Below are 111,912 nucleotides of genomic sequence, written 5' to 3'. Positions count from 1 at the left end.
CCGTCCTTTTGGCAGCCCCCGACCCCGCACCCGATCCGGTGCCCGGCTTCTGGCCCGCAGGCTTCCTGCCGCCCGTCTGGCCTGCCATACGATCACCGGCCTGACCACCAGTTTGGCCCCTTTCGGGATAGCGGCGATCGGCCACCAGACGGCCCTTGCCACGCCCTGAATCACTCATTTCGCTCTGCCCGGCCTTCGCTCTGTTTTGGGGGAGGATAACGGGTTTGCCACCTGATGTTGACCTGGAAACGGTCACATATTTGTCTTTTTAGATGGCCTAAATTTTAATCAAATACTGATTTTTCGCCCATTTTGTGATCTCCTTAGGCGTGCATCCGGCTGTGCGCAAGGGGCTTTCCCTTCCCATGCTGGGCCGGCAGCGGCTTTCTGCCCATGCACAAACGAGGAGATGCGGTGCGCAGCTGCGAGCCGCAAGAACCGAAAGGGACCAAGGTGAAACTGATCATTGCAACGATCAAGCCGTTCAAGCTCGAGGAGGTGCGCGAGGCGCTCACCGCAATCGGCGTGCGCGGCATGATGGTCACGGAAATCAAGGGCTTCGGCTCGCAGTCCGGTCACACGGAAATCTATCGCGGCGCCGAATACGCGGTGAACTTCGTTCCCAAGATCAAGCTCGAGATCGTGGTCGCCGGCTCGATGGCCGATCAGGTCGTCGAGACGATCACCAGCACCGCCCAGACCGGCAAGATCGGTGACGGCAAGATTTTCGTGCTCGACGTGCAGCAGGCCGTGCGGGTGCGGACCGGCGAGACCAACGCGGACGCGCTCTGAGAGCTGCGGTACGACAGATAGGGACAAGAAAGACATGAAACTTCTCAAGACGCTGGCCCCGGTCGCTGCGCTGATCGCGCTGCCGAGCCTCGGCCTTGCCCAGGACGACGCCCCTGCGGCCGGGGTGAACGCCTCGACGGACACGGTGTTCATCTTCAACTCGCTGCTGTTCCTCATCGGCGGTTTCCTCGTGTTCTGGATGGCAGCGGGCTTCGCCATGCTCGAGGCCGGCCTCGTGCGCTCCAAGAACGTCACCATGCAGCTGATGAAGAACGTCGCGCTCTTCTCCTTCGCCGCGATCTTCTACTACCTGATCGGCTACAACCTGATGTACCCGCTCGGCACCTGGTCGATCGACGGCGTGCTCTCGGGCGTCTGGGGCACCGCGGTGCTCGAAGCCGTTGGCGTCACCGCCGATGCGGCGGACGATTATTCCTACGCCTCGACCGGCTCGGACTTCTTCTTCCAGCTGATGTTCTGCGCCACCACCGCCTCGATCGTCTCCGGCACCCTCGCCGAGCGCATCAAGCTGTGGCCCTTCATGATCTTCATCGTGATCCTGACTGCGATCATCTACCCGCTGCAAGCCTCCTGGAAATGGGGCGGCGGCTTCCTCGATGCGGCGGGCTTCCTCGACTTCGCCGGCTCGACCGTCGTGCACTCGGTGGGTGGCTGGGCCGCCCTGGCCGGCGCGCTCCTCCTCGGGCCGCGGATCGGCAAGTTCAAGGACGGCCGCGTGACGCCGTTCCCCGGCTCGAACCTTGCCCTCGCCACGCTCGGCACGTTCATCCTGTGGCTCGGCTGGTTCGGCTTCAACGGCGCATCGCAGCTGGCCATGGGCACCGTGGGTGACGTCGCCGACATCTCCCGCATCTTCGCCAACACCAACGCTGCCGCAGCCGGCGGTTCGGTCGCCGCGATGATCCTGACCCAGCTTCTCTACAAGAAGCCGGACCTCACCATGGTGCTCAATGGCGCGCTGGCCGGCCTCGTGTCGATCACCGCGGAACCGCTGACCCCGACCCTGGGCGCGGCCACCATCATCGGTGCCATCGGCGGCATCCTCGTGGTCTTCGCCGTGCCGTTCCTCGACAAGATCAAGATCGACGACGTCGTCGGCGCGATCCCTGTCCACCTTGTCTGCGGCATCTGGGGCACCCTCGCAGTGGCCTTCACCAACGGTGACGCCTCCTTCGGCACGCAAATCTACGGCATCGTCGTGGTCGGCGTCTTCACCTTCGTCGTGTCGCTGGTCCTGTGGTTCATCCTCAAGATGATCTTCGGCATCCGCGTCTCGGAAGAGGACGAGATCAACGGCCTCGACATGGCCGAACTGGGGATGGAAGCCTATCCCGAATTCTCCAAGGGCTGATTTCCTCCTTCCTATCAGCTTTTGACCACCTTGCCCGGGCGCTTGCGCCCGGGTTTTTTTGTTGCCCGCGGCAAGAGCAGGGGCTCTGCCCCCGCCCGCGCGACCGCGCGGCCTCCCCCGGGATATTTTCGCCAAGAAGAATGCGGAAAGGCCGGGCGCATCGCTGCACCCGGCCCTTCTTCTAGGATCAAGTATCCCGGGGGTGAATTGGCCGTCAGGCCAAGAGGGGGCAGCGCCCCCTCCGCGACCGCGTCACCGCGTGCCGGCCTTCATCAGCCCCTGCGCCTTGAGCTCGGCATGGGCCTCGTCCAGCGCGGTCCAGGCACGGGAGATCAGCATGTCGATCTCTTCCTTGGTGATCACCAGCGGCGGCGAGATGATCATCCGGTCGTAGACATGGCGCATGATCAGGTTGTTGGCGAAGCAGCGCTCGCGGGTGATGTAGCCGGCCGTGCCGGCCTCGGCGGCGAAGGGCGCGCGGGCCGACTTGTCCGGGGTCAGCGCGATGGAGCCCATCATGCCGGCGATCTTCGCCTCGCCGACCAGCGGGTGGTCGGTCAGGCTCTCGAACTTCGCCCTGAGGTAGGGGCCGGTGTCCTCACGCACGCGCTCGACGATCTTCTCCTCCTCGAGGATGCGCAGGTTCTCGAGCGCCACGGCGCAGGCCACCGGATGGCCCGAGTAGGTGTAGCCGTGGTTGAACTCGGTCTTGGCAATCACGCTGGCCACCTCGTCCGAGAGAATCGAGCCGCCGATCGGCTGGTAGCCCGACGACAGGCCCTTGGCGATGGTCATGATGTCCGGTTCGATACCCATGGTCTGCGAGCCGAACCAGTTGCCGGTGCGCCCGAAGCCGCAGATCACCTCGTCGGCGATCAGCAGGATGCCGTATTTCTTCACGATGCGGTTGATTTCCGGCCAGTAGGTTTCGGGCGGGATGATCACCCCGCCGGCGCCCTGGATCGGCTCGGCGATGAAGGCCGCGACGCGATGCGGGCCGATTTCCTCGATCTTCGCTTCCAGCTGGCGGGCGCGCTCGAGGCCGAACTCCTCGGGGGACATCTCGCCGCCCTCGGCGTACCAATGCGGCTGGTCGATGTGGTGGATGCCGGGGATCGGCAGGCCGCCCTGCGCGTGCATGCCCTTCATCCCGCCAAGCGAGCCCGAGCCCACCGAGGAGCCGTGGTAGCCGTTCCAGCGGCCGATGATCACGTCGCGCTCGGGCTGGCCCTTCTCGGCCCAGTAGGTGCGCACGAGGCGGATGTTGGTGTCATTCGCCTCGGAGCCGGAGGAAGCGTAGAACACCGTGTTCAGATCGCCCGGCGCCAGTTCGGCGATCTTCGCCGAGAGCTGGATCACCGGCACGTGGGTGGTCTGGAAGAAGGTGTTGTAATAGGGCAGCTCTTCCATCTGGCGGGCGGCGGCCCGCGCCAGCTCCTTGCGCCCGTATCCGGCGTTCACGCACCAGAGGCCCGCCATGCCGTCGAGGATGCGTTCGCCCTCGCTGTCGGTGAGCCAGCAGCCCTCGGCGCGGGTGATGACCCGCGCGCCCTTGCGGGCCAGATCCGAAGCGGTGGTGAACGGATGCATGTGGTGCGCCGCGTCCAGAGCCTGCAGCTCTGAGGTGGGCGAATTCACGGAGATGAGCGTCATGGCGGACACCTTTCGTTGCGTCGGATCGACGGGTCGGGATGGTCTCGCCGATAATATGATCAAATTATTCCGCGTCAATCGTGGTTGCGGTTCCAGCGCCGCGAATCAGGCCAGCCCCTCGCGGATCTGGGTCATCCCCTGCACCACGTCGCCTTCCATTGCGTCAGCCGCTGCCGCCGCGTCGCCCTTTTCCAGCGCCTCCAGAAGGTCTTTGTGGCGGTCCGGCAGGTTGCGCGTGCCGAACATGCCGCAGACCACTCGCAGCGAGGGGCCGAAACGCAGCCACAGCCCTTCGACCAGTTCGGTGAGGATCGGCGCCTCGGCAATCTGGTTCAGTTCGGCGTGGAAGCGGTGATTCTCCTCGAGGTAGCCGCGCACATCGCCGCGTGCGATGGCATGATCGAGCCGTGAATCGGTGGCGCGCAGCCGCGCGATGTCCGAGGGGGTGCACCGCTGAGCGGCGCGACGGGCAAGCTGAGGCTCCAGCGCAACCCGCGCCAGCAGAAGCTGCTCCACGGCCTCGGCATCGAGCACCGGAACCATGATCCGCCGGTTGCCGCGAAACGCCAGTGCGCCTTCTGAGATCATCCGCCGCAAGGCCTCGCGCACCGGGGTCATTCCGGCACCGAGCTGCTCGACCAGGCCCTGGATGGTCACCGCCTGGCCCGGCTCCAGTTCGCCGAAGAGCACCATCTCGCGCAGACGCCTGTAAACCAGCTCGTGCGCCGGAGGTCCCGCACCATCTGCCCTCATATTCATCAGCTGCCTTCCATTTGATCACATTGGCCGCGACGTTATCTTGCACGCTGCCGCGCCTCGTGAAAACATCCGGGATGTTGCCAAGAGATGCAACATTTGATCAAATTCGGGGACGGGGCGAGGAAGACCCCGCGACCAACGGGAGCACATGATGAAGACATCTCTTCTCACTTTCACCGCGGGCATCGCGCTCGCGGCTGCCACGGCCCAGGCCGAAGAAGTCCGCGTCTACAACTGGTCCGACTACATCGACGAGTCGCTGCTCGAGAAGTTCGAGCAGGAAACCGGCATCGACCTGATCTACGACGTCTTCGACAGCAACGAGGTGCTCGAGACCAAGATGCTGGCCGGCGGCTCGGGCTATGACGTCGTCGTCCCCACCGGCACCTTCCTGCAGCGCCAGATCGAAGCGGGCTCGTTCCAGAAGCTCGACAAGTCGAAGCTGCCGAACCTCGAGAACATGTGGGACGTGATCTCGTCGCGCACCGACAAGTATGACCCCGGCAACGAGTATGCGATCAACTACATGTGGGGCACCACCGGTATCGGCGTGAACGTCCCCAAGATCCAGGAAATCCTCGGCGAGGACGCCCCGATCGACAGCTGGGACCTGGTGTTCAAGCCCGAGAACATGGAAAAGCTCGCGGCCTGCGGCGTCTACTTCCTCGACGCCCCCTCCGAGATGATCCCCGCCGCGCTGAAATACATCGGCGAGGACCCGGACAGCCACGATCCCGATGTGATCGCCAAGGCCGAGCCGGTCTACATGGCGATCCGCCCCTACATCAGCAAGTTCCATTCGTCGGAATACATCAACGCGCTGGCCAATGGCGACATCTGCGTCGCGGTCGGCTGGTCGGGCGACATCCTGCAGGCGCGTGACCGTGCCGCCGAAGCCGAGAACGGCGTCGAGGTGGCCTACAACGCACCCAAGGAAGGCGCGCAGATGTGGTTCGACGAGATGGCGATCCCGGTCGACGCACCGAACCCCGACGGGGCGCATGTCTTCCTGAACTTCATCATGGACCCCGAGAACATGGCGGCGGCGTCGAACTACGTCTACTACGCCAACGGCAACAAGGCCTCGCAGGCGTTCCTCGCCGATGACGTGATCGGCGACCCGGCGATCTACCCGTCGGAGGAGGCGCTGGAGAACCTCTTCACCACCACCCCCTACGAACCCAAGGTGCAGCGCGTGGTGACCCGCCTCTGGACCAAGATCAAGTCCGGCTCCTGAGCCTGACCCTTCAGGCCCGCCTCTCCCGGAGGGGCGGGCCATTTTCATGACAGGATCAATCCCGCATGGCTCAGACCGTCTTTGCCCCCTGGACCGACCCGGACCAGAAACCGATCATCGAATTTCGCAACGTCACCAAGAGTTTCGGTGACTTCACCGCGATCCATGATCTGTCGCTGAACATCTACGAACGCGAGTTCTTCGCCCTTCTCGGACCCTCGGGTTGCGGCAAGACCACGATGATGCGGATGCTCGCGGGCTTCGAGACGGCGACCTCGGGCGATATCTACCTCTCGGGCAAGGACATCGGCCACGTGCCGCCGAACCAGCGCCCGGTGAACATGATGTTCCAGAGCTACGCGCTGTTTCCGCACCTGTCGGTCTGGGACAACATCGCCTTCGGCCTGCGCCGCGAGAGCAAGGACAAGGCCTTCATCGGCGACCGCGTCGAGGAGATGCTGCGCCTCACCCGGCTGACCAAATTCGCCAAGCGCAAGCCGCACCAGATTTCCGGCGGCCAGCGCCAGCGCGTCGCGCTGGCCCGCTCGCTCGCCAAGGCGCCGAAGCTGCTGCTCCTCGACGAGCCGCTCGGCGCGCTCGACCGCAAGCTGCGCGAACAGACGCAGTTCGAGCTGATGGACATCCAGGAAAAGACCGGCACCACCTTCGTCATCGTCACCCACGACCAGGAAGAGGCGATGACCGTCGCCTCGCGCATCGCGGTGATGGACGAGGGCAACCTCGTGCAGGTCGCCACCCCCGCCGAGATCTACGAGGCGCCGAACTCGGTCTACGTCGCCGACTTCATCGGCGACGTGAACATCATCGAGGGCCGCGCCACCCAGCCCGGCACCAAGACCGGCATCGCCTGGGCCGAGGGCCAGCCGCCGATCCTCGCGACGCCCGCCAAGAGCGTCGAGGCCGGGCAGAGCGTGCATTTCGCCATCCGCCCCGAGAAGGTCACCATCGACGTCGAGCGGCCGGACCGGCCCAACACCTTCCGCGGCAAGGTCATCGACATCGCCTACCTCGGCAATATCTCGACCTACCACGTCGAACTCGCCGGCGGTCAGATGATCAAGGCGCAGATGGTCAACGCACGCCGCCTCGCCAACCGCCACATCACCTGGGAAGACGAGGTCTGGGTCGGCTTCACCGACACCGCCGGTGTCGTGCTCGAGGAGTAAGCCATGCGCCGCTTCGTGCTCATCGCGATCCCCTACCTGTGGCTGCTGGCACTGTTCCTCGTGCCCTTCCTGATCGTCCTGAAGATCTCGCTCTCGGACATCGCCCTGTCGCGCCCGCCCTACGCGCCGCAGCTCGACCTCGCCGCTGGCTGGGAGGGGCTGAAGAGCTTCTTCTCGGAGCTCGACTTCGAGAATTTCACCTTCCTGACCACCGATGATCTCTACTGGAAAGCCTACCTGTCGTCGCTGAAGATCGCGGCGATCTCGACGGCGCTCACGCTCTGCGTCGGCTACCCGGTGGCCTATGCCATGGCCCGCGCGCCCGAAGAATGGCGCCCGACCCTGCTGATGCTGGTGATCCTGCCGTTCTGGACCTCTTTCCTGATCCGCGTCTACTCGTGGATGGGGATCCTGTCGAACGAGGGCGTGCTGAACCAGGTGCTGCTCTGGCTCGGCATCATCGACACGCCGCTGCAGATCATGAACACCACGACGGCGGTCTATATCGGCGTGGTCTACACCTACCTGCCGTTCATGATCCTGCCGATCTACTCGGCGCTGGAGAAGCTCGACGGCTCGCTGCTCGAGGCCGCCGAGGACCTCGGCTGCTCGCGGCTCGAGGCCTTCTGGCTGGTCACCTGGCCGCTGTCGCGCAACGGCATCATCGCCGGCTGCTTCCTCGTCTTCATCCCCACCCTGGGCGAATTCGTCATCCCCTCGCTGCTCGGCGGCTCGGACACGCTGATGATCGGCAAGGTGCTCTGGGAAGAGTTCTTCTCGAACCGCGACTGGCCGGTGGCCAGCGCCGTGGCCGTGGTGCTGCTGCTGATCCTGATCATCCCGATCATCCTCTTCCAGCGTAACGAGCAGAAGCAGCGGGAGGCCGAAGGATGAGCCCCCGCCGCTTCTTCTCTTTCCAAATACGCACCGGCACCGCCGCCGGACACAAAGCCGGAGGCCGGGCATGAGACGCTTCAGCTGGTTCAACACGGTCTCGCTGACCCTCGGCTTCGCCTTCCTCTACCTGCCGATGGTGCTGCTGGTCTTCTACAGCTTCAACGAAAGCCGCCTGGTCACCGTCTGGGCCGGCTTCTCGACCAAGTGGTACGGCGAGCTGCTGCGCGACCAGGCCTTCCTCGACGCCGCCTGGGTGACGGTGAAGGTGGCGGTCTTCTCCTCCACCCTGGCCACCGTGCTCGGCACCATGGCCGCCTACGTGCTGGTGCGCGCCGGGCGCTTCCACGGGCGCACGCTGTTCTCGGGGATGATCTACGCCCCGCTGGTGATGCCCGAGGTGATCACCGGCCTCGCGCTGCTGCTTCTTTTCATCGGCATCAACCTCGACCGAGGCGTCTTCACCATCGTTCTGGCGCATACCACCTTCGCCATGTGCTACGTCTCGGTGGTGGTCTCCTCGCGGCTGACCACCTTCGACAAGTCGCTGGAAGAGGCGGCGCTCGACCTCGGGTGCTCGCCCTTCGAGGCCTTCCGGCTGGTCACCCTGCCGATCATCGCCCCGGCGGTGATCTCGGGCTGGCTACTCGCCTTCACCCTGTCGCTCGACGACCTGGTGATCGCCAGCTTCACCACCGGCCCTTCGGCCACCACCCTGCCGATCAAGATATTCTCGGCGGTGCGCCTCGGCGTCAGCCCGCAGATCAACGCGCTCTCGACCATCATGATCGCCATCGTCACGGTCGGCGTGATCACCGCCTCGATCCTGTCGAAGCGGGCGGCGGTGGCCCAGCGACGCGACGAGCAGGCGGCGATCCGCGCCGAGTAGCAAGGGACCGCAGATGAAACGCATCTACGAAGCTGCGGCCTACGGGCCGCAGGGCGCGTGCTTCTGGGCGGAGACCGTGCCGCCGATGGACTGGCCCGCGCTCGAGGCCCCGCGTCATACCGAGATCGCGGTGATCGGCGGCGGCTTCACGGGGCTCTCCGCCGCGCTGCATCTGGCGCAGGACGGGGTGGAGGTGGTGCTGCTCGAGGCCGAGCACCCCGGCTACGGCGCCTCGGGGCGCAACGGTGGCTTCTGCTGCCTCGGCGGCGCCAAGGCGCCGCACAGCCTGCTGCGCAAGCGGCACGGCGAGCAGGGCCTGCGCGAGTGGTGCCAGACCGAGCGCGCCGCGATCGAGACCGCCGCCGCGCTGATCGCCGCGCATGGCATCGATGCCGACACCCACTCCGAGGGCGAGACCTTGCTCGCCCATACCAAGCGCGCCTGGGCCTCGCTCCGGGAAAGCGCCGGGACCCTGCCCGCGCTCTACGGCGTCACGCCCCGTCTCACGCCGCGCGAGGAGCTTGCGGACGAAGGCCTCGGCGGCCCCTTCCACGGCGCGATGACCACACCGCTCGGATTTGCGCTCAACCCGCGCAAGTATCACGCCGGTCTCGCCCGCGCCGCGCAGACTGCCGGCGCCACGCTGCACGGCCACAGCCCGGTGACCGCGCTGCGGCATCTGGACGGAAAGTGGCACCTCACCACGCCTCGGGCCACGCTCACCGCCGACCGGGTGATCCTCGCCACCAACGGCTATTCCTCCGAGGACCTGCCGGACTGGCTGCGCGGGCGCTACATGCCGGTGCAATCCAGCGTCATCGTCACCGAACCGCTCTCGGAGGCGCAGCGCGCCGCCGCCGGCTGGACCTCGCGGCAGATGGCCTATGATACCCGCCAGCTGCTGCACTACTTCCGCCTGCTGCCCGACAACCGCTTCCTCTTTGGCATGCGCGGGGGGCTGACGGCGACGCCGCGCGCGCAGAAGGCCATCAGCGCCAAGATCCGCAGGGAGTTCCACGCCATGTTCCCCGCCTGGAAACAGGTGGCGATCAGCCATGAATGGGCCGGGCTCGTCTGCCTCATGGCCCGGCTTTCGCCCTATGTCAGCGCGGTGCCCGACCATCCCGGCCTGTTCGCCGGCATGGGGTTCCACGGCAATGGCGTCGCCATGGGCAGCCACGCAGGCCTGCTTCTGGCCGACATCGCACAGGGCAGGCGCCCGCGTGCGCGCCACCCGCTGGTGATGCAGGCACCCCCCGCCCGCTTTCCGCTCGGCGGCTTCCGTCGCGCCCTGCTCGCCCCCGCCTATTTCGGCGCCGCGCTCTTCGATCTCTGAACCCCGCCGCCTTCTTCTCTTGCCAAATACGCCGGGGGAGTCTGCCGCAGGCAGACGGGGGCAGAGCCCCCTCCGCCCCCTCCCCCAATGGCCGCCGCCCAAGATTTAAGCACCTGCCCGATATGTGACCCCTCCGGCGCGCGACGCCGCTTTACAGCCTCGCGGCGGCGTGGCGAATAGAAGCCATGTCCTCCTCCGCCCAGCTCTCCATCGCCATCGTGGAAACCGACCGGGAACGCGCCCTGCTGATCGAGCAGAGCCTGCGCGACGCCGGGGAGTTCACCATCCACCTCGTCTCCGACATCACAGGGCTTGCGCGCCGCATCCAGGCACTGAATCCCGACGTGGTGCTCATCGACCTCGAAAGCCCCTCGCGCGACACGCTCGAGGAACTGGCGCTGGCCAGCGGGCCGATGGAGCGCCCCGTGGCCATGTTCGTCGACCGTTCCGGCGACGGTCTCACCGATGCGGCGATCGAGGCGGGCGTCTCCGCCTATGTCGTCGACGGGCTGAAGCCGCAGCGGGTGAAGCCGGTTCTCGATGCCGCCATCGCCCGCTTCCGCATGTTTCAGCGGATGCGCACCGAGCTTGCGGAGACCAAGCGCGCGCTGGAAGAGCGCAAGGTGATCGACCGTGCAAAGGGCATGCTGATGAAGGCCCGCGGCGTCGGCGAGGACGAGGCTTACGCGCTGCTGCGCAAGGCCGCCATGGACCAGGGCAAGCGCGTCGCCGACGTGGCGCAGGCGCTGGTGACCGCGGCGGGGCTGCTGGGATGAAGACCACCACGCTTTCCGTCGGGTTCATCCCGCTCACCGATTCCGCGCCGCTGATCCTCGCGCAGGAGATGGGCTATGCCGCCGAGGAGGGCATCGCGCTCGACCTCAAGCGCGCACCCTCCTGGTCGAGTCTGCGTGACATGCTCAGCTTCGGCCGGGTGGATGCCGCGCACATGCTCTCGCCGCTGCCCGTGGCCGCGGCGCTGGGGCTTGGCGGGGCCGGGGTTGCGCTGTCGGCGGTCTCGGTGCTCTCGGTCAATGGCAATGTCATCGGCGTCAGCAATGCGCTCGCCGAGAAGCTCCGGGCGCAGGGCCACGACTTCGGCTTCGAAGATGCGCGCGCCGCCGGCGCGGCGCTGATCGCCGCTTCCGACGAAACCCTGCGCATCGGCGTGCCCTTCCCCTTCTCCATGCATGCCGAGTTGCTCTACTACTGGCTCTCGGCGCTCGGCCTGTCGGTGCCGGACGCGCTGCAGGTGCGCACCGTGCCGCCGCCACTGATGGCCGACGCCATCGAGGCAGGCGAAATCGACGCCTTCTGCGTCGGCGAGCCCTGGGGCAGCATGGCGGTGGAGAACGGCGTCGGCGCGCTCCTGCTGCCCGGCACGGCGATCTGGTCCTTCGCGCCGGAAAAGGTGCTGGCGGTGCGCAGCGACTGGGCCGAGACCGAGCAGTCGCTGCTGGGCCGGCTGATCCGTGCCACCTGGCGCGCCGGGCGCTGGCTGGCCGAGCCGGATTCGCGCTCGCTCGCCTCCGAGATCCTCAGCCGCCCCGACTATCTCGGGGTGCCTGCCGAGGTGCTGGACCGGGCGCTGACCGGGCGCATGGTGATCTCGGCGCAGGGCGAGGAGCGGCAGGTGCCGCGCATGCTCGAGTTCCATTCGGGGGCGGCCACCTTCCCGTGGCGCAGCCAGGCCGAATGGATCGGACGCCAGCTTGCCGCCCGCGCCGGGCTCGATCCGGACGCGGCGGCGAGGGCCGCGCGCGCCACCTTCCGATCTGACCTGCACCGCGCCGCGCTGGCCGGAACCAGCGCCGATCTGCCCGGTGCCTCGTCGAAGCTGGAAGGCAGCCTGTCCACGCGGATGCCCGTCGCGTCGGAATCAGGCAAGCTCTTCCTCGGTCCGGATCGATTCTTCGATGGCCGCATTTTTGAGCCTCGTGAAACCTGATGCCGTCATTTTGCGCATGCAGCATGACCGCGGCGCGAAATCCTTCGCGCCTCGTGCCGGATTAAGGATTTTCCTTTGATCGCAGGGGCAGCCTGAGTCACAAGCTTTCCCATGGTCAGGCAATGGCGCCCGACCCGAAGATTTCTCCCAACGCCTGGGATCCATGAGCAAAGCCGCTCGACCCCCGTGACGCCTGTCACGGTGTGTCAGCGGCTGTTTTCATTTGGTCCGGGCGCCTCGCAAACCGGACCTCCTCAAAGGGACGGAACGACCATGAAGAAACTTCTCATCGCTCTCGCCACCTCCACCGCGCTTGTTTCCCCGGCGCTGGCCCAAGACCTGGAAAAGGACGAGCTGACCTTCGGCTTCATCAAGCTGACCGACATGGCGCCGCTCGCCGTCGCCTACGAGCAGGGCTACTTCCTCGACGAGGGGCTCTTCGTCACCCTCGAGGCGCAGGCCAACTGGAAGGTGCTGCTCGACGGCGTGATCGGCGGCACCCTGGACGGCGCGCACATGCTGGCCGGCCAGCCGATTGCCGCGACCATCGGCTACGGCACCAAGGCGCATATCATCACCCCCTTCTCGATGGACCTGAACGGCAACGGCATCACCGTGTCGAACGAGGTCTGGGAAATGATGAAGCCGAACATCGCCGAGACCGACGCCGGGCTGCCGCAGCACCCGATCAGCGCCGAGGCGCTGGTGCCGGTGGTCGAGAAATTCCGCTCCGAGGGCAAACCCTTCAACATGGGCATGGTCTTCCCCGTCTCGACCCACAACTACGAGCTGCGCTACTGGCTCGCCGCCGGTGGGCTGAATCCGGGCTTCTACTCGCCGGAAAACATCTCGGGCCAGATCAGCGCCGACGTGATGCTCTCGGTCACCCCGCCGCCGCAGATGCCCGCCACGCTCGAGGCCGGCACCATCTCGGGCTACTGCGTGGGTGAGCCCTGGAACCAGCAGGCCGTGTTCAAGGGCATCGGCGTGCCGGTGATCACCGACTACGAGATCTGGAAGAACAACCCCGAGAAGGTCTTCGGCATCACCGCCGAATTCGCCGAGGAAAACCCCAACACCACCAAGGCCGTGGTCAAGGCGCTGATCCGCGCCGCCATGTGGCTCGACGAGAACGACAACGCCAACCGCATGGAGGCGGTCGAGCTGCTGTCGAAGCCGGAATACGTGGGCGCCGATCCCGAGGTGATCGCCAACTCGATGACCGGCACCTTCGAATATGAAAAGGGCGACAAGCGCGAGGTTCCCGACTTCAACGTCTTCTTCCGCCACAACGCCACCTACCCCTACTACTCCGACGCGGTCTGGTACCTGACCCAGATGCGCCGCTGGGGGCAGATCGCCGAGTCCAAGCCCGACAGCTGGTACGACGAGGTGGCGAAGTCGGTCTACAAGCCGGAAATCTACCTCGAGGCCGCCCGCGCGCTCGTCGACGAGGGTCTCGCCAACGAGGCCGACTTCGATTGGGACAGCGACGGCTACAAGGCGCCGACCCCTTCCGAGGACATCATCGACGGCATCGCCTACGACGGCAAGGCGCCCAACGCCTATCTCGACAGCCTGCCGATCGGCCTGAAGGGCGACCAGAAGGTCGTCGGCAACGAAGTTCAGGGCTGATCGCTCAGGGGACCGGAGCACCCTCACCCCCGGTCCCCTTCCTCCCCTCTTCCTCATCCCGATGCGCGCCGCTCCCGCCCAGCGCCATCCAGACCCAGGACCCGGACCCATGACCACCGTCGACCCCGATTTCGCCCGAGACGCCGAGCGCGAGGCTCGCCGGGCGCGTCTCTTCACCCGCATCAACAAGGCGGACGCCTGGTTCAAGGTGCTCGGCCTTGCCTGGATCACCCCGCTGCTCAAGGCCGCCGCCGGCGACAATCCCAAGGCCCAGATGAAGGACGTCTGGCGCCTGCTCGGCGTGCCGCTTGTCGCCATCGCCGCCTTCCTTCTGCTCTGGGGCACGCTGGCGCCGCAGGTGCAGACTTCGCTCGGCGCGGTGCCCGGCCCGGCGCAGGTCTGGGCCGAGGCGGTCAACCTGCACCATGACGCAGAGGCCAAGGCCGCCAAGCAGGCGAAGTTCGAAACCATGGTGGCCCAGCGCAATGAAAAGCTGATCGCCGCGGGCAAGGCCGACCAGGTCAAGGAGGTCGCCTATACCGGCGCGCCGAGCTACTACCAGCAGATCTGGACCTCGATCAAAACCGTGTTCTTCGGCTTCCTGATCGCCTCCGCCGTCGCCATTCCGCTCGGCATCTGCGCCGGCCTCTCGCCCACCGCCAACGCCGCGATCAACCCCTTGGTGCAGATCTTCAAGCCGGTCTCGCCGCTCGCGTGGCTGCCGATCGTGACCATGGTGGTCTCGGCCGCCTATGCCACCAACGACGGCATGTTCTCGAAATCCTTCCTGATCTCGGCGATCACCGTGACGCTCTGCTCGCTCTGGCCGACGCTGATCAACACCGCACTCGGCGTCGCCTCGATCGACAAGGATCTGGTGAACGTCTCGAAGGTGCTCAAGATGAACACCTACACGAAGATCACCAAGCTGGTGCTGCCCTCGGCCCTGCCGCTGATCTTCACCGGTCTGCGCCTGTCGCTCGGTGTGGGCTGGATGGTGCTGATCGCCGCCGAGATGCTCGCCCAGAACCCCGGCCTCGGCAAGTTCGTCTGGGACGAGTTCCAGAACGGCTCGTCGTCCTCGCTGGCCAAGATCATGGTCGCGGTCTTCACCATCGGCATCATCGGCTTCCTGCTCGACCGCGTGATGTTCGCCCTGCAGTCCCTCTTCACCTTCTCGAACAACCGGTGAGCGCCATGGCCATCCTTGAGTTCCAGAACGTCTCGAAAAGCTTCGGCGAGGGTACCCATGCGACCCACGTGCTGAAGGACATCAATCTTTCGGTGGAAGAAGGCGAGTTCCTCGTGATCCTCGGCTTCTCCGGCACCGGCAAGACCACGCTGATCAACCTGATGGCCGGGCTCGAGAAGCCCTCCAAGGGCCGCGTCGCCTTCAAGGGGTTCGACATCGAGGGCCCGGGCCCCGAGCGCGGCGTGATCTTCCAGAACTACTCGCTGATGCCGTGGCTGACCGTCGAGGGAAACGTGCGCCTCGCGCTCGACGCGGTCTTCCCCGAGATGAGCAAGACCGAGAAGTCGAAGAAGACCGCCCATTACATCAAGATGGTCGGCCTCTCGCACGCCACCCACCGCCGTCCCGCCGAGCTGTCGGGCGGCATGCGCCAGCGGGTCAACGTCGCCCGGGCGCTTGCCATGTCGCCGCAGATGCTGCTGCTCGACGAGCCGCTCTCGGCGCTCGACGCGCTGACCCGCGCCAACCTCGCCGACGAGATCGAGGCGATCTGGGAGCAGGACAAGAAAACCTGCGTGCTGATCACCAACGACGTCGACGAGGCGATCACCCTTGCCGACCGGATCATCGCGCTGAACCCCGACGGCACGCTCGGGCAGGAATTCCGCGTGAGCATCCCCCGGCCGCGCGAGCGCAGCGAGATGAACCACCACGAGGGTTTCAAGAAGCTGCGCGCCGAGGTTACCGGCTACCTCATGGACGTCGGCATCAAGGGCAAGGTCGAGGGCTCGCGCATCCTGCCCAACGTCACCCCGATCCACGCGCTGCCCGCCGCCGTGCAGCAGGCGCAGGAAGGGCTGATCGACGAGCGCTTCCTCGACTTCTCGCAACTGCACAAGATCTACCCCACCCCCAAGGGGCCGTTGACGGTGGTCGAGGACTTCAACCTCAAGATCAACCGCGGCGAGTTCATCTCGCTGATCGGCCACTCGGGCTGCGGCAAGTCGACCGTGCTGACCATGGCAGCAGGTCTGAACTCGATCTCCAAGGGCGCCATCAAGCTCGATGGCCGCCACGTCGAGGGCGCCGATCCCGAGCGTGCCGTTGTGTTCCAGTCGCCGAACCTCTTCCCCTGGCTCACCGCCCGCGAGAACTGCGCCATCGGCGTCGACAAGGTCTATCCCAAGGCGTCGCAGGCCGAGCGTCAGGACGTGGTGGAATACTACCTCGAGCGGGTCGGCCTTGCCGATGCCATGGACCGCGGCGCCGCCGACATGTCCAACGGCATGAAGCAGCGCGTCGGCATCGCCCGCGCCTTCGCCCTCTCGCCCAAGCTGCTGCTGCTCGACGAGCCCTTCGGCATGCTCGACAGCCTCACCCGCTGGGAGCTGCAGGAGGTTCTCATGGAAGTCTGGAGCCGCACCAAGGTCACCGCGATCTGCGTCACCCATGACGTCGACGAGGCGATCCTGCTGGCCGACCGCGTGGTGATGATGACCAACGGCCCGCAGGCGACCATCGGCAAGATCACCGATGTGAACCTGCCCCGCCCGCGCACCCGCAAGGCGCTGCTCGAACACCCCGACTACTACGCCTACCGCCAGGAGGTGCTCGATTTCCTCGAGGAATACGAGCACGGCAACCAGTCCAAGCCCAAAGCCGCCCCCGCGGCCATCGCAGCGGAGTGACCGACATGACGAAGAAACTCATCGTGATCGGTGCCGGCATGGCCTCTGGCCGCATGCTGGAACACCTGATCGACGCAAACCCCGATGCCTATGACATCACCCTGTTCAACGCCGAGCCGCGCGGCAACTACAACCGCCTGATGCTCTCGCCGGTGCTGTCGGGCGAGAAGACCTACGAAGAGATCGTCACCCATGACGCCGCCTGGTACGAAGAGCGCGGCGTGACCTGCCGCTTCGGCGAGAAGGTCGTGGCGATCGACACCGAGAACAAGGTCGTCACCGGCGAGAACGGCGCCCTGCCCTACGACAAGCTGGTCATCGCCACCGGGTCTAACCCGTTCATCATCCCGCTTCCGGGCCACGATCTGCCGGGGGTGATCCCCTACCGCGATCTCGAGGACACGGAAGCGATGATGGCCCTCGGCGCAGGCAAGCGCGCGGTGGTCATCGGCGGCGGTCTTCTGGGGCTGGAAGCCGCCGCCGGCATGGCCGCACGCGGCACCGAGGTCGACGTGGTGCACATCATGGGCCACCTCATGGAGCGCCAGCTGGACGAGGCGGCGGGCTACCTGCTGCGCCGCTCGCTCACGCAGAAGGGCATCCGCGTCCACTGCAAGGCCAACTCGAAGCAGATCCTCTCGGATGACAACGGCCATGTCCGCGCCCTGCAGCTCGACGACGGCACGGAACTGCCCTGCGACCTGCTGGTCATGGCGGTGGGCATCCGCCCCAGCACCGCGCTTGGCAAGGAGGCGGGTCTCGAGGTGAACCGCGGCATCGTTGTCGACGATCACATGGTGACCTCGAACCCCGATGTTCTGGCCCTTGGCGAATGCGTCGAGCACGCCGGGGCGATCTTCGGCCTTGTCGCGCCGCTCTACGATCAGGCCAAGGTTCTGGCCAAGACCCTGCTCGGCGAGGAGGCCCGCTTCGTTCAGAAGGAGGTCGCCACCAAGCTCAAGGTCACCGGCTGCGATCTCTTCTCGGCGGGCGATTTCGCCGAGGGCGAGGGCCGCGAGGACATCGTCTTCCGCGATCCCGCGCGCGGCGTCTACAAGCGGCTGATCCTTGAAGGCAATCGCCTGATCGGCGCGGTCATGTATGGCGATACCGCCGACGGTGCGTGGTTCCACGGCCTCATCAAGGACGCCACCGATGTCGAGGAGATGCGCGAGACGCTGATCTTCGGACCGGCCTACCAGGGGGGGGCCGCTGCGGACCCTATGGCGGCCGTTGCAGCCTTACCGCGTGACGCGGAGATCTGTGGCTGCAACGGCGTCTGCAAGGGACAGATCGAAGACGCAATCAACGCCGGCGCCGGGGACCTCGGCGCGGTGCGGGCGAAGACCAAGGCGAGCGCCTCCTGCGGCACCTGCACCGGGCTGGTCGAGCAGATCCTGAGCGCGACGCTGGGTGATGCCTTCGTCATCCCCGCGGCGCAATCGGTCTGCGGCTGCACCGACCTCAGCCATGAGGACGTGCGCCGCCTGATCAAGTCGCAGGAGCTGAAATCGCAGGAGGCGGTCTGGCAGGAACTGGGCTGGACCACCCGCAACGGCTGCCATGTCTGCCGCCCGGCGGTGAACTTCTACCTGCTCGCCGACTGGCCGCTCGACTATGTGGACGACCCTCAAAGCCGCTTCGTCAACGAGCGCAACCACGCCAACATCCAGAAGGACGGCACCTATTCGGTGATGCCCCGCATGTGGGGTGGCATGACCACGCCGCAGGAACTGATGGCGATCGCGCTGGCGGCCGAGAAATACGGCGCCACGGTGAAGGTCACCGGCGGCCAGCGCATCGACCTGCTGGGCGTGAAGAAGGAAGACCTGCCCGGCATCTGGCACGATCTGAACGAAGCCGGCATGGTCTCGGGCCACGCCTACACCAAGGGTCTGCGCACGGTGAAAACCTGCGTCGGTTCCGAATGGTGCCGCTTCGGCACGCAGGACAGCACCGGGCTCGGCATCGCGCTCGAGCGGCGGCTCTGGGGCTCGTGGACGCCGCATAAGGTCAAGCTGGGTGTCTCGGGCTGCCCGCGCAACTGCGCCGAGGCCACCTGCAAGGACGTCGGCATCGTCTGCGTCGACTCTGGCTTCCAGATCGGCGTCGCCGGGGCCGCGGGCATGGACGTGAAGGAAACCGAGCGTCTGGTCGACGTGCCCACCGAGGAAGAGGCGATGGAATGGACCGTCGCCTTCATCCAGCTCTACCGCGAGAACGCCAAGTATCTCGACCGGCCCTACAAATGGGTCGCCAAGGTCGGGCTCGACTGGGTGAAGGAGACCCTCGCCGACGCCGCCGAGCGGCAGGCGCTGGTCGAACGCTTCGACCTCTCCCAGTCCGTCTACCAAAAGGACCCCTGGGCCGAGCAGGCCAAGCCGGAGGTGGCACGCCGCTTCCACCCGCTCGCCGATCTCACGCTGGAGGCTGCGGAATGAACTGGATCGACATCGGACATATCGACGACATCCCCCTGCGCGGGGCGCGGCTGGTGAAGACGCCGGTGGGCTGCGTGGCGATCTTCCGCACCGCCGAGGCCGAGGTCTTTGCCGCCTCCAACACCTGCCCGCACAAGGCCGGGCCGCTGTCCGAGGGCATCCTGCACGGCCAGAAGGTCACGTGCCCGCTGCACAACTGGGTGTTCGACCTGAACACAGGCGAGGCGCAGGGCGCCGACGAGGGTCGCATCGCCACCTACCCGGTGCGGCTCGACGGGGATCGCATCCTGCTCGACGGCATCGCCGTCGGAAAGCGGAGTGCCGCGTGATGGACGGCTCGGGCCTGCCCGAAATCCGCTCGACCTGCGCCTATTGCGGCGTCGGCTGCGGCGTGCTGCTGCGCCCCGACGGGGCGGGCGGGCTCGATGTGCGCGGCGACCCCGCGCACCCTGCAAACAAGGGGCGCCTCTGCTCCAAGGGCTCGCAGCTGGGCGAGACGCTGGGCCTCGAGGGGCGGTTGCTCGCGCCTCGTGTCAACGGGATCGAGACGGGTTGGGACGCCGCGCTCGATCTCGTTGCCCTGCGCTTCCGCGAGACCATCGCCGAGCACGGGCCCGACAGCGTGGCCTTCTACGTCTCGGGCCAGATGCTGACCGAGGATTACTACGTCGCCAACAAGCTGATGAAGGGCTTCATCGGCTCGGCCAACATCGACACCAACTCGCGGCTCTGCATGGCCTCGACCGTGGCGGGCCACAAGCGCGCCTTCGGCACCGACACCGTGCCCGGCACCTACGAGGACCTCGAAGAGGCCGATCTCGTGGTGCTGGTGGGCAGCAACCTTGCCTGGTGCCACCCGGTGCTGTTCCAGCGCGTCGTCGCCGCCAAGAAGGCGCGCCCGCAGATGAAGGTGGTCGTGGTCGACCCGCGCCGCACCGCCACCTGCGACGCCGCCGACCTGCACCTGCCGCTGAAGGCGGGGACCGACGTGGCGCTGTTCAATGGGCTGCTGACCGAGATCGCCGTACAGGGTGCGGTGGACGAGGCGTTCATGGCGCATGTCGAGGGGTTCACCGCGGCGCTGGAGTCCGCTTCGGACGACGATCCCGCGCGCACCGGGCTCGACGCCGCCACGCTGCAGAAGTTCTACGACCTCTTCGTGCGCACCGAGAAGGTGGTCACGGTGTTCTCGCAGGGGGTGAACCAGTCCTCCTCGGGCACCGACAAGGTCAATTCGATCCTCAACTGCCACCTTGCCACCGGCCGTATCGGCAAGCCGGGCATGGGGCCGCTCTCGGTGACCGGCCAGCCCAACGCCATGGGCGGGCGCGAGGTCGGCGGGCTGGCGAACATGCTGGCCTGCCATCTCGATATCGAGAATGTTTCCCACCGCTCCGCCGTGCGCGAATTCTGGTCCGCGCCGACCATCCCCGACAAGCCCGGTCTCAAGGCCGTGGACCTCTTCCAGGCGGTGGGCGAAGGCCGGATCAAGGCGCTCTGGGTGATCCACACCAACCCCGCCGTGACCATGCCCGATGCCGACCGCGTGCGCGACGCGATCAAGGACTGCCCTTTCGTCGTGGTCAGCGACATCACCGCCGCCACCGACACCGCCCGGCTCGCCCACGTGTTGCTGCCCGCCACGGCTTGGGGCGAGAAGGAGGGCACCGTCACCAATTCCGACCGCACCATTTCGCGCCAGCGCGCCGCCCTGCCTGCACCGGGCACGGCGAAACCTGACTGGGAAATCCTCTCGGAAGTGGGAAGGCGCATGGGCTGGCCCTCGGCTTTCGACTACGCCTCCCCCGCCGAGATCTTCCGCGAATACGCCGCGCTCTCGGGCATCGCGGGCGGCTTCGGCAAGGATTTCGACATCTCCGGCCACGCGGGTCTCACCGATGGCGAATATGCTGCACTTGCGCCCTTCCGCTGGCCCTATGCCGGGGCCCGCAAGGGCGGGCGGTTCTTCGGCGACGGCGCCTTCTACACCGAAAGCGGCAGGGCGCGCATGGTGCCGGTGAAGTGGAAGGACTTCGCCCAGAAGACCGCGCCGCGCTTCCCCTTCCGCTTCAACACCGGGCGCATCCGCGACCAGTGGCACACGATGACCCGCACGGCGCGCTCGCCGCGGCTGTCGGCCCACCTCGCCGAACCCTTCATCGAGATCCACCCCGAGGACGCGGCGCAGCTGGCGATTTCCCCGGCGAGCCTCGTGCGGGTCTCCTCGAACCGCGGCAGCGCCCTGCTCCGGGCTCTGATCACGGACAAGGTGCAGCGCGGCGAGGTCTTCGCCCCCATGCACTGGACCGGCGAGACCGCGCCCGCGGCCCGGATTGACGCGCTTGTGCCCCCTGTCACCGACCCGATTTCTGGCCAGCCCGAGAGCAAGGGCGCGGTGGTTGCGCTCGCGCCCTATGAGGCCAAGTGGTACGGCTTTGCCGTCTCCTGCACCGAGATGGCCCCCGAGAGCGACTACTGGGCCGTCGCCCGCACCGGGAACGGCTGGCGGCTGGAGATGGCCGGCAGCGCGGCACCCGAGGACTGGGAAGCCGAGGCGCGCCGGCTCTTCGACCTGCCACGCGCCGAGGCGCAGGTGGTCAGCGATCCGCGCCGCGGCACCGTCCGCATCGCCTTCCATGCCGAGGGCCGGCTGCTCGCCGCGCTCTTCGTCTCGCCCGAGCCGGTGGTGGTCATGCGCAGCCATGTCGCGACGCTGCCCGGCGAAGAGGCGCCGCATGTGCTCACCGGCCGCGCCCCTGCCGACCAGCCCGATCCGGGCCCGGTGGTCTGCGCCTGCTTCAATGTCGGCGTGAACACCATTCTGGACGGGATCGAGACGCAGGGGCTGATGAGCGTCGACGCCATTGGCGCGGCGCTTCAGGCCGGCACCAACTGCGGCTCCTGCCGCCCCGAGCTAGCCGCCCTGCTGGCCCGCGCGAAGACCCCCGCCCCCGAAGTCTCTCCCGAAGCCGCAGAATGAGGATCCCGAGATGAGCGTTCTTCCCAGTTTTCCGATCGCGTCCCCGGACGAGATGCCCGCCAAGGGAACCATTGCCCTCGTCGGTGCCGGTCCGGGCGCGGCGGACCTGCTGACCCTGCGCGCGGCTTCGCGGCTGCAATCGGCGGATGTGATCTTCTACGACCGGCTCGTCGATCCCGAGGTGCTTGCGCTGGCCGGGCCGCGCGCCGAGCTGGTCTTCGTCGGCAAGGAGGTCGGGGCGCATTCCTGGCCGCAGGAGCAGATCAACGCGGTGATCGTCGCCGCCGCGCTGCAGGGCCGCAATGTCGTGCGGCTGAAGTCCGGCGATCCCGGCATCTTCGGCCGCGCCGCCGAAGAGCTCGAGGCGGCGCGGATGCATGGCATCGAGACCGAGATCGTCCCCGGGGTGACCGCCGCCATGGCCGCCGCCGCCCGCGCCGGGATCCCGCTGACCACCCGCGGCGAGACCGATGCGCTGGTGCTGGCCACCGGCCACGCCCGCGCCGGAGATCCCATGCCCGACTGCGCCCGCCACGCGCGGCCCGGCGTCGCGCTGGCGCTCTACATGGCGGTGGGCCAGTCGGAGCGGATCACCCGCGCGCTGCTCGAGACGGGCATGCCCGAGGACGCGCCGCTGACCATCGCGGTCGAGGTCTCGAAGCCCGGAGAGCGGATCATCACCGGACATCTGGCGGAACTGCCGGAGCTGCTGGCGCAGCACGAGGTGACCGGCTGCGCGGCGATCATCGCGAGCTGGCCGAAGATGACGAAAGCAGGGGTCTGCGTGCGAGCGGCGGCCAAGGCCCTGGCCTGAGCCGCGCCTCGCTCGGCGGCCGTTGCCTTCAATCCGGGCGGGTCACAGCGCGACAATCAGCCGTGCCGCGCTTTCCACGCCATCGATGATCGGCTTGTCGAAACGCTCCCGCAGATGCGCGGTCAGCTTCGCCATGCCGGCGCAGCCGAGGATCACGCAGTCCACGCCGTCCCCGGCAATCGCCCGCGCGGTTTCCGCCGCCACCGCGTCACGCGCCGCGTCGGGGTCCTGCTCCAGCGCCAGCACCGGCACGTCGGAGGCACGGACCTTGCCGAGCAGGTGCTCGAACCCGTAGGTGATGATGTTCTCCTCGAGGATCGGCACCGATACTGCGAGTGTGGTGACCACCGAGAAGCTCCAGCCGCGCAGGGCAGCGCGATGGTAAGCCGCCTGTCCGATCCCGATCACCGGCACCCCAGAGCGCGCCTGCGCGCGCGCCAGCGCGGTGTCGTCGAAGCAGGCGATGATGATGCCCTCGAAGCCTTCGGCATTGGCCCTGTCGATCAACGCGAGCAGGGGCGGCGCGGCCTCCAGCCCGTCGGCATGGCCCTGGATGGCGGGCGGCCCTTCGGCGCTGGTCCAGCCCTCGAGCGCCACACCCGGCACCGCGGCGCGTGCCACCTCCAGCATCGCGTCGGTCATCGCCTTGGTGCTGTTGGGATTGATGATGACGAAGGCCATGCTCAGACCATGCCCTTGCCCGCATCGGAGCCCTGTTTCGCCCGCTTCTTGTTCATCGACCAGACCGTCAGCAGGAACACCCCGATGATCCCCAGCGAGAAGGCGGTGGTCAGCGAGCCGAGCGCGAAGATCACCGGCGTGGTGACATTGGTGGTCATGCCGTAGATCTCCAGCGGCAGCGTGTTGTAGCTGCCGGCGGTCAGCAGGGTGCGGGCAAATTCGTCGTAGCTGAGGGTGAAGCCGAAAAGCGCGACGCCGATCAGCGAGGGGGCGATGATCGGCAGCACCACGTGGCGCAGCGCCTGCCAGTTGCTCGCGCCCTGGTCGCGGGCGGCCTCCTCGAAGGATTTGTCGAAGCGGTTGAACACGGCGAACATGATCAGCAGGCCGAAGGGCAGCGTCCATGTGAGCTGCGAGCCGAAGCCAGAGCTGGCCCAGTGGATCGGCAACCCGGCCTGGCTGAAGATCAGGCCGACGCCCAGCGAGACGAGGATCGAGGGGATCACCAGCGCGGTGATCACCAGGTAGAAGAGCACCGCGTTTCCGGCGAAGCGCTTGCGGAACGCCAGGCCGCCCATCACCGAGACGACGACGGTGGTCACCATCACCATGAGCCCCAGCGCGAAGCTGCGGCGGAAGCTGCCCCAGATGTCCCCGACGGCCTGCTGCTGGAAAAGGTCGTGGAACCAGTGCAGCGAGGTGCCGCGCATCGGGAAGGTGAGCCCCCCTTGCGGACCCTGGAAGCTGAGGATCGCGATGGTGAAGGTGGGGCCGTAGAGGAACAGCAGGAACAGCACGAAGAAGGCGCCGAGCACGTAGAAGGAGCGGGGGCGGGTGTCCATGGATCAGAGCTCCTTGCGGATGTCGACGAAGCGCAGAAGGATGCCGATGACCATCAGCACGGTGATCAGCAGCACCACCGCCGTGGCCGAGGCCGAGGGATATTGCAGCAGCGCGATGTCGTTCTGGATGAGGCGGCCGACGTTGGCCGATTGCGAGCCTGACATGAAGCGCACCGTAACGAAGTCACCCATCACCAATGTGACAACGAAGATCGTGCCGATCATGATGCCCGGCTTGCACAGCGGGATGATCACGTTGGTCAGCGTCTGGAAGCCCGAGGCACCGCCGTCATAGGCCGCCTCGATCAGAGATTTGTCGATGCGCATCATCGTGTTGAAGATCGGCACCACCATGAACAGCGTATAGAGATGCACGAAGGCGAGGATCACCGAGAAATCCGAGTAAAGCAGCCAATCCAGCGGCTCGTCGGTGATGCCCGCCGAGATCAGCGCCGAGTTGGCCAGCCCGTTGCGCCCGAGAAAGGGAATCCACGAGATCATCCGGATGATGTTCGAGGTCCAGAACGGGATGGTGCAGAGCAGGAAGAGCGCGATCTGCCAGGTCTGGGTGCGCACGTGGAAGGCGAGGAAATAGGCCACGGTGAAGCCGATCCCCAGCGTGAAGGCCCAGACGATCAGCGCGTATTTGATGGTGTTGCCGAACACCCGGTAGGTCACCGGCGAGCCGAAGAGGAAATCGTAGTTCTCCCAACTGAAGGCCGGGATGATCGAAAACTCCGTCGCCTGCCAGAAGCTGACGACGACGATCATCGCGATGGGCAGCACCAGGAAGAGGATCAGGACCAGCGTCAGGGGCGAGGCCAGCAGCCAGCCGGAGAGATGTCGGTTCGTTTCGCCAGCGCGCATGGGGCCTCCGGAAGATGGGTCGTTCGATGCAGGGGGGGCCCTGCATGAGGTGCCGCGCCCCGGCACATCCGGGGCGCGGCGATCCTTGGATCACATCGGGCGCATCAGGCCGCGATGAACTCGTTCCACTTGCGGACCATGTACTGGTTCTCGTCCATCACGGCGTTCCAGCAGGCGACGGAGCCCATGCGCTCCTCGAAGGAGCCGCCGTCGCGCACTTCGCCGGCCTGCGCCATGGCGTCGCCGAACGGGTTGGTGATGACGTCGGTGGCTTCCTTGCCCTCGAACCAGTAGCCCCACTCGTTCTCGGACATGTGGTTCTTCGAGGTTTCCGGAACCGCCGAATAGTAGCCCTGGCGCATCAGGAAGCCGCCGACCCAGCCGTCGAGGTACCAGTTGATGTACTCGTAGGCCGCGTCCAGCTCGAGACCCGAGAGGTTCTTCGACAGGCCGATGCCGCCGCCCCACGAACGGTAGCCCTCTTTCAGCGGCTGGTAGACGCAGTCGATGCCGCGCGACTTCACCGCCGTGATGGCGGGCGACCACATCGACTGGATCACCACCTCGCCCGAGGCCATCAGGTTGACGCTCTCGTCGAAGGTCTTCCAGAAGGCGCGGAACTGGCCGGCTTTCTTGGCCTCGGTGAAGATCGCCATGGTCTTGTCGATCTCTTCGCGGGTCATGTTGCCCTTGTCGCCATAGGCGATCTCGCCCATCGCTTCGCAGACCATGGCGGCATCCATGATGCCGATCGACGAGATGTCGAGGATCGAGGCCTTGCCCTTGAACTCGGGGTTCAGCAGCTCGGCCCACGTCTCGATCGGACGACCGATGAGGTCGGGGCGGATGCCCAGCGTGTCGGCGTTGTAGATCGTCGGGATGAGCGTCATCCAGTTGGTCTGTTCCGAGGCGAAGGTGGTGCCGTCGGGACCGTCGGTGAAGCCGACGGTGTGCGGCGCGGTGCCCTGCGCGATGGTCGACTCGGGCGTCAGCTTGCCGTCCTTGAAGATGCCGACGATCTTGTCGTAGTTCTTGATCTTGCTGACATCCATGGCCTGCAGGTTGCCGGTCGGCCAGACCTTCTTGCAGATCCAGTACTCGATGTCGGCGATGTCGAAGCTGCCGGGCTGGGTGGCGGCGCGCTGGGTGACGGCGTCCGAGTCGAGCGCGGTCATCTCGAGCGTGAAGCCGAGGTCTTCCTTCACCTTCTGCCCCACTTCGTTGAGGTTCGACACGCCGGTGCCGAACTGGCGCAGGGTCACGTCCTTGATGTTCTGCGCCCAGATCATCGGTGCGGGGAAGGCGCTGGCGGCGCCGGCGGCAGCGGCGCCCTTGAGCAGGCTGCGGCGGCTGAGGGTCGGTTTGGTCATTCTGGTCTCCCTGTGAGAAGTCTTTTCTGTTTTGGGTCTTGGGCAAATGCGTATTTGAAAAGAGAAGAAGCGGCCGGGCGGCGGCCTCTCTGGGCTCAGGCGCGGAGCGGATGCAGCGCCTGTTCGTCCCAGCTGAGGCCCACGCCGTCGCCGGGAGATTTCGGATCGGAGAAGAACTGCGCCTCGGGCACCCAGGCGGTGACGTCCTGGTCGCCAGCGGTGAGGATGGTGACCGCCACATGCGCGCCCTGGAACTCGACCGAGGTGACCCGGCCATCGAGCTTGGCGCCCTGCTGCGGCGCGAGCCGGGTCAGGTCGTTGCGGATGGCGAAGCGCCCCTGCGGCAGCGCCAGCACGTTGTGGCCGCCCATGAAGCGGGCGACGAACTCGGTCTTCGGGGCGTTGAACACGTCGCGCGCGCTGCCCGCCTGCTCGATCACCGCGTTGTTCATCACCACGATCTCGTCCGCCAGGGCCAGCGCCTCGTCCTGACCGTGGGTGACATGCACGAAGGTGATGCCAAGCTCGCGCTGGAGCCGCTTGAGCTCGGCGCGCATGCGGATTCGCAGGAACGGGTCGAGCGCCGAGAGCGGCTCGTCGAGCAGCAGGATCTGCGGCTCGGTGATCAGCGCGCGGGCCAGCGCGACGCGCTGCTGCTGGCCGCCCGAAAGCTGCGACGGCAGGCGCCCCTCGTATTGCGTCATGTCGACGAGGGCGAGCATCTCCATCGCCTTCTTCCGGCGGGTGGCGGCATCGACGCCCTTCATCTTGAGGGAAAAGGCGACGTTGTCGGCCACCGTGAGGTGCGGGAAAAGCGCGTAGCTCTGGAACATCATCGCCGTGCCACGCTTGGCCGGCGGCAGGTAGGAGATGTCCGAGCCGCCCAGGACGATCGAGCCGTCGCTCACCGTCTCGTGCCCGGCGATCATCCGCAGCGTCGAGGACTTTCCGCAGCCCGAGGGTCCGAGCAGGCAGGCATAGACGCCCGGGCCGAAGTGGTGGTGGATCGCATCGACAGCGACCGTGTCACCGTAGCGCTTTGTTAGGCCGACGAGTTCGAGATCGAGTCCTTGGCGCATGTGTCCCCCGTTGATCAGGCCCCAGGTCCGCGGCTGCGGTTGCTTCCCGATCCTGTGCCCGCGGCCTGCGAAAAACGAAGCCCGGGGGCAGTACGGGCGGGGAAAATTCTGAAACCCGCCCAAATTTTCACCAATGTTCCCGGTCCATGTGCACTTTTTAGATACAGATTGTACACGATCCATCAAACGATCCCATGCGTTACCCCGCTCTCTTGTGCGAGGCATCGCGGTAAAGGACAGTGGTTCCGAAGGGAGACGCATGTGACCACAGAGAAGGCAAAGGCCTCCAAAGAGACGGATCGCGGCAAGGGGTCAAAGGCGCGCGCCGTCGCCGATGCACTGACGCTGGCGGTGCACGAACATCGGCTGGCGCCGGGCCTCAAGCTGAACGAGGACGAGGTCGGCGAGATTTTCGGCGTGGGCCGGACCATCGTGCGCTCGGCGCTGCAAATGCTGGCGCACGACCAGCTGGTGACCATCGAGCCGAACCGCGGGGCCTTCGTCGCCGAACCCTCGATGCGCGAGGCGCGCGAGGTCTTCGAGGCCCGTGCCCTGCTCGAGCCGCGCACCGCCCGCTCGGCGGCCGAGCGCATTACCCCCGAGGGAATCGCCCGGCTGCGCGCCCACAACAAGGCCGAGCACGCGGCGCTCGACCGCGGCGATTTCGGCACCGCGCTGCGGCTCTCGGGTGAGTTCCACATCGAGATCGCGCGCATCGCCGACCAGTCCACCATCGCCGAGTTCATCACCCAGCTGATCGCAAGATCTTCACTGGTCATCGCTCTTTACTGGCGCAGACCCAAGGCAATGTGCGAAACTCATGCGCACGAGGCGCTGCTCAACGCCCTGGAACGGGGCGACGGCGCCACGGCGGAGGAAATGATGAAAGGCCACTTGCTCGACCTGTTGTCGTCGCTCGATCTGCGCGAGGCGCCGCCGCCGCCGCAGACCCTGCGCGACGCCCTGCGGCCATGATGCTGCGGACCATGACCCGGGCCGACCTGGACCGGGCGCTCGACTGGGCAGCCGAGGAAGGCTGGAACCCGGGATTGGAAGACCTAGGCGTCTTCTACGACACCGACCCCGGGGGCTTCTTCTGCGCCGAGCTGGGCGGCAACATGGCGGCGGCCATCTCGGTGGTGAACCACACGGACAGCCTCGCCTTTCTCGGACTTTACCTCTGCGCCCCGGCCTATCGCGGGCAGGGCATCGCCCATGCGCTCTGGCTGCACGCGCTGAAACATGCGGGTGCGCGCACCGTCGGGCTCGATGGCGTGCCGGCGCAGCAGGAGAATTACCGGAAATCCGGCTTCGTTTTGGCGGGGCAGACCAAGCGCTACGCCGGGGCGCTGCGCGCCGGGAACGGCAAGAGCGTGACCTCGGCCTCGGCGGCGGACCATCCGCTGCTTATTGAGATGGAGCGCCGGGCCTGCGGCTACGCCAAGCCCGCCTTCTGCGCCGCCTGGCTGGAGCCGGACCAGACGCGTTTCACCTTGGTTCATCGCAGCAATGGAACCCCGGACGGCTTCCTGACGCTGCGCCGTTGCCGCGTCGGCTGGAAGATCGGTCCGCTCTGTGCACCCGATCTCGACGTGGCCAAGACGCTGCTCGAGGCGGCGGCGCAGCACAGCGGCGATGCGCAGGTGATGATCGACCTGCCGACCGAGTCGGCGGAGCTCGCAAGCCACTGCCTCGAGATGGGGCTGGCGCCGATGTTCCACACGGCGCGCATGTACCGAGGCCCCGCGCCACTGCCCGGCCCCGGCCTGCATGCGGTCGCAACCTTGGAACTGGGCTGAAGTCCACGGGATTCGACTGCGCGGCTGACGCAAGCTGGGCGCGCTCCGTTCAGAGCGGTGCCCCGCAGCTCCCATCCTCGACCGCATAGGCCTGGAAGAGATACTTCCCGACCATACCATTTCCCAGCAACAGCTTGACACCGATAAAGTCAGGGGCGGTCAATTGCGCCTGCTGGGCGATGAGCGGCAGCACCCGCGGCGCATAGTAATTGCAGATCGCGGCAGAGAGTTCCGGGAATTTCCCCTCGACGGTTCCATCCGGCAATACGGCATCTGACCTGATCTGCAATTCCACGCCCTTGCCATATTCCGAATGTGTCGAGACGCCGACATCGGCGAGCTTGAGCTCGACCTTCTGGTTTTCCTCTGCCGAAAGCACTGCGGGACACCCCGTCATCGCCAGCGCCAGAACCGCACAGATCCCAGATTTTGCAATAGGCCCAAATACCATACCAAATCCCCGCCACTCGAAACCTCACTGGACGCGCTCCACCCGGAACGCGATCCCTTGCAATGAACCAAGACCATGCAATTGCACGAGTAAAGAATAAAATCTGCAAGTCCCCCGATACAAATAGACGACGTCACGGAACCGCGGGGATCATTCCGCGCCGCGGGGTTTGACAAGGGCCAATTGCGTTCCGTGAGTTGGCGCGCGCGGTTCAGGCGCGCGCCCTACTCAATCTGCGGCCGGAGCGTCCGCTGCCGCGCCCGGCTCTTGCGGCAGCCCCTCCTCGGCGGGTGCCTCGGCGTCGGTGCCGGGGTCATCCGCGGGGGCCTCGCTTTCCTGCACCGGGGTGTCGGAGGTGAGAACGCCGTTCACCCAGGAGCCGGTGCTCTGCTCGCCAGTGGCATAGCGCATGGTCCCTTCGCCCTGGCGCTTGCCATCCTTGAAGTGGCCCTCGTAGACATCGCCATTGGCATAGGTGGCGACGCCTTCGCCCTCGATTTCGCCTGCCACCCAGGCCCCTTCGTAGCGGAAGCCGTCGGGCATGGTGATCGCGCCCTGCCCGTGACGCTGGCCGTCGCGGAAGGCGCCGGTGTAGGTCGTGCCGTCGGGATAGGTGGCGACGCCCTCGCCGTGGCGCTGGCCGTCCTGCCACTCGCCCTCGTAGCGGTAGCCATCGGGGTAGGTCATCACGCCCTGACCGTCGTTGCGGGCATTCTTGAAGTCGCCTTCGTAGATCAGGCCGTTGGCATAGCGCGCCACGCCCTCGCCCTCGATCACCCCTTCGACCCAGGCACCCTCGTAGGTCGAGCCATCGGGATAGGTGATCTTGCCCTCGCCATTGGCGAGATCGCCGAGGAAGGCCCCCTCGTAGACCGAGCCGTCGGGATAGGTGACCTTGCCCTGACCCTCGATCTGGCCCGAGACCCAGTCACCGTCGTAGCGGTAGCCATCCTCGCCGATGAAGGCACCGGTGCCCTGCCGCTGGTCGTTGTCGAACTGGCCCTCGTAGATGTCGCCGTTGGCATAGGTGACCTTGCCCTGACCCTCGCGGCGGCCGTCGACCAGCTCGCCCTCGTAGACGTCGCCGTTGGGCTGGGTCAGCGTGCCGACGCCATCGATCTGGCCCTCGCGCCAGGTGCCCTCGTAGACCAGCCCGTCGGGCATGGTCAGCTTGCCCTGGCCGTCGCGCAGCCCGTTGGCGACGCGACCCTCGAAGACCGAGCCGTCGGGATAGGCGATCTCGGCGTTGCCCTGCTTGACGCCGTTCACCCAATCGCCCTCGTAGCGGTAGCCATTGGGGCCGGTCATCACGCCGCGCCCGTGGTGCAGCGCGTTGCGGAAGGCGCCCTCGTAGCGCATGCCGTTGGCGTATTGCATGACCCCCTTGCCAGTGATCTTGCCGTCGAGCCACGACCCCTCGTAGGTGCCGCCGTCGGCAAAGACGATGCGGCCCACGCCTTCGGGCTTGCCCTTGGCGAACTGGCCCTCGTAGACCGAGCCGTTGGGGAAGCGCGCGACACCCTCGCCGCGGATCTCGCCCTCGGCCCACTGACCGGTGTATTCATAGCCGTTGGGCAGCCGGTAAGTTCCGGTGCCATGCTGCAACCCGTTCTGGAAGGTGCCCTCGTAGACCCCGCCGTCATCGTATTGCTTGGTCTGGACCTCGCCGCCCTCGACCTGCGCGAGTGCCGGATAGGTCAGCGCCGCAACCGCCGCTGCCGTAAGGATGGTTCTGCCTGAGAGCTTCATGCGCCTTCCCTGCCGGCCCCTTGCCGGATGCCTGTTGTTTTGCCCCGAAAAATGGCCGAAAAATCGACCCCTCTGCCGCCGCGAAACTAAACAACACCCCCTTGGCTGACAATCTCTTTTGCCCTCAGCTTCTTCCCCTCCGGCGTGGTTCTGCTATGTGGGCACGCGGATGTGACCAAAAGGACGTGGCTCATGGGTGACCGTTTCCGCCTGACCATCGCGCAGCTCAACCCGACCGTGGGCGATCTTGCCGGCAATGCCGCCAAGGCCAGGGATGCCTGGGAGAAGGGTCGCGATGCCGGTGCACAGCTTGTCGCCCTGCCCGAGATGTTCATCGCCGGCTACAACGCCCAGGATCTGCCGATGAAGCACGCCTTCACACTGGATTGCATGGAGGTGGCTCGGAAGCTGGCGGAAGACTGCGCCGACGGCCCGGCGCTCGGGATCGGCTGCCCGTGGGTCGAGGGAACCGAGCTCTTTAACGCCTATCTCATCTGCCGCGACGGGCGCATCGTCACCGAGGTCTTCAAGCACCACCTGCCCAACTACGGCGTCTTCGACGAGGTGCGGGTCTTCGACAGCGGCGACATCGGGGGCCCCTATGCTGTGGGCAACGTCCGCATCGGTTCGCCGATCTGCGAGGACGCCTGGTACGAGGACGTGGCCGAGACCCACGCAGAGACCGGGGCCGAGTTCCTGCTGGTACCGAACGGCTCTCCCTACCGCAGGGGCAAGCATGACACCCGGCTCAACAAGATGGTCGCCCGGGTCATCGAGACCGGCCTGCCGCTGATCTACCTCAACATGGTGGGTGGGCAGGACGACCAGATCTTCGACGGCGGCTCCTTCGTGCTGAACCCCGGCGGGCGAGCGGCGCTGCAGCTGCCGGTCTTCGAGGAGGAGATCGCGCAGGTCGACATCGTGCGTACCCCCGAGGGCTGGCGCGCCGAGGACGGGCGCTTCGTGCAGCACCCGAGCGAGATGGAGCAGGACTACCACGCCATGGTGCTGGCCCTGCGTGACTATTGCCGCAAGACCGGCTTCGGCAAGGTGCTGCTCGGCATGTCGGGCGGCATCGACTCGGCGCTGGTGGCGACCATCGCCACCGACGCGCTCGGGGCCGAGAACGTGCGCTGCGTGATGTTGCCGTCGGAATACACCTCAGAGCATTCGCTCGAGGATGCCAAGGCCTGCGCCACGAACCTCGGCTGTCACTACGACTTCGTGCCGATCGCCGAGGGCCGCGCGGCCATCACCAACACGCTGGCACCGCTCTTCGAGGGGCGGTCCGCCGACCTCACCGAGGAAAACATCCAGTCGCGCCTGCGCGGTCTGCTGTTGATGGCGCTGTCGAACAAGTTCGGCGAGATGCTGCTGACCACCGGCAACAAGTCCGAGGTCGCGGTGGGCTATGCCACGATCTACGGCGACATGGCCGGGGGCTACAACCCGATCAAGGATCTCTACAAGACCCGCGTCTTCGCCATCTGCCGCTGGCGCAACGAGAACCAGCGGCCCTGGATGCAGGGACCCGAGGGCGAGGTGATCCCCGAGCGGATCATCACAAAGCCACCCTCGGCCGAGCTGCGCGAGGACCAGAAGGACAGCGACAGCCTGCCCGACTACCCGGTGCTGGACGGCATTCTCGAGATCCTCGTGGACCGCGACGGCTCGATCGCCGATTGCGTCGCGGCGGGCTTTGACCGCGCCGACGCCAAGAAGGTCGAGCACCTGCTCTACATCTCGGAATACAAGCGCTTCCAATCCGCCCCCGGCGCACGCCTGTCGCAAAAGGCCTTCTGGCTCGACCGGCGCTACCCCATCGCCAACCGCTGGCGGGACAACGGGTGAGCAAGGTGCGGCCGCGGATCCTCTTCGTCGTCGAGCGCTTTCACACCAACCTCTGGGAAGCCACGCGGGCGCTCGATGCGGCGCAGATCGACGTGGCGGTCTGGGGCAGTGGCAGCGGCAGGACCGAGGATCACAGCGTCGTCGCGCCGCGGCTGTTTCCCTATGACGCAGACCCCGAGGCGTTTCGCGCCGCCTGGCAGGCTCTGCAGCCCGATGTGGTGATCCTGCGCAATGTCGCCGCGCATCGTCGCAGCGTCGCCAAGCTGGCACGGCAAAGCGGCACACCGATGTGGTTCTACGACCTCAACCCTTACCATTGGCGCGAGCCGCTGAAGCGCAGGCTGACGCGCCGCTTCCAGGGCCTGCCTCTGCGCCGGGTGACCCCGGTTCTGGGGCTCGACAACGGCCTGCGCCCGAACCGCGACGCGCGCTACATCCCATGGCCGGTGATGGCCGCGCCCGAGGCCAGTGCCGACGATCTGGTGCAGCGGGCCGACGGGCCCGTCACTGTGCTTTGCGTGGCCAAGCTTCACAATCCGCGCAAGAATCAGGGGATGGTGATCGACGCTCTGCGCGCGCAGGGACGCGCCGGAAAGGTTCGGCTACTGCTTGCCGGCACCACCGGCGATCCCGAGCAGAACGCCCCGCAGATCGCAGCACTGCAAAAGTTGGCCGCTGAGGAACCCTGGCTTGAACTGCATGCCAACGTGCCGTTCCGGGACATGCCGCGGCTCTATCGGCAGACCGACGTCTGCATCCTGCCCTCGGTACGAGAGCCCCTCGGCTTTGCCCCGGTGGAATCCATGGCCTACGGCTGCGTGCCGGTGATCTCGACCGACGCGGGGTCGGCGGGGTATCTGCAACATGGCGTGAATGGCCTGCACGTGGATGTCGCGCAGCCCGGCGCGGTCGAGGCGGCGCTGACCTCGCTCATCGAGGATCCTTCTCTGCGCCAGCGTCTTGGAACTGCCGCCAAACGGACCGCCGAGGATGAATTGGGGGCCCGGCGCTTCGTCGAGCGGATGCGTGCGCTGCTGCGCGAAAGCGGTGTTGAAGCCTGATTTCCCGGCGTCACTCCCACCAGCGGTCGATGCTGGCGATGTCGTCATCGGACCAGCCGAAGTGATGCGCGAACTCGTGCACCGTGACGTGGGTGACCAGATCTTCCAGCGTGACATCCCTGCGCTCGCGCCACTCCTGTAGAATCGGTTCGCGGAACAGCCACACCGTGTCGGGATAGGGCGAGGGCCAGCTCGACGATTTCTCGGTCATCGGGATGCCCTCGTAGAGGCCGGTCAAGTCGATCGGATCGTCGATCTCCATCTCGTCGAGGATCTCGTCCGGCGGCCAGTCCTCGATGCGCAGCACCACCTCGGCGGCGGCGGCGCGGAAGGGCATCGGCAGGGAGTCGACCGCGGCGCGGGCCATGGTCTCGAAGGCGGCGAGATCGGGATCTTTCATCCGCCAGATATGGCCCCTGTCGAGGGCCGGGAAAAGGGGGGACGGCACGCCGCGACATCCCGCCCGCCCGGCTTCCCGCCGGCCGCTCAAAATGACGCGAAGACAGGTCGCTTTCAGGCGTTCCTGTCGCAAACGATACAGATTCTCCCGGCGTCCGCCCTTAGCTGCGCGCTTCGCCCAAGGAGAATTCCCATGATCACCGTCCACAGCATCCCCGCAGCCTTTTCCGACGCGGACTGCACCCGTCTCGTCGAGATCGCGCGCACCGCCGAGGCTTCGGATGCGCGCCTTGTGGGACAGCAGCGCGCGCACAACCTGCGCCGCGCCGATCTGGTGTGGCTCGATGACGTCGAGGGCACGGACTGGGTCATGGAGCGGATCATCGAACTGGTGCGCGACGCCAACCGCAGCGCCTATGACTTCGCGCTCGACGCCTTCGACGAAAGCGCTCAGGTCGCCCGCTACGGCGCCGAGCGCGAGGGGCATTTCGATTGGCATTCGGACATCGGCGAGGGCAGGCTCGCCGCGCGCCGCAAGCTGACCATGGTGGTGCAGCTCTCCGAGCCGGAGGCCTACGAGGGCGGGGCGCTGGAAGTCATGCCCTCGAACCACATCGTCACGGCCGGAAAAGCGCGCGGCACGGCGACGCTGTTTCCCTCCTACATGCTGCATCGGGTCACCCCGGTCACCGGCGGTGAACGCCATTCGCTGACCATCTGGGCTCACGGGCCGGCCTTCCGCTGACCGCAGCCTGCACGCAGACGGCGCGGCCCATCGGACCGCGCCGCGCCGTGGTCCTGCCGCCCGAGCTCAGGTCATCAGCAGCTGGTAGCTGTGCGGGATGTAGCGGAAACCATCTCCTTCGGCGGCGACATAGCCGATCGCCGGAAACGGCATGTGGTATCCGATGAAGGGGGTCTTTTCCTCGGCGAGCATGCCGAAGACCTTGCGCCGGGACGAGGCGGCGAGCTGCTTGTCCATGTCGAAGCGCACCTCCCAGTCCGGCTTGCCGACCGACCACACGTAGTGGTTGGCCAAGTCAGCGGTGAGCATCATCTTCTGCCCATCGCTCTCCAGCGCGAAGCACATGTGGCCCGGCGTGTGGCCGGGCGCCAGAACGGCGGTGATCCCCGGCGCGACCTCTGCGTCGTCGGTGAGGAAGCTGAACCCCGACTCGAGCGGGCGTACCTTGCCCTCAAACCCTTCGTTGCCGGCGGCGGACCAATGGTCCCACTCGTCCTGCCCGGTGATCAGCGCGGCATTGGCAAAGGTCGCGACACCGCCCTCCGAGAGCCCCCCGATATGGTCGCCATGCATGTGGGTGATCACTACGTGGCTTACATCCTCGGGCGTGTACCCCGCCGCTTCGACCGCCGCGACGATCCCTGCCGGATCAAGCCCGGTGTCGAAGAGGATCAGAGCGCTGCCTGTGTTGACCAGCGTCGGCGTGAAAAAGAACTGCGCCTTGTCGGTGGGGATATGCGCCGCCTCCGACACTTCGGCGAATTCCTCGGGGCTGGCGTTCATCCCGAAGGTGCCCTGCGGCTCGGGCACGGTGCGCGTGCCGGCCATCATCGCCGTTACCTCGAAGCTGCCGAGCGGCACCCGGTAGACGCGCGGCACCTGCGGGCCCTGCGCGTCCTGGGCCCGCGCGGGAGCGGCGCCCCCGAGACCGGCGGCAATCGGCAGCGCCGCGGCGCAGGTCAGAGCCGCGCGCCGGGTGATCTTGTCCTTGTCCATTGTCGTCTTCCTCTCCTGCTGTCCTGTGCCAAAGCATAGCTCATCGACACCATCAGGCCAGAACCGCGGCCCGGCCGCATCATCACATGCGCGTATTTGCGCCCCGTTAATCGGAATCACCGTAGCCCTGTCCGCGATCGCTTGACCGGTGAAGGAGCCCCGGATGATCCCGGACCCATCGAACCCCTGCTGGCGCCGCGTGCTGACCTCCGAGGCCGAGCTTTCGGGCGCGGTGCTGGCCACCAAGATACTCGTGACCCGGCTGCGCCGCGAGGTGAGTGCGAAGCCCGCCGAGATGACCTCAAAGATCACCGAGCTGCGCGGCTATTTCGAGAAGAATGCCTTCGCTACCAAAGACATCGCCCTGTTCTGAAACCGCCCGCACGGAAAGGACTCCCATGAAGAACACCCTGATGACCCCGGCGCAGGCGGCCGATCGCATCACGGCGGGCGCGACGCTCGTGATCGCCGGCTCGGAAGCGGCGCTGCAGGGACTGCCCCGCGGCCGCTGGATCGGCGGCACATCGGTCTATTTCATGACCGAGAACGGTGGCCACGTGGACCAGGAAAACCTCTTCGTCACCGAAATCGAGGCGGTCGAGGACGCCCGCCCCTTCTCTACGAGGGCGAGGACCTTCCGAGCCTGACAATGGGCCGCTACGACAGCGGCCTGTCGGTGATCCTGATCCCCGCCTTCAGCCGTGCGCATGAGACCTATGCCCTGGGCGCGGCGGAGTTCCCCGGCCTGTTCGACCAGCCGGTCATGGGCTGGATCACCGGTGTCCATCTCGACGAACTCGCGCAGACGAAGCCCAAGGTCTTCGACGGCAGCCGCGGCATCGCCCACGCGGAGGGCGCGATGGTCCTGCACGTGAAGCTGCCCGCCGAGCGGATCGCCAACGTCGAGATCCTCAACCTCTTCGAGCAGGACGACTCCGGGCCGGAAATCATCTTCCCCGCAACCGGGTTTTCCGCACGCCATGCGGTGGTGGCCGGGCAGAAGGTGGATTTCGCCGAATGGGTCGAGTCGCAGAACATCGACACACGCCTGCCGCTGGTGGCAAATTACGCCGGCGCGATGATCAACGTCTCCTTCCAGTCGGTCGGCGCGCAAGAGGTCGCCTTCTACGCCCCGGTGATCGAGGGCGTGCCCTACCGCATCGCCCGCAACCCCGGGGATTATGCCACCGTCTTCGCGCAACGCGCGCAGGGCGACGGCGCGCAGGAGCTGTCGTGCAACTGCATCCTCAACTTCCTTTTTGGCGAGCTCGAGCAAAAGCGGACCGGCAGCTTCACCGGCCCTGTCACTTTCGGAGAGATCGCCTATATCCTCTTGAACCAGACCATGGTGCGGCTTCAGCTGCATCGGCTGGAACATGCCGCGGTCGCCTGACCGCCTCTCTCCGTCCCCGGCCATGTCTCTCCCTGGTCGGGGGCTAGGGCCCCAACCTTGAAAACCTTCACCGACAAGATCCGGGAAACCGCTCGGAAAACCGCAGGCGATCGTAGGCGGTCAGCGCATCGCGATCCGGGTTGCGCCGCATTGGTCGAGCAGCCCCTGTACCATGGCCCGCGTGCAGAGCCGCGTCCCTGGCGTGGTCACCGTCGCGCTCGCCGCGGCGGCGCCTAGCGCCAGCGCCTCGGGCGCGCCCAAACCGCCGGAAATCCCGTAGGCATAGGCCCCGACGAAACTGTCGCCGGCGCCCACCGCCGAGAGCACCGAAACTTTCGCCGCGCTCACCTGCCAGAGCCCGTCCGGCCCCGCCATGACAGAGCCGTCCGCGCCCCGCGCCAGGATCACCCGCTCCGCCGCGCCGCGCGCCACGAGCTCCGCCGCGAACCGCGCCGAATCCGCGCGGGTCATCAGCGGTCGCCCGGCCAGTTCCTCGGCCTCGATACTGTCCATGCGCAGCACGGCCGGCGCGGGATCGGTGCCTCTCGCCAAGTGCTCCAGCACCGGCCCCGATGTGTCGACGATCAAGCAGGCGCCGCGATCCTTCAGAGCGCGCGCCAACTGCACCGGGAAATCGTCCGGCACCCCCGGCGGCTGGCTGCCGCTGAGAACGACGATACCACCTTCATGCACGGCGCTGGCAATCGAGGAGAGCGCGTCCAGCACGTCGCTTTCTCGCCAGACCGGGCCGGGCATGACGAACCGGTACTGCGCGCCACTGTGACGGTCGTGCACCGCCATGCTCTCGCGGGTCTCGCCCGGCGCGCGCATGCGCACCATGGGCAGCCCCAGCTCGGCCAGCGCCGCTTCGAGCCGCATGCCCGTCGGCCCCCCCAGCGCCAGAAACGCCCGCGCCGGACCACCCAGCTCTGCGGCGACCCGGGCGACATTGATGCCGCCGCCGCCGGGATCGACGCTCGGCGTGTCGCAGCGCAGCTTCGGGCCGGCCACCACGCGGTCGGTGGTGGTCGCCAGATCGAGTGCGGGGTTGAGCGTGACGGTCAGAATGTCTCTCATGACGCGGAGAATACACCGGATCGGCACCTCGCCAAGGGCCGCGAACTGGACAAACCGCCGCGCTTGTGAAATTGCCAGCGGCGTATGCAGGAGGCTAGCATGACCACCACCCGTTTCGCACCGTCGCCCACCGGTCACATCCATGTGGGCAACCTCCGCACCGCGCTGTTCAACTACCTGATCGCGCGCAAATCCGGCGGCACCTTCATCCTGCGCATCGACGACACCGACGCCGAGCGCAGCAAGGAAGAGTATGTCGACGGCATCAAGCGCGACCTTGAATGGCTCGGCCTGCACTGGGACAAGACGGAGCGACAGAGCGCGCGGCTCGACCGCTACCATGCCGCCGCCGACGACCTGCGCGCCATGGGCCGGTTCTACGAGGCCTTCGAGACCCCGACCGAGCTCGACCTCAAGCGTAAGAAGCTGCTCAACATGGGCAAGCCGCCGGTCTATGACCGCGCCGCGCTGGAGCTTTCGGACGCAGAGAAGGACAAGCTGCGCGCCGAGCGCGGCAATGGCGTGTGGCGCTTCAAGCTCGACCAGCAGCGTATCGACTGGACCGACGGCATCCTTGGCCCGATCTCGATCGACGCCGCCTCGGTGTCGGACCCGGTGCTGATCCGCGGCGACGGGCAGATCCTCTACACGCTGGCCTCGGTGGTCGATGACATGGACATGGGCGTGACGAACATCGTGCGCGGCTCGGACCACGTCACCAACACCGCGACGCAGATCCAGATCATCGAGGCGCTCGGCGGCACCGCGCCGGGCTTTGCGCACCACTCGCTGCTCACCGGTCCGCAGGGCGAGTCGCTGTCGAAGCGCCTCGGCGTGCTGTCGATCCGCGACCTGCGCGAGGCGGGTATCGAGCCCGAAGCGCTGCTGTCGCTGATGGCGCGCCTGGGATCCAGCCAGCCGGTGGAACTGCGCCTGTCGCTGGACGAGATCGCCGAGGGCTTCGAACTGAGCCAGTTCGGCGCGGCCCCGACCAAGTTCGACGAGCAGGACCTCTACCCGCTGACCGCGCGCAAGCTGCACCAGCTGCCGCTGACGGATGTCGCCGAGGAGCTGACCGCGCTCGGCGTGCCCTCCGAAAAGCAGGAGGCCTTCTGGAACGTCGCGCGCGAGAACATCGTGACCCGCAAGGACATCGCCGGCTGGTGGCAGCTGTTCCGCGATGGCGCCGAGCCGCTGATCGCCGACGAGGACCGCGCCTTTATCGCCGACGCGATGGCGCTGCTGCCCGAGGGCCCCTACACCACCGAGACCTGGGGCGCGTGGACCCAGGCGGTGAAAGAGGCCACTGGCCGCAAGGGCAAGGGGCTCTTCATGCCGCTGCGCAAGGCGCTGACCGGACTCGAGCGTGGCCCCGAGATGGCCGACGTGCTGCCGCTGCTGGAAAAGATCCCGGCGAAGGCGCTGGCGAAGTAAGCACGTCACCTACCGAGATGCGAAAGGCGGACCCTCGGGTCCGCCTTTTTCGTTTCTCCGGCAAGAGCGACGCGCGCCGCCTCAGCCCTCTTGCCGCTTGCTCTCAAGCCAGCGCCGGTCCGCCTCGACCGTCAGCGCGGCCTCGGCATGGGCAAAGGTATAGGCTCGCGTGGCCTCCGCCGCCTCGGCCAGCGCGGGCCACTCGGCGCTGCGCAGCACCTTCATCGCCGACAGCACGCAAGAGATGACCTCGGGACGCGCCGCGCCATCCCGGATCAGCGGGAAGAATCCGTCTTCCAGAAGATGCGCCGGGTTCAGGGGGGCCATCTGGACGTGCGGATAGTCCGGTGGCGCCGCGTCGGGGCTCCCAAGCCCCATCAGCATCCGCTCCAGCCGTTGCACCACGTCGATCGCCGTGCCCGGATCGTTGACCGCCGGCGAAAGGGCACGGATCGCCACCTCGTTCATCACCATCACCCCGTAGCGGGCATCCTGTTCCATGGTCCGCTCGGCCCCGAGCGTGAAGCATCGGGCAATATCCTCTGTCGCGACATGGCCTCCTGCCACCACGCCCAGCGGCATCCCCGGAACCAGATGCGCGCCGGGATGGGCGATCACCCGGAATTGTGCCTCGGCCGCCGCCAGCGTCTCTTCCAGCAGCTCGAAATTGATGTACTGCACATAGCCCGCGCGACCGGCAGGCACCTCCAGCGCGCCCGACGGCAGGTCGCGTTCGGGCGGAACCGCACCGAGCGAAGGGCGCGCCATGGCGCGCTCGAGCGGCGGCAGCGCGCTTTCCACGACGCGGTCAAGCGTGTGGTCCATGCTTCCCATGACACTCAGATGCCCAATCCAGCGCAGCATGGCGACGATCACCGCAACGATGCTGGCGATGGTCAGGAAGAAGATCACCACCGCCGACTCCTCGGAGTAGAGCCCGGCGTTGAACAGGACGAGCGCAGTGAGCGAGAACAGGAAGGTGCCGGTGAAGGCCGCGAGCGCGGTCTGCGCGGTGCTGTCCTCGAGGTGCAGCCGGTAGGCACGCGGTGTAGCCTGACTGGCGGCGGACTGGAAGGCCTGCACCATGACCGAAAGCGAGAAAGTGGTGACGGTCAGCATCGTGGTGGCAAGGATCGACAGGATCGGCGTGACCGCATCGGCACCGAAGCGCTCTTTCATCCAGTCGGGAATCAAGCCCTGGAACAGAGGGGCCAAAGCCACGGCGACGAGCGCCAGGATTGCGCCCATCAGCACCCGCACCCCGAGCCGCTTGGACAGCCGGTAGAGCAGCAGAAGCCAGCGCGGTGTCATTCGGCAAAGACCTTTGCACCGAGCCGTGACAGGGCCGCATCGACAAATCGTTGCTCGGCGTCGGTCAGGCTCTGCGCGCGGGGATATTGCGGCGCGGCGCGGTCATTCAGGATCGGCGCGTCCCAATTGGCCGTGCTGGCAAGAAAACGTTCGGCCCCCTCCTTGCCGAATTCGACCAGATACCCCTGGAGCACCACGTCGAGGTAGCTCAACAGCACCGGGTGATCGACGTCGGGCGACATCCGGTCAGCCTCGGGCACCACGTAGATCGCCATCTCCTCCACAGGCTGTTCAGGGTGGCGCACGTCGTGCAGCGCATCGGTCCGGTCGTAGCAGGCCTCGCGCAGGTCGAGCGCCGCCCAGCCGTCTGCATCCACCGGGGCGATCAGCCCCTCGATCTCGCAGTTGGGGTCACGCAGGACGGTCAGCAGCGACACCGGCCGCCCCGGCACCTGTGCCCAGACCCGACGCCAGCCCGAAGCCGTGGCGCGGTGGGCGGGCGCGAATCCATGCGTCCGGCGGTTGACCAGAGACCCATATCCGAAAAAATAAGATGTGCTCATTTAGCGCTTTTTCTTCCGTCCGATTGATATGTGTCAATCCAACCTTTGACCTAACCCTGTACCTAATCCGGCATTCATTCAAAGCGAGGACATTTCCCGTGCGCGTGACCAAGAGAACGAATATCGCGATCCGCGTCCTGATGCATTGTGCCGCGAACACCGGGCGCCTGGTCACGAAGTCAGAGATTGCCAAGTGCTGCAATGCCTCGGAAAACCACCTTGCACAGGTTATCAACCAATTGGCGCAGCTTGGTTTTCTCAGCACGCATCGCGGCCGCAACGGCGGCCTGGAGCTGGCGCGACCGGCCGATCAAATCCGGATCGGCGAGGTCTTCCGCACACTCGAATCCCCCGTGCCGCTGGCCGAATGCTTTGCCGATGCCGACAACACCTGCCCGCTGACCGAGGCCTGCCGGCTGCGACTGGCGCTCTCGGAAGCGGCGAATGCCTTCTATGCCACGCTCGACCCGATCACGCTCGACGCGCTGGTCTGCGGCAATGCCGCTCTGATCAACATCCTCGTGCCCGTCCAGGCCTGCTCGATTCCCCGCCCCACGGGCGCGCTTGCGGCTGTCGCGCAAGTATAATAGTTTCACCGCCATCGCGATGGGAGAACCGGCTTGCCGGTGCCGAAGGAGCAACCGCCCCGGAAACTCTCAGGCCAAAGGACCTTCGCGGCACTTAGAAACTCTGGAGAGAGGCGCGACAAGCGCTCGCCGAAGGGATAACGATCTCAGGCGAAAGGACAGAGGGGGCATTTCGGGCGCGGGCGAGATCCGCGCGGGGAATGTCCGGGGGCTCTGCGCCGTTCCGGGCCGAGAGGATCGGGGAGCGCATGGACGAGCTGAAACGCACGCCATTACACGATTTGCACATTGAGCTGGGCGCCAAGATGGTGCCCTTTGCCGGCTACGAGATGCCGGTGCAATACAAGCTCGGAGTGCTCAAGGAACATCTGCACACGCGCGAGAGGGCCGGGCTGTTCGACGTCAGCCACATGGGGCAGGTGATCCTGTCCGGCGACAGCGTGGAACGCATCGCGCTGGCGCTTGAATCGCTGGTGCCGGTGAATATTGCCGGGCTGGCCGAGAACCGCCAGCGCTACGGCTTCTTCACCAATGACGCGGGCGGGATCGAGGATGACCTGATGATCGCCAACCGTGGCGATCACCTGTTTGTCGTGGTCAACGCCGCCTGCAAGACCGAGGACATGGCGCTGATGCGCGCCGGACTGGAGCCGAAGGGCGTGACGCCCCGGCTGCTCGGCGACCGCGCGCTGCTGGCGCTGCAGGGTCCGGCGGCCGAAGACGTGCTGGCCGGCCTCAACCCCGCGGTGCGCGAGATGCGCTTCATGGATGTCGCCACGGTCGAGCTTGTCGGCGCCGACTGCTGGGTCTCGCGCTCGGGCTACACCGGCGAGGACGGCTTCGAGATCTCGGTGCCCGAGGACAAGGCGGTCGACCTCGCCCGCGCGTTGCTGGCGCATGACGATGTCGAACCCATCGGCCTTGGCGCCCGCGACTCGCTGCGCCTCGAAGCCGGGCTCTGCCTCTACGGACACGACATCGACACCACGACCACGCCGGTCGAGGCGGCGCTGACCTGGGCGATCCAGAAGATCCGCCGCAGCGGTGGCGCCCGCGAGGGCGGCTTCCCCGGTGCCGAGAAGATCCTCGCCGAGTTCGACACTGGCGCTTCGCGCGCCCGCGTCGGCCTGCGCCCCGAGGGCCGCGCCCCGATGCGCGAAGGTGTGGAAATTTTTGCACAGGAAGAGGGCGGCACCCCGATCGGCCGCGTCACCTCGGGCGGTTTCGGGCCGACCACGGGCACCCCGGTCGCCATGGGCTACGTCGCCATTGACCACGCCGCCCCCGGCACCAAGCTATTCGGCGAGCTGCGCGGCAAGCGGCTCGCCCTCGAAGTGGCCGAAATGCCCTTCGTCACCCAGACCTACAAACGCTGACACAGACAGGGACAGCACGATGAAATTTACCGAAGAGCACGAATGGCTCCGCGTCGAGGGCGATGTCGTCGTCGTCGGCATCACCGCACATGCAGCCGAACAGCTGGGCGATGTGGTGTTCGTGGAACTGCCGGAAGAAGGCACCACGGTCAGCAAGGATGACGAGGTCGTGGTGATCGAGTCGGTCAAGGCCGCCTCCGACATCCTCGCCCCGCTCGACGGCGAGATCGTCGAGGTGAACAGCCCGCTCGCCGACGAGCCCTCCAAGGTCAACGACGACCCCGAGGGCGAGGCCTGGTTCTTCAAGATGAAGATCGAGGACCTCTCGGCGCTCGACGACTTCATGGACGAAGCCGCCTACAAGGACTTCATCGGCTGATGTCCCCGCGCCCTGCCCCGCCGCTGCGCATGGCGGCGAAGCAGGGCCGGTGCGTATTTGAAGAACAATGAAAGGGGCAGGGCCGCGCCTTGCCCCCTCTCTCCTGCTGAACCTGCTGTTTCGGGACGGAACCACATGGCCTTCACCCCCACCGACTACCTGCCGTATGACTTTGCCAACCGCCGCCACATCGGGCCCTCGCCCAAGGAAATGGCGCAGATGTTCGAGGTGCTGGGGGTCAAGGACCTCGACGCGCTGATCAAGCAGACCGTCCCCGCCGGCATCCGCCAGGCCGAGGCGCTCGAGCTTGGCAAGCCCATGTCCGAGCGCGAGATGCTCTGGCACATGCGCGAGGTCGCCAAGAAGAACAAGGTGCTGACGTCGCTGATCGGCCAGGGCTACCACGGCACGGTCACCCCGCCCGCGATCCAGCGCAACATCTTCGAGAACCCCGCCTGGTACACGGCCTACACGCCCTACCAGCCCGAGATCTCGCAGGGCCGGCTCGAGGCGCTGCTGAACTACCAGACCATGGTGTCCGACCTCACCGGGCTCGAGATCGCCAACGCCTCCCTGCTCGACGAGGCCACCGCCTGTGCCGAGGCGATGACCATGGCGCAGCGCGTCGCGAAGTCGAAGGCGACCGCCTTTTTCATCGACGAGAATTGCCACCCGCAGAACATCGCGGTGATGAAGACCCGCGCCGCGCCGCTGAACATCGAGATCATCGTCGCCAGCCCCGACGCCCTCGAGGCCGACAAGGTCTTCGGCGCGATCTTCCAGTACCCCGGCACCCATGGCCACGTGCGTGACCTCACCGCCGAGGTGGAGGCGCTGCACGCCGCCAAGGCGATCGGCATCGTCGCCGCCGACCCGATGGCGCTGTGCCTGCTGAAGGAGCCGGGCGCGATGGGCGCCGATATCGCCGTGGGCTCGACCCAGCGCTTCGGCGTGCCGCTCGGCTACGGCGGCCCGCACGCCGCCTACATGGCCACCAAGGACGCCTACAAGCGCAGCATGCCGGGTCGCATCGTCGGGGTGTCGATCGACAGCCACGGCAACCGCGCCTACCGGCTTGCCCTGCAGACCCGCGAGCAGCACATCCGCCGCGAGAAGGCCACGTCGAACGTCTGCACCGCGCAGGCGCTGCTGGCGGTGATGGCGGGCTTCTACGCGGTGTTCCACGGCCCCGAGGGGCTGAAGGCGATCGCGCAGCGCATCCACCGCAAGACCGAGCGGCTGGCGCGCGGTCTGGAGGAGGCCGGCTTCAAGATCGAGCCCGAGACCTTCTTCGACACGATCACCGTGGATGTCGGCCTGCTGCAGCAGGGCGTGCTGCGCGCCGCCGTCAAGGAAGGCGTCAACCTGCGCAAGGTGGGCGAGACCCGCGTCGGCATCACGCTCGACGAGACCACCCGCCCGGCCACCATCGAGGCGGTCTGGCGCGCCTTCGGCCTCCTGCGCAAGGACGAGGACTTCGCCCCGCGCTACCGCCTGCCCGAGGCCTCGATCCGCACCAGCAGCTACCTCACCCACGAGGTCTTCCACATGAACCGGGCCGAGACCGAGATGATGCGCTACATGCGCCGTCTCGCGGACCGCGACCTCGCGCTCGACCGGGCGATGATCCCGCTCGGCTCCTGCACGATGAAGCTCAACGCCGCCGCCGAGATGATGCCGGTCAGCTGGCCCGAGTTCGCCGGGCTGCACCCCTACGTGCCCGAGGACCAGGCGCTCGGCTACAAGGAGATGATCGACGATCTTTCCGAGAAGCTCTGCAAGGTCACCGGCTACGACGCCTTCACCATGCAGCCGAACTCCGGCGCGCAGGGCGAATACGCGGGCCTTCTGACCATCGCCTCGTGGCAGCGCGCGCGCGGCGAGGGCCAGCGCAACGTCTGCCTGATCCCGGTCAACGCGCATGGCACCAACCCCGCCTCGGCGCAGATGGTCGGCTGGAAGGTCGTGCCGGTGAAATGCGACGAGAAGGGCTCGATCGACCTCGTGGACTTCCGCGCCAAGGCCGAGCAGTACAGCGAGACGCTGGCCGCCTGCATGATCACCTACCCGTCGACCCACGGCGTCTTCGAGGAGACGGTGCGCGACGTCTGCGCGATCACCCATGAGCACGGCGGGCAGGTCTATATCGACGGCGCCAACATGAACGCCATGGTGGGGCTTTCGCGTCCCGGCGATCTGGGCGGCGACGTCAGCCACCTCAACCTGCACAAGACCTTCTGCATCCCGCACGGCGGCGGCGGCCCCGGCATGGGCCCGATCGGCGTGAAGGAGCACCTGGTGCCGCACCTGCCGGCGCATCCGCTGGAAGAGGGCATCGCCGGGCCGGTCTCGGCCGCGCCCTACGGCTCGCCCTCGCTGCTGCCGATCTCCTGGGGCTACATCCAGATGATGGGCGGCGCCGGGCTGACGCAGGCGACCCGCGTGGCGATCCTCAACGCCAACTACATCGCCACCCGCCTCGCCGGGGCCTACGAGGTGCTCTACACCGGCCACGAGGGCCGCGTGGCGCATGAGTGCATCCTCGACGTGCGCCCCTTCGCAGACAGCTGCGGGATCACCGTGGATGACGTGGCCAAGCGCCTCATCGACTGCGGCTTCCACGCGCCGACCATGAGCTTCCCGGTGCCGGGCACGCTGATGATCGAGCCGACGGAATCCGAAACCAAGGCCGAGCTCGACCGCTTCTGCGACGCCATGCTGGCGATCCGCGAGGAAATCCGCGCGGTCGAGGAAGGCAAGGCCGACCCCGAGAACAACCCGCTGAAACACGCGCCGCACACGATGGAAGACCTCGTGCGCGACTGGGACCGGCCGTACAGCCGCGAGCAGGGCTGCTTCCCGCCGGGCGCCTTCCGGGTCGACAAGTACTGGCCGCCGGTCAACCGCGTCGACAACGCCTGGGGCGACCGCAACCTGACCTGCACCTGCCCGCCGATGAGCGATTACGCCGAGGCGGCGGAGTAAGGCGGGCGACCTGAAGCGAGGGGCCAGCCCCTCGCGCTCCCCGGGATATTTGACCCCAGAAGAAAGGCCCGCACCTTCTTCTAGGCAAAAATATCCCCGCCGGAGGCAAGCCGAAGGCTTTCAAGGCAAAAGGGCGGAACCTCGGTTCCGCCCTTTTCATTTCCGCGCGGTCGTTTCTCCGGCCGCGTCACCCTTCGGTCGGCGGGTCGAGCAAGAAGGAGAAGGCATCGCGGATACGCTCCCAGGTTTCCTTGTTCGAGGCGCAGAGCAGGACCCCGTCGCGCAGCTTGGCGTTGTAGTCCGAGCCGTCGAGCATTGCCACGTGGCCGCCCGCGCATTTCGAGATCAGCGCCCCGGCCGCGTGGTCCCAGGGTGTCAGCCGGGCCGAGAAGAGGAAGTCCACGGAACCCTGCGCGAAGAGACGGAACTCGTGGGCCGAACAGCGCAGCGTGTGGCTGCGCTCGAAGCGCGGCAGCACGGCGGCGACCTGCGCCTGCTTGTCCTCGGGGAAAAGATAGAGCGGCACGAAGCCCTGCAGCTCCGAGAGCGGCCCTCCGGGCGAGACGGTCAGGTGCCGGCTAAGGCGGCGGCGCGGGAAGACCAGTTCGGTCGGGCCGCCGGTCTCGGCCATGACCACGTCATCAAGGATCGGATCGTAGATCATCCCGAAGACCGGCACGCCGAAGCGCGTGGCCGAAAGGATGATGCCGAAGGTCGCCAGCCCATGAGCGTAGTTCCAGGTGCCATCCACCGGGTCGATGGTGAAGGCCAGTTCCGCGTCGCCGATCCTGTCGCGGATCTCGGGGTGCTCGGCCACCGCCTCCTCGCCGACGATCAGCGCGTGCGGATACATGCGCTGCAGTCCGCGGGCGATCATCGCCTCGGCGCCCTTGTCGGCGGCGGTCACCAGGTCCTGCCGTCCGGTCTTTTCCGAGATCTCGGAGGGATCGAGCGCGCGGAAGCGGGGCAGGATCTCGGCCCGTGCGGCGCGGCGCAGCAGGTTGAGGATGCTGGTCCGCTGCGCCGGGGTGATCGGAGCCGAGATCGGCATCGGCAGGGAATCGGTCATTGGGCAGGTCCGTCCTTTGCAGCCTTGGGTCAGGTCAGACCTGCCAGCCCCTGACGCAAGGTTCAAGCTGCTTACTCGCGCGCCCGCAGAACCCGCGCGGGTCTTGCCGACAGCGGTCGCCAGGCAAAGGCCAGCCCCGCCAGCAGCGTCGCCAGCGCGCCACCAAGGATGATGCCGAGGGCCGAGCCCCACATGACGTCGAACTCCGTCTCCATCAGGAAATGGCTCACCGCCCAGCCACCGAGGATGCCCGCGCCCAGTGCCACCGCGCCCGCCGCCGCGCCGAGCAGCGCCGAGCGCAGGGCAAAGCTCTGGAGGATGCGCGCCCGCGACGCGCCGAGGGTCTTCAGCACCGCCGCCTCGTAGCTGCGCGCCGCCTCGCCGGCCGAAGCCGCGCCGATCAGCACCAGGAAGCCGGTCAGCAGAGTTGCCGCCGCGCCCCAGCGGATCGCCCCCGCCACGCCTTCGAGCAATTCCGAGACGCGGTCGATGGCGTCGCGGACACGGATTGCGGTGATATTGGGGTAGGCATTGGCCAGATCGCGCAGGATCGCCGCCTCGGCCTGTGGCTCGGCGTAGACGGTGGAGATCCAGGTGTGCGGCGCCCCGGCCAGCGCCGAGGGGTTCAGCGACATGACGAAGCCGATCCCGGCGGTCGAGAAATCCACTTCGCGGAAGCTGGTGATCGTCGCGGTGATGTCGCGACCGAGGATGTTGAGGGTGATCTCGTCGCCGAGCTTCAGGCCGATCTCCTCGGCCTCCTCGGCGGCAAAGCTGACCTGCGGCGGGCCGGAATAATCCTCGGGCCACCACTCGCCCGCCGTGACTTTGGTCCGCTCGTCGGGCTGTGCGGCGTAGGTGATGCCGCGATCTCCACGCACCACCCAGTGCCCGCCCGCCACCTCGCGCGCGTCGCGCCCGTTGATCTGGGTGACCACGCCGCGCAGCATCGGCGCGGTGTCGACACGGCTGACCGCCGGGTCATGCGCGAGCCGCGCCTTGAAGCCCTCGATCTGGTCCGGCTGGATGTCGACGAAGAAATACGACGGCGCGATCTTGGGCAGATCGCGCGAGATCGAGGCGCGCAGGTTGCCGTCGATCTGGCCGATTGCGGCCAGCACCGTCAGCCCCAGTCCCAGCGAGAGCACCACCGAGGCCGCGGTCTCGCGCGGGCCGCCGATGGCCGAGAGCGCCCACCGCAGCGCCGGGCGCCCGCGCGAGAGCGGCGCGGCGCGCTGCGCCAGCCAGCGGATGCCGGTCGCGGCGAAGGTCAGGATGATCAGCGCACCGATCAGACCCGCCGCGGTCCAGAGCGTGATCTTGCGGTCCCCCGAGAACAGCGTCGCCGCGCCGACCAGAAGCAGCAGCAGCGCCAGCGTGGCGAAGACGTAGCGTTTGGCTGGCAGGCCGCGCGCGCTGTCGAGCGCGTCGCGGAACAGCGTGGCGGCGCGCACTTCCTCGGTCCGGGCCAGCGGCCAGAGGGTGAAGAGCAGTGCGGTCAGCACCCCGTAGAGCGCCGCCTCGGCCAGCGGGACCGGGTAGAGCGTGAGGCTGATCGGCACCGGCAGGGCACTGGCGATGAGCGGGCCGAAGAGCAGCGGGATGGCTGCGCCAAGGACCAGCCCGAGCGCGATTCCGACCAGAGACAGCGCGCCTATCTGCAGGAAATAGGTGAGGAAGATGGTGTTGCGCGAGGCCCCGAGCGTGCGCAGCGTGGCGATGACCGAGGTCTTGCGCGCGAGGTAGGCGCGCACGGCGGCCGAAACCCCGATACCGCCCACGGCGAGCCCCGACAGGCCGACGAGCACGAGGAACCGCCCCAGCCGCTCGACGAAGCGCGCAACGCCCGGCGCGCCGTTGCGCGAGTCGCGCCAGCGGATGCCGCCCTCGCGGTAGCGCTCCGCCGCCTCGGTCTTCAACGCGTCGAGATCGCTGCCGGGCGGCAGCAGCAGGCGGTATTCGCTCTCGTAGAGCGAGCCGGGGGCGAGCAGGCCGCTGCCGTCCAGATCGGCGGTGCGCACCAGCGTCCGCGGGCCGAGGCCGAAGCCGTCACCGGCGTCGTCCGGTTCGCGCAGGATCACCGCCGACAGGGTGAACTCCTGCGTGCCCAGCTTGAAGCTGTCGCCGGGCGCGAGACCCAGACGGTCAGCGAGCACGGGGGCCATGACGGCACCGGGCCGCCCGTCGCCGTCCAGCGCCTGCGAGAGCGGCATCGGCGGGTCCAGCACCACTTCGCCCAGCAGCGGGTAGGCATCGTCCACCGACTTCACCTGCGTCAGGCCCCGCTCGGTCTCACCGTCGCGGCTGACCGTCGCCATGGAGCGGAAATCGGTGACCGCCGAGACCTCGGTCGCGATCCCCTCGAGCCAGGCAAGCTCCTCGTCGGTGGCGAAGCGATAGGTGAACTCGGCCTGCGCGTCGCCGCCGAGCAGCACCGCGCCCTGGTCCGAGAGCCCCGCCTCGATGGCGGTGCGCACCGATCCTACCCCGGCGATGGCGGCGACCCCGAGCGCGAGGCAGGCGATGAAGATGCGGAAGCCATGCACGCCGCCGCGCAGCTCGCGGCGGGCGAAACGGGCGGCGGTCGCAAGGCTCATTCGGCGGCCCTCGCCCGCAGCCCGGCAGGATCGATCCGCCCGTCGGTCAGCCGCACCACGCGGTCGCAGCGCTCGGCCAGACGGTTGGAGTGGGTGACCAGCACCAGCGTCGCGCCATGCTCGTCGCGCAGTCCGAAGAGCAGGTCCATGATCGCCTGCCCGGTGCTGCCGTCGAGGTTGCCGGTCGGCTCGTCGGCAAGCAGGATCTTCGGCCGCGGCGCAGAAGCGCGGGCCAGTGCCACGCGCTGCTGCTCGCCGCCCGACATCTGCGACGGGTAGTGCCCGGCGCGATGACCGAGGTTCACGCGCTCGAGCTCGGCCTCGGCGCGGGCAAAGGCGTCCTTGTGCCCGGCCAGTTCCAGCGGCGTGGCGACGTTTTCAAGCGCGGTCATCGTCGGGATCAGGTTGAAGGACTGGAAAACCACACCCATGTGGTCACGGCGGAAGCGCGCCATGCGGTCCTCGTCCATGCCGGTGAACTCCTGTCCAAGCACCGAGACGCGGCCCGACGTGGCACTCTCCAGACCGCCCATGACCATCAGCAGGGAACTTTTCCCCGAACCCGAGGGCCCGATCAGGCCCAACGTCTCGCCCCGCCCGACGGTCATCGAGATTCCGTGAAGGATTTCGACCGGTCCGGCATTGCCCCTGAGGCTGAGGGTGACATCATCGAGGACAATCACGGGATCGGGCATCGAAAGGGCCTTTCGGGAAAATGGCACGTTCACTGACATATGGGGGCTTTGCCCCTCTCAGCAAGGCTGCGGCCTGCCTCACTTTTCTGGCAGCCCCCCTGCCCGCTTCGGCGCTGGAGATCCTGGCGCTGGGAGACAGCCTGACGCAGGGATACGGGCTGCCCGCGCCGGACGGGCTGGTGCCGCAGCTTCAAGGCTGGCTGACAGCGCATGGCCACGAGGTGAGCATCGTGAACGGCGGCGTGTCCGGTGACACCACGGCGGGAGGGCTTTCGCGCGTCGCCTGGTCGCTGACCCCCGAAATCGACGCGATGATCGTGACCTTGGGCGGCAATGACATGATGCGCGGGATCGATCCAACGACGGCGCGCAGCAACCTCGACGGCATTCTCGCGGAAGCGCAGTCGCGGGATCTGCCGGTGCTGCTCGTGGGGATGACCGCGCCCGGAAACTTCGGTCCCGACTACAAGGCGCAATTCGATTCGATCTACCCCGAGCTGGCCGAGAAATACGGAACGTTGCTGTTCGAGGACTTCTTCTCCGGCCTGCGCGACGGCGCAGAGGTCCCGGCGAATCTCGGATCGGTCATGCAGGCGGACGGGATTCACCCGAGCGCCGAGGGCGTGAAGATGGTGGTGGCTGCCCTGGGGCCGAGCGTCGAGGCTCTGATTGGCCGAATCGACGGCGACTAGAGGACAGCAGTTCTATCCTGGACAAAGCTGGCACCCCCGAGTTGGGGCAAGAACATGTGCGGCCAGCTTCCGTTTGCCGCGTCGAAGCCGTCGGCCGAAAGCACAAGCGGCCAGATTTCCGCCATACACTTCAGACCAGAGGTGCGGCCCCAAGGGTGCCGCACAGGCTCGGCGGCGATGGGCTTCAGGAGCGTGCGACCACGGCCGAAGCGGTGCGGACGTCACTGCCGCGCAGCGTTGCGAAGAGGATCGGAAGCAGGCCCGACACAAGGCTGACCGAAAAATAAAGGCCGAACGCGTTCAGCGCCGAGGTGTCGAAGAAGATCCAGGAGAAGAGACCGGAGAAAGCACCGAAGATGCTGCCGGCCATGAGAGCCACAATCGCCATACACATACCCTTCGCATTTTTTTGGGCCCCCAAGGTTTTGGGGTACCGTTTTATGGCCCCATTTGTGAGTGCGGAATCGGGCTCGAATGTGGCGATGGATGTCACGAAATGGGGCAATTTGCCGGTCATTTCCTGTTGCCGCAACGGCAAACGGCGGCCCCTCTCGGGACCGCCGCCTGTTTCTCGCCACGCTCGGCGGGGTTCTCCGGATCAGACCACGGTGACTTTCGTGCCCACGGGAACCCTTTGATATAGATCGATGACGTGCTCGTTGATCATCCGGATGCAGCCGTTCGACACAGAGCGTCCGATTGTGCCGGGTTGCGTGGTGCCATGGATCCGGAAGAAGGTGTCGCGCCCATTCTGGAACAGGTAAAGAGCGCGCGCTCCCAGCGGGTTGCCGGGGCCGCCGGGCTCGACATAGTCATTGTTCCTGAACTTGGCGTAGGTCTGCGGCTCTCGCTCGATCATCTCGTTCGTCGGACGCCAGGTGGGCCATTCCTTCTTGACCTGGATGATCGCCTCTCCGGTGAATTCCAGCCCGGCCTTGCCGACGCCCACGCCGTAGCGCAGCGCCTCGCCGGGAGCGGTGATGAAATAGAGGAAATGCGCGCGCGGCATGATGAGGATCTGTCCCGGCTGCATGTCACTCCGCATCCGCACCGGCTGAGGCGCGAATTTCGGGTCGAGTGTATAGGCGGAAGCCGGGGCGGCGGCGGCCAGAAGCGCCCCTGCGCTGGCCGTGGCGACAAATTTGCGACGGGTGATCATGGGCAACTCTCAGCTTTGTTCTCTGGGCACCGGGATTCTGTGGCCACGGCGGGTAAAATCAATGGGGGACGGACAAAGGCATTGTCACAATTGCGCGGGGAACACATATCAGTTGAAATGAATGTATGGAGATCACGAAATGGTCAAGCTTGTCTGCTTCGATTGTGGCCAGACCAACCGCGTGCCGCAAGAAAGACTTGCCGCAGGACCGAAATGCGGCACTTGCGGCACCCCTTTGATGGATGGCAAGGCGCATGAGATCGACGCCGAGACGCTCGCAAAGGCGATCCGGACCGACGAAGCCCCACTGGTGGTGGATTTCTGGGCCCCCTGGTGCGGGCCCTGCCGGATGATGGGCCCGGAGTATTCCAAGGCGGCCACGGCGCTGAAGGGGAAGGCCCGGCTGGTGAAGCTGAACACCGAGCAACACCAGAAGGCGGCCGCCCAGTTCGGCATTCGCGGTATTCCGACGCTGATTTCCTTCGACAAGGGCCGCGAATCGGCACGTCAGTCGGGCGCTCTCCCCGCCGCACAGATCGAGGCCTTTGCCCTGCGCCCGTCCGGCGCCAAGGGCTGACTCCGGCGCGCCGAGGCCCTAGTTCTTCGGCGCGTTGGCATTCCGACCGGCGAGCATGACGCTGATCGTATAGGCGAGCTTGGGGTCCATACCCGACAGGATGGCGGCCGCCGCGTCGGGCCGCATCCGCCCCAGGAAGCCAGCGGCGAAATCGGGCTCCATCTGCGAGAACACCGCAGCCGCCTCGCGCGGCTTCATGTTGGCATAGACCTGCGTGAGCTGGGCCACGTCATTCTCGGCTGCGGTTTCCGCCATGGCCAGCGTGGCCCGAAGCCGCTGCTCGCTGTCCTGCATGGCGGCAAGCTTCTGATCGATTGTCGTCTCTGCCACCTGCAGCGATTGCAGCCGGCTGCGCAGCTCTTCCTCACGCTGCGCGACCTGCGCCTCACGGGCGCGCAGCGCCTCCAGCGCAGGGGCAAGATCCTCCTCTCCGACGCAGGCTCCGGGCTGGAATGCCGCATCGGCGGCAGGAGAGGTGTCGCCGGGCAGCCCGTTCGCGACCTCGCCTTTCGGAAGGTTGTCCAGCGCTTGGGCCGCGCCCGCCCCGAGCCTGACCATGGCCGAGGCAATCATCAAGCCGCTGATGATCGCCAGGACACCCCGGCCGGGAATCAACTTGCGAAGGTGCCGGCGCATCAGGCTGCGCCGCTGCGCGAATGGCGCAGGAACACCGGCTCGCCCGTCCCGGCCGGCCGTGCTTCGTCCGTCGACGCGGGGTCCGTGCCGCGGGTTTCCGCGGTCCCGGCTTCCGCGGTCGGAGCGACCTCGGGCAGATCATGCATCGAGGCAATCAGGAGTTCGAGCCGCTGCGCCACCTGCTCGCCGCGCTGGGTGAGATCGGTGAGCGCATCGGCGGAGCTGCCCGCCGCCTGTCGCGCCGCCCCAAGGGTCCGCGTGAGATCATCGACCTGCGCCGACAGCACCGCCACCGCGCCACCGACCCCTTTCTCTAGGTCGGTGAACCGGGTCAGCCGCCGCGACAGGACAAGGCAGTAGAATCCGGCGCCAAGGGCCCCGGCCGCCAGCAGGATATCGGCGATCATCTCCATGAATACCCCCTCAGTTGAGCACGAATTCGGTCACCAGAAGGTCGCGGACGCCATCTTCGCCAGCGACCATCTGGATGCGGCGCAGCATCTGGGCACGCAGCCGGATCAACGCCCCTTGCGCCTCCACGTCCCGCGGCTCGAGCGCGCGCAGGTAGGTGTTCAGCACATCGAGGATCCGCGGCATCAGCTGCTCCACCGCCGCGCGGCGCTCCGGCGCGACTTCGAGTTGCGCGCTGAAGCGCAAGTGGTGCAGCGCCGTCACCGGCCCAAGCGAGGCGACTAGCTGCGGCAATTCAATGAAACTCGCCACGCCGGCGGCGGCATCCGGATCCCCCGTGTTTTCATGTCCGCCTTCGCCATGCCCCGCATCGGCGGCAGCCTGCCCGGCGGCCGCTTCGGACTGAGCACTCCCGAGGAAGGGCAGCAGGCCCGAATAAGCCGCGAAGAAACCACCACCTCCGCCCAGAAGCGCGAAGAGCAGCCCGACAAGCAGCGGCAGTTTCGATCCTTTCTTGCGCGGCGCTTCATCTTCGCCGGCCGCGTCGGCGGTGGCGTCGGTCATGCGGCACCTCTCGTCTGACGGCCCGCTTATAGGCCGGCAGAGGCTAACCGAATGTTAAGTCCGATCCGCCAAACATACCCCTGCCGGTGGCGGTTTGTTCCCGGCGGAGAAACAGCCCAGTCCCCCGCGCCGAACCACGCGCCGGGCCGAAACGGAGGTGTTCTTGCAGCAACTCGCGACAGTCTGGAGCGCGCTCACCCCGCGCCGCCGCGCGGTGGCCATCGCGGCCACATTGGCCATGGTCCTGGCGATGCTCGCCCTCGCGCGGGTCGCCGGATCTCCGCCGATGGCGCTGCTCTACGCCGGCCTGGAGAACGGCACCGCCGGCGAGGTGGTCGAAGCGCTCGAATCGCGCGGCGTGCCTTTCGAGGTGCGCGGCGGCGCGATTTTCGTCCCCGACAGCCAGCGCGACGCGCTGCGCATGACGCTGGCCAGCGAAGGGCTGCCCGCCAACAGCACGCAAGGCTACGAACTGCTTGATACGCTGTCCGGATTCGGCACGACCTCGCAGATGTTCGACGCCGCCTACTGGCGCGCCAAGGAGGGGGAATTGGCGCGCACCATCGTCGCCAGCCCGCTGGTGTCCTCGGCCCGCGTCCATATCGCCAACTCCTCGGCGAATCCCTTCCAGCGCGACGTCGCGCCCTCTGCCTCGATCTCGGTGACGGCCAGCGGCGCCGCGATCTCGCCGGCCCAGGCGCGCGCCCTGAAATACCTCGTTGCTTCCGCCGTGCCCGGTTTGGTGCCCGAGGAGGTCGCGGTCATCGACAGTGTCGCCGGGCTTGTCGGCTCCGAAGAGGACACTGGCAGCGGTCCCAGCGCCGAGGACCGCGCCCTGGCGCTGCGCGACCGGGTGCAGCGGTTGATCGAAGCCCGCGTCGGCACCGGCAACGCCGTGGTCGAGGTCAGCGTCGACACCGTGACCGAAAGCGAATCTATCCGCGAAAGGCGGTTTGATCCGGAAGGGCGGGTCGCGGTCTCCACCGACACCGAAGAGGGCAGCAGCAGCAATCAGAACAGCGGCAGCCCAGAGGTGACCGTGGCCTCGAATCTGCCCGACGGCCAGGCGGGCGGCAACCAGTCCTCGTCGAGCCAGAACAGCGATACGCGCGAACGGGTGAACTACGAGGTCTCGGAAACCACGCGCGAGGTCACCCGAGGCCCCGGCGCGGTGCGTCGCCTGACCGTGGCCGTGCTGGTCAACGGCCGCTTCGAGGCCGGCACCGACGGGACCCAGACCTTCGTGCCGCTGCCCGATACCGAACTGGCGGCGCTGCGCGACCTCGTCGCCTCCGCCGTCGGATTCGACGAAACCCGCGGCGACCAGATCACCCTGCGCTCGCTGCCTTTCGAGCGGCCCGAGGGGCTCGGCACCGGCCCCATAGAGCCCGGCTGGTTCGCCGTCCCGCTCGATCCGATGACCTTGATCCAGCTCGGCGTGCTCTCCGCCGTGGCTTTGATCCTCGGGCTGTTTGTCGTCCGTCCGATTCTTGCTGGCAAGGCCGCGGGCGCCGCGCCGCTCGCGCTTCCCGGAACGACGCCCGCGGCCGAGACCCTGACCGGCGAGATCGCCGAGGATGACGGGTTTGCGCCGCTCGCGTCCCTTGGAAGCGGTCCTGATTTCGGCGGACTCGGAATGGTCGATTTCGATTCTCCCAGCGTGGAAGATCCGGTGGACCGACTGCGCGCCCTGATCGAAGAGCGCAAGACCGAAACGGTGGAAATCCTGCGCAGCTGGCTCGACGAGAAGGAAGAAGCGAAGTGACCAAACTGTTGAATTTTCTCGAGGATTTCTCGCACCCTCGCAGTGGGATGCCGGAGCCTGCCGACTCGCTTGGCACAGCCGAGGTCGAAGCGGCGACACTCGAGTCCTTCGACACCGGCTACCGCGCCGGATGGGACGACGCGATCAAGGCGCAAAGCGAGGAGTCCGGCCGTATCGCCAGCGATTTCGCGCAGAACCTGCAGGACCTGTCCTTCACCTACAACGAAGCCTACCGCCAGATGCTCGACGGGGTGACCCCGCTCTTCGAAGAGATGCTGCACGCCTTGCTGCCCGCGCTCCTGCACCAGACGCTGGGACTCCACCTGCGCGAACAGCTGGCGATGATGGCGCAGGAGATCGCGCGCCGCGACGTTGTGATTGCCGTGGCCCCGGGAACCACCATGCAGGTCGCGCCGCTGCTGGAGCAGGATTTCGGCTTTCCGCTGCGGCTCGAGGAAGACGCAACGCTCGCCGAGGGGCAGGCCGACCTGCGTTTCGGCGACACCGAGCGGCAGATCGACCTGAGCGGCCTGCTCCAGGAAGTGAGCCGCGCGGTCGAAGGCTTCGCCCATGACAACCGGAGGAACGCGGCGCATGGATGACATCTCGGACGCCGACGGGAAACCGGCCGGCGGGCGCGGCGGCGCGCCCTTCACATCGGTGCCAATCGAGATCACCGTCTCGGTCGGCCGCGCCAGGCCGTTGGTACGGGACCTGCTCAAGCTGGGTGAAGGCTCGGTGCTTACACTGGATCGCCGGCTCGAGGACCCGGTCGAACTCTATGTCGGCGACAAGCTGATCGGCACCGGCGCGCTGGAAGTCACCGGCGAGGGCGAGAACGCGCAGCTGGCGGTGCGTCTGCTTGAAGTGATGGACATCCAGAGCCCCGGCTGACCGATGCGCAAGCTGCCCCTCTGGTTCTTCCCGCTGCTGCCCGGTGCCGCCTCGGCGCAGCAGATCACGGTCGATTTGGGACAGGGCGGCTCGGTCACCGCGGTCAGCCTTCAACTCATCGCGCTGGTAACCTTGCTCAGCCTCGCGCCGGGCATCGCGATCATGGTCACCTGCTTTCCCTTCATCGTCACCGTGCTGGCGATCCTGCGGCAGGCGCTTGGTCTCCAGCAATCGCCGCCCAACATGCTGATCGTCAGCCTGGCGCTGTTCCTGACCTTCTTCGTGATGGAGCCGACCCTCACCGAAGCCTGGCAGCAGGGGATTGCGCCGCTGCTCGACGAGCGCATCGAGCTGGTCGAGGCGACCGAGCGCACGTTGCAGCCATTCCGCGGCTTCATGGCCGGGCGCTGCGATCCGGCCACCTTTGAAGCCATGGCCGAACTGCGCCCCGGCATCGAGGGCACCGCGCTGTCAGCCGATGCGCCGCTGTCGCTGCTGATCCCCAGCTTCATGCTGTCGGAAATCGCCCGCGCCTTCCAGGTCGGCTTCCTGATCTTCCTGCCGTTCCTGATCATCGACCTGGTGGTCGCGGCGGTGCTGATGTCCATGGGCATGATGATGGTGCCGCCCGCGATCGTCTCGCTGCCCTTCAAGCTCGCCTTCTTCGTGATTGCCGACGGCTGGTCGCTGCTCTCGGGCGCGCTGGTGCGCAGCTATTTCTGAGCGGCAGCAAAAGAAGACCTGCCGCGAGAGGTCGAATCGTGCGTCAAACCCTGCGCCGCCAAGCGGCCTGGCGCGGGTCAGGCGCCATCGCCCTCGCCCGGCACGTCGGCGTGGAGGTGCCGTTCGCCACGCGCCTTGGCCAGCGCGATCTGCTTCTGCCGCTCGCGGAAGCGCGCCTTGTCCTCGTCCGAAGTCTCGGCGACGCACTGGTGGCAGGACACGCCCTCTTCGTATCCGGGGCGGGCTTGATCCTCGGGCAGGATCGGGCGGCGGCAGGCGTGGCAGAGCCCGTGCGGGCCCTCGCGCAGCCCGTGCTCGACCGACACCCGACCATCGAAGACGAAGCAGCTGCCCTGCCAGGCGCTGTCCTCCTCGGGCACCTCCTCGAGGTATTTCAGGATGCCGCCCTTGAGGTGGAAAACCTCCTCGACCCCCTGGCTCAAGAGGTAGTTGGTGGATTTCTCGCACCGGATGCCGCCGGTGCAGAACATGGCGATGCGCTTGTTGTGGAAGCGCTCCTTGTTCTTCTCCCACCAGGCGGGAAACTCGCGGAACGAGGCGGTCTGCGGATCGACCGCGCCCTCGAAGGTGCCGATGGCGACCTCGTAATCGTTGCGCGTGTCGATCACCGCCACGTCGGGCGAGCGGATCAGCTCGTTCCAGTCGGCGGGCGCGACGTAGTGGCCGACGCTGGCGCGCGGATCGACGCCGGGCTGGCCCATGGTAACGATCTCCTTCTTCAGCCGCACCTTCATGCGGGCGAAGGGGCGCTCGGCGGCCTCGGAGAATTTCCATTCCAGATCGGCACACCCGGGCAGCGCCCGCAGATGCGCAAGCACCGCGTCGATACCGGTGCGCGGGCCGGCGACGGTGCCGTTGATCCCCTCGCCGGCCAGCAGCAGCGTGCCGGTCACGCCGTTCGCCAGACAGAGGTCGAGCAGCGGGCCGCGCAGCGCGGCGGGATCGTCGAAGCGGGTGAAGTGATAGAGGGCGCAGACTGTGAACATGCGGGCGCGTTTACGCCCAAGCCCCGAGTCGGGCAAGCGACCGGATTGCCGCAGCATTGACGGCTGCGCGGCGCGGCGCGTAAGCCTTTGGGAAGCTGCCGCAGTCCGCCGGAGATTTGACCATGCACGCGCTCATCGTCATCGACGTCCAGAATGATTTCTGCCCCGGCGGCGCGCTGGCGGTGTCCGGCGGCGACGAGATCGTCGCCCCGATCAACGCGCTGATGGCCGAGGCCGATGCGGTTGTCCTGACCCAGGACTGGCACCCGGCGGGGCATTCCTCCTTTGCCAGCGCGCACGACGGCAAGGCGCCCTACGACCTGACGGAAATGCCCTATGGCCCACAGGTTCTGTGGCCCGACCATTGCGTCATCGGCAGCGCGGGCGCGGCCTTCCATTCCGGGCTCGACACCGACCGCGCCGACCTGATCCTGCGCAAGGGCTACAACCCGGCGATCGACAGCTATTCCGCCTTTTTCGAGAACGACCGCCGCACGCCGACCGGGCTCGAGGGCTATCTGCGCAGCCGGGGCATCGAGCGGCTGACCCTTGTCGGCCTCGCCACCGATTTCTGCGTGACCTATTCGGCGCTCGACGCGGCAAGGCTCGATTTCGCCGTCACCGTGCGCGAAGACCTGTGCCGCGCCATCGACCTCAACGGGTCGCTCTCGGCCGCCCGGACCGAGATGCAGCGCGTTGGCGTGAAGCTCTCCCAGAGCGCCTGAACCGCCGCCCGCGGGAACAATTCGTCCCGCAAGCCGTTGCCGGACAGGCAGAAAGCGCTTGGCCCTTCCTGTCACATTCGCGTAACAGGGGCCCCGACTGCCCGTGAGGAGTGTGCGCCGTGGAAATCGCGACCCGAGTCTGGAACCACCGCTGGAAGATCGATCCGATCGTCCGGTCGCTGATCGATACCGATTTCTACAAACTGCTGATGTGCCAGTCGGTCTATCACAACCGGCGCGACACGCAGGTCACCTTCAGCCTGATCAACCGCTCCAGCAACGTGCCGCTGGCCAAGCTGATCGACGAGGGGGAGCTGCGTGAACAGCTGGACCACATCCGCTCGCTCAGCCTGACCCGCGGAGAAAGCACATGGCTGCGCGGCAACACCTTCTACGGCAAGCGCCAGATGTTCCGCCCCGACTTCATGGAGTGGTTCGAGAAGCTGCGCCTGCCGCCCTATTTCCTCGAGCGCGTCGGCGACCAGTACGAGCTGACCTTCGAGGGCAGCTGGCCCGAGGTGATGCTGTGGGAGATCCCCGCGCTTGCCGTGCTGATGGAACTGCGCGGCCGCGCCGTGCTCAATCAAATGGGCAAGTTCGAGCTGCAGGTGCTCTACGCCCGCGCCGCCACCAAGCTCTGGGAGAAGATCGAGCGTCTGCGCGGCCAGCCCGGACTGAAGATCGCCGATTTCGGCACGCGGCGCCGCCACAGCTTTCTCTGGCAGGACTGGTGCGTGCAGGCGATGGTCGAGGGGCTGGGCGAGGGCTTCACCGGCACCTCCAACTGCCTGATCGCCAAGAACCGCGATCTGGAAGCGATCGGCACCAATGCCCACGAGCTGCCCATGGTCTACGCCGCGCTGGCCGAGGATGACGCGGCGCTCGCCCGCGCACCCTACGATGTTCTGGCCGACTGGCACCGCGAGCACGAGGGCAACCTGCGGATGATCCTGCCCGACACCTACGGCACCGAAGGCTTCCTCAGGAACGCGCCCGACTGGCTGGCGGGCTGGACCGGCATCCGCATCGACAGCGGCGATCCCGAGACCGGCGCCGAGATCGCCATCCGCTGGTGGCAGGAGCGCGGCGAGGACCCGCGCGAGAAGCTGGTGATCTTCTCGGACGGGCTCGACGAGGAGAAGATCCTCGAGCTTTACCACAAGTTCTCGGGCCGGGTGCGGGTGTCCTTCGGCTGGGGCACGCTGCTGACCAACGATTTCCGCGGCCTCACCCCCGACGACCGTCTCGCCCCCTTCAGCCTCGTCTGCAAGGCGATCAGCGCCAATGGGCGTCCCACGGTCAAGCTCTCGGACAACCCCAACAAGGCGATGGGTCCCGCCGAGGAGATCGCCCGCTACAAGCGAGTCTTCGAGGTCGGCGAGCAGGAGCGCCACGAGGTCGTCGTCTGAGCCCATCGGGCCCTTCCCGAGACTGGCATGTGCCGCGGCGCCGCGCTATGACGGCGCGGCACTCTTAGTCTGAGGAAAGACCGCATATGGCTGGCATCGAACCGCAACCCGGCATCATGGACATCGAGCTCTACGTCGGTGGCTCGTCGCATGTGGCGGGCGTCTCGAACGTCATCAAGCTCAGCTCCAACGAGAACCCCTTCGGCCCCTCCCCGGCGGCGCAGGAGGCGGTGCGGCGCGTGGTGCATGAAATGCACCGCTATCCTTCCTCGGATCATGCCAGCCTGCGCGAGGCGATCGGCGAGGTCTGGGACCTCGATCCGCAGCGCATCATCTGCGGCGCGGGTTCGGACGAGATCATCGCCTTCCTCTGCCAGGCCTACGCCGGGCCGGGCACCGAGGTGATCCACACCGAGCACGGCTTTGCCATGCACAAGATCTCGGCCATGGCCGCCGGGGCGACCCCCGTCGAGGTGGCCGAGCAGGACCGCGTGGTCAGCGTCGACACCATCCTTGCCGCCTGCACCGAACGCACCCGGCTGGTCTTCGTTGCCAACCCGGCCAACCCCACCGGCACGATGATCGGCCTCGCCGAGCTCGAGCGGCTGGCCAACGGCATCCCCGAGACCGCGATGCTGGTGATCGACAGCGCCTATGCGGAATACGTCGAGGGCTACGACGGCGGCGCGAAGCTCGCCACCGAGCGGCCCAACGTCTTCATGACCCGCACCTTCTCGAAGCTTTACGGGCTTGGCGGCATGCGCATCGGCTGGGGCTACGGCCCGCAGGTGATCGTCGACGTTCTGAATCGCGTGCGCGGACCGTTCAACGTGGCGGGGCTGACGCTGACCGCGGCCGAGGCCTCGATCCGCGACACCGCCTATGTCGAGAAGTGCCGCACCGAGAACGCCCGCATGCGCGCCTGGCTGGGCGAGGCACTGGCCGAGCATGGCGTGTCCTCGGACGCCTCGACCGCGAACTTCATCCTGGCCCGCTTCGGCTCTCAGGCCGAGGCCGAGGCCTGCGATGCCTACCTGCAGTCGCAGGGCGTGATCGTCCGCCGCACCACCTCTTACAAGCTGCCGCACGCGCTGCGCATCACGGTGGGCGATGAAGCCTCGTGCCGCCGCGTGGCGCATCTGGTGGGGCAGTTCAAGGCCGGCGCGCGATGAGCGAGGCGCAGAGTTACCAGCGCGTTGCCCTGATCGGCCTCGGCCTGATCGCCTCGTCGATCTACTGGGCGATGAAGCGCGCGGGCATGGAGGCCCATGTGACCGGCTACGCGCGCTCGGCAGAGACTCGCGAGACGGCAAAACGCCTTGGCCTCTGCCACGAGATCGTGGACAGCGCCGAGGCGGCGGTGAAAGACGCCGACTTGGTGATCCTCGCCGTCCCAGTCGGGGCCATGGGGCCGATCGCAGAAGCGATCGCGCCGCATCTCAAGCCCGGCTGCACCGTCAGCGACGTTGGCTCGGTGAAGAAGGAAGTCATCGAGGCCGTGCGCCCGCATCTGCCCGAGGGCGTCCATTTCGTGCCGACCCACCCGATGGCGGGCACCGAGCATTCCGGCCCCGACGCCGGCTTTGCCTCGCTCTACGACAACCGTTGGTGCCTGATCGTGCCGGACGGGGCGCCCGAGGAGGCCACCGCGCGGGTCGAGGCATTCTGGCAAGCGCTCGGCGCGAAGACCGAGCAGATGGAGGTCGAGCACCACGACCTCGTCTGCGCGGTGGTGAGCCACGTGCCGCACCTCATCGCCTACACCATGGTGGGGGTTGCCGACGACCTGCGCCGGGTCTCGGACCAGGAGGTCATCAAGTTCTCGGCCGCCGGCTTCCGCGACTTCACCCGCATCGCCGCCTCGGATCCGACCATGTGGCGCGACGTCTTCATGACCAACAAGCAGGCCACGCTGGAGATCCTCGGGCGTTTCACCGAAGAGCTCTTTGCGCTGCAACGCGCCATCCGGACGGGCGACGGTCAATTGCTCTTTGACTACTTCACCCGGACGCGGGAAATTCGTCGCGGCATCCTGCAGGCCGGTCAGGACACGGATGCCCCGGATTTCGGACGGGTGAAGGTGCAAAAATGATCCCTCGGGCAGCGGCACTGGCGGCACTGATGTTTCTGGCATCGCCGCTGGCTGCCGCGCCCGAAGCCGCCCCGGAAGCCTCGCTGCGCCCCTTGGCGCGCGCCGTGACCGAAGCCCCGCAGCCCCAGGCACCGCCCGTCACCGCGACCCCGAACGGCGCTCTCGACCGGCCGAAAGCCCGGCCCGGAAGCCTCGAAGCTGCGCAGGACGCGGCCGGGGCGCAGGAGCCCTCCTCCCCGGACAACCCCGGCCTTGGCCCGGAGCGGGCCGCGCGTGACATCGTCCAGCGGCTCGCCTTTGCCGCGCGCTCACCGCTGGCCATTCCGATGTCGCTGCGCCCCAGCCCGCGCAGCCGCGCCGTGGTCGAACGGGCGCTGGCGCTCCGCCGCGAACGCACGCGCGGCGCGGTCTGCGGCGACCCGGCGCTTCAAGGCAGCGAGATCGGGTCGGTTCCTGGTCGCATCTCGGGGTGCGGGCTCGAGGATGCGATCAAGCTGCGGTCGGTGTCGGGTCTTGCGCTCAGCACACGGGCGACCATCGACTGCACCACGGCGCGCGCGCTGAAGGCCTGGGTCGACAAGACCGTGGTGCCCACCATCGGCACCACCGGCGGCGGCGTCGCGGGGCTGCGTGTCGCCGCGAGCTACGCCTGCCGCGGGCGCAACAACCAGCCCGGCGCGAAGCTCAGCGAACACGGCAAGGGCCGCGCCATCGACATCGCCGCGATCCGCCTGAAGGACGGCAGCGAGATTTCGGTCCTGGACGACTGGGGCTCGGGATCCGAGGGCCGCATGCTGCGCAAGCTGCACAGCGGCGCCTGCGGCCCCTTCGGCACGGTCCTGGGGCCGGAATCGGATCGATTCCACCAGGATCACTTCCATCTCGACACCGCCCGCTACCGCGCGGGAAGTTACTGCCGCTAGACGCCAAATTCCGGCGATCTCAAGGCACGCTGCCGCGTTGCGGCCGATTGATTCGATCCCCTCACAGCCATCGCAGGAAACAGTGGGGATCGGCGCGCGAAAACTGTCTCGGAAATCGCCAGAAATTAAGACCCATTTGCGTCAAATGTTTGATTAAATCAGGGTTAACCCTCACCCTCTAAGCCACGGCCGGGGGGCCATGAGGAGGAGCGCACTGCCATGCGCCTGTTTGCAACTGCCCTGTTGGCGGCATTCGCGGCCGCACCGCTGCACGCGGATATCGCAATGGAGACCGCGCGTTTCGCGCCGGGCTCGCTGTTGGTCATGCAGGATGATCAAGGCCATGTCGTCAGCCACCTCGCCCGCGGCGAGGTGCAGGGGCTGTTCCGCTTTGACCTCTACGACGGCGCCACCGGAGATGCGCTCTACGCCGGCCGCTATTATACCGACGCGCGCGGCGAGGTGCTGCTGAGTGTCACCGCGCAGGGCAGCGTCACCCGGTTCGAACCCTACAGTTGCACGCGCACGCTGGGGGAATGCGAATATGAAATCATCCACGCCGACGGCCGGCGCGAGCTGCGCCTGCGCGAGACCCTACAGACCGAAACCGGGCTGGCCTGGAAGGAATGGACCCGCGAGGGACTCATCGCCACCGGCGGCACGAACCTCGACGAGATCGGCGCTCCGCGCGAAAGCTGGCGGCGCGACCTGCGCAGCGGCGATCGCTCGCGGCTGCACCGAATCTCTTTGGCATTGCAATGAAACGTTAATCAATTTTGGCGAATTTTGCCTCACCCGAAGGCACCGATGATTTCATCGAAACGTTTTTGGCACGACATGATCCCGGTAGCGAGTCGCACTGGTGTCAGTCGTGAGTTTTCGTAACGAGTGACACAGGGCGGGGCCTTCCCGCCCTGTTTTCCTTCCCACCCTGTTTCCCTTCCCGCCCTGTTTCCCTAGTGCTGCGAAGGGCGTGCTGCCGACGGCGAGCCAGCAGCGCCCCGCCGCCAGAGGGAAACTCAGCCCTCGCCACCCATCGCGGCGACAAGCACTGCCTTGGCGTTGTCCGAGCCCCAGTCCACGTCCCCGGTGATCCGCGCCACCTCCTGGCCCTCGGGGTTGACCAGCACGGTCACCGGCAGGCCCAGCACCGCCATCTCGCGCGCCAGCGCCGACTTGGGATCGCGGTAGAGCGGCAGGTTGTCCACGCCGATTTCTTCGAAGAAGGTGGTCATCGCGGGCGGCGGATTGCGTCCGGTAGCGATGGTCACCACCTCGAAGCCCTCGCCGCCCAATTCGGACTGCAGCGCCGAAAGCGCAGGCATCTCCTCGCGGCAGGGTGCGCACCAGGTGGCCCAGAAGTTCACCAGCGCCCATTTGCCCTTCAACTCGGACAGCGCCTTGGGGTTGCCCTCGAAATCGGCGAACTCCGCGCTGCCCACCGGCTTCGGGGCCTCGTGGAACACCAGTTTCTTCATCTCGCCTTCGCGGAGCGCGCTTGCGGCCTCGACATCGGCCAGCGCCGGATTTGCAAGCGCAACACCAGCGGTATAGAGGATCGCAAAGGCCAGTTTTTTCATCTTCCCTCCGGAAAGGCAGCACATGTCGGACAAGACCTCGAACCAGATGTGGGGCGGCCGTTTCGCCGCTGGACCCGATGCCATCATGGAGGCGATCAACGCCTCGATCGGCTTCGACAAGCGGCTGGCGGCGCAGGATATTGCCGGCTCGAGGGCCCATGCGGCCATGCTCGCCGCCACAGGCATCGTGGACAGTAGCGACGCCGAGGCCATCCGGGAAGGTCTGCTCACGGTCTTGTCAGAGATTAAGGCGGGTGACTTCGAGTTCTCCACCGCTCTCGAAGACATCCACATGAACGTCGAGGCGCGTCTCAAGGAGATCATCGGCGAGCCCGCCGGCCGTCTGCACACCGCGCGCTCGCGCAATGACCAGGTGGCGACCGACTTCCGGCTCTGGGTGCGCGACCAGTTCGACGCGGCCGAGGGCGGCATCCTCGCGCTGATGAAGGCGCTGCTGGGCCAGGCCGCGGCGGGCGCCGACTGGGTGATGCCCGGCTTCACCCACCTGCAGACCGCGCAGCCGGTCACCTGGGGCCACCACATGATGGCCTATGTCGAGATGTTCGCACGCGACCTGTCGCGGATGCGCGACGCGCGCAAGCGGATGAACGAATCCCCGCTCGGCGCCGCGGCGCTGGCGGGCACCGGCTTCCCGATCGACCGCCAGATGACCGCCGAGGCGCTCGGCTTCGACCGGCCCATGGCCAACTCGCTCGATGCCGTCTCCGACCGCGACTTCGCGCTGGAATTCCTCGCCGCCGCCTCGATCTGCGCCATGCACCTGTCGCGCTTCGCCGAAGAGCTGGTGATCTGGTCCTCGGCGCAGTTCCGCTTCGTGACCCTGTCGGACCGTTTCTCGACCGGCTCGTCGATCATGCCGCAGAAGAAGAACCCCGACGCCGCCGAGCTGATCCGTGCCAAGATCGGCCGCATCTTCGGCGCCAATGTCGCGCTCATGATGGTGATGAAGGGTCTGCCGCTGGCCTATTCCAAGGACATGCAGGAAGACAAGGAACAGGTCTTCGACGCCGCCGACAACCTGATGCTGGCGCTCGCCGCGATGGAGGGCATGGTCAAGGACATGACCGCCAATGTCGCCAACCTCGAGACCGCGGCCGCCTCGGGCTTCTCCACCGCCACCGACCTCGCCGACTGGCTGGTGCGCGAGACCGGCCTGCCCTTCCGCGACGCCCACCACGTCACCGGCGCGCTGGTCGCCATGGCTGAAAAAAAGGGCTGCGACCTGAGCGATCTTTCGCTGGACGAGATGCAATCGGTCAACGGCACCATCACCGAGGGTATCTTCGACGTCCTCGGCGTGCATAATTCGGTCGCAAGTCGAACGAGCTATGGTGGAACCGCCCCTGCCCGTGTGCGCGAGCAGGTGGCCCGATGGAAGGAAATCCTCGGATGAAGAAACTCGCCGGACTGACCCTGATCGCAGCAACCTTCTTCCTTGCGGCATGCGAGGGCCCCAACCGGGGACCACGGGTTCATACCGGCGTTTCCATCGGCCCCGGCGGCGTCCACCCCTCGGTGGGTGTCTCGGCGGGGCGCGGACCGGTCCGCGTCGGCGTCGGCACCTGAGGGGCGGCACCCGCCCCTGCCGAGCCGACTTGCCGCGCCCAGCTTCCTGGGCGATGGTGGGCCCGCAACGACCATGAGGACGACCATGATCATCCGCAGCGCATTGGCCCTCGGCCTTGTCGCAATGCTGGCCGCCTGTGGCGCCGACGGCCCGCCGACGCGCCCCGAGCCCGAGCAGACGCCCTCGGGTCCGGGCGTCAGCATCCACGGCACAGTCAAGATGGGTGTCGCCTACCCATGAGCCTGCGCCACCTGTGGCTGGCGCTGGCGCTCTGGGGGACGATCCATCCGATGGGTCACCTGACAAGCTGGCTCGCCGTCAACCACTGGTCGCTGACGGGCCTTTTCGCCGCCTGGCAGGCCAATGACGCGGTCACCGGTCTGAGCTGGGATCTGGCGATCACCGCCATCACCCTGACGCTCTGGATCCTTGCCGAGGTTGCCGTGCGCCGCAACTGGGCCGCGCTGCTGGCGATCCCCGCGACCTTCCTCGTCGGGGTGAGCTGCGGGCTGCCGCTCTACCTGTGGTTCCGCTCGCGGCCGGTCTGAAACGGCGCGGTCCTGTCCGAGCTGCGGGTCGCGCGACAGCCTGTTCCCTTCCCACGGGTTATCCAGTATCCCCGCGCTGAAGCCCTAGCGCGGCAGCAGTTTACCGGGGACCGACATGGACCATTTCCTCTATCGCAACGGCATCCTCCACGCCGAGGACGTGCCCCTGCCCGAGATCGTCTCGCAGGTCGGCAGCCCGGTCTATGTCTACTCCACCGCGACATTGCTGCGGCATTTCCTGCTGTTCGACGAGGCGCTGAGCTGGGGTCCGCACCTTGTATGCTACGCGATGAAGGCCGCCTCCAACCAGGCGATCCTCAAGACGCTGGCCAAGGCCGGCGCGGGCATGGACGTGGTCTCGGGCGGCGAATACGCCCGCGCCAAGGCCGCCGGCGTGCCGGGTGACCGCATCGTCTTCTCCGGCGTCGGCAAGACCCGCACCGAGATCCGCACCGCGCTCGAGGGTGGCATCCGCCAGTTCAACATCGAGAGCGAGCCCGAGATGGAGGTGATCTCGGAGGTCGCCGTCACCCTCGGCGTCACCGCCCCGGTGACCATCCGGGTGAACCCCGACGTGGACGCCAAGACCCACGCCAAGATCGCCACCGGCAAATCCGAGAACAAGTTCGGAATCCCCATCGCCCGCGCCCGCGAGGTCTATGCGCGCGCCGCCGAGCTGCCGGGGCTGAAGGTGGTCGGCATCGACGTGCACATCGGCTCGCAGCTGACCGATCTGGAACCCTTCCGCCTAGCCTATCGCAAGGTCGCCGAGCTGACCCACGCGCTGCGCGTCGACGGTCACACGATCGAGCGGCTCGACCTCGGCGGCGGGCTCGGCATCCCCTACACCCGCAGCAACGAGGCACCGCCGCTGCCCACCGACTACGGCCAGATGATCCGCGAGGAACTGGGCGATCTGGGCTGCGAGATCGAGATCGAGCCCGGCCGGCTGATCGCCGGCAACGCCGGCATCCTGGTGTCGGAGGTGATCTACCTCAAGCACGGCGAGGGGCGGGATTTCCTGATCCTCGACGCGGCGATGAACGATCTGATCCGCCCTGCCATGTACGATGCGCACCATGACATCGTCCCGGTGATCGAGCCCGTTCCGGGCGGCGAGCAGCGCACCTACGACATCGTCGGTCCGGTCTGCGAAAGCGGCGACACCTTTGCCAAGGGCCGCACCATGCCGCAGGTCAACCCGTCAGAGCTGGTGGCCTTCCGCTCGGCCGGCGCTTACGGCGCGGTCATGTCCTCCGAGTATAATACGCGGGCACTTGTCCCCGAAGTTCTGGTGAATGGCGATCAATTCGCTGTCATTCGCCGGAGACCGAGCTTTGAGGAAATCATAAACCGCGATACGCTTCCCGAGTGGCTGTAAGTCCCCGTCCCTGACGGGCTCCCTGCGGCCACCGGACCGCAGGAGAGACCTCAGGAGACACCGATGGCCTCAAGGGACCGCGCGCCCGCCGACATCCTGAAGCCGGTAAGATGGCAGATCCGCCTGACCCTCTGGGGCTTGGCGGTGGAACGGCTCGTGCGTGCCTTCTGGCCGCTTTGGTCGGTGATCTTCGTGGTGCTGGCCGCGCTGATGCTCGGCCTTCAGGATCTTGTGGACGTCGAATGGGTCTGGGCCGCAGGTGTCGTGGCGCTCGCCGGCACCGGCTGGGCGCTCTGGCGCGGCGTCCGGCGGATGCGCTGGCCGCGCCGCGAAGAGGCGATGCTGCGCCTCGATTCCACCCTGCGCGGCAGCCCGATCCTCGCCGCCCTCGACACCCCAGCCATCGGCGCCACCGACCCCGGCTCGCAGGCCCTCTGGAAGGCCCATCAGGAGCGGATGCGCGCCCGCATGCTCGAGGCCCGCGCGGTGCAGCCCGACCTGCGCGTCGCTCGCGCCGACCCCTATGCGCTGCGCTACGTCGCGCTGCTTGCGCTCTTCGTCGCGCTGATCTTCGGCTCTTTCCTGCAAATCCGTTCGGTCACCGCCATGGGCCCCACCGGGGACAGCCTGGCCTCCGGCCCGACCTGGGAGGGCTGGATGGAGCCGCCCGCCTACACCGGCCTGCCGTCGGTCTACCTCAACGACATCACGACCGCCTCGCTCGAGGTGCCAGAAGGTGCGCGCGTCACCCTCAGGCTCTACGGCGAGGTCGGTGCGCTGAATGTGACCGAGACCGTGTCGGGCCGCACGCCCGACCCGGCGGCAGACCCCGGAGCCCCCGCCGAAACCGCGCAGGACTTCGAGGTCACCCGATCCGGCACGCTCACCATCGACGGACCCGGCGGCCGGGCGTGGGAGCTTGCCGTCATTCCCGACGCCCGCCCCACCGTGGCGCAGCAGGGCGAGATCGAATCGAGCTACGAGGGCGACGCGCAGATCCCCTACACCGCCACCGACGACTACGGCGTCGTTTCGGGCACCGCCCGCATCGAGCTGGCGCTCGACGAGGTGGATCGCCGCTACGGGCTCGCCGCCGAGCCCGAGCCGCGCGCGGTGATCGAACTGCCGCTGCCGATGCCCATCGCCGGCAGCCGCACCGAGTTCACCGAGACGCTGATCGAGAATTTCTCGACCCACCCCTGGGCCAACCTGCCGGTGCACATCTCCTTCGAGGTCGCCGACGAGGCGGGCCAGACGGGTGCCGCCGCGCCGCAGGTCATCACCCTGCCCGGCCGCCGCTTCTTCGATCCGCTCGCCGCCGCGCTGATCGAGCAGCGTCGCGCGCTGCTCTGGTCGCGCGACAATGCCCGCGACGTGGCGCAGATCCTGCGCGCCGTCAGCTACAGGCCCGACGACATCTTCCGCTCGGCGGTGCCCTACCTGCGGCTGCGCACCATCCAGCGCCGGCTCGAGGGGTTCACCACCGAGGGCATGAACCCCGAGCAGCAGGACGAGATCGCCGCCGCACTCTGGGATCTGGCACTGCTGCTGGAAGAGGGCGACCTGTCGAGCGCGCTGGAACGGCTGCAACGGGCGCAGGACCGGCTGAACGAGGCGATGAAGAACGGCGCGTCGGATCAGGAGATCGCCGAGCTGATGCAGGAGCTGCGCGAGGCCACCGACGACTACCTGCGCCAGCTGTCGCGGCAGGCGCAGCAGAACCCCGACCAGAACCAGCAGCAGATGGCCCAGGATCAGAACACGATCGAGATGAGCCAGAACGACCTGCAGCGGATGATGGACCGCATCCAGGAATTGATGGAGCAGGGCCGCATGGCCGAGGCGCAGGAAGCCCTGCGCCAGCTGCAGCAGATGATGGAGAACATGCAGGTCACCCAGGGTCAGCCCGGTCAGGGCCAGACCCCGGGCGAGCAGGCAATGGAAGGCCTGGGCGAGACGCTGCGCAACCAGCAGGGGCTTTCGGACGAGGCCTTCCGCCAGTTGCAGGACCAGTTCAACCCCGGCCAGCAGGGTCAGCAGGGCCAGCAGGGTCAACAAGGCCAGCAGCAGGGCCAGTCCGGAGAGGGTCAGCCCGGTGAACAACCCGGCCAGGGTCAAGGTCAGTCGCAGGGCCAGGCCCAGGGCGGCGGCCAACAGGGCGACGGCGGCACGCTCGAGGAAAACCTCGCCGACCGCCAGCAGGCGCTGCGGGACGAGCTGAACCGTCAGCGCCGCAACCTGCCCGGTGCAGGCACCGAGGCCGGAGAGGCCGCGCGCGACGCGCTGCGCCGCGCCGACGAGGCAATGGACGGCGCCGAAGAGGCGCTGCGGCAGGATGATTTCGCCGAGGCGCTGGACCAGCAATCTCAGGCCATGGAGGCGCTGCGCGAGGGCATGCGCAACCTCGGCGAGGCGCTGGCGCAGCAACAGCAGCAGGGTCAGGGCCAGCAGGGCATGGCGCAGGGCGGCGACCCCGGTCAGCAGCGCGACCCCCTGGGCCGGAACTCCGGCAGCAATGGCCAGCTCGGCACCGACGAGACCATGCTGCAGGGCGAAGACGTCTACCGCCGCGCCCGCGAGCTGCTCGACGAGATCCGCCGCCGCACCGGCGAGGGCGAACGCCCGCAGGAAGAACTCGACTATCTCGAAAGGCTGCTGGAGCGGTTCTGACCCGCTCCAGCCTCAGCGTTTCTCTAAGGCCTCAGCCCTGTCCCAGCTTCGGCGCGGGCCGCGCCGAGACCAGCGGCGTCTCGGACAGGCGGATGGGCGTGCGGATGCCCGGCACGCCATCGGCCTCCACCTTCATCCCCCGCGCGATCACCTGCGGGTTCTCGAACACCTGATCGACCGAGTTGATCGGCCCGGCAGGCACCGTGGCCTTCTCCAGGGCCGCCAGCAGTTCCCCCCGGTCCCAGCGCGCCAATGCCTCGACCAAGGCAGGGCGCAGCAATTCGCGATGCGCCACCCGCGCCTCGTTGGTGGCAAAGCGCGCGTCCTCGGCCAGCGTCAGCCCCAGCACGTCGCAGAGCCGGGCGAATTGCCCGTCATTGCCCACGGCGAGGATCAGGTCACCCGAGCCGGTCGGCAGCACCTCGTAGGGGGCGATATTGGGATGCGCATTGCCCAGCCGCCGGGGGGCGCGGCCAGTGGCGAGGTAATTCATCCCCTGGTTGGCCAGCACCCCCACGGCGCAATCGAGCAGCGCCATATCAACCACTTGCCCCTGCCCGGTGCGCTCGCGCGCCGCCAGCGCCGCCTGGATGCCGATCACCGAGTAAAGCCCGGTGAAAATGTCGGCAAAGGCCACGCCGACCTTCTGCGGTTCACCCTCGGGGCTGCCCGTCAGGTCCATCCAGCCCGCCATGCCCTGGATCAGGAAGTCATACCCTGCCCGCTCGGCATAGGGGCCGTCCTGCCCGAAGCCGGTGATCGAGCAATAGACCAGCCGGGGGTTGATCTCGCGCAGGCTCTCGTAGTCGAGGCCATACTTGCGGAGCCCGCCAAGCTTGAAGTTCTCGATGACCACGTCGGCATCCGCCACCAGCTCGCGCACGAGCGCCTGCCCCTCGGCGGTGCGGAAATCCGCGACCACCGAGCGCTTGCCGCGGTTCGTCGCGTGGAAATAGGCGGCAGACCGGTCGCCCTCGCGCTCGATGAAGGGCGGCCCCCAGCGGCGGGTGTCGTCGCCCTCGGGGGCCTCGACCTTGATCACCTCGGCGCCGAGGTCGGCCAGCACCTGCCCGGCCCAGGGCCCGGCGAGGATGCGCGCGAGCTCGATCACGCGCACCCCGTGCATGGGAGGCAACTGGGGGGGAAGCTGCATCAGAAGAACGCCTGGATGCCGGTCTGCGCGCGCCCCAAGATCAGCGCGTGCACGTCATGGGTGCCCTCGTAGGTGTTCACCGTCTCGAGGTTCGCCGCGTGGCGCATCACGCCGTATTCGATCTGGATGCCGTTGCCGCCGTGCATGTCGCGGGCCATCCGCGCGATATCCAGCGCCTTGCCGCAGTTGTTGCGCTTGATCAGCGAGACCATCTCGGGCGCGGCGCGGCCCTCGTCCATCAGCCGCCCGGTGCGCAGGCAGACCTGAAGCCCCAGCGCGATCTCGGTCTGCATGTCGGCCAGCTTCTTCTGGAAGAGCTGCGTGCCGGCCAGCGGCTTGCCGAACTGCTTGCGGTCGAGCCCGTATTGGCGCGCCTGGTGCCAGCAGAACTCGGCGGCGCCCATGACGCCCCAGGCGATGCCGTAACGCGCGCGGTTGAGACAGCCGAACGGCCCCTTCAGACCCTCGACGTTGGGCAGCAGCGCATCCTCGCCGACCTCGACGTCATCCATGACGATCTCGCCGGTGATGCTCGCCCGCAGCGACAGCTTGCCGCCGATCTTCGGCGCGCTGAGGCCCTTCATGCCCTTCTCCAGAACGAAGCCGCGAATCTTGCCGCCGTGCGCCTCGGACTTGGCCCAGACCACGAAGACATCGGCGATCGGCGCGTTCGAGATCCACATCTTGGACCCCTTGAGCACGTAGCCGCCCTCGGTCTTCACCGCGCGGGTCTTCATGCCCGCCGGGTCCGAGCCCGCGTCAGGCTCGGTCAGGCCGAAGCAGCCGATCCACTCGCCGCTGGCGAGCTTCGGCAGGTACTTCATGCGCTGCTCTTCCGAGCCGTAGGCGTAGATCGGGTACATCACGAGCGAGGACTGCACCGACATCATCGACCGGTAGCCGCTGTCCACCCGCTCGACCTCGCGCGCGACGAGGCCGTAGGCCACGTAGCCCGCGCCGATGCCGCCATAGGCCTCGGGGATGGTCGAGCCGAGCAGACCCAGCTCGCCCATCTCGCGGAAGATCTCGGGATCGGTGTGCTCGTCGAGATAGGCGTGCTCGACGCGCGGCAGCAGCTTTTCCTGCGCAAAGGCATGGGCGGTGTCGCTGATCATCCGCTCTTCCTCGGTCAGCTGCTCGCGGAACAGGAACGGGTCCTCCCAGTTGAACGAGGCAAGCGCGGGCTGTTCCTTGGGCTTGAGATGGGACAGGTCGGTCATCGGGAGGCTCCTTCGGAGGGATCATGCGTTTGGCGCGCAGACTAGCGATGCCGCGCGCCTCTGGAAAACGATTTGATTTGCTCATGTCATGACAAAAAATCATAATCTCCACATCCAAGGAGACCCGGATGCGCAAACCCTACATGCCCAGTGTCGGCGAACTTGAAGCCTTCGTCGCCTGCGCCCGGCGCGGCACCACGACCATGGCCGCCGAGAGCTTGAACCTCACGCAGAGCGCCATCTCGCGCTCGCTCGCCGCCCTGGAAGACCGGCTCGGCGTCGCGCTCTTCCTGCGCGTGCGCCAGAGGCTGGTGCTCTCCCCTGCGGGACAGGCCTTTCTGCTGCAGGCCGAGAAGGTGCTGGGCGAGCTCGATGGCGCGGCAATGGGGGTCATGGCCTTCGGCGGGCAATCGACCGTGCTGCGCCTCGCGGTGCTGCCGAGCTTCGCCCGAACCTGGCTGATTCCGCGCCTGCCGAGCTTTGCCCGGTCGGCGCCCGGCATCACCCTCGACCTCACGGCGCGCCTGCAGCCGGTGGAGTTTGCCCGCGACCCCTTCGACCTCGCGCTTATGCGCAGCCAGCATGAAACTCCCGGCACGAGTGCCGAAACCGTCGCCCGCGAGGAAATGGTGGTGGTCGCCGCCCCGCCCCTGCTCGCGGGCCGGGCGGAACTCACCGACACCGAGCTTCTGGATCTCCCCCTTCTCCAGCAATCCACCCGCCCGACGCTCTGGCTCGACTGGTTCCGCGGCAGCGACACAGACGCCCGCCGCATCCTGCGCGGCGCGCGCTTCGATCACTTCGACATGATTCTCGACGCGGCGACCGCCGGGCTCGGCGTCGGCATCGTTCCAGAGATCATCGCCCGCCCCGCCCTCGCCAGCGGCCATCTCGCCCTCGCCGCCCAGCGCCGTTTCGACACCGGCGAGCGCTACGCGCTGATCCTGCCGGAGCGCAGCGCAGGAAGCGCCGAGGTCGGTGCTTTCCGGGACTGGCTTCTGAGCGAAATCGCCGCCTGAGCAGCCCAGACCCGCGCCGCAGCCGAACGCCCCGCTTGAGCTGCCCGATTATTCAGCACAGGCTTTCGCTGGCGCCTCCAGCGGCGCAGCGGACCTTTGCATAGTCCGAACTTTCTTCTTCAGTACAGCAGACCACCGGAAGGACATCATGGCCGAGGAACTTACCCGCAACGCAGGCACGGACGCAGCCTTCACCCTGGTCCTGAACGCGCAGGCTGTTCCCGGCTCGCAATGGACCGAGGGCCAGAACGCCATACTCAGCGACGCGGGTTTCGCCACCGCGGCGGACACCATCCGCGCCTGGCCCGGCTATGCCGAGACGCCGCTGGTCGCGCTGCCGGCGCTGGCCGCCGAGACCGGCGTGGCGAGCCTCCACTACAAGGACGAGGGCAGCCGTTTCGGCCTCGGCAGCTTCAAGGCGCTCGGCGGCGCCTACGCCGTGGCGCGGCTGTTGCAGGCGGAACTCACCGCCCGTCTCGGCCGCACCGTGAGCATGGAGGAGATCACCTCCCGCGCCCTGCCCGAGGCCGCCGGGATCACCGTCTGCTGCGCCACCGACGGCAACCACGGCCGCTCGGTCGCCTGGGGCGCGCAGAACTTCGGCTGCGGCTGCGTGATCTTCATCCATGCCACCGTCTCCGAGGGGCGCAAATCCGCCATCGAAGCCTTCGGCGCCGAGGTCCGCCGCGTCCCCGGCACCTATGACGACTCGGTGCGCGAGGCCCAGGAAGTGGCGAACGCGAACGGATGGTTCGTGGTCTCCGACACCTCCTATCCCGGCTACATGGACGTGCCGCGCGACGTGATGCAGGGCTACGAGATCATGGCCGCCGAGGCGCTTGACGCGCTGGATCAGCCGCCCACCCACATCTTCCTGCAGACCGGTGTCGGCGGCATGGCCGCGGCGGTCACCGCGCAGGCCGTGCGTCGCTACGGCACGGACCGCCCGAAGATCGTGCTCTGCGACCCCGACCGCGCGGCCTGCTTCCTCGCCTCCTACCGCACCGGCGCCCGCACAGCGGTGCATGGCGATCTCGACACGCTGATGGCGGGGCTCGCCTGTGGCGAGGTCTCGGCGCTGGCTTGGGAGATCCTTCAGGACCACGGCGACGCAGTCATGGCCCTCACCGATGCCGCCGCCATCGCGGCCATGCGCCGCCTCGCCTTCCCCCGGGGCGGCGATCCCGCGCTGGTCGCGGGCGAGTCCGCCGTCGCCGGGGTTGCCGGGCTGCGTCTTGCCATGTCCGACCCCGAGGCGCGCGCCCTGCTCGGCCTCGACGCTGGCTCCCGCGTTCTGACCTTTGGCACCGAGGGCGACACCGACCCCGCGCTCTACGAAGACCTCGTGGGCGCGCCCGCCGACCAGATCAGACCAACTCCCTGAAAGGATCCGCCATGAGCCGCAAGTTCACCGTCGCCGCCGCCCAACTCGGTCCCATCGCGAAGGAAGAGCCGCGCAACTCCGCCGTTGCCCGGCTCTGCGCGATGATGCGCGAGGCGAAGGCGCGCGGCGCGGCGCTCGTGGTCTTCCCGGAACTTGCCCTCACCACCTTCTTCCCGCGCTGGTTCATCGAGGCCGGCCCCGAGCTCGATCAGTGGTTCGAAACCGAGATGCCCAACGACGCCACCGCGCCGCTCTTCACGCTGGCGAAACAGCTCGGGATCGGCTTCCACCTCGGCTACGCCGAGCTGACCCCGGACGGACACCACTACAACACGGCGATCCTCGTCGGCCCCGACGGCGAGATCGCCGGCAAGTACCGCAAGATCCACCTCCCCGGCCACTGGGAGAACGAAGAGTGGCGCCCCTTCCAGCACCTCGAGAAGCGCTACTTCGAGAAGGGCGACCTGGGCTGGCCGGTCTTCGACATGCTCGGCGGAAAGCTTGGCATGTGCATCTGCAACGACCGCCGCTGGCCCGAGACCTGGCGGGTGCTCGGCCTCGGCGGCGCCGAGCTGGTCTGCCTCGGCTACAATACCCCGATCCATTTCGCGCCCGCGCCCGAGCATGACCACCTGCAGTATTTCCACAATGAGCTCTCGGTGATGGCGGGCTGCTACCAGAACGGCACCTGGGGCGTCGCGGTGGCCAAGGCCGGACTGGAGGAAGGCTCGGTGCTGATCGGCGGCAGCGTCATCGTCGCGCCCACCGGCGAGATCGTCGCCAAGGCCAGCACCTCGGGCGACGAGGTGATCTGCGCCGAGGTCGACCTCGACCGCTGCGCCGAGATCCGCGCCAATGTCTTCAACTTCGAAGAGCACCGCGAGCCGCAGGACTACCTGCCGATCACCGCGCCCAAGACCAAGCGCCGCGCCGCCGAGTAACGCGGCACCCAAAGAGCGTATTTGAAAAGAGAAGAAGCGGAGGACGCCCGCCCTCCGTGTCTTCTTCTAGGCTCAAATATCTCGGGGGAGAGGCGCGCAGCGCCTCGGGGGCAGAGCCCCCACCCTTCGGCGGCGCGCGGCCGCGCCGCGGCGCATGCCGGTCAGTAGCCGTAGAAGAACCCGGCGTTGTTCGCGAGGATGATGCGGATCGCGTAGATGCCGATCAGCGTCACCAGCGGCGCAAGGTCGAGGCCGCCCATCGGCGGCAGCACCCGGCGGATGGTGGAATAGATCGGCTCGAGCAGGCGGTTCAGCCCGTCCCAGATCTGCGCGACCAGCGGCTGGCGCAGGTTCAGCACCTGGAAGTTGATGAGCCAGCTCATGATCACGTGCGCGATGATGATGAACCAGATCACGTCGAGGATCAGCATCAGGATCTGGAACAGCGATTGCATGCGGGTGCGCCCTTTGTGAGTAAAACCGACCCAAGACCTAGGCAGCCGCGCGGCAAACCTCAAGAGTGCCGCGAGGTCGTGGTTGACGCTGGCGTCACCCTGCGACCCCTTTGCTCTCCGAAAGGAGCGCCCATGTACCCGTTTCTGCGCCTCGCCAAGGAACTCTTCCTCGTCCGCAACGCCCCGCCGCTCGCCCCCGGCGAGGTCAGCGTCACACGCCATGTCTGCTGGCCCTGGGATCTCGACATGTTCGCCGAGCTCAACAATGGCCGGGTGCTGACGCTCTACGATCTCGGCAGGATGCCGATGGCCCGGCGCAGCGGCCTGCTGGCACTGCTGAAGCGCGAGCGCTGGGGCTTTGCCGTCGCCGGGGCCATGGTGCGCTACCGCAAGCGGGTGAAGCTTTTCGACCGCATCGAGATGCGCAGCCGGGTGATCGGCTGGGACGCGCGCTTCATCTACATCGAGCAGAGCATGTGGAAATCGGATGGCGACTGCGCCAGCCACGCGATCTACCGGGTCGCGGTGACCTCGGCGGCCGGGATGATCCTGCCCGAACGGGTGATGGCGCTGCTGGGGGCCGACACCGCCTCGCCGCCCCTGCCCGCCTGGGTCAGGAGCTGGATCGAGGCCGAGGCGCAGCGCCCCTGGCCGCCGATGCAGGAGCCGGCGCCGGCGCCGCTGCACCTCGCCGAGGAAGACGCCGCCTGATTCCCCCGGCGGCACGGCGCCGGCCGGGAATTCACCACGCAGGCCGGGTGCCGTCTTGCCTTGGACAGGGGCTGTCTGTTCTATCGCCCGGCAGGCAACCGCAGGGCAGGACGGCAGATGACGAGGCAGGGCAGCAGACGCGACGGGTCGGACGGTCGCCTCAGACGGCGGATCTGGGGCTGGTTCTTCTTCGACTGGGCCAGCCAGCCCTACAACACGCTGCTGATCACCTTCATCTTCGCGCCCTACGTGAAGGAACTGGTCGGCGACGGCAGCGCTGCGCAGGCGGCCTGGGGCTTCGGCATCGGGGCGGCGGGCGTGGTCATCGCGCTGCTGGCCCCGGTGCTGGGCGCGCTGGCCGACAGCGGCGGCCACCGGCTGCGCTGGATCTGGCTGTTCTCGGCGCTCTACGTGATCGGCGCCGCCATGCTCTGGTTCGCCGCGCCCGGAAGTTTCAGCCTCGCCGCCACGCTGGTCTTCTTCGCGCTCGGCCTGATCGGCATGGAGTTCGCCACGATTTTCACCAATGCCATGCTGCCGGACCTTGGCCCGCGTGACCAGATCGGCCGGATCTCGGGCAATGGCTGGGCCTTCGGCTATGTCGGCGGGCTGATCTCGCTGGCGCTGACGCTGGCGCTCTTTGCCGAGAGCGCGGCAACCGGCAAGACCTTGCTCGGCCTCGACCCTGTGTTCGGGCTCGACGCCGCCCAGCGCGAGGGCACCCGCGCCGTCGGGCCGCTCACCGCGCTGTGGTACGCGGTCTTCATGATTCCCTTCTTCCTGTGGGTGAAGGAACCAAGACCCGCGTCCCCTGCGCGGGGTGCCATCCGCCGCGGCCTGGCGCAGCTGAAGGATACGCTGCGCCACCTGCCGCGCCGCCCGTCGCTCTTTGCCTATCTCTCGGCCTCGATGTTCTACCGCGACGCGCTGAACGGCATGTACGCCTTTGGCGGGATCTACGCCGCGGGCGTGCTCGGCTGGTCGGTGGTCGACACCGGCGTCTTCGGCATCCTCGCGATCATCTCCGGCGCGCTTTTCGCCTGGCTCGGCGGCAAGGCTGACACCCGTCTCGGGCCGAAGCCGGTGATCGCCGCGATGGTCGTGCTGCTTGCGCTGGTGGCGCTCGCCATCGTGCTCGTCGACCGCCAAAGCGTCTTCGGCGTGCCGGTCTCCGAGGGCTCGAAGCTGCCCGACCTCGCCTTCTACCTCTTCGGCGTGGTGATCGGGGCCTGCGGCGGCGTTCTGCAATCCGCCTCGCGCAGCATGATGGTGCGCCAGGCCGATCCCGCGCGCATGACCGAGGCCTTCGGGCTCTACGCGCTCTCGGGCAAGGCGACGTCCTTCCTTGCCCCTCTTCTCATCGGCGCGGTCACCGCGATCAGCGGATCGCAACGCATTGGCGTCACGCCGCTCATCTTCCTTTTCGTCCTGGGCCTCTGTCTGCTACGCTGGGTCAAATCAGACGGAGATCGAGCAGAATGATCCGCACCCTGACCCGCCTCACCCTGGCCTCCACGCTCGCGCTTGCGCTGGCCTCCTGCAGCGATGACCGGCCCGCGCCGCGGGTGACGAGCACCGACGCCCTGCCCAAGGTCACCGGCGTCATCTCGACCAAGAACGCCAAGGAGGTCTTCGGGGCCCAGAGCGTCTCGGCCCGGATGACCCCCGCGTCCTTCGGCTCCTATTCCAAGGGCTGCGTCGCCGGCGCGCGACAGCTGCCCGAGACCGGGCCGACCTGGCAGGCCATGCGCCTGTCGCGCAACCGCAACTGGGGACATCCCGAGCTGGTCGGCTTTCTAGAGGACCTGTCGCGCAAGGCCGCGGCCCTGCCCGGCTGGAACGGGCTCTATGTCGGCGACATGAGCCAGCCGCGCGGCGGGCCGATGACTTCGGGCCACGCAAGCCACCAGATGGGGCTCGATGCCGACATCTGGATGCGTCCCACCGACACGCTGAGCCTGACCCGGCAACAACGCGAGGACATCTCCTCGATCTCGATGCAACGCGCTTCGGGGGCCTATGTGAACGACAAATGGACGCCGCAGCACCACGCCTTGCTCAAGGCCGCGGCGCAGGACCCGCGGGTCGCGCGGATCTTCGTCTTCCCCGGCGCCAAGGTGCAGATGTGCAAGGATGAAAAGGGCGATCGCGCCTGGCTGAGCAAGATCCGCCCCTGGTGGGGGCATCACTACCACTTCCATGTGCGGCTGAACTGCCCGCGCGGGGACGCTTCCTGCGTCAACCAGGCGCCGCCGCCGCCGGGCGATGGCTGCGCCGACGCGCAGGCCTGGGTGAACAACATCCTCAACCCTCCGAAGCCCGACCCGAACGCGCCCAAGCCCAAGCCCAAGCGTGACCTGGTGATGGGAGACCTTCCGGCGCAATGCGCATCCGTCGTCGCAGCGCAGTGATCGTCGCGGGGCTGGCTTGCCTCCTGGCGGTCTCGGCCTGCGCCGGATCGCCGGAAGCTACCGCCAGCGCCCGCTACATCGGCACCTATACCTGGAGCGATTCGCATGACCGCTTCGGCGGCTTCTCGGGGCTGGAGGTCAGCGACGACGGCCTGCAGTTCACCGCGATCAGCGATCGCGGCAGTATCGTCATGGGCCATTTCACGCGCGCCGCAACCTCCGGCAGGATCACCGGTCTCGCGGCGAGCCCGGTGGAAAAACTGCTCGACGAGACCGGCACGCGGATCCACCCCGACATCGACGACGCCGAGGGGCTGGCGATCGGCGCGGACGGACGTCTCTACGTCTCCTTCGAAGGTCCGCCGCGCATCCACGCCTCGGAGCGCTACGACCTGCCCGCAACCGTGCTCCCGCGCGGTTCCTTCTACCCGCAACTGCAAAACAACTCCGGCATGGAGGCGCTGGCCATCGATGACCGGGGCCGGCTGCTGACCCTGCCCGAACGCTCTGGCCAGATCACCCGGCCCTTCCCGGTCTGGCGGCTGGAGAACGGAACCTGGAGCCATGTCTTCGACCTGCCGCGGCGCGGCGGCTATCTCGCCGTCGGGGCCGACATCGGGCCGGATGGGCGGTTCTACCTGCTGGAGCGCGAGTTCACCGGCTACGCCTTCCGCAGCCGCGTGCGTCGCTTCGACATCGCGGGCGACGTTCCGCGCAACGAGGCGACGCTCCTTGAGAGCACACCGTTCGAGCACGACAACCTCGAAGGTCTGGCGGTCTGGAGCCCGGAACCGGGGCGGATCCGGCTGACGATGATCTCGGATGACAACTTCAAGTTCTTCCAGAAAACCCAGCTGGTCGAATACGAGCTGCCGGAATCGCTTGATCCGCGCGCACTCAGCCAGTAAAGACCCGTCCGTCCGCCGGTCAGGTGGGCCGAGTTCCCCGCCACCTTGTAAAACGGGTCACCCTCATGACACGCGCCTACCTTCCCGGCATCCTTGCCATGGCCGCCACCGTGCTGGCCTCGAACATCCTCGTGCAGATTCTCTTTGGTCAATGGCTGACCTGGGGCGCCTTCACCTATCCCGTCGCCTTCCTCGTCACCGACCTGATGAACCGCCTCTACGGCGTGCAGGCCGCGCGCAAGGTGGTACTCGCCGGCTTCGTCACCGGGGTGATCTGCTCGCTGATCGGCACGCAGGTGATGCTCCAGGGCGACGGCTACACCTATCCCGCGGTCACGCTGCGGGTCGCCATCGGGTCCGGCGCCGCCTTCCTCGCCGCGCAGATGATGGACGTCAGCATCTTCGACAGGTTGAGGGGCGGCGCCTGGTGGCGCGCACCGCTGGCCTCGACCCTCGTCGGCAGCTCGCTCGACACGGCGATTTTCTTCTTGGTGGCCTTCGCCGGGTCGCTGAGCTTCCTCGAGCCGGGCAACGACGTGTCCTGGGCCAATGAAACACTGCCGTTGCTCGGCGTGGGCCCCGTCGTGCCGCTCTGGGTCTCGCTGGGCCTGGCCGACTGGTTGGTGAAGCTGTCGCTGGCGATCCTTGCCCTCGCGCCCTTCCGGATGATCGTTTCTAAGGCAGTTTCCTCGCGGGCAATCGCCTGAAGCTGCAAAAACGCTTTGCGGATGTGCTTTTCCATGGCACGCTGAAATTGCGTTTTCAAAACAGCTGAAAGGAGGTGATCCAGTGTCTAGAGAAGCATTGGAGAAGGGTGTTGGGACAGTTCGGAGGGCAGTACGCTAGGGCAGCCCCTGGCGTGAAGGAACCCGAATTGGCGCTGCCCTAACCGGCCCCGCCTCCTTGACGTCTCGAATGGGTCACGCGACAGGCCGCGTGGCCCATTTCACTTTCGAGACCCGCTTTCAGAAATGGCCCGTGCCCGCTCCGGCGCGGGCCGTTTGCTCATCCGCCGCAACCGCTACCTGCTTGCGCCGCCCCGGCGCCGCGCTAAATTCCGCCCATGCTGCGCATCACCGACACCCTACACATCGAGGACTGGGAACTCACCGAGCAGTTCATCCGCGCCTCCGGCCCCGGCGGGCAGAACGTCAACAAGGTCTCGACCGCCGTCGAACTGCGGTTCGAGGCCGAGCGCTCGCCGAACCTGCCCGCCCCGGTGAAAGCCCGGCTGAAGCGGCTCGCCGGGCGGCGCTGGAGCAAGGATGGCGCGCTGATCCTGCAGGTCGAGGACACCCGCAGCCAGGCCCGCAACCGCGAGATCGCCCGCGAGCGCCTCGCCGAGCTGATCCGCAAGGCGCTGGAAAAGCCGCGCCGCCGCATCGCCACCAAGCCGACGCTCGGCTCCAAGAACCGCCGGATCAAGGCCAAGAAGGAACGCGGCGAGGTCAAGGCCATGCGCGGCAAGGTCGATCCGGATTGAGACCCCGCAAAATGGGGGCGCTGCCCCCTCTTCGCTACGCGAATTCACCCCCGGGATATTTTTGCCTAGAAGAAGACCCGGCCGCGCGGCTTTCTTCTCTTTCCAAATACGCAAACCCGCCGCCCACCAGGGCGAACCACGCGTCGGAAGGGGCGCGGGGCCTTGTTCACCGAATCTTAGTGTGAGAGTCTGCGTTGTAGAGCAGTCACACATAATCAGGCCCCCAGCCATGCCACGCGACACCGCGCCCGCCGAGGCGCTGCTGAAAGACATTTTCGGCTATGACGCCTTTCGTCCTGGTCAGGGCGAGATCGTCGCGGCCGTGGCGGCGGGGCACAATGTTCTGGCGATCATGCCCACCGGGGGCGGCAAGTCGCTCTGCTACCAGTTGCCGGCGCTGCTGCGCGGCGGGCTGACAGTAGTGATCTCGCCGCTGATCGCGCTGATGCGGGACCAGGTGCGCGGGCTGCGCGAGGCCGGCGTGGCGGCCGGCGCGCTGACCTCGGGCAACACCCAGGAGGAGACCGACGCCGTCTGGCAGGGGCTCGAGGACGGCTCGCTTAGGCTCCTTTACCTCGCGCCGGAACGGCTCGCTTCCACCGGCACGCAGCGGATGCTGGCGCAGGCGGGCGTCGGGCTGATCGCGGTCGACGAGGCGCATTGCGTCAGCCAGTGGGGGCATGATTTCCGCCCCGACTACCTGCGCATCGGCGAGCTGCGCCGCGCGCTGAACGTGCCGATCGCCGCCTTCACCGCCACCGCCGACCAGGAGACCCAGGCCGAGATCGTCACCCGGCTTTTCGACGGCCAGCAGCCTGAGACCTTCCTGCGCGGCTTCGACCGGCCCAACATCCACCTCGCCTTTTCCCCCAAGGACAGCCCCCGTGCGCAGATCCTGCGCTTCGCCGCCGCCCGCCGGGGCCGCTCGGGCATCGTCTATTGCGGCACCCGCGCCAAGACCGAAGCGCTGTCAAAGGCGCTCGGCGACGAGGGGCACCCCACCTGCTTCTACCACGGCGGCATGGAGGCCGAGGCCCGGCGCGCCGTCGAGGAGCGCTTCGCCACCGAGGACGGGCTGATCGTCTGCGCCACGGTCGCCTTCGGCATGGGGGTCGACAAGCCCGACATCCGCTGGGTCGCCCATGCCGACCTTCCGAAGAGCATCGAGGCCTACTACCAGGAGATCGGCCGCGCCGGGCGTGACGGCGCGCCTGCGGAAACGCTCACCCTCTACGGCGCCGACGACATCCGCCTGCGCCGCGCGCAGATCGACGAAGGCATGGCGCCGCCCGAGCGGCGGGTTGCCGACCACGGCCGGCTCAACGCGCTGCTCGGGCTCGCCGAAGCGCTGGAATGCCGGCGCCAGACCCTGCTGCGCTATTTCGGCGAAGACGCCGCGCCCTGCGGCAACTGCGATCTCTGCGACAGCCCGCCGGAGGTCTTCGACGGCACCGAGGCGGTGCGCAAGGCGCTCTCGGCGGCGCTGCGCACCGGCGAGAATTTCGGCGCCGGGCACCTGATCGACATCCTTCTGGGCAATGAGACCGACAAGGTGCGCCAGCGCGGCCATGATGGCTTGCCGACCTTCGGCGTCGGCAAGGACCTGAAGAAAGGCCAATGGCAGGCGGTGTTCCGGCAGATGATGGGGCGTGACCTCGTGCGCCCCGACCCCGAGCGCCACGGCGCGCTGGTGATGACCGAGGCCGCCCGCCCGATCCTGCGCGGGGAAGAGAGCATCGCGCTGCGCCGCGACGTGATCGACAAGGCCGCCGAGCGCCGCCCGCAGGTCAAGACGCTTGTGTCGGAAGAGGACGCGCCGCTGATGTCGGCGCTGAAGGCCAAACGCCGTGCGTTGGCCGAGGCGGCGTCCTTGCCCGCCTACATGATCTTCCCCGACCGCACGCTGATCGAGATGGCCGAGCGCCGCCCCGAGACGCTGGACCAGATGGGGGCGATCAGCGGCGTCGGCGCCAAGAAGCTCGAACGCTACGGTGCCGAGTTCCTCTCGGTGATCACCGGCGGCGCGCCGGAGGAGACGCATCCGCTGCGCATGCGCGCCGCCGCGCGCGGCACCGGCGATCTCTACGACCGGCTGATGAGCGCCCAGGCCGAACTGATCCGCGGCGAGGACGGCACCGAGAAGCCGCTCTCCTGCTCCGCCTCGCTGCTCGCCAAGATCGCCGGGCTGCGCGATCCCGCGCCCGAGGATCTGGAGCGGATTCTCGGCGACCGACGGTTTGAACGTTTCGGTCCGGCCTTTATGGACCTTCTCGCCGAAGCTGGTTAGAACCATTCCAAGTTCTGGATCTGTTCAAGGAGTGACCGCGAATGCTCGTGGTGATTTCGCCCGCGAAGAAACTGGATTGGGCACCCCGTGACACCGAGATGACGACGCCGGATTTCGGCGAGGATGCGCTGCGCCTGGTCGAGACCGCGCGCGGCCTGACCACCGGTGACCTGAAGAAGCTGATGCACCTGTCGGACAGTCTCGCAAATCTCAACCACGAGCGCTTCCGCGACTATGCAGAAGAGCCCGAGATCGAGGCGCTGCGCCCCGCCGCCCTGGCCTTTGCCGGTGACACCTACCAGGGGCTCGACGCCAGCTCGCTCGATCCCGAGGAAATGGACTACGCGCAGGATCACCTGCGGATCCTGTCGGGCCTCTACGGCGTGCTGCGTCCGCGCGACGCCATCCAGCCCTACCGGCTGGAGATGGGCTCGCGCCTGAAGACCGAGCGCGGCAAGTCGCTCTACGACTACTGGGGCGACCAGCTGTCGAATGCGCTGAACGCGCAGGGCGAGACCACCGGCGCCGAGGTCCTGGTGAACTGCGCCAGCCAGGAATATTTCGGCGCGGTCGCCCCCAAGGCGCTGAAGCTGCGGGTGATCACCCCGCAGTTCCTCGAGGACAAGGACGGCGCGCCCAAGGTGGTCAGCTTCTATGCCAAGCGCGCCCGCGGCGCGATGGCCCGCTTCATCGTCACCCGCCGGATCACCAACCCCGAAGGGCTGCGCGACTTCGATCTCGGCGGCTATGCCTATGACGCCGAGCGCTCGACCGAGGATCAGCCGGTGTTCATCCGGCCCTATTCCAACGCCGCCTGATCCGGTGGCGGCTCTGGCGCGGCCGCGGTCGCGCCGGGCACCCCCCAGCGCTCGATGAGCCGCGCCAGCTCGGCCTTGCGCAGCGGCTTGGTGAGGTAGTCGTCGAGCCCCGCCGCCAGCAGTGCCTCGCGGTCGCCGCTCATCGCATGCGCCGTGACCGCGATGATCGGCACCCGCGGCCCGGCGCCCTCCAGCGCGCGGATGCGATGCGTCGCCTCCTTGCCGTCCATTCCCGGCATCGAGATATCCATGAACACGAGGTCCGGACGCCGCGCCTCGAATTCGCCGACCGCCTCGGCCCCGTCACAGGCGAAGCGCAGCGCAAGATCGCGCCCCAGCGCTTCGGCCATCTTGCGGAACACCAGCTGGTTGGTGCGGTTGTCCTCTGCCAGCAGCACATCGAGCGGCGGCAGCGCCGGCGCTTCTGCCGCGGTCACCTCACCGCCGAGCAGGGCGGCCCCCCCGCTCAACGGCAACGGCAGGCGCAAGCCAAAGAGCGCGCCCCGGCCGAGCTCGGACTCGACCCAGAGCGCCCCGCCCATCATCTCGACCAGCCGCCGGGTGATCGCGAGCCCGAGCCCGGTGCCCTCGAAAGCGCGGTTGCGCGCGTCCTCGACCTGGTTGAACTCGCCGAAAATATGCTCAAGCTTGTCGGCCGCGATGCCGATGCCGGTATCCTCGACACGGATCTCCAGCTCCGCCACCGCGCCAACGACCTGTCCGGCAACGCTGATCCCGACCGTGCCCTCAGCGGTGAACTTCACCGCATTTCCGGCAAGGTTGGTCAGGATTTGCCGGAGTCTCCCGGCGTCGCCGATGAAGCGGCGCGGCAGCTCCGCCGCGTAGTCCACCCGCAGCGCCACGCCCTTTTCCTGCGCCGCGGGCCGCAGCAACCGCGCCACCTCGTCAATCGCCCGCTCGAGATCGAAGGGATCGGCGGCGATCACCAGCCGCCCGGCCTCGATCTTGGAGTAGTCGAGGATGTCATTGATGATCAGCAACAATGCCTCGCCCGAACTGCGGATGGTCTCGGCGTAGACCCTCTGTTCCTCGCCGAGCGGACCGTCCATCAGCAGCTCGGCCATGCCCACCACCCCGTTCATCGGCGTCCTGATCTCGTGGCTCATGTTGGCCAGGAAGGAAGATTTGGCATGGCTGGCGACCTCGGCCCGTTGCCGCGCCTCCTCGAGCTCCTGCTGGATGCGCTTGGCCTCGGTGATGTCGATGCGCAGCCCGACCCGCCCGCCGTCGGAGAGCGGCCGCTCGTAGACCCGCAGCCAGCGGCCGTCGCCAAGCTGCTGCTCGAGCGCCCGCCCGGCACCGCGATGCGCCGCCAGCCGCTCCTCCAGCCAGGCCTCCTCGCGGCCCTCCGCCTCGCGGTACTGTCCGCGCCCGAGCCCGTAGCGCAGGATGTCCTCGAAGCTGGCACCGGGCAGGATCGCCGGCGCACTGGCGGCGTAGATCTCCCGATAGGTCTCGTTGCACATCAGCAGCCGGTCCTCCGCATCGTAGAGCACGAAGCCGTCCGGAAGCTCTTCCAGCGCCGACCACATGCGCATGAGCTCGGTGATGTCGAAGCTCAGCGTCACCACCCCGCCGTCGGGCAAATGGCGGTCCTGCAATTGCAGGAACTGGCCGGTGTAGATGCGGATGGTCTCGGTCGGGATCGGATCGGCCTCCCAGCGCGCGGCCATGCGGCCGCGCCAGTCGTCGCCATGCTCGCCCTGCAGATCGACGATTCCCTCCTCGACCATCATGTCCAGAACATGCGCGTAGCCCGCGCCGGGGCGGATCGTGTCAAGCCCGTCGAAAAGCTCCAGCCAGGCGGGATTCGCCAGTTCCATCCGCCGCTCGGCGTTGAAGGTGGCGAAGCCGTCGCGCATGCACGAGAGCGCGGTCCAGAGCTGCCCCTCGACAAGCTCGATCTTCTGGTGCGCCGCGCCGAGCTGGGTTTTGACCCGCAGGTTCTCGTCGCGCACCGTGGCGACCTCGGCGCGGGTTTCGGTGATCTCGTGGCTGAGCTGGCGCGCATGGGTGTTCAGCTTCCGGTTGGCGGCGAAAAGCTCCGCCTGCTTCAGCTCCAGCAGGCGCTCTGCCGCCAGGCGCGCGCGCCGTTCCTCGGCCAGACGTGCCGCGATCTCCATGCTCCAAGCCCTCTGCGACCGACCCAGCATGGGCGGGGCAAGGTGAAGATCGTCTTAAGAAAACCGATGCAAAACGCCCGCTTGCCTTTACCTTAGGGCAGGGGCACCATGGTACAGCCAACCGTGGGAGGAGTTGGACATGCCCCAGTCGATCACCGATTTGTGTCCCGGTCCCGCCGGTGCCAGCGGCAGCGTCCGCGCATGAGCGAGACGCTGGCAACCATCCATTGGCGCGCGCTCGACCGCGACGGCGAGGACAAATGCCGCCTCGCCCGGCTCGAGGATGGCTACATGCTGGTCGGCCATGCCCGCTTTCGCGACGGCACCGGCTGGGCGGCGCTCGACTACGTCGTCCGCTGCGGGCCGGACTGGATGACGCGCAGCGCCGATGTCACCGGCACCGCCGGCGGCGAAGAGGTGCGCACGCGGCTCACCCGGCAGAACGGTGCCTGGCTGGTCAACGGCACGGCGCAGCCCGATCTTGCCGAATGCACCGATGTCGATTTTGCCTTTACCCCGGCCACCAGCCTGATGCCGCTGCGCCGCCTGCCCGAGGTCGGACGGCTGACCGTCTGCGCCGCCTGGCTGCGCCTGCCAGGCCCTCGGCTCGATCCGCTCGACCAGAGCTACACCCGTGAACGCGGCGGGCTGATCGGCTACGAGGCGGCACAGACCGGCCACTGCGCGCAGATCACCGTGGACCCGCAGGGCTTCCCGACGCTCTACCCCGGCCTGTGGAAACGCGTCGAACTCTGAACGCTGCCTGACTTGCGCTCCGGCGATGCCCAGGGCAACGAACGCCTCCTCCTCCGTGCCCCGAGTGTCAGCCGTGCCGCCCCGGTTGCGGCGGGTTCGCCGAAAGGAACGCGATCTTGTTGCCCTGGGCATTGCGCAGATCGCCGACGAGGAAATGCGGCCCCTCGCCAGTGCCGCCCGCGGCGCGCGCCGCAGCATGCCGCGCGCGCACCTGGCTCTGGCTTTTCGCCTCGGCGGCAATCATGCGTCGCACCTGCTTCCGGCGGCCCCGCCCAAATCTCCAGCCTCCGGGCCTGTGGGCGCCCGGCAGCCTCGCCTGCCACCCCTTTCTTCTAGGGAAAAATATCCTGGGGAGCGCGAGGGGCAAAGCCCCTCGCTTGCGGGCAGCCGGGCCAAGGGCACCAGCCGAAGGATGCGCCGCCCTCAGACCCGTTCGATGGCCAGTGCGATGCCCTGCCCGCCGCCGATGCACATGGTGATCAGCGCCCGGCGGCCACCGGTTCGCTCCAGCTCGTAAAGCGCCTTGACCGCGAGGATCGCGCCGGTGGCGCCGATCGGGTGGCCGAGCGCGATGGCGCCGCCGTTCGGATTGACCTTGGCCGGATCAAGGCCGAGCCCCTTGTTGACCGCCAGAGCCTGCGCGGCAAAGGCCTCGTTGCTCTCGATCACGTCGAAATCGGCAAGCGACAGCCCCGTGCGCACCAGCAGGTTCTCCACCGCCGGGACCGGGCCGATGCCCATGACCTCGGGGCGGACCCCGGCGTGGGCGTAGCCCAGCACGCGGGCGCGCGGCGTCAGTCCCGCCGCCGCCGCGGCCTCGCCGCGCGCCAGCACCAGCGCCGCCGCCCCATCGTTCAGCCCCGAAGCGTTGCCCGCGGTCACCGACCCTGCGCGGTCGAAGGCCGGGCGCAGCCCCGCCAGCTTCTCCAGCGAGCTCGCCTTGGGGTGCTCGTCGGTGTCGAAGACCACCGTGTCGCGGCGCGAGGCGATCTCCACCGGCACGATCTGCTCCTTGAAGAAGCCTGCCTCGATGGCCTTGGCGGCGCGCTGCTGGCTTTCCAGGGCGAAGGCGTCCTGCGCCTCGCGGCTGATGTCGTGCTCCTTGGCAACATTCTCCGCGGTGATCCCCATGTGGCCGGTGCCAAAGGGGCAGCTGAGCGCCCCCAGCATCATGTCGACGGTGCGGATGTCGCCCATCTTGTGACCCCAGCGCTGGTCGGGGATGATGTAGGGCGCGCGGCTCATGCTCTCGGCCCCGCCGACCAGCGCGAAGTTCGCATCGCCCAGCATCAGCGCCTGCACACCCGAGACGATCGCCTGCGCGCCCGACCCGCAGAGCCGGTTGACGTTCATCGCCGGGGTGGTGTCGGGGATGCCCGCCTGCATCGCGGCAACCCGCGACAGGTACATGTCGCGCGGCTCGGTGTTCAGCACGTGGCCAAAGACCACCTGGCCGATCTGCCCGCCCTCGACCCCGGCGCGTTCCAGCGCTGCTTTTGCCGCCGTGGTGCCGAGTTCGATCGGCGGCACCGACTTCAGCGCGCCGCCGAAAGTGCCGATGGCGGTGCGCGCGCCACTCAGGATGACGATTTCCTCAGAAGGATCGAAGGTCATGACGGATCTCCCATTCCGTAGCTTCTGCCGTAGCGTCTGCATGTCGCGCGGACCATGCCGCAGCGCGGCAGCAGTGTCAGCCGGGACGTTCCGTCACCTCGTCCGACCCGTTGCCCGGTGCCTCGCCCCGCCCGGCTGCCGCGCCATTGCCCGCCGGGACCTCGGCCAGCATCCGCACCTCGCGCTGCGGGAAGGGAATCGAGATCCCCTGCGCCCTGAAGGCATCCCAGAGCGCGAGAAACACGTTGCCGCGGATGTTGGTCAGCCCCTGCGACGGGTCGATGATCCAGAACCGCAGGATGTAGTCCACGCTCGAGTCGCCGAAACCGGTGATGTGGCACACCGGCGGGCGGCTGCTCAGAACCCGGCCGACACCCTGCGCCGCCTCGATCGCCACCTTGCGCACCAGGTGCGGATCATCGCCGTAGGAGGTGCCGAAGGTGATGTCGACCCGGACAAGTTCGTTGGAATGCGACCAGTTGACCACCTGCCCGGTGATCATGTCCTCGTTGGGAATGAGGTATTCCTTGCCGTCGCGCGTGGTGATCGACACGTAGCGCGCGCCCAGCGCGTTGATCCATCCGAAGGTCTCGCCGATGGAGATCACGTCGCCCGGCTTGATCGACTTGTCGAGCAGGATGATGATCCCCGACACCAGGTTCGACACCACCTTCTGCAAGCCGAAGCCGAGGCCGACGCCGATGGCACCGGAGAGCACCGCGAGCCCGGTCAGATCCACCCCCGCCAGCTTGAGCGCGAAGAAGAAGGCCGCACCGTAAAGCGCCACCTGCAGGAATTTCACCGCCAGCACCTGCATCGAGGGGCTGATGCCCTCGTTGCGGCGGATGCTGGCGGCGCCCGCCGTCGTCAGGAAGCGCGCCACCGAGACCAGTGCCACGAGGATCACCACCGCCTGGAGGATCAGCCAGAGCGAGAGCTTGGAGTCGCCGAAGCTGACCGCGGCGCTTTCCAGCAGCGCCTGCGCCTCGTCGGTCAGGCCAAGGATCCAGATGGTGACATAGCCCCAGGCACCGTAGCGGATCAGCGAGCGCAACGCCGGGTTGCCGATCAGCCTGGTGATCAGCGCAATCACCAGCCAGGCCGTCGAGAGCTGCGCGATGATTTCCAAAAGGTAGGTGCGCGACGGCCAGGTGATCTGGTGCATGATGCCGATCACGTGCCAGATCAGCGTGACAAAGAGGATCATCCGCAACCGGCGGTGCAGCACCACAAGCAGCCGGATGCGCCACTTCGGCCAGCCCTCGCGGCCGCGCATCCACTCGTAGATCTTCGGACCGATGACCGCGCGGAGCAGATGCGCCACGGCAAAAAGCGCCAACGCGATCCCCAGCTGGTAGAACATCCAGGGCCGCAGCACGATGGCGAGGAAGGTGTCGATCTGCCCCAGCAGGGTCAGCCCGGTCTGTTGCAGCGCCTCGAAAGGCGTCAGGTCGGTCGGGGGCAGGTCGGTTTCCGGGTTCATGCGGTCGCGGGGCTCCTCATGCTCCCAGCGTGGCACCACATCGGATTTCGCTCAAGGCCATGGCGATCAATGTCTTGAGCCGATAGGACCCGGATCAGCGCTTTGGCAGATTCAGGGTGATCTCCTGCGCCTCGACCTGCGGCAGGCTGATCAGCAGCCCCCAGAGCAGCGTGGCGATCAGGACAAGGTGCATGGCATTCATCAAGGACATGATGTCTCCTCCACGGCGGTAACAAAACTACGCGCGGCCGCACCGAAAGGTTTCAATCCTTCCGGCAGCGCGCGGGATGGGTTGATCGACGCGCGGCAAAGGAGTATCCCCGCGACATGACTCGGCTTCTTGACCTCGGCGACCGCGTGCGTCTGCGCGAACGGTTCCACGGCGCGACCTTCACGGTTCTGGCCCGCCTATAAGGCTGTCTTAGCCCGCCCCGGCGCGGGGGCTTTCGACCTGCGCCAAGCCCAGCCAAATTCCAAGACATCTACACCCCGAGAGGACCCCCATGTCCGGCAAGACGCTCTACGACAAGATCTGGGATGCCCACGTCGTCCAGCAGGACGCAGATGGCACCTGCCTGCTCTACATCGACCGCCACCTCGTGCACGAGGTCACCTCGCCGCAGGCCTTCGAGGGCCTGCGCATGACCGGCCGCAAGGTCCGCGCCCCCGAGCGCACCATCGCCGTGCCCGACCACAACGTGCCGACGACCCTCGACCGTGAAAACGGCATCGAGAACGAGGAGAGCCGCATCCAGGTCGAGGCGCTCGACAAGAACGCCCGCGACTTCGGCGTGAACTACTACCCGGTCAGCGACGTCCGCCAGGGCATCGTGCACATCGTCGGCCCCGAGCAGGGCTGGACGCTGCCCGGCATGACCGTGGTCTGCGGCGACTCGCACACCGCCACCCACGGCGCCTTCGGCGCGCTGGCGCATGGCATCGGCACCTCCGAGGTCGAGCACGTGCTCGCCACCCAGACGCTGATCCAGTCCAAGTCGAAGAACATGAAGGTCGAGATCACCGGGCGGCTCGCGCCGGGCGTCACCGCCAAGGACATCACGCTCTCGGTCATCGGCCAGACCGGCACCGGTGGCGGCACCGGCTACGTCATCGAGTATTGCGGCGAGGCGATCCGCTCGCTGTCGATGGAAGGCCGGATGACCGTCTGCAACATGGCCATCGAGGGCGGTGCCCGTGCCGGCCTGATCGCACCCGACGAGACCACCTTTGAATATGTCAAAGGCCGCCCGCACGCGCCGAAGGGCGCGCAGTTCGAGGCCGCGCTCGCCTGGTGGAAGACGCTCTATTCCGATGACGACGCGCATTGGGACAAGGTCGTCACCATCAAGGGCGAGGACATCGCCCCCGTCGTCACCTGGGGCACCTCGCCCGAGGACGTGCTGGCGATCACCGATGTGGTGCCCGCGCCCGAGAGCTTCACCGGCGGCAAGGTCGAGGCGGCCAAGCGCGCGCTGCAGTACATGGGCCTCGAGGCCGGGCAGAAGCTGACCGACATCAAGATCGACACGGTGTTCATCGGCTCCTGCACCAACGGCCGGATCGAGGACCTGCGCGCAGCAGCCGAGATCCTCAAGGGCAAGAAGGTCAAGGACGGCATGCGCGCCATGGTCGTGCCGGGTTCCGGCCTCGTCCGCGCCCAGGCCGAGGAGGAGGGCCTTGCGCAGGTCTTCATCGACGCGGGCTTCGAGTGGCGGCTTGCCGGCTGCTCCATGTGCCTGGCGATGAACCCGGACCAGCTCGCCCCGGGCGAGCGTTGCGCGGCCACTTCGAACCGCAACTTCGAGGGCCGTCAGGGCAAGGGCGGGCGCACCCACCTCATGTCCCCGGCCATGGCGGCGGCGGCGGCGGTCACCGGCCACCTCACCGACGTGCGTGACTTCATGGCCGCGCCGGCCGAGGCCTGAGCGATCCCGGGGGTCCCCGCGCGGGACCCCTCCCCCAAGTCCGGCGGCTCCGGCCGGGCACCTGTGCCGATGGCGCAAGCGATGCCCCCGGAACCCGCCTCATCCCCAAGGAGGGACAGATGGAAAAATTCGAGAAGCTGACCGGGATCGCGGCGCCCATGCCGCTGGTGAACATCGACACCGACATGATCATCCCCAAGCAGTTCCTGAAGACGATCAAGCGCTCCGGCCTCGGCGTGCATGCCTTCGACGAGATGCGCTATCTCGACGACGGCTCGGAAAACCCCGAGTTCGTGCTGAACCAGCCCGCCTACCGCGAGGCCTCGGTGATCGTCGCCGGTGACAACTTCGGCTGCGGCTCGTCGCGCGAGCACGCGCCCTGGGCCCTCGCCGACTTCGGCATCAAGGTGGTGATCTCCACCTCCTTCGCCGACATCTTCTACAACAACTGCTTCAAGAACGGCATGCTGCCCATCGTCATGCCGCAAGAGGCGGTCGACGTGCTGATGAAGGATGCCGAGAAGGGGGCCAACGCCCGCATGACGGTGGACCTCGAGTCGCAGGTGGTCACCACTTCGGACGGCGAGGCCTTTGCCTTCGAGATCGACCCCTTCCGCAAGCACTGCCTGCTCGAGGGGCTCGACGACATCGGCCTGACCATGGAGAAGGCCGGTGCCATCGACAGCTTCGAGGCACAGGCCGCCCAGTCCCGCCCCTGGGTCTGACCCCCTGGCACGCGCCGCGAACATCAAGGGCTGTCTCCGCGGGGACAGCCCTTTTCCATTCTCCCCCAACACTTCGCGGGCCCCGGCCTTGGGCTGCCTCCGGCGGGGATATTTGACCCTAGAAGAAGCCGCGGCCCGTATTTCTTCTAGGCCCAAGTATCCCGGGGGAGTCGCGCGCAGCGCGGCGGGGGCAGAGCCCCCTTCCTGCTTCAACAGGTGCGCGTCAGGTCCATAGCCGGCACATCCCCCGTCACGATCAGCGCCGCGCCGGTCGCCGCGCGCACCTCGCCCACTGTGACCCCCGGTGCGGTCTCGATCAGGTGCAGCCCATCCTGCTCGGGGCGGATCACCGCCATTTCGGTGACAATGAGATCGACCCGCCGCTCCGCGGTCAGCGGCAGCGTGCATTCCGGCACGATCTTCGGCGTGCCGTCCTTGGCGGCATGGATCATCGCCACGATCACCCGCTTCGCCCCGGTGACCAGGTCCATCGCCCCGCCCATGCCCGGCACATAGACGCCGGGGATCATCCAGTTGGCAAGGAAGCCGCGCCCGTCCACCTGCAGCCCGCCGAGCACCGTCAGATCGAGGTGACCGCCGCGGATCAGCCCGAAGGAGAAGGCGCTGTCGATGGTCGAAGCCCCCGGCACCGCCGAGACGAAGCTGCCGCCCGCGTCGGTCAGATGCCGGTCCGACATGCCCTCGGGCGGCCGCCGGCCCATGCCGACAACACCGTTCTCGGCCTGGAAGAACACCCCCATGCCCTCGTCGAGGTGGTCCGAGACCAGCGTCGGGATGCCGATGCCGAGGTTGACCAGCGTGTGCGGCTTCACCTCGGCGGCGCAGCGGCGGGCGATAAGTTCCTTGGGATCCATTTTGCCGGTCTCCGTCATGCGACCCTCCGGATCACGTGATCGACCAGCGCGCCCGGCGTCTTTACCGCATCGGGCGGGATCATCCCCACCGGCACGATCTCCTCGGGCTCGGCAATCACCACGCGCCCGGCAAGCGCCATGATCGGATTGAAGTTCGTCGCGGTGAGCATGTAGGTCAGGTTGCCCACGTAGTCGCAGCTGCGCGCCGCGATCAGCGCGAAATCGGCGGCGAGCGGCGGCTCCAGCAGGTAGGGTTTGCCTTCGACCTCGATCACCCGCTTGCCCTCGGCGACCTTCGTGCCCAGCCCGGTCGGCGTCAGCACCCCGCCAAGCCCCACGCCCGCCGCCCGGATGCGTTCGACCAGCGTGCCCTGTGGCACCAGTTCGACCTCGAGTTCGCCCGCGCGCATCTGCTCCTGCACGTCGGGGTTGAGCCCGATATGGCTGCCGATGAACTTGCGCAGGCAGCGCGCCTTGACCAGCGGGCCGACGCCCCGGTCCGGCCGGGCGGCGTCGTTGACGATGACCGTCAGACCCGTTTTTCCGGCCGCGGCCAGCGCCGCGACCATCCGGTCCGGCGTGCCGACACCCATGAACCCCGAGAGCATCACGCTCGCGCCGTCGGGGATCAACGCCACCGCCTCCTCAACTGTCAGTGCCTGATACATCACCGCTCCCTTCGGATGTCGCCCTAGTGCCGTCAGACCACGAAAACTCTGCGGTGGACGTTGCGTCAGGTCAAATGCCTTGGAAATCCGGCGGAGACCGCCCGGGAGCGCAAATCCTGCCTGCCGCAGTTCTGGGCAGGCAAGGGGCGACGCTTCGGTCAGCCGTCCAGAGGGAGCCACCCGGTTGCCACCAATTTTGTTCGATTTTTCATAGATAAATCAGTATATAAAACTCGACACGCCGGGAGCCGCGCGCGCCGCCGCCCACGACCGAGCCGGGCACTGCCCCCACGGAAACACCGGAGGTTGATGCAATTTCGCACCTTTTCCTCCATGAAACCGCCAGATTTGGCCGATCCCCTTCGGTCATGCTTGCCGCGCAGTCGAAAAGTAGGCAAAATTTGGGCAATAATGAGGCAATCCGCCGGCGCGGCGGGGTCAGTGAACAGGACGGGCGCATTCCAGCGCACGATGGGCGACAAGGGGGCAGCAAGTCCTCGGCCCGACACGACCGAAAGGGCAGAAGTGGTGATCACGCGCTTTCTTAAAGCCGGCGTTCGTGCCGTCGCGGTGGCTCTGCTCATCGCGATGCCCGCGGTTGCCTTGCCGGGCGGCGCGGACATGGCGCAGATCACGGCGCTGCTGGCGCTGGTCGCGGCGCTGCTCACCTTCGTCGAATATGTCGGCGACTACCCTTCGATCATCGAATTCCGCGATGCCCCTCCGTTCAACCGCCTGCGATTCCTGGCGCTTTTTGCAACGGTCGCCTGGCTCACGGTGATCTGCCGGGGCGAAATCATGCCCACCGCCCTTACGCAGACGCTCGACAGCATGGCGACGACGATCGGGCATTGGCTCGATTTCCCGTTCTCGCCGGTGCGGCTCATGGTGCTTCTGGCGACCGACGACATGGGCGCGCAGGAAGTTGCGCGACTCCGCAGCCACGCCGGGCTGGCCTATGGGATGGCGATGCTGAGCGTGCTGGTTTTCGTGCTCATGGTGCGGCTGCTGAACTGGCCGATCCGCCGCAGCGCCTTCAACTTCTGGGTCAACCTGCCGCTTTTCGATCCGACCGTCGGCAAGGATGTGCTCTACCGCCTCAACAGGGATGGCAACGTTAACGTCGCCTTAGGGTTTCTTCTGCCATTTCTGGTCCCGGCGGTGATGAAACTGGCGTCTCAGACCATCAACCTCGTGTCGCTGGCCGAGCCGCAGACCCTGATCTGGACGATGAGCGCATGGGCCTTCCTTCCGGCAAGCCTGGTGATGCGCGGCGTGGCGCTGATGCGAATCGCCGCCCTGATCGAGGAAAAGCGCCGCCGCGCCTACGCGCAGGCGGAGGCCGAGGTGCAGACCATCTGAAAGCCCTCGGGCGGCTCTTGGGGCTGCTGTGGTTGCTTGCGGCCGCGCCGCCGACGGCCGCGCAGGAGCTGACCTTCGCCACCTGGCACGCCGATTTCAGCCGCAAGGGCCCCGGCCTGCTGTTGCGCGATCTGGCCGAACTGCGCGCCCCGCTACCCGCCGCCCTGGACGCGCTGGCAACCGCTGACGCCGATGTGCTGCTGCTGACCGACATGGATTTCGACCTTGGTCTCGCGGCACTGACGGAACTGGCCGCGCGGCTGGCCGAGCGCGGTGCGCCCTATCCGCACCGGCTCGCCCTGCCGCCCAACTCCGGGTTGGACAGCGGCGCGGATCTCGACGGCGACGGGCAGCTCGGCGGACCGCGCGACGCGCAGGGCTACGGCGCGTTCACCGGCCAGCACGGCATGGCGCTGCTGTCGCGCCATCCACTCGCGCTGGTCGAGGATTTCTCGCAGCTACTCTGGCGCGACCTGCCCGGAAGCCGGATGCGATCCGAGGATCCTGCGGCAGATCTGCAACGCCTCTCCTCGACCGGGCACTGGGCGGTGCGCCTTGAGACAGGCGGCGCGCCACTGCTGCTGCTCTGCCTCGCCGCCACACCACCGGTTTTCGACGGCCCCGAAGACCGCAATGGCCGGCGCAACGCGGATGAGATCGCGCTCTGGTCGCGCTACCTCGACGGCGCGCTCGGCCCGCCCCCTGCCGCGCCTTACCTATTGATCGGAAACGCCAATCTTGACCCTACGCAAGGCGAAGGCCTGCACGACGAGATCCGCGAGCTGCTCCGCGACCCGCGCCTGCAAGACCCGCTGCCCGGCGATCCGACCGCTGATTGGCCAAGCACAGGTCCCATGCGGGTCAGCTACATCCTGCCTTCCGCCGGGCTACAGGTGAGTTCCGCAAGGGTCCGCGCGCCGCTGGAGGGTCAAGCCCACCGGCTGGTCTCGGTCACGCTAAGTCTTCCATGAAATTGCCAAACGCCCCTGATTTCTTGACCATTCCGGCCCTCTCCGCTAGGCGATTGCGCAACATTCCGAGGAGAGACTTCCCATGAGCAACCCTTCGCTTCTCATCCTGCCGGGCGACGGCATCGGCCCCGAGGTCATGGCAGAGGTTCGCCGCGTCATCGACTGGTTCGGCGACAAGCGCGGCCTCAAGTTCGATGTCAGCGAAGACCTCGTGGGCGGCTGCGCCTATGACGCGCATGGCACGCCGCTGACCGACGAGACCATGGCCAAGGCGCAGGAAGTGGACGCCGTTCTGCTCGGCGCCGTGGGCGGCCCGAAATACGACAAGCTGGACTTCTCGGTGAAGCCCGAGCGCGGCCTGCTGCGCCTGCGCAAGGAAATGGACCTCTACGCCAACCTGCGTCCGGCGCAGTGCTTCGACGCGCTGGCCGACTTCTCGTCGCTGAAGAAGGACGTGGTGGCGGGCCTCGACATCATGATCATCCGCGAGCTGACCTCGGGCGTCTACTTCGGCGAGCCCCGCGGCATCATCAAGGAAGGCAACGAGCGCGTCGGCATCAACACCCAGCGCTACACCGAGAGCGAGATCGCCCGCGTGGCCCGCTCGGCCTTCGAGATGGCGCGCAAGCGCAGCAACAAGGTCTGCTCGATGGAGAAGGCCAACGTGATGGAATCGGGCATCCTGTGGCGCGACGTCGTGCAGGAGATCCACGATGCCGAGTACCCGGACGTCGAGCTCAGCCACATGTACGCTGATGCCGGCGCCATGCAGCTGACCCGCTGGCCCAAGCAGTTCGACGTGATCGTCACCGACAACCTCTTCGGCGACCTGCTGTCCGACCTCGCGGCGATGCTCACAGGCTCGCTCGGGATGCTGCCCTCGGCCTCGCTCGGTGCCCCGATGGCCAACGGCCGTCCCAAGGCGCTCTACGAGCCGGTGCACGGCTCGGCGCCCGACATCGCCGGTCAGGGCAAGGCCAACCCCATCGCCTGCATCCTCAGCTTCGCCATGGCGCTGCGCTACAGCTTCGACAAGGGCGACGAGGCGACCCGCCTCGAGCAGGCAATCGAGAAGGTTCTCGCCGAGGGCTACCGCACCGCGGATCTGCTCGGCGAGGAAGGCAAGCAGCCGGTCTCGACCACCGAGATGGGCACCGCGATCCTTGCGGCGCTCGACGCGAGCCTCTGAGCAGGCACCTGCCGGTGAAGGATTGAGCGGGGCGGCCTAGGGTCGCCCCCTTTTCAATTTCCGCACGGTCCTTCGTTGAATTCCCGTGGTTTGACGCTAACCCTTGTTCCCGAGGCGGAAGAAACGGATCAGCACCCATGGGATCGAATGCAAAAGGCGCGCTCATCGCGCTGCTCACCTTTGGCATCTACTCGACGCACGACGTGATCGTGAAATTCCTCGGGGCCGACTACAGCCCCGTGCAGATCGTCTTTTTCTCGGTGCTGCTCAGCTTTCCGCTGGTCAGCCTGATGCTGATCCGGGACACGACCCCCGGCAACCTGCGCCCGCTGCACCCTTGGTGGACGGCTACGCGGACCTTCTCGGCGGTGATCACCGGGCTCTGCGCCTTCTACGCCTTTTCGGTGCTGCCGCTGGCAGAGACCTATGCGATCATCTTCGCGCAGCCGCTGCTGATCACCGTGCTGGCGATTCCCATCCTCGGCGAACAGGTACGCCTGCGCCGCTGGATCGCCGTGCTGGTCGGCCTCGCCGGGGTGATCGTCGTGCTGCGGCCCGGCGCCACCGAGCTGACGCTCGGGCACGCGGCAGCGCTGGTGGCAGCAATCTTCGGCAGCCTGTCGTCGATCATCGTGCGCAAGATCGGCCACGAGGAACGCTCGGTGGTGCTGCTGCTCTACCCGATGATGGCGAATTTCATCCTCATGGGCTGCGCCCTGCCCTTCGTCTATCACCCGATGCCGATCGCGCATCTGGGGGGCGTCGGACTGATGGCGATTCTCGCGCTTGCCGGCGGGGCGCTGCTGATCACCGCCTATCGCGCCGGAGAGGCGGTGATCGTCGCGCCGATGCAATACTCGCAGCTGCTCTGGGCCGTGCTCTACGGGGCCATCTTCTTCGATGAATACCCGGATACGGTCACCCTGCTCGGCGCGACGCTGATCATCGGCAGCGGCGTCTACATCGTGCTGCGCGAGGGCCGGGCCAAGTCCTCGGAAAACACCCCGGTGCTGCGCACGCGCACGAGGATCGAGTTCGGCACGAGCCTGCGTGTCGGCGCGCTGCTTCGCATGATGAAAAGGCGTGAAAAAGGGACGAATAGCCCCTTGCCAAAGGTCTGAGGCTGGGGTACTCCGCGCGGCACGGTCGGAGTGTAGCTCAGCCTGGTAGAGCACTGTCTTCGGGAGGCAGGGGCCGGAGGTTCGAATCCTCTCACTCCGACCAATTACGCAAAGGCGCCCCTCGGGGCGCCTTTGGTGTTTCTGGACCTCGCGATCAGCAGCTCAAATCCCCTGTATCATCCGTGCCTTGCGCGGTGCCGTCAGTTTCATGCCGGGCGTGGTCAACCGCTCTTCCGAGCCGGTCCAGGCGTAGGCCAGCAAACAGGGATCGACCTCGCCGGTGGTGATCCGGTGCTCGAGTCCGGGGCGGTTGAAGATCAGCGAGCCGGGCGCATGCACCGCCGCGTCGTTTTCCGACCAGGCCCCGGCAATCGAGATATAGCTCTCTTCGATCTCGTGGTGACTGTGTTGCGGATAGGTGGTGTTCGGCGCGAAAAGCACGAAGCCCAGCACCAGCTTTTCGCTGCGCACCGGGCCGCGCGGGCCGAGCACCTCGCAATAGGCGTATTTCCGGGCCAGCGCCTTCGGCACCTTCTCGTAACCGTACTCCCAGGTCAGCCGGTCGGCGACTCGCGACAGCGCCCGCGCCAGGCCCGCCACCGCGCCGCGCTCGCCAAGATCGAGGGCGCGGGCGAAATGCGCCGTCACCGGTTTCATCTCGGCGGGGCGCGCCACGATCTCGGGGTTCGAGTCGATGATCGAGGCCAGGGAGTCGCGCACCCGCTTTCGGTGCGCCCGGATCAGCCGACTGCCCCCCGCCGAGCCGTGGCGATAGAGCGCGTCGAACTCGTGCAGGAGGTAGAGCCAGTTCGGACAGTCCTGAAGGCGCGGGGCCTCTGCGATATCATTCATGCAGGCGACTCCGAAAAGGTCAGGAGACCGGGACGACGATACGGCCGCGCACGGCCCCTTCGAGGAATCTCGGGGAGGTCTCGATGACCTGCGCGAAGGGCAACTCGACGGTCATCTCCGCGAGCTTGCCGAGGTCGAGATCGCTGGCGAGTCGCGCCCAGGCCTCGAGCCGGTCCGGCTTCGGGCACATCACGCTGTCGACCCCCGCGAGAGTCACGCCGCGCAGGATGAAAGGTGCGACAGAGGCCGGCAGGTCCATACCCGCCGCCAAGCCGCAGGCGGCGACGACACCGCGGTATTTCATCATCGAGAGCATGTTGGCGAGCACCGTGCTGCCCGCGACATCGATGCCCCCCGCCCAGCGTTCCTTGGCCAGCGGACGAAGCTTGCCCGTCAGCTCGGCGCGGTCGATCACCGAAGAGGCCCCGAGCCCGCGCAGGTAATCCGCCTCGGAGGTACGGCCGGTCACCGCCGCCACCTCGTAGCCCTTGGCGGCCAGCAGGGCCGTCGCAACGCTGCCGACGCCGCCCGCAGCGCCGCTGACGACGATCTCGCCCTGGTCCGGCGTCACCCCGTGGCGCTCCAGCGCCAGCACGCAGAGCATCGCCGTATAGCCCGCAGTGCCGATGGCCGCCGCCTGCCGCAGATCGATCGCCCCGGGCAGCGGCACCAACCAGTCGCCGCTGACCCTTGCGCGTTCGGCCAGCCCGCCCCAATGGGTCTCGCCCACTCCCCAGCCGTTCAGCACGACCCGGTCGCCGGGTTTGAAATCGGGATGCGCGCTCGCGGCCACGGTGCCCGAGAAGTCGATGCCCGGCACCATGGGGAAGCTGCGCACCACGGGTGCTGCACCGGTGATGGCCAGCGCGTCCTTGTAGTTCAGCGTCGAGAAGGCGACGTCGACCAGCACGTCACCCTCGGGCAACAGGTCTTCGGAGACCTCGGTCACCGAGACGCTCTGCGTGTCGCCGGGTTTTTCGATGAAAATGGCCTTCATGGGCGTGTCCTTTCTGCGGTCTGCATGGTCAGCGTTGGATGAGGCGGAAAAACGTGTCTGCGAACCGCCGCAGCGGTTCGGGGCGCAGTTCGAGTTTGGCGCGCAGCACGGCCCCCTCCCAGCCGATCCAGAAGACCTCTGCAAGGGCTTCAGGGTCATGATCCGAAGACAGCTGCCCCTGCGCCTGTGCCGCACGCAGCAGGCGCGCGGTGCGGATCTGCCAGTCGTCCAGCACACCGGTCAGCGCATCGCGGAAGTCATCCGGCAGAGCCCCCATCTCCTGGCCCAGGTTGCCCACCAGGCAGCCGCGGCGAAAGCCGTGCCGGGCCATGCCATCCTCGGCCTTTGCGGTGAAGTGCCGGAGCCGGTCGAGCGGTTTGTGCCCCTCGTCGAGGAAGGCACGGTCGAGCAGGTCGAGGAAATAGGCGTTGTAGGCCGCGACAAGGGCGAGGCCGAAATCGGCCTTGCCTGCGAAATGGTGATAGAAACTTCCCTTGGGCACGCCCGCCGCCTTGAGAATCTCATCGACGCCCACGGCGGAATAGCCGCGTTCCGTCAGGCTCTCGAGCCCGGCGCGGATCAGCTTCTGCCGCGACTCGGAGGCATCCGGCGCGCCGCGCGGACGGCCGCGCCGGGGTTTGTCAGCAGTGGCAGGGGGCGAGTCGTTCTGGGCCATGGCTCATTATTAGACCAATCAGTCCAATAAATATACAAGGCACGAAACCGCCGGGATCGGACGAAAAAAGGGCGGGCCCGAAGGCCCGCCCCAGTCTGCACCGAACGGCTCTTTCAGGCCGCGTCGGATTTCATGATCCGCTCGAGATCGTCGTGTTCGGCCACGTAGTGGCCCGGCGCGATCTGGTCGAGCTGCGGCACGTAGTCCACATCGCCCGCCGCCAGCCGCGAAGGCAGGAAGCGCAGCGCCGCCTTGGCATCGAGCGGCGAGGGCAGCTCGCCCGGCAGTCGGATGCGGGTGCGCGCGCGCTCGGCCACCGGGTCGGGGATCGGCACGGCCGAGATCAGCGACTGGGTGTAGGGATGCGCGGGCTTGGCGCAGATCGTCTCGGCGTCGCCCATCTCGACCACGCGGCCGAGGTAGAGCACCATGATCCGGTTCGAGATCTCGCGCACCACCGACAGGTCGTGCGAGATGAAGAGCATCGACATGCCGAACTCGGCCTGCAGCTCCTTCAGCAGCTTCACGATCTGCGCCTGGATCGACACGTCCAGCGCCGAGACCGCCTCGTCGCAGATGATCAGCTTGGGCCGGTTGATCATCGCGCGGGCGATGCCGACGCGCTGGTTCTGACCACCGGAAAGCTCGTGCGGGTAGCGGTTGTACTTCTCCGGCTCCAGACCCACGCGGGTCATCATCTTGAGCACTTCCTCGCGCCGCTCGCTCTTGGTCAGCTCGGGGCGGTAGGTCTTGAGCGGCTCGGCTATCGAGTCGGCGATGGTCATCCGCGGATCGAGGCTGGCCAGCGGATCCTGGAAGACGATCTGAAGGTCCTTGCGTTCGGTCTTCAGCGCCTGCTTGTCCAGCGCGTGCAGCGGCTTGCCCAGCCAGCTGACGTTGCCATCGGTGGGCTCGACCAGCCGCAGCACGGCACGCGCCAGCGTGGACTTGCCGCAGCCGGATTCGCCGACGATGCCCAGCGTCTCGCCGGCGCGCAGGCCGAAGCTGACGCCGTTCACCGCCTTCAGCGGCACGGTCTTGCCGAAGAGCCCGCCCTCGACCTTGATCGGGAAGTGCACCTTCATGTCGTCGACGCGCAGGATCTCCTTGCCCTCGACCTTTCCCCCGGCCTCGCCCTTGTCGATGCGCGGCATCGAGTCGAGCAGGCGGCGGGTGTAGTCGTGGCGCGGCTGCGAGAAGATCTCGGTCACCTCGCCTTCCTCGACGAACGCGCCGAGGCGCATGACCTTGATCCGGTCGCACATCCGCGCCACCACGCCCATGTCATGGGTGATGAGGGCAATCGCCGTGTCCAGCTCGTGCTTGAGCTGATCCATGAGGTCGAGAACCTCGGCCTGCACGGTCACGTCAAGCGCGGTGGTCGGCTCGTCGGCGATCAGCAGCTTCGGCTCGCAGAGCATCGCCTGGGCGATCATCACGCGCTGGCGCATGCCGCCCGACAGCTCGTGCGGGTACTGCTTGAGCCGGCGCTTGGCCTCGGGGATGCGCACGCGCTCGAGCCAGTCGAGGCAGTGCTTCTCGGCCTCGCGGCCCGACAGGCCCCGGTGCACCTTCAACACCTCGGCCATCTGCTCGCCCACCTTCAGGTGCGGCGTCAGCGCGGTCAGCGGGTCCTGGAAGATCATCCCGACCTTGTCGCCGCGCACCTTGTTGAGCTGCGACACCGGCAGGTTGAGGATCTCGGAGCCCTGCAGGCTCACCGAGCCCGTGGCGCGGCCGTTTTTCGGCAGCAGGCCCATGGCGGCCATGAAGCTCTGCGACTTGCCCGAACCCGACTCGCCGACGATGCCGAGGCATTCGCCCGCGCGGATGTCGAAGGACACGCCCTTCACCGCCTGGACAAGCCCGTCCTGCGTCTCGAAACCGACCTTGAGGTCTTTCACGGAAAGAATGGTCATGTCAGCGATCCTTCGGGTCGAGGGCGTCACGCAGGCCATCGCCGATGAAGAACATCGTGATGATGATGGTGACATAGAAGAACAGCGGGAACAGGAGCTGCCAGAGCGTGCCGTAGCCCATGGTGCCCGCCCCCTCGGCGATGAGACGGCCGAGCGAGGTCATCGGCTCGGAGATGCCGAGACCGAGGAAGGAGATGAAGCTCTCCGCGAGGATCATCTCGGGGACCAGCAGCGAGGCGTAGACGATGACCACACCGATGAGGTTGGGCAGGATGTGGCGGAAGATGATCGCCCCCTCGCTCACGCCGCCGGCGCGCGCCGCCTCGATGAACTCGCGGGTCTTCAGCGCCAGCGTCTGGCCGCGCACGATCCGCGCCATGGTCAGCCAGGACACCGCGCCGAGCGCGATGAACAGCGTGACGAAGTTGCGCCCCGCGATCACCAGGATCAGGATCAGGATCAGCGTCAGCGGGATCGCCAGCAGGATGTCGACGATGCGCATCATGACGCTGTCGAGCCGGCCGCCGTAGAAGCCCGCGATCACGCCCCAGGCGGTGCCGACGAGCAGTGCCATGGCGGCACCGATCAGGCCCACAAGCAGCGAGGTCTGCGTCGCCTGGATGGTGCGCGCGTAGAGGTCACGGCCCAGCTCGTCGAGGCCGAAGAAGTGGCCGGTCTCGATCGAGGGCGCGCCCTGCGCGAGGATGTCGCCCATGCGGGCCCAGTCGATCTCCTCGTTGTCCCAGACCGCGAAGAGCGGGCCGATGACGACGAAGGCGATGATCAGCGCCAGCACGACGACGCTGGCCATGGCGGCCTTGTTGCGCAGGAAGCGCCCCATGGCGTCGCGCAGCAGGGAACGGCCGCGGACGACCTTGAAATCGGTGATGTCGGCGGCCAGTTCCGCCGCCTTTTCGGATTTTCCGAACACGGGGTCAGCCTCCTCAGTAACGGATTTTCGGATCGAACCAGGCGTAGGCCAGGTCGGTCAGCAGGTTCACGATGACGGTGAGCGCGCCATAAAGGATGGTCACCCCCAGCAGCACCGCATAGTCGCGGGTCAGCGCCGAGCTCACGTAGGACTGGCCGAGGCCGCCCGTCGAGAAATAGAGGTCGACGAAGACCGAGCCGGTCAGCACGTAGACGAAGACCGGGCCGAGGTAGGAGATGACCGGCAGCAGCGTCGGCTTCATCGCGTGGCGCCAGACGATGGCGCTGTTGCTCAGGCCCTTGGCCCGCGCGGTGCGGATGAAGTTCGAGTTTAGCACTTCCAGCATGGACGAGCGCGTGATCCGCGCGATCGAGCCCATGTAGGAGGTGGAGAGCGCGATCACCGGCATGATCAGGTACTGCCACTGGCCGCCGTTCCAGCCGCCGCCCGGCAGCAGGCCGAGCCAGAGCGTGAAGGTCAGGATCAGGATCGGGCCCATGATGAAGTTCGGCAGCGCCTGCGCGGCAATGCCCATCGACACCGCAAGGTAGTCGACCCAGCTGTTGTGGCGGATGGCGGCGGCGATGCCGAGCCCCACACCGACGGCGGTCGCGGCCAGGAAGGACAGCACGCCGTAGGTCAGCGAGATGGGGAAGCCCTGCGCGATGATATCGTTCACGCTGCGGTCCTTCTGCACGAAGGAGGGGCCGAAATCGAAATGCACGACGATGTTGTAGAAATAGTCCCAGAGCTGTTTCCACAGCGGCTGGTCGAGACCGTATTGCGCGTTGATGTTGGCCAGCACTTCGGGCGGCAGAGGCCGTTCCGAAGTGAAAGGCCCGCCCGGCGCGACATGCATCATCAGGAAGGACGCGACGACCAGCAAAAAGATCGTCGGGATCGCGACCAGCAGGCGGCGAATGACATAGGTCAGCATTCTGGAGGATCCGAAAAGGGCGCCGCCCCCGGCGCTCGGAGCGCAGGGGCGGCGGGTTGGAGGTGGTTATTCGGCGGTCTTGTAGAGGTTGCGCGAATACCAGTTCTGCTCGACGTTCTCGACCGGCCAGTTCCCCACGTCGCTGTCCATCATGTAGACGCCTGCGTAGTGGTAGATCGGGATCACCGGCGTGTCGGTGGCGATGATCTCTTCGGCCGCGGTGTAGAGCGGGGTGGTGTCCGAAGAGGTCTTCGCCTCTTCGAGCAGCTTGTCGTACTCGGGGTTCGAGTACTTGCCGTCGTTGTAGCCCGAGTCGCTCTGGATCAGGTCGAGGAAGGTCGAAGCCTCGTTGTAGTCCCCGCACCATGCGCCGCGCGCCATGTCAAAGGCCTGGCGGCCACGGGTGTCGAGGAAGACCTTCCATTCCATGTTGGCAAGGCTCGCCTGCACGCCGAGCTTCTGCTTCCACATCTGGGTCATCACCACGGCGATCTTCTCGTGCGCCTCGTCGGTGTTGTACATGACCTCGAAGGACAGCGGGTTCTCGGGGCCATAGCCGGCCTCTTCCAGCAGCTCCTTCGCCTTTGCGTCACGCTCCGGCTGGCTCATCGAGGCCATCTCGCTCTTCGGCGGGGTGAAACCGGCAACTGCCTCGGGCGTGAAGCTGTAGGCGGGGGGCTCGCCACCACCCTTGATGTTGTTGGCGATGATGTCGCGGTCCACGGCCAGCGACAGCGCCTGGCGCACCTTCGGGTCCTTGAACGCCTCGGGACCCGAGTCGCTGAGGTTGAAGGTGTAGTAGTAGTTGCACAGGCGCGGGAAGCTGATCGCCTCCTCGGGGTGCTCCTGCTGCAGGCGCTTGAACTGGCCCGCGGGCACCTCGGTGCGGTCGAGTTCACCGGCGAGGTAGCGCGTCAGCGCCACGTTCTCGTCGTTGATCACCAGCGCGACGGTCTTGTCGAGGATGGTGTGCTCGTTGTCCCAGTACTTCTCGTTGCGCTCGCGCACGATGCGCTCGCCGGGGCGGTACTCGGTCAGCACGTAGGCACCGTTCGAGACGATGTTCTCGGGGCGGGTCCAGTTGTCGCCGAACTCCTCGACCACCTTCTGCGGTGCCGGGAAGGTCGTCGAATGTGTGGTCATCTGCACGAAGTAGGGCAGCGGTGTGCTGAGGGTCACCTCGAAGGTGCGATCATCGATCGCCTTCACCCCCAGCTCTTCGGGGGACTTCTCGCCGGCAACGATCGCTTTCGCGTTGTTGATCGACATCAGCTCCATGAACCACTGGTAGGGCGAGGCGGTGGCGGGATCGACCGCGCGGCGCCAGGCGAAGACGAAATCGCCTGCGGTCACCGGATCACCGTTCGACCAGACCGCATTCTCGCGCAGGTGGAAGGTGTAGGTCAGCTTGTCGTCGCTGACGTCGTAGCCGGTGGCGACGCCGGGCTCGAGGTTGCCCTGCTCGTCCTGGTTCATCAGGCCCTCGAACAGGTCCCGCGACACGGCCGAGCCGTCCACGTCCTCGACGATCTGCGGGTCGAGCGAGCTGATGTCGTCGAGCAGTCGGTAGGTGAAGGTCTGGTCCGCGGCCAGCTCTTCGCCGGTTTCCGGGTGGGTCGCGGCGGTTGCCGCGGTGATGCCTGCAACGAGCATGGTGCTCGACAGAAGGGCTGTCATCGTCAGTCGCGAAATGCGGGTCATGTTCTCTCCCTGTATCGGTGACTTGCTATTCGGAGGCCGCTCGTGCCGGGTCCACTTGGCAGGAACCCGCCGCGAGGGACCGGGATTGCGAATTGGAGCAAAATACTCACGCAGCGCATACCCGCAATGCACTTGGATGTGATGACGTTACGTAGCAGAAGATTCATTTCCGACTACGCAGGAAATCAATTCGGAAAGCAGATCGCAAAGCCGGTATTGCGCAATATCCTGTCTCTCACAAAATCTCCGATCCCGCGCGCCTCTCGGGACACCGGGTGATTCGCAAGCCGCGGAACCGCTTGAAGCAAGAGATATGAGGGATTGACGCGATTCAGCGGCAGATCGTCTCGAAGGGGCTGCGCTCAAGAAGACGCTTGGGAATTAGAAACTGGGTGATCGAAAATTTCAGACTGGTTACCCTGTCCGACAAATATGCAATATCCAAAAAGTGACCGCGCATGAAATACAAAGTTTAGAAACACCGAAATATCCGCGCAAATAACATGCATTCATATATAGAGAAAATTCATAAATAATCAGAGCCCTTCTGTGAAAAAATTCCTCCCCCAATTTATCCCTAAAACACACAAATCCTACGGACATAAATGATCAAAAATCGGTCGAGCACCGCCGCATCTGTTTAAACGCGGATATGACAGACGTCGCGCGTGGTGTTCGCAATGCGGCGCCTGGGCCGCTCCCCTGGCCAGCAGCCTGGAGGGGTGTGTTGAGACGACAAAAAAGCCGCCGGCCATTTGG

General features: G+C 67.1%; 106 protein-coding genes, 1 tRNA gene and 1 riboswitch (1 of these 108 only partly in view). Of the genes, 66 read left to right on the top strand and 41 right to left on the bottom strand.

The window, feature by feature from the left end:
• Positions 1–178 carry the beginning of a transglycosylase domain-containing protein gene (locus tag IQ782_RS12235; RefSeq protein WP_194134928.1) on the bottom strand. The gene continues 2,087 nt to the left of window position 1, outside the view, so 178 of the gene's 2,265 nt are visible here — the first part of the coding sequence; its start codon is at positions 176–178; its stop codon lies off the left edge, out of view.
• 275 nt (positions 179–453) lie between these two features.
• Between IQ782_RS12235 and IQ782_RS12230 the strand changes: the two genes are divergently transcribed.
• Together IQ782_RS12230 and amt are read left to right on the top strand one after the other, a co-directional pair.
• Positions 454–792 (top strand): P-II family nitrogen regulator, encoded by a 339-nt coding sequence (locus tag IQ782_RS12230; protein WP_066103691.1) that lies wholly within the window; start codon positions 454–456, stop codon positions 790–792.
• A gap of 34 nt (positions 793–826) precedes the next feature.
• Entirely contained in the window at positions 827–2,164 is a 1,338-nt protein-coding gene (gene amt / locus IQ782_RS12225) for an ammonium transporter (protein ID WP_194134927.1), read from the top strand.
• 252 nt (positions 2,165–2,416) lie between these two features.
• On the opposite strand, the gene IQ782_RS12220 is transcribed toward amt, so the two are convergent.
• Together IQ782_RS12220 and IQ782_RS12215 are read right to left on the bottom strand one after the other, a co-directional pair.
• Positions 2,417–3,817 (bottom strand): aspartate aminotransferase family protein, encoded by a 1,401-nt coding sequence (locus IQ782_RS12220; RefSeq protein ID WP_194134926.1) that lies wholly within the window; start codon positions 3,815–3,817, stop codon positions 2,417–2,419.
• A gap of 105 nt (positions 3,818–3,922) precedes the next feature.
• Positions 3,923–4,576, bottom strand: coding sequence for a GntR family transcriptional regulator (locus IQ782_RS12215; protein ID WP_194134925.1), 654 nt, complete (start codon positions 4,574–4,576; stop codon positions 3,923–3,925).
• A gap of 151 nt (positions 4,577–4,727) precedes the next feature.
• Here IQ782_RS12215 and IQ782_RS12210 point away from each other — a divergent pair, with 151 nt between their 5' ends.
• The 14 genes from IQ782_RS12210 (at position 4,728) to cobA (ending at position 22,817) form a co-directional block, all read left to right on the top strand.
• Positions 4,728–5,813: a polyamine ABC transporter substrate-binding protein gene (locus IQ782_RS12210; protein ID WP_194134924.1), complete on the top strand. Its 1,086-nt coding sequence runs from the start codon at positions 4,728–4,730 to the stop codon at positions 5,811–5,813.
• Between the two features lie 65 nt (positions 5,814–5,878).
• Positions 5,879–7,000: an ABC transporter ATP-binding protein gene (locus IQ782_RS12205; RefSeq protein WP_194134923.1), complete on the top strand. Its 1,122-nt coding sequence runs from the start codon at positions 5,879–5,881 to the stop codon at positions 6,998–7,000.
• Between the two features lie 3 nt (positions 7,001–7,003).
• Positions 7,004–7,894, top strand: coding sequence for an ABC transporter permease subunit (locus IQ782_RS12200; RefSeq protein WP_194134922.1), 891 nt, complete (start codon positions 7,004–7,006; stop codon positions 7,892–7,894).
• Positions 7,895–7,964: 70 nt separating this feature from the next.
• Positions 7,965–8,783, top strand: a complete 819-nt coding sequence (locus tag IQ782_RS12195) for an ABC transporter permease (RefSeq protein WP_194134921.1) — start codon at positions 7,965–7,967, stop codon at positions 8,781–8,783.
• A gap of 13 nt (positions 8,784–8,796) precedes the next feature.
• Complete coding sequence (locus IQ782_RS12190; protein WP_194134920.1) at positions 8,797–10,119, top strand: NAD(P)/FAD-dependent oxidoreductase; 1,323 nt, start codon at positions 8,797–8,799, stop codon at positions 10,117–10,119.
• A 185-nt stretch (positions 10,120–10,304) separates the two neighbouring features.
• Entirely contained in the window at positions 10,305–10,895 is a 591-nt protein-coding gene (locus IQ782_RS12185) for an ANTAR domain-containing response regulator (protein WP_194134919.1), read from the top strand.
• A complete protein-coding gene (locus tag IQ782_RS12180) occupies positions 10,892–12,067 on the top strand; it encodes an ABC transporter substrate-binding protein (RefSeq protein ID WP_194134918.1) in 1,176 nt (391 codons plus the stop codon). The genes IQ782_RS12185 and IQ782_RS12180 overlap by 4 nt, the downstream gene beginning before the upstream one ends.
• 273 nt (positions 12,068–12,340) lie before the next feature.
• Entirely contained in the window at positions 12,341–13,702 is a 1,362-nt protein-coding gene (locus tag IQ782_RS12175) for a CmpA/NrtA family ABC transporter substrate-binding protein (protein ID WP_194134917.1), read from the top strand.
• A gap of 109 nt (positions 13,703–13,811) precedes the next feature.
• Entirely contained in the window at positions 13,812–14,894 is a 1,083-nt protein-coding gene (locus IQ782_RS12170; protein ID WP_194134916.1) for an ABC transporter permease, read from the top strand.
• Positions 14,895–14,899: 5 nt separating this feature from the next.
• Positions 14,900–16,582: an ABC transporter ATP-binding protein gene (locus tag IQ782_RS12165; RefSeq protein ID WP_194134915.1), complete on the top strand. Its 1,683-nt coding sequence runs from the start codon at positions 14,900–14,902 to the stop codon at positions 16,580–16,582.
• Positions 16,583–16,587: 5 nt separating this feature from the next.
• Positions 16,588–19,023, top strand: coding sequence for a nitrite reductase large subunit NirB (nirB, locus tag IQ782_RS12160; protein ID WP_194134914.1), 2,436 nt, complete (start codon positions 16,588–16,590; stop codon positions 19,021–19,023).
• A complete protein-coding gene (gene nirD / locus IQ782_RS12155) occupies positions 19,020–19,352 on the top strand; it encodes a nitrite reductase small subunit NirD (protein ID WP_194134913.1) in 333 nt (110 codons plus the stop codon). The genes nirB and nirD overlap by 4 nt, the downstream gene beginning before the upstream one ends.
• Positions 19,352–22,003: a nitrate reductase gene (locus tag IQ782_RS12150; protein ID WP_194134912.1), complete on the top strand. Its 2,652-nt coding sequence runs from the start codon at positions 19,352–19,354 to the stop codon at positions 22,001–22,003. Before nirD ends, IQ782_RS12150 begins: the two co-directional genes overlap by 1 nt.
• A 10-nt stretch (positions 22,004–22,013) precedes the next feature.
• The gene (gene cobA / locus IQ782_RS12145) at positions 22,014–22,817 is read left to right on the top strand and encodes a uroporphyrinogen-III C-methyltransferase (RefSeq protein WP_194134911.1); all 804 of its coding nucleotides are present in this window, start codon (positions 22,014–22,016) and stop codon (positions 22,815–22,817) included.
• Between the two features lie 42 nt (positions 22,818–22,859).
• On the opposite strand, the gene IQ782_RS12140 is transcribed toward cobA, so the two are convergent.
• The 5 genes from IQ782_RS12140 to IQ782_RS12120 form a co-directional block, all read right to left on the bottom strand.
• Positions 22,860–23,498 (bottom strand): aspartate/glutamate racemase family protein, encoded by a 639-nt coding sequence (locus tag IQ782_RS12140; protein WP_194134910.1) that lies wholly within the window; start codon positions 23,496–23,498, stop codon positions 22,860–22,862.
• Between the two features lie 2 nt (positions 23,499–23,500).
• Positions 23,501–24,340: an ABC transporter permease gene (locus IQ782_RS12135; protein WP_194134909.1), complete on the bottom strand. Its 840-nt coding sequence runs from the start codon at positions 24,338–24,340 to the stop codon at positions 23,501–23,503.
• Between the two features lie 3 nt (positions 24,341–24,343).
• Positions 24,344–25,207: an ABC transporter permease gene (locus IQ782_RS12130; RefSeq protein WP_194134908.1), complete on the bottom strand. Its 864-nt coding sequence runs from the start codon at positions 25,205–25,207 to the stop codon at positions 24,344–24,346.
• Between the two features lie 104 nt (positions 25,208–25,311).
• Entirely contained in the window at positions 25,312–26,577 is a 1,266-nt protein-coding gene (locus IQ782_RS12125; RefSeq protein WP_194134907.1) for an ABC transporter substrate-binding protein, read from the bottom strand.
• Positions 26,578–26,672: 95 nt separating this feature from the next.
• Positions 26,673–27,656, bottom strand: coding sequence for an ABC transporter ATP-binding protein (locus IQ782_RS12120; protein WP_194134906.1), 984 nt, complete (start codon positions 27,654–27,656; stop codon positions 26,673–26,675).
• A 261-nt stretch (positions 27,657–27,917) separates the two neighbouring features.
• On the opposite strand from IQ782_RS12120, the gene IQ782_RS12115 reads away from it, so the two are divergent.
• The gene (locus tag IQ782_RS12115; RefSeq protein ID WP_194134905.1) at positions 27,918–28,631 is read left to right on the top strand and encodes an FCD domain-containing protein; all 714 of its coding nucleotides are present in this window, start codon (positions 27,918–27,920) and stop codon (positions 28,629–28,631) included.
• Positions 28,632–28,642: 11 nt separating this feature from the next.
• On the top strand, positions 28,643–29,455 hold the full coding sequence (locus IQ782_RS12110) for a GNAT family N-acetyltransferase (RefSeq protein ID WP_240989255.1): 813 nt from the start codon (positions 28,643–28,645) through the stop codon (positions 29,453–29,455).
• 49 nt (positions 29,456–29,504) lie between these two features.
• Here the strand turns inward: IQ782_RS12110 and IQ782_RS12105 are convergent, their stop codons facing one another.
• Together IQ782_RS12105 and IQ782_RS12100 are read right to left on the bottom strand one after the other, a co-directional pair.
• Positions 29,505–29,906 (bottom strand): hypothetical protein, encoded by a 402-nt coding sequence (locus IQ782_RS12105; protein WP_194134904.1) that lies wholly within the window; start codon positions 29,904–29,906, stop codon positions 29,505–29,507.
• A 228-nt stretch (positions 29,907–30,134) separates the two neighbouring features.
• The gene (locus IQ782_RS12100) at positions 30,135–31,655 is read right to left on the bottom strand and encodes an MORN repeat-containing protein (RefSeq protein WP_194134903.1); all 1,521 of its coding nucleotides are present in this window, start codon (positions 31,653–31,655) and stop codon (positions 30,135–30,137) included.
• A 192-nt stretch (positions 31,656–31,847) separates the two neighbouring features.
• Here IQ782_RS12100 and IQ782_RS12095 point away from each other — a divergent pair, with 192 nt between their 5' ends.
• Together IQ782_RS12095 and IQ782_RS30305 are read left to right on the top strand one after the other, a co-directional pair.
• On the top strand, positions 31,848–33,506 hold the full coding sequence (locus IQ782_RS12095; RefSeq protein ID WP_194134902.1) for an NAD+ synthase: 1,659 nt from the start codon (positions 31,848–31,850) through the stop codon (positions 33,504–33,506).
• Positions 33,503–34,567 carry a glycosyltransferase gene (locus IQ782_RS30305; RefSeq protein ID WP_194134901.1) on the top strand — a complete coding sequence of 355 codons (1,065 nt, stop codon included), beginning with the start codon at positions 33,503–33,505 and terminating at the stop codon, positions 34,565–34,567. The genes IQ782_RS12095 and IQ782_RS30305 overlap by 4 nt, the downstream gene beginning before the upstream one ends.
• A 10-nt stretch (positions 34,568–34,577) precedes the next feature.
• Here IQ782_RS30305 and IQ782_RS12085 read toward each other — a convergent pair whose 3' ends face one another.
• Positions 34,578–34,967, bottom strand: a complete 390-nt coding sequence (locus IQ782_RS12085; RefSeq protein ID WP_194134900.1) for a metallopeptidase family protein — start codon at positions 34,965–34,967, stop codon at positions 34,578–34,580.
• 192 nt (positions 34,968–35,159) lie between these two features.
• Between IQ782_RS12085 and IQ782_RS12080 the strand changes: the two genes are divergently transcribed.
• Entirely contained in the window at positions 35,160–35,711 is a 552-nt protein-coding gene (locus IQ782_RS12080) for a 2OG-Fe(II) oxygenase (RefSeq protein ID WP_194134899.1), read from the top strand.
• A gap of 66 nt (positions 35,712–35,777) precedes the next feature.
• Here the strand turns inward: IQ782_RS12080 and IQ782_RS12075 are convergent, their stop codons facing one another.
• Positions 35,778–36,707, bottom strand: coding sequence for an MBL fold metallo-hydrolase (locus IQ782_RS12075; RefSeq protein WP_194134898.1), 930 nt, complete (start codon positions 36,705–36,707; stop codon positions 35,778–35,780).
• 163 nt (positions 36,708–36,870) lie between these two features.
• On the opposite strand from IQ782_RS12075, the gene IQ782_RS12070 reads away from it, so the two are divergent.
• From IQ782_RS12070 to IQ782_RS12065, 3 genes are read left to right on the top strand one after another with little or no spacing between them, the layout of a single operon-like run.
• Positions 36,871–37,080 carry a hypothetical protein gene (locus IQ782_RS12070; RefSeq protein ID WP_194134897.1) on the top strand — a complete coding sequence of 70 codons (210 nt, stop codon included), beginning with the start codon at positions 36,871–36,873 and terminating at the stop codon, positions 37,078–37,080.
• 25 nt (positions 37,081–37,105) lie between these two features.
• Positions 37,106–37,354 carry a DUF6976 family protein gene (locus IQ782_RS30300; RefSeq protein ID WP_338092580.1) on the top strand — a complete coding sequence of 83 codons (249 nt, stop codon included), beginning with the start codon at positions 37,106–37,108 and terminating at the stop codon, positions 37,352–37,354.
• A 2-nt stretch (positions 37,355–37,356) separates the two neighbouring features.
• Positions 37,357–38,100 (top strand): DUF6976 family protein, encoded by a 744-nt coding sequence (locus tag IQ782_RS12065; protein WP_338092579.1) that lies wholly within the window; start codon positions 37,357–37,359, stop codon positions 38,098–38,100.
• 120 nt (positions 38,101–38,220) lie between these two features.
• On the opposite strand, the gene IQ782_RS12060 is transcribed toward IQ782_RS12065, so the two are convergent.
• On the bottom strand, positions 38,221–39,177 hold the full coding sequence (locus IQ782_RS12060) for a 1-phosphofructokinase family hexose kinase (RefSeq protein WP_194134896.1): 957 nt from the start codon (positions 39,175–39,177) through the stop codon (positions 38,221–38,223).
• A gap of 99 nt (positions 39,178–39,276) precedes the next feature.
• Here IQ782_RS12060 and gltX point away from each other — a divergent pair, with 99 nt between their 5' ends.
• Entirely contained in the window at positions 39,277–40,611 is a 1,335-nt protein-coding gene (gene gltX / locus IQ782_RS12055; protein ID WP_194134895.1) for a glutamate--tRNA ligase, read from the top strand.
• Positions 40,612–40,692: 81 nt separating this feature from the next.
• Here gltX and IQ782_RS12050 read toward each other — a convergent pair whose 3' ends face one another.
• Together IQ782_RS12050 and IQ782_RS12045 are read right to left on the bottom strand one after the other, a co-directional pair.
• Positions 40,693–41,922 (bottom strand): DUF2254 domain-containing protein, encoded by a 1,230-nt coding sequence (locus tag IQ782_RS12050; RefSeq protein ID WP_194134894.1) that lies wholly within the window; start codon positions 41,920–41,922, stop codon positions 40,693–40,695.
• Positions 41,919–42,485 carry a gamma-glutamylcyclotransferase family protein gene (locus tag IQ782_RS12045; protein WP_194134893.1) on the bottom strand — a complete coding sequence of 189 codons (567 nt, stop codon included), beginning with the start codon at positions 42,483–42,485 and terminating at the stop codon, positions 41,919–41,921. The genes IQ782_RS12050 and IQ782_RS12045 overlap by 4 nt, the downstream gene beginning before the upstream one ends.
• A gap of 98 nt (positions 42,486–42,583) precedes the next feature.
• Here IQ782_RS12045 and IQ782_RS12040 point away from each other — a divergent pair, with 98 nt between their 5' ends.
• The 4 genes from IQ782_RS12040 to gcvP all read left to right on the top strand — a co-directional run bounded on the left by IQ782_RS12040 (position 42,584) and on the right by gcvP (position 47,812).
• Positions 42,584–43,072: an Rrf2 family transcriptional regulator gene (locus tag IQ782_RS12040; RefSeq protein WP_194134892.1), complete on the top strand. Its 489-nt coding sequence runs from the start codon at positions 42,584–42,586 to the stop codon at positions 43,070–43,072.
• Between the two features lie 10 nt (positions 43,073–43,082).
• Positions 43,083–43,167, top strand: a riboswitch (glycine riboswitch).
• A gap of 153 nt (positions 43,168–43,320) precedes the next feature.
• Positions 43,321–44,448: a glycine cleavage system aminomethyltransferase GcvT gene (gcvT, locus tag IQ782_RS12035; RefSeq protein WP_194134891.1), complete on the top strand. Its 1,128-nt coding sequence runs from the start codon at positions 43,321–43,323 to the stop codon at positions 44,446–44,448.
• Positions 44,449–44,467: 19 nt separating this feature from the next.
• Entirely contained in the window at positions 44,468–44,827 is a 360-nt protein-coding gene (gene gcvH / locus IQ782_RS12030) for a glycine cleavage system protein GcvH (RefSeq protein ID WP_194134890.1), read from the top strand.
• Between the two features lie 135 nt (positions 44,828–44,962).
• Positions 44,963–47,812, top strand: coding sequence for an aminomethyl-transferring glycine dehydrogenase (gcvP, locus tag IQ782_RS12025; protein WP_194134889.1), 2,850 nt, complete (start codon positions 44,963–44,965; stop codon positions 47,810–47,812).
• Positions 47,813–47,999: 187 nt separating this feature from the next.
• Here the strand turns inward: gcvP and IQ782_RS12020 are convergent, their stop codons facing one another.
• From IQ782_RS12020 to IQ782_RS12010, 3 genes are all read right to left on the bottom strand, one after another.
• Entirely contained in the window at positions 48,000–48,881 is an 882-nt protein-coding gene (locus IQ782_RS12020) for an inositol monophosphatase family protein (RefSeq protein WP_194134888.1), read from the bottom strand.
• A gap of 71 nt (positions 48,882–48,952) precedes the next feature.
• Positions 48,953–51,478 (bottom strand): ABC transporter permease, encoded by a 2,526-nt coding sequence (locus tag IQ782_RS12015; RefSeq protein ID WP_194134887.1) that lies wholly within the window; start codon positions 51,476–51,478, stop codon positions 48,953–48,955.
• On the bottom strand, positions 51,475–52,173 hold the full coding sequence (locus tag IQ782_RS12010; RefSeq protein ID WP_194134886.1) for an ABC transporter ATP-binding protein: 699 nt from the start codon (positions 52,171–52,173) through the stop codon (positions 51,475–51,477). The genes IQ782_RS12015 and IQ782_RS12010 overlap by 4 nt, the downstream gene beginning before the upstream one ends.
• A gap of 20 nt (positions 52,174–52,193) precedes the next feature.
• Here IQ782_RS12010 and IQ782_RS12005 point away from each other — a divergent pair, with 20 nt between their 5' ends.
• Complete coding sequence (locus IQ782_RS12005) at positions 52,194–52,865, top strand: arylesterase (protein WP_194134885.1); 672 nt, start codon at positions 52,194–52,196, stop codon at positions 52,863–52,865.
• A gap of 184 nt (positions 52,866–53,049) precedes the next feature.
• Here the strand turns inward: IQ782_RS12005 and IQ782_RS29770 are convergent, their stop codons facing one another.
• Together IQ782_RS29770 and IQ782_RS11995 are read right to left on the bottom strand one after the other, a co-directional pair.
• Complete coding sequence (locus IQ782_RS29770) at positions 53,050–53,382, bottom strand: hypothetical protein (protein WP_240989254.1); 333 nt, start codon at positions 53,380–53,382, stop codon at positions 53,050–53,052.
• An 81-nt stretch (positions 53,383–53,463) separates the two neighbouring features.
• Positions 53,464–54,024, bottom strand: coding sequence for a L,D-transpeptidase (locus IQ782_RS11995; protein ID WP_194134884.1), 561 nt, complete (start codon positions 54,022–54,024; stop codon positions 53,464–53,466).
• Between the two features lie 139 nt (positions 54,025–54,163).
• On the opposite strand from IQ782_RS11995, the gene trxC reads away from it, so the two are divergent.
• On the top strand, positions 54,164–54,601 hold the full coding sequence (trxC, locus tag IQ782_RS11990; RefSeq protein WP_194134883.1) for a thioredoxin TrxC: 438 nt from the start codon (positions 54,164–54,166) through the stop codon (positions 54,599–54,601).
• An 18-nt stretch (positions 54,602–54,619) separates the two neighbouring features.
• On the opposite strand, the gene IQ782_RS11985 is transcribed toward trxC, so the two are convergent.
• Genes IQ782_RS11985 through IQ782_RS11975 form a run of 3 tightly spaced genes read right to left on the bottom strand, consistent with a single transcriptional unit; the run spans position 54,620 to position 56,212 of the window.
• A complete protein-coding gene (locus IQ782_RS11985) occupies positions 54,620–55,237 on the bottom strand; it encodes a MotE family protein (protein ID WP_194134882.1) in 618 nt (205 codons plus the stop codon).
• Positions 55,237–55,650: a hypothetical protein gene (locus tag IQ782_RS11980; RefSeq protein WP_194134881.1), complete on the bottom strand. Its 414-nt coding sequence runs from the start codon at positions 55,648–55,650 to the stop codon at positions 55,237–55,239. Before IQ782_RS11980 ends, IQ782_RS11985 begins: the two co-directional genes overlap by 1 nt.
• Positions 55,651–55,660: 10 nt before the next feature.
• Positions 55,661–56,212: a flagellar basal body-associated FliL family protein gene (locus tag IQ782_RS11975; protein WP_194134880.1), complete on the bottom strand. Its 552-nt coding sequence runs from the start codon at positions 56,210–56,212 to the stop codon at positions 55,661–55,663.
• 163 nt (positions 56,213–56,375) lie between these two features.
• On the opposite strand from IQ782_RS11975, the gene fliF reads away from it, so the two are divergent.
• Genes fliF through fliP form a run of 4 tightly spaced genes read left to right on the top strand, consistent with a single transcriptional unit; the run spans position 56,376 to position 59,594 of the window.
• A complete protein-coding gene (gene fliF / locus IQ782_RS11970) occupies positions 56,376–57,977 on the top strand; it encodes a flagellar basal-body MS-ring/collar protein FliF (protein ID WP_194134879.1) in 1,602 nt (533 codons plus the stop codon).
• Positions 57,974–58,579 carry an ABC transporter ATP-binding protein gene (locus IQ782_RS11965; protein WP_194134878.1) on the top strand — a complete coding sequence of 202 codons (606 nt, stop codon included), beginning with the start codon at positions 57,974–57,976 and terminating at the stop codon, positions 58,577–58,579. The genes fliF and IQ782_RS11965 overlap by 4 nt, the downstream gene beginning before the upstream one ends.
• A complete protein-coding gene (locus tag IQ782_RS11960) occupies positions 58,572–58,871 on the top strand; it encodes a FliM/FliN family flagellar motor switch protein (protein ID WP_194134877.1) in 300 nt (99 codons plus the stop codon). Before IQ782_RS11965 ends, IQ782_RS11960 begins: the two co-directional genes overlap by 8 nt.
• 3 nt (positions 58,872–58,874) lie before the next feature.
• Positions 58,875–59,594, top strand: coding sequence for a flagellar type III secretion system pore protein FliP (gene fliP / locus IQ782_RS11955; RefSeq protein WP_194134876.1), 720 nt, complete (start codon positions 58,875–58,877; stop codon positions 59,592–59,594).
• Positions 59,595–59,671: 77 nt separating this feature from the next.
• Here the strand turns inward: fliP and trhO are convergent, their stop codons facing one another.
• Positions 59,672–60,601 carry an oxygen-dependent tRNA uridine(34) hydroxylase TrhO gene (trhO, locus tag IQ782_RS11950; RefSeq protein ID WP_194134875.1) on the bottom strand — a complete coding sequence of 310 codons (930 nt, stop codon included), beginning with the start codon at positions 60,599–60,601 and terminating at the stop codon, positions 59,672–59,674.
• Positions 60,602–60,723: 122 nt separating this feature from the next.
• Here trhO and pncA point away from each other — a divergent pair, with 122 nt between their 5' ends.
• From pncA to IQ782_RS11920, 6 genes are all read left to right on the top strand, one after another.
• Positions 60,724–61,326 carry a bifunctional nicotinamidase/pyrazinamidase gene (gene pncA, locus IQ782_RS11945; protein ID WP_194134874.1) on the top strand — a complete coding sequence of 201 codons (603 nt, stop codon included), beginning with the start codon at positions 60,724–60,726 and terminating at the stop codon, positions 61,324–61,326.
• 119 nt (positions 61,327–61,445) lie between these two features.
• Entirely contained in the window at positions 61,446–62,735 is a 1,290-nt protein-coding gene (gene pncB, locus IQ782_RS11940; RefSeq protein WP_194134873.1) for a nicotinate phosphoribosyltransferase, read from the top strand.
• Between the two features lie 86 nt (positions 62,736–62,821).
• Positions 62,822–63,907: a histidinol-phosphate transaminase gene (gene hisC, locus IQ782_RS11935; protein WP_194134872.1), complete on the top strand. Its 1,086-nt coding sequence runs from the start codon at positions 62,822–62,824 to the stop codon at positions 63,905–63,907.
• Positions 63,904–64,827 carry a prephenate/arogenate dehydrogenase family protein gene (locus tag IQ782_RS11930; protein ID WP_194134871.1) on the top strand — a complete coding sequence of 308 codons (924 nt, stop codon included), beginning with the start codon at positions 63,904–63,906 and terminating at the stop codon, positions 64,825–64,827. Before hisC ends, IQ782_RS11930 begins: the two co-directional genes overlap by 4 nt.
• Entirely contained in the window at positions 64,824–65,750 is a 927-nt protein-coding gene (locus tag IQ782_RS11925; protein ID WP_194134870.1) for an extensin-like domain-containing protein, read from the top strand. The genes IQ782_RS11930 and IQ782_RS11925 overlap by 4 nt, the downstream gene beginning before the upstream one ends.
• Positions 65,751–65,969: 219 nt before the next feature.
• On the top strand, positions 65,970–66,512 hold the full coding sequence (locus IQ782_RS11920; RefSeq protein WP_194134869.1) for a hypothetical protein: 543 nt from the start codon (positions 65,970–65,972) through the stop codon (positions 66,510–66,512).
• A gap of 257 nt (positions 66,513–66,769) precedes the next feature.
• Here the strand turns inward: IQ782_RS11920 and IQ782_RS11915 are convergent, their stop codons facing one another.
• Positions 66,770–67,330 carry a TlpA disulfide reductase family protein gene (locus tag IQ782_RS11915; RefSeq protein ID WP_194134868.1) on the bottom strand — a complete coding sequence of 187 codons (561 nt, stop codon included), beginning with the start codon at positions 67,328–67,330 and terminating at the stop codon, positions 66,770–66,772.
• 22 nt (positions 67,331–67,352) lie between these two features.
• Between IQ782_RS11915 and argH the strand changes: the two genes are divergently transcribed.
• The 6 genes from argH to IQ782_RS11885 all read left to right on the top strand — a co-directional run bounded on the left by argH (position 67,353) and on the right by IQ782_RS11885 (position 73,517).
• Complete coding sequence (gene argH, locus IQ782_RS11910; protein ID WP_194134867.1) at positions 67,353–68,744, top strand: argininosuccinate lyase; 1,392 nt, start codon at positions 67,353–67,355, stop codon at positions 68,742–68,744.
• Positions 68,741–68,917, top strand: a complete 177-nt coding sequence (locus IQ782_RS11905; RefSeq protein WP_194134866.1) for a hypothetical protein — start codon at positions 68,741–68,743, stop codon at positions 68,915–68,917. Before argH ends, IQ782_RS11905 begins: the two co-directional genes overlap by 4 nt.
• 85 nt (positions 68,918–69,002) lie before the next feature.
• Positions 69,003–69,158, top strand: a complete 156-nt coding sequence (locus IQ782_RS11900) for an argininosuccinate lyase (RefSeq protein WP_240989253.1) — start codon at positions 69,003–69,005, stop codon at positions 69,156–69,158.
• On the top strand, positions 69,155–69,466 hold the full coding sequence (locus IQ782_RS11895) for a DUF2834 domain-containing protein (RefSeq protein ID WP_194134865.1): 312 nt from the start codon (positions 69,155–69,157) through the stop codon (positions 69,464–69,466). The genes IQ782_RS11900 and IQ782_RS11895 overlap by 4 nt, the downstream gene beginning before the upstream one ends.
• 115 nt (positions 69,467–69,581) lie before the next feature.
• Complete coding sequence (gene lysA / locus IQ782_RS11890; protein WP_194134864.1) at positions 69,582–70,847, top strand: diaminopimelate decarboxylase; 1,266 nt, start codon at positions 69,582–69,584, stop codon at positions 70,845–70,847.
• 63 nt (positions 70,848–70,910) lie between these two features.
• A complete protein-coding gene (locus tag IQ782_RS11885) occupies positions 70,911–73,517 on the top strand; it encodes a TIGR02302 family protein (RefSeq protein ID WP_194134863.1) in 2,607 nt (868 codons plus the stop codon).
• 31 nt (positions 73,518–73,548) lie between these two features.
• On the opposite strand, the gene IQ782_RS11880 is transcribed toward IQ782_RS11885, so the two are convergent.
• Together IQ782_RS11880 and IQ782_RS11875 are read right to left on the bottom strand one after the other, a co-directional pair.
• Entirely contained in the window at positions 73,549–74,670 is a 1,122-nt protein-coding gene (locus tag IQ782_RS11880) for a CaiB/BaiF CoA transferase family protein (protein WP_194134862.1), read from the bottom strand.
• Complete coding sequence (locus IQ782_RS11875; RefSeq protein WP_194134861.1) at positions 74,670–75,890, bottom strand: acyl-CoA dehydrogenase; 1,221 nt, start codon at positions 75,888–75,890, stop codon at positions 74,670–74,672. Before IQ782_RS11875 ends, IQ782_RS11880 begins: the two co-directional genes overlap by 1 nt.
• A 128-nt stretch (positions 75,891–76,018) precedes the next feature.
• Between IQ782_RS11875 and IQ782_RS11870 the strand changes: the two genes are divergently transcribed.
• The 3 genes from IQ782_RS11870 to IQ782_RS11860 all read left to right on the top strand — a co-directional run bounded on the left by IQ782_RS11870 (position 76,019) and on the right by IQ782_RS11860 (position 79,234).
• Positions 76,019–76,909 (top strand): LysR substrate-binding domain-containing protein, encoded by an 891-nt coding sequence (locus IQ782_RS11870; protein WP_194134860.1) that lies wholly within the window; start codon positions 76,019–76,021, stop codon positions 76,907–76,909.
• 148 nt (positions 76,910–77,057) lie between these two features.
• A complete protein-coding gene (locus tag IQ782_RS11865) occupies positions 77,058–78,293 on the top strand; it encodes a diaminopropionate ammonia-lyase (protein ID WP_194134859.1) in 1,236 nt (411 codons plus the stop codon).
• Between the two features lie 11 nt (positions 78,294–78,304).
• Positions 78,305–79,234, top strand: a complete 930-nt coding sequence (locus IQ782_RS11860) for an N-carbamoyl-D-amino-acid hydrolase (RefSeq protein ID WP_194134858.1) — start codon at positions 78,305–78,307, stop codon at positions 79,232–79,234.
• 161 nt (positions 79,235–79,395) lie between these two features.
• Here IQ782_RS11860 and IQ782_RS11855 read toward each other — a convergent pair whose 3' ends face one another.
• Positions 79,396–79,689: a YggT family protein gene (locus IQ782_RS11855; protein ID WP_095883109.1), complete on the bottom strand. Its 294-nt coding sequence runs from the start codon at positions 79,687–79,689 to the stop codon at positions 79,396–79,398.
• 132 nt (positions 79,690–79,821) lie between these two features.
• Between IQ782_RS11855 and IQ782_RS11850 the strand changes: the two genes are divergently transcribed.
• The 8 genes from IQ782_RS11850 (at position 79,822) to yaaA (ending at position 88,307) form a co-directional block, all read left to right on the top strand.
• The gene (locus IQ782_RS11850) at positions 79,822–80,400 is read left to right on the top strand and encodes an acyl-CoA thioesterase (RefSeq protein ID WP_194134857.1); all 579 of its coding nucleotides are present in this window, start codon (positions 79,822–79,824) and stop codon (positions 80,398–80,400) included.
• A 117-nt stretch (positions 80,401–80,517) separates the two neighbouring features.
• Entirely contained in the window at positions 80,518–81,882 is a 1,365-nt protein-coding gene (locus IQ782_RS11845) for an MFS transporter (protein WP_194134856.1), read from the top strand.
• Positions 81,879–82,811, top strand: a complete 933-nt coding sequence (gene mepA, locus IQ782_RS11840; RefSeq protein ID WP_194134855.1) for a penicillin-insensitive murein endopeptidase — start codon at positions 81,879–81,881, stop codon at positions 82,809–82,811. Before IQ782_RS11845 ends, mepA begins: the two co-directional genes overlap by 4 nt.
• Positions 82,784–83,719: an esterase-like activity of phytase family protein gene (locus IQ782_RS11835; protein ID WP_194134854.1), complete on the top strand. Its 936-nt coding sequence runs from the start codon at positions 82,784–82,786 to the stop codon at positions 83,717–83,719. The genes mepA and IQ782_RS11835 overlap by 28 nt, the downstream gene beginning before the upstream one ends.
• Before the next feature lie 65 nt (positions 83,720–83,784).
• Complete coding sequence (locus tag IQ782_RS11830; protein ID WP_194134853.1) at positions 83,785–84,426, top strand: queuosine precursor transporter; 642 nt, start codon at positions 83,785–83,787, stop codon at positions 84,424–84,426.
• A 356-nt stretch (positions 84,427–84,782) separates the two neighbouring features.
• On the top strand, positions 84,783–85,202 hold the full coding sequence (gene arfB / locus IQ782_RS11825; protein ID WP_194134852.1) for an alternative ribosome rescue aminoacyl-tRNA hydrolase ArfB: 420 nt from the start codon (positions 84,783–84,785) through the stop codon (positions 85,200–85,202).
• A gap of 229 nt (positions 85,203–85,431) precedes the next feature.
• On the top strand, positions 85,432–87,489 hold the full coding sequence (gene recQ, locus IQ782_RS11820; protein ID WP_194134851.1) for a DNA helicase RecQ: 2,058 nt from the start codon (positions 85,432–85,434) through the stop codon (positions 87,487–87,489).
• Positions 87,490–87,530: 41 nt separating this feature from the next.
• On the top strand, positions 87,531–88,307 hold the full coding sequence (gene yaaA / locus IQ782_RS11815; RefSeq protein WP_194134850.1) for a peroxide stress protein YaaA: 777 nt from the start codon (positions 87,531–87,533) through the stop codon (positions 88,305–88,307).
• Here the strand turns inward: yaaA and IQ782_RS11810 are convergent.
• Complete coding sequence (locus IQ782_RS11810) at positions 88,289–90,451, bottom strand: PAS-domain containing protein (RefSeq protein WP_194134849.1); 2,163 nt, start codon at positions 90,449–90,451, stop codon at positions 88,289–88,291. The two genes, yaaA and IQ782_RS11810, sit on opposite strands and share 19 nt — an antisense overlap.
• Positions 90,452–90,652: 201 nt before the next feature.
• On the opposite strand from IQ782_RS11810, the gene IQ782_RS11805 reads away from it, so the two are divergent.
• Positions 90,653–91,207 (top strand): putative glycolipid-binding domain-containing protein, encoded by a 555-nt coding sequence (locus IQ782_RS11805; protein WP_194134848.1) that lies wholly within the window; start codon positions 90,653–90,655, stop codon positions 91,205–91,207.
• Positions 91,208–91,274: 67 nt separating this feature from the next.
• On the opposite strand, the gene IQ782_RS11800 is transcribed toward IQ782_RS11805, so the two are convergent.
• The 3 genes from IQ782_RS11800 to IQ782_RS11790 all read right to left on the bottom strand — a co-directional run bounded on the left by IQ782_RS11800 (position 91,275) and on the right by IQ782_RS11790 (position 94,304).
• The gene (locus IQ782_RS11800) at positions 91,275–91,451 is read right to left on the bottom strand and encodes a hypothetical protein (RefSeq protein ID WP_194134847.1); all 177 of its coding nucleotides are present in this window, start codon (positions 91,449–91,451) and stop codon (positions 91,275–91,277) included.
• 179 nt (positions 91,452–91,630) lie between these two features.
• Complete coding sequence (locus tag IQ782_RS11795; protein WP_194134846.1) at positions 91,631–92,821, bottom strand: acetyl-CoA C-acyltransferase family protein; 1,191 nt, start codon at positions 92,819–92,821, stop codon at positions 91,631–91,633.
• A gap of 76 nt (positions 92,822–92,897) precedes the next feature.
• Positions 92,898–94,304 (bottom strand): mechanosensitive ion channel family protein, encoded by a 1,407-nt coding sequence (locus tag IQ782_RS11790; protein WP_194134845.1) that lies wholly within the window; start codon positions 94,302–94,304, stop codon positions 92,898–92,900.
• 503 nt (positions 94,305–94,807) lie between these two features.
• Here IQ782_RS11790 and leuC point away from each other — a divergent pair.
• Both leuC and leuD read left to right on the top strand, forming a co-directional pair.
• Positions 94,808–96,229 carry a 3-isopropylmalate dehydratase large subunit gene (gene leuC / locus IQ782_RS11785; protein WP_194134844.1) on the top strand — a complete coding sequence of 474 codons (1,422 nt, stop codon included), beginning with the start codon at positions 94,808–94,810 and terminating at the stop codon, positions 96,227–96,229.
• A 119-nt stretch (positions 96,230–96,348) separates the two neighbouring features.
• Entirely contained in the window at positions 96,349–96,954 is a 606-nt protein-coding gene (leuD, locus tag IQ782_RS11780) for a 3-isopropylmalate dehydratase small subunit (RefSeq protein ID WP_194134843.1), read from the top strand.
• A gap of 209 nt (positions 96,955–97,163) precedes the next feature.
• Here the strand turns inward: leuD and IQ782_RS11775 are convergent, their stop codons facing one another.
• Complete coding sequence (locus IQ782_RS11775; RefSeq protein WP_194135070.1) at positions 97,164–97,829, bottom strand: 3-oxoacid CoA-transferase subunit B; 666 nt, start codon at positions 97,827–97,829, stop codon at positions 97,164–97,166.
• 14 nt (positions 97,830–97,843) lie between these two features.
• Positions 97,844–98,497 (bottom strand): CoA transferase subunit A, encoded by a 654-nt coding sequence (locus IQ782_RS11770; protein WP_194134842.1) that lies wholly within the window; start codon positions 98,495–98,497, stop codon positions 97,844–97,846.
• A 309-nt stretch (positions 98,498–98,806) separates the two neighbouring features.
• Here IQ782_RS11770 and IQ782_RS11765 point away from each other — a divergent pair, with 309 nt between their 5' ends.
• From IQ782_RS11765 to IQ782_RS11745, 5 genes are all read left to right on the top strand, one after another.
• On the top strand, positions 98,807–99,859 hold the full coding sequence (locus tag IQ782_RS11765) for a hypothetical protein (RefSeq protein WP_338092578.1): 1,053 nt from the start codon (positions 98,807–98,809) through the stop codon (positions 99,857–99,859).
• A gap of 17 nt (positions 99,860–99,876) precedes the next feature.
• Positions 99,877–100,830 carry an endonuclease/exonuclease/phosphatase family protein gene (locus IQ782_RS11760; RefSeq protein WP_194135082.1) on the top strand — a complete coding sequence of 318 codons (954 nt, stop codon included), beginning with the start codon at positions 99,877–99,879 and terminating at the stop codon, positions 100,828–100,830.
• Between the two features lie 82 nt (positions 100,831–100,912).
• Complete coding sequence (leuB, locus tag IQ782_RS11755; protein WP_194134841.1) at positions 100,913–102,019, top strand: 3-isopropylmalate dehydrogenase; 1,107 nt, start codon at positions 100,913–100,915, stop codon at positions 102,017–102,019.
• Between the two features lie 137 nt (positions 102,020–102,156).
• Positions 102,157–103,140: a DMT family transporter gene (locus tag IQ782_RS11750; protein WP_194134840.1), complete on the top strand. Its 984-nt coding sequence runs from the start codon at positions 102,157–102,159 to the stop codon at positions 103,138–103,140.
• A gap of 26 nt (positions 103,141–103,166) precedes the next feature.
• Positions 103,167–103,243: transfer RNA gene (locus IQ782_RS11745), tRNA-Pro, on the top strand.
• 59 nt (positions 103,244–103,302) lie between these two features.
• Here IQ782_RS11745 and IQ782_RS11740 read toward each other — a convergent pair.
• The 7 genes from IQ782_RS11740 to IQ782_RS11710 form a co-directional block, all read right to left on the bottom strand.
• Positions 103,303–103,992 carry a dimethylsulfonioproprionate lyase family protein gene (locus IQ782_RS11740; protein WP_194134839.1) on the bottom strand — a complete coding sequence of 230 codons (690 nt, stop codon included), beginning with the start codon at positions 103,990–103,992 and terminating at the stop codon, positions 103,303–103,305.
• Between the two features lie 19 nt (positions 103,993–104,011).
• On the bottom strand, positions 104,012–104,989 hold the full coding sequence (gene acuI / locus IQ782_RS11735) for an acrylyl-CoA reductase (NADPH) (protein WP_194134838.1): 978 nt from the start codon (positions 104,987–104,989) through the stop codon (positions 104,012–104,014).
• Positions 104,990–105,017: 28 nt separating this feature from the next.
• The gene (acuR, locus tag IQ782_RS11730; RefSeq protein ID WP_194134837.1) at positions 105,018–105,665 is read right to left on the bottom strand and encodes an acrylate utilization transcriptional regulator AcuR; all 648 of its coding nucleotides are present in this window, start codon (positions 105,663–105,665) and stop codon (positions 105,018–105,020) included.
• A gap of 113 nt (positions 105,666–105,778) precedes the next feature.
• The gene (locus IQ782_RS11725) at positions 105,779–107,584 is read right to left on the bottom strand and encodes an ABC transporter ATP-binding protein (protein ID WP_194134836.1); all 1,806 of its coding nucleotides are present in this window, start codon (positions 107,582–107,584) and stop codon (positions 105,779–105,781) included.
• A gap of 1 nt (position 107,585) precedes the next feature.
• Positions 107,586–108,515 (bottom strand): ABC transporter permease subunit, encoded by a 930-nt coding sequence (locus tag IQ782_RS11720; protein WP_194134835.1) that lies wholly within the window; start codon positions 108,513–108,515, stop codon positions 107,586–107,588.
• A gap of 13 nt (positions 108,516–108,528) precedes the next feature.
• Positions 108,529–109,452 carry an oligopeptide ABC transporter permease OppB gene (oppB, locus tag IQ782_RS11715; protein ID WP_194134834.1) on the bottom strand — a complete coding sequence of 308 codons (924 nt, stop codon included), beginning with the start codon at positions 109,450–109,452 and terminating at the stop codon, positions 108,529–108,531.
• Between the two features lie 66 nt (positions 109,453–109,518).
• Entirely contained in the window at positions 109,519–111,153 is a 1,635-nt protein-coding gene (locus IQ782_RS11710) for a peptide ABC transporter substrate-binding protein (protein ID WP_194134833.1), read from the bottom strand.
• Positions 111,154–111,912: the final 759 nt, after the last annotated feature.

It is taken from the genome of Salipiger mangrovisoli (genome assembly GCF_015223355.1).
Lineage (GTDB): Bacteria > Pseudomonadota > Alphaproteobacteria > Rhodobacterales > Rhodobacteraceae > Salipiger > Salipiger mangrovisoli.
The sequence above is the reverse complement of the archived record's forward strand: the minus strand, read 5'-3'. Positions and strand labels throughout refer to the sequence as shown.

What these genes read in the sequence shown, in the direction of transcription:
- IQ782_RS11865 (WP_194134859.1), top strand. Translation starts at nt 77,058, where the DNA reads ATGGCCGAGGAACTTACCCGCAACGCAGGCACGGACGCAGCCTTCACC.
- IQ782_RS11750 (WP_194134840.1), top strand. Translation starts at nt 102,157, where the DNA reads ATGGGATCGAATGCAAAAGGCGCGCTCATCGCGCTGCTCACCTTTGGC.
- IQ782_RS12015 (WP_194134887.1), bottom strand. Translation starts at nt 51,478, where the DNA reads ATGAGCCTTGCGACCGCCGCCCGTTTCGCCCGCCGCGAGCTGCGCGGC.
- IQ782_RS12170 (WP_194134916.1), top strand. Translation starts at nt 13,812, where the DNA reads ATGACCACCGTCGACCCCGATTTCGCCCGAGACGCCGAGCGCGAGGCT.
- IQ782_RS12070 (WP_194134897.1), top strand. Translation starts at nt 36,871, where the DNA reads ATGATCCCGGACCCATCGAACCCCTGCTGGCGCCGCGTGCTGACCTCC.
- IQ782_RS11800 (WP_194134847.1), bottom strand. Translation starts at nt 91,451, where the DNA reads ATGATTGCCGCCGAGGCGAAAAGCCAGAGCCAGGTGCGCGCGCGGCAT.
- IQ782_RS11725 (WP_194134836.1), bottom strand. Translation starts at nt 107,584, where the DNA reads ATGACCATTCTTTCCGTGAAAGACCTCAAGGTCGGTTTCGAGACGCAG.
- IQ782_RS29770 (WP_240989254.1), bottom strand. Translation starts at nt 53,382, where the DNA reads ATGACCGGCAAATTGCCCCATTTCGTGACATCCATCGCCACATTCGAG.
- IQ782_RS11855 (WP_095883109.1), bottom strand. Translation starts at nt 79,689, where the DNA reads ATGCAATCGCTGTTCCAGATCCTGATGCTGATCCTCGACGTGATCTGG.
- IQ782_RS11895 (WP_194134865.1), top strand. Translation starts at nt 69,155, where the DNA reads ATGAGCCTGCGCCACCTGTGGCTGGCGCTGGCGCTCTGGGGGACGATC.
- IQ782_RS12100 (WP_194134903.1), bottom strand. Translation starts at nt 31,655, where the DNA reads ATGAAGCTCTCAGGCAGAACCATCCTTACGGCAGCGGCGGTTGCGGCG.
- IQ782_RS11900 (WP_240989253.1), top strand. Translation starts at nt 69,003, where the DNA reads ATGATCATCCGCAGCGCATTGGCCCTCGGCCTTGTCGCAATGCTGGCC.
- IQ782_RS12150 (WP_194134912.1), top strand. Translation starts at nt 19,352, where the DNA reads ATGGACGGCTCGGGCCTGCCCGAAATCCGCTCGACCTGCGCCTATTGC.
- IQ782_RS12110 (WP_240989255.1), top strand. Translation starts at nt 28,643, where the DNA reads ATGACCCGGGCCGACCTGGACCGGGCGCTCGACTGGGCAGCCGAGGAA.
- IQ782_RS11845 (WP_194134856.1), top strand. Translation starts at nt 80,518, where the DNA reads ATGACGAGGCAGGGCAGCAGACGCGACGGGTCGGACGGTCGCCTCAGA.
- IQ782_RS11925 (WP_194134870.1), top strand. Translation starts at nt 64,824, where the DNA reads ATGATCCCTCGGGCAGCGGCACTGGCGGCACTGATGTTTCTGGCATCG.
- IQ782_RS12075 (WP_194134898.1), bottom strand. Translation starts at nt 36,707, where the DNA reads ATGGACAAGGACAAGATCACCCGGCGCGCGGCTCTGACCTGCGCCGCG.
- IQ782_RS12130 (WP_194134908.1), bottom strand. Translation starts at nt 25,207, where the DNA reads ATGCGCGCTGGCGAAACGAACCGACATCTCTCCGGCTGGCTGCTGGCC.
- IQ782_RS11995 (WP_194134884.1), bottom strand. Translation starts at nt 54,024, where the DNA reads ATGATCACCCGTCGCAAATTTGTCGCCACGGCCAGCGCAGGGGCGCTT.
- arfB (WP_194134852.1), top strand. Translation starts at nt 84,783, where the DNA reads ATGCTGCGCATCACCGACACCCTACACATCGAGGACTGGGAACTCACC.
- IQ782_RS12185 (WP_194134919.1), top strand. Translation starts at nt 10,305, where the DNA reads ATGTCCTCCTCCGCCCAGCTCTCCATCGCCATCGTGGAAACCGACCGG.
- IQ782_RS12220 (WP_194134926.1), bottom strand. Translation starts at nt 3,817, where the DNA reads ATGACGCTCATCTCCGTGAATTCGCCCACCTCAGAGCTGCAGGCTCTG.
- IQ782_RS30300 (WP_338092580.1), top strand. Translation starts at nt 37,106, where the DNA reads ATGAAGAACACCCTGATGACCCCGGCGCAGGCGGCCGATCGCATCACG.
- trxC (WP_194134883.1), top strand. Translation starts at nt 54,164, where the DNA reads ATGGTCAAGCTTGTCTGCTTCGATTGTGGCCAGACCAACCGCGTGCCG.
- trhO (WP_194134875.1), bottom strand. Translation starts at nt 60,601, where the DNA reads ATGTTCACAGTCTGCGCCCTCTATCACTTCACCCGCTTCGACGATCCC.
- IQ782_RS11770 (WP_194134842.1), bottom strand. Translation starts at nt 98,497, where the DNA reads ATGTATCAGGCACTGACAGTTGAGGAGGCGGTGGCGTTGATCCCCGAC.
- gcvP (WP_194134889.1), top strand. Translation starts at nt 44,963, where the DNA reads ATGGCCTTCACCCCCACCGACTACCTGCCGTATGACTTTGCCAACCGC.
- IQ782_RS11860 (WP_194134858.1), top strand. Translation starts at nt 78,305, where the DNA reads ATGAGCCGCAAGTTCACCGTCGCCGCCGCCCAACTCGGTCCCATCGCG.
- IQ782_RS12175 (WP_194134917.1), top strand. Translation starts at nt 12,341, where the DNA reads ATGAAGAAACTTCTCATCGCTCTCGCCACCTCCACCGCGCTTGTTTCC.
- IQ782_RS12180 (WP_194134918.1), top strand. Translation starts at nt 10,892, where the DNA reads ATGAAGACCACCACGCTTTCCGTCGGGTTCATCCCGCTCACCGATTCC.
- IQ782_RS12050 (WP_194134894.1), bottom strand. Translation starts at nt 41,922, where the DNA reads ATGACACCGCGCTGGCTTCTGCTGCTCTACCGGCTGTCCAAGCGGCTC.
- leuD (WP_194134843.1), top strand. Translation starts at nt 96,349, where the DNA reads ATGGAAAAATTCGAGAAGCTGACCGGGATCGCGGCGCCCATGCCGCTG.
- gltX (WP_194134895.1), top strand. Translation starts at nt 39,277, where the DNA reads ATGACCACCACCCGTTTCGCACCGTCGCCCACCGGTCACATCCATGTG.
- IQ782_RS11805 (WP_194134848.1), top strand. Translation starts at nt 90,653, where the DNA reads ATGAGCGAGACGCTGGCAACCATCCATTGGCGCGCGCTCGACCGCGAC.
- IQ782_RS12210 (WP_194134924.1), top strand. Translation starts at nt 4,728, where the DNA reads ATGAAGACATCTCTTCTCACTTTCACCGCGGGCATCGCGCTCGCGGCT.
- IQ782_RS11775 (WP_194135070.1), bottom strand. Translation starts at nt 97,829, where the DNA reads ATGGATCCCAAGGAACTTATCGCCCGCCGCTGCGCCGCCGAGGTGAAG.
- IQ782_RS11795 (WP_194134846.1), bottom strand. Translation starts at nt 92,821, where the DNA reads ATGACCTTCGATCCTTCTGAGGAAATCGTCATCCTGAGTGGCGCGCGC.
- lysA (WP_194134864.1), top strand. Translation starts at nt 69,582, where the DNA reads ATGGACCATTTCCTCTATCGCAACGGCATCCTCCACGCCGAGGACGTG.
- IQ782_RS11850 (WP_194134857.1), top strand. Translation starts at nt 79,822, where the DNA reads ATGTACCCGTTTCTGCGCCTCGCCAAGGAACTCTTCCTCGTCCGCAAC.
- gcvH (WP_194134890.1), top strand. Translation starts at nt 44,468, where the DNA reads ATGAAATTTACCGAAGAGCACGAATGGCTCCGCGTCGAGGGCGATGTC.
- IQ782_RS11810 (WP_194134849.1), bottom strand. Translation starts at nt 90,451, where the DNA reads ATGGAGATCGCGGCACGTCTGGCCGAGGAACGGCGCGCGCGCCTGGCG.
- mepA (WP_194134855.1), top strand. Translation starts at nt 81,879, where the DNA reads ATGATCCGCACCCTGACCCGCCTCACCCTGGCCTCCACGCTCGCGCTT.
- IQ782_RS11880 (WP_194134862.1), bottom strand. Translation starts at nt 74,670, where the DNA reads ATGCAGCTTCCCCCCCAGTTGCCTCCCATGCACGGGGTGCGCGTGATC.
- IQ782_RS11975 (WP_194134880.1), bottom strand. Translation starts at nt 56,212, where the DNA reads ATGACCGACGCCACCGCCGACGCGGCCGGCGAAGATGAAGCGCCGCGC.
- oppB (WP_194134834.1), bottom strand. Translation starts at nt 109,452, where the DNA reads ATGCTGACCTATGTCATTCGCCGCCTGCTGGTCGCGATCCCGACGATC.
- IQ782_RS12215 (WP_194134925.1), bottom strand. Translation starts at nt 4,576, where the DNA reads ATGAATATGAGGGCAGATGGTGCGGGACCTCCGGCGCACGAGCTGGTT.
- IQ782_RS11905 (WP_194134866.1), top strand. Translation starts at nt 68,741, where the DNA reads ATGAAGAAACTCGCCGGACTGACCCTGATCGCAGCAACCTTCTTCCTT.
- IQ782_RS11830 (WP_194134853.1), top strand. Translation starts at nt 83,785, where the DNA reads ATGACACGCGCCTACCTTCCCGGCATCCTTGCCATGGCCGCCACCGTG.
- IQ782_RS11710 (WP_194134833.1), bottom strand. Translation starts at nt 111,153, where the DNA reads ATGACCCGCATTTCGCGACTGACGATGACAGCCCTTCTGTCGAGCACC.
- IQ782_RS12135 (WP_194134909.1), bottom strand. Translation starts at nt 24,340, where the DNA reads ATGGACACCCGCCCCCGCTCCTTCTACGTGCTCGGCGCCTTCTTCGTG.
- gcvT (WP_194134891.1), top strand. Translation starts at nt 43,321, where the DNA reads ATGGACGAGCTGAAACGCACGCCATTACACGATTTGCACATTGAGCTG.
- IQ782_RS11915 (WP_194134868.1), bottom strand. Translation starts at nt 67,330, where the DNA reads ATGAAAAAACTGGCCTTTGCGATCCTCTATACCGCTGGTGTTGCGCTT.
- IQ782_RS11765 (WP_338092578.1), top strand. Translation starts at nt 98,807, where the DNA reads ATGCAATTTCGCACCTTTTCCTCCATGAAACCGCCAGATTTGGCCGAT.
- yaaA (WP_194134850.1), top strand. Translation starts at nt 87,531, where the DNA reads ATGCTCGTGGTGATTTCGCCCGCGAAGAAACTGGATTGGGCACCCCGT.
- IQ782_RS11885 (WP_194134863.1), top strand. Translation starts at nt 70,911, where the DNA reads ATGGCCTCAAGGGACCGCGCGCCCGCCGACATCCTGAAGCCGGTAAGA.
- IQ782_RS12195 (WP_194134921.1), top strand. Translation starts at nt 7,965, where the DNA reads ATGAGACGCTTCAGCTGGTTCAACACGGTCTCGCTGACCCTCGGCTTC.
- IQ782_RS12205 (WP_194134923.1), top strand. Translation starts at nt 5,879, where the DNA reads ATGGCTCAGACCGTCTTTGCCCCCTGGACCGACCCGGACCAGAAACCG.
- pncA (WP_194134874.1), top strand. Translation starts at nt 60,724, where the DNA reads ATGCACGCGCTCATCGTCATCGACGTCCAGAATGATTTCTGCCCCGGC.
- IQ782_RS12190 (WP_194134920.1), top strand. Translation starts at nt 8,797, where the DNA reads ATGAAACGCATCTACGAAGCTGCGGCCTACGGGCCGCAGGGCGCGTGC.
- IQ782_RS11980 (WP_194134881.1), bottom strand. Translation starts at nt 55,650, where the DNA reads ATGGAGATGATCGCCGATATCCTGCTGGCGGCCGGGGCCCTTGGCGCC.
- IQ782_RS12165 (WP_194134915.1), top strand. Translation starts at nt 14,900, where the DNA reads ATGGCCATCCTTGAGTTCCAGAACGTCTCGAAAAGCTTCGGCGAGGGT.
- IQ782_RS12140 (WP_194134910.1), bottom strand. Translation starts at nt 23,498, where the DNA reads ATGGCCTTCGTCATCATCAATCCCAACAGCACCAAGGCGATGACCGAC.
- IQ782_RS12005 (WP_194134885.1), top strand. Translation starts at nt 52,194, where the DNA reads ATGGCACGTTCACTGACATATGGGGGCTTTGCCCCTCTCAGCAAGGCT.
- IQ782_RS11960 (WP_194134877.1), top strand. Translation starts at nt 58,572, where the DNA reads ATGGATGACATCTCGGACGCCGACGGGAAACCGGCCGGCGGGCGCGGC.
- IQ782_RS11985 (WP_194134882.1), bottom strand. Translation starts at nt 55,237, where the DNA reads ATGCGCCGGCACCTTCGCAAGTTGATTCCCGGCCGGGGTGTCCTGGCG.
- leuC (WP_194134844.1), top strand. Translation starts at nt 94,808, where the DNA reads ATGTCCGGCAAGACGCTCTACGACAAGATCTGGGATGCCCACGTCGTC.
- IQ782_RS12065 (WP_338092579.1), top strand. Translation starts at nt 37,357, where the DNA reads ATGGGCCGCTACGACAGCGGCCTGTCGGTGATCCTGATCCCCGCCTTC.
- IQ782_RS12060 (WP_194134896.1), bottom strand. Translation starts at nt 39,177, where the DNA reads ATGAGAGACATTCTGACCGTCACGCTCAACCCCGCACTCGATCTGGCG.
- amt (WP_194134927.1), top strand. Translation starts at nt 827, where the DNA reads ATGAAACTTCTCAAGACGCTGGCCCCGGTCGCTGCGCTGATCGCGCTG.
- IQ782_RS11930 (WP_194134871.1), top strand. Translation starts at nt 63,904, where the DNA reads ATGAGCGAGGCGCAGAGTTACCAGCGCGTTGCCCTGATCGGCCTCGGC.
- nirB (WP_194134914.1), top strand. Translation starts at nt 16,588, where the DNA reads ATGACGAAGAAACTCATCGTGATCGGTGCCGGCATGGCCTCTGGCCGC.
- leuB (WP_194134841.1), top strand. Translation starts at nt 100,913, where the DNA reads ATGAGCAACCCTTCGCTTCTCATCCTGCCGGGCGACGGCATCGGCCCC.
- IQ782_RS12095 (WP_194134902.1), top strand. Translation starts at nt 31,848, where the DNA reads ATGGGTGACCGTTTCCGCCTGACCATCGCGCAGCTCAACCCGACCGTG.
- IQ782_RS11740 (WP_194134839.1), bottom strand. Translation starts at nt 103,992, where the DNA reads ATGAATGATATCGCAGAGGCCCCGCGCCTTCAGGACTGTCCGAACTGG.
- fliP (WP_194134876.1), top strand. Translation starts at nt 58,875, where the DNA reads ATGCGCAAGCTGCCCCTCTGGTTCTTCCCGCTGCTGCCCGGTGCCGCC.
- IQ782_RS11920 (WP_194134869.1), top strand. Translation starts at nt 65,970, where the DNA reads ATGCGCCTGTTTGCAACTGCCCTGTTGGCGGCATTCGCGGCCGCACCG.
- IQ782_RS12080 (WP_194134899.1), top strand. Translation starts at nt 35,160, where the DNA reads ATGATCACCGTCCACAGCATCCCCGCAGCCTTTTCCGACGCGGACTGC.
- acuI (WP_194134838.1), bottom strand. Translation starts at nt 104,989, where the DNA reads ATGAAGGCCATTTTCATCGAAAAACCCGGCGACACGCAGAGCGTCTCG.
- IQ782_RS12125 (WP_194134907.1), bottom strand. Translation starts at nt 26,577, where the DNA reads ATGACCAAACCGACCCTCAGCCGCCGCAGCCTGCTCAAGGGCGCCGCT.
- acuR (WP_194134837.1), bottom strand. Translation starts at nt 105,665, where the DNA reads ATGGCCCAGAACGACTCGCCCCCTGCCACTGCTGACAAACCCCGGCGC.
- IQ782_RS12105 (WP_194134904.1), bottom strand. Translation starts at nt 29,906, where the DNA reads ATGGTATTTGGGCCTATTGCAAAATCTGGGATCTGTGCGGTTCTGGCG.
- IQ782_RS11790 (WP_194134845.1), bottom strand. Translation starts at nt 94,304, where the DNA reads ATGAACCCGGAAACCGACCTGCCCCCGACCGACCTGACGCCTTTCGAG.
- argH (WP_194134867.1), top strand. Translation starts at nt 67,353, where the DNA reads ATGTCGGACAAGACCTCGAACCAGATGTGGGGCGGCCGTTTCGCCGCT.
- IQ782_RS12020 (WP_194134888.1), bottom strand. Translation starts at nt 48,881, where the DNA reads ATGACCGATTCCCTGCCGATGCCGATCTCGGCTCCGATCACCCCGGCG.
- IQ782_RS12010 (WP_194134886.1), bottom strand. Translation starts at nt 52,173, where the DNA reads ATGCCCGATCCCGTGATTGTCCTCGATGATGTCACCCTCAGCCTCAGG.
- IQ782_RS11835 (WP_194134854.1), top strand. Translation starts at nt 82,784, where the DNA reads ATGCGCATCCGTCGTCGCAGCGCAGTGATCGTCGCGGGGCTGGCTTGC.
- IQ782_RS12085 (WP_194134900.1), bottom strand. Translation starts at nt 34,967, where the DNA reads ATGAAAGATCCCGATCTCGCCGCCTTCGAGACCATGGCCCGCGCCGCG.
- IQ782_RS11875 (WP_194134861.1), bottom strand. Translation starts at nt 75,890, where the DNA reads ATGACCGACCTGTCCCATCTCAAGCCCAAGGAACAGCCCGCGCTTGCC.
- IQ782_RS11870 (WP_194134860.1), top strand. Translation starts at nt 76,019, where the DNA reads ATGCGCAAACCCTACATGCCCAGTGTCGGCGAACTTGAAGCCTTCGTC.
- IQ782_RS12200 (WP_194134922.1), top strand. Translation starts at nt 7,004, where the DNA reads ATGCGCCGCTTCGTGCTCATCGCGATCCCCTACCTGTGGCTGCTGGCA.
- cobA (WP_194134911.1), top strand. Translation starts at nt 22,014, where the DNA reads ATGAGCGTTCTTCCCAGTTTTCCGATCGCGTCCCCGGACGAGATGCCC.
- recQ (WP_194134851.1), top strand. Translation starts at nt 85,432, where the DNA reads ATGCCACGCGACACCGCGCCCGCCGAGGCGCTGCTGAAAGACATTTTC.
- IQ782_RS12120 (WP_194134906.1), bottom strand. Translation starts at nt 27,656, where the DNA reads ATGCGCCAAGGACTCGATCTCGAACTCGTCGGCCTAACAAAGCGCTAC.
- nirD (WP_194134913.1), top strand. Translation starts at nt 19,020, where the DNA reads ATGAACTGGATCGACATCGGACATATCGACGACATCCCCCTGCGCGGG.
- hisC (WP_194134872.1), top strand. Translation starts at nt 62,822, where the DNA reads ATGGCTGGCATCGAACCGCAACCCGGCATCATGGACATCGAGCTCTAC.
- IQ782_RS12045 (WP_194134893.1), bottom strand. Translation starts at nt 42,485, where the DNA reads ATGAGCACATCTTATTTTTTCGGATATGGGTCTCTGGTCAACCGCCGG.